Annotated in this window: 100 protein-coding genes, 1 tRNA gene, 1 other RNA gene and 2 pseudogenes (2 of these 104 cut by a window edge); 49 read left to right on the top strand and 55 right to left on the bottom strand. The window is 35.0% G+C overall.

Translation table 11 applies throughout. The features are described 5' to 3' along the window. From rnr to A9G43_RS03530, 8 genes are all read left to right on the top strand, one after another. Nucleotides 1–2124: the 3' portion of a ribonuclease R gene (gene rnr / locus A9G43_RS03495; RefSeq protein ID WP_065606668.1), read on the top strand. The gene continues 312 nt to the left of window position 1, outside the view; only the last 2124 of its 2436 coding nucleotides appear in the window; its start codon lies beyond the left edge, outside the window; the stop codon is at nt 2122–2124. A 27-nt stretch (nt 2125–2151) separates the two neighbouring features. Then, nucleotides 2152–2913 carry a 23S rRNA (guanosine(2251)-2'-O)-methyltransferase RlmB gene (rlmB, locus tag A9G43_RS03500; RefSeq protein WP_065606670.1) on the top strand — a complete coding sequence of 254 codons (762 nt, stop codon included), beginning with the start codon at nt 2152–2154 and terminating at the stop codon, nt 2911–2913. A gap of 350 nt (nt 2914–3263) precedes the next feature. Then, on the top strand, nt 3264–5354 hold the full coding sequence (locus A9G43_RS03505; protein WP_065606672.1) for a BglG family transcription antiterminator: 2091 nt from the start codon (nt 3264–3266) through the stop codon (nt 5352–5354). Nucleotides 5355–5380: 26 nt separating this feature from the next. After that, entirely contained in the window at nt 5381–5683 is a 303-nt protein-coding gene (locus tag A9G43_RS03510; RefSeq protein WP_065606675.1) for a PTS sugar transporter subunit IIB, read from the top strand. 21 nt (nt 5684–5704) lie between these two features. After that, entirely contained in the window at nt 5705–6994 is a 1290-nt protein-coding gene (locus A9G43_RS03515) for a PTS sugar transporter subunit IIC (protein ID WP_065606677.1), read from the top strand. Between the two features lie 14 nt (nt 6995–7008). Continuing rightward, complete coding sequence (locus A9G43_RS03520; protein WP_065606679.1) at nt 7009–7407, top strand: hypothetical protein; 399 nt, start codon at nt 7009–7011, stop codon at nt 7405–7407. An 11-nt stretch (nt 7408–7418) separates the two neighbouring features. After that, nucleotides 7419–8276, top strand: coding sequence for a class II fructose-bisphosphate aldolase (locus A9G43_RS03525; RefSeq protein WP_065606681.1), 858 nt, complete (start codon nt 7419–7421; stop codon nt 8274–8276). An 11-nt stretch (nt 8277–8287) separates the two neighbouring features. Further along, complete coding sequence (locus A9G43_RS03530) at nt 8288–8899, top strand: AAA family ATPase (RefSeq protein WP_065606683.1); 612 nt, start codon at nt 8288–8290, stop codon at nt 8897–8899. 60 nt (nt 8900–8959) lie between these two features. On the opposite strand, the gene A9G43_RS03535 is transcribed toward A9G43_RS03530, so the two are convergent. The 14 genes from A9G43_RS03535 to A9G43_RS03600 form a co-directional block, all read right to left on the bottom strand. Then, entirely contained in the window at nt 8960–10420 is a 1461-nt protein-coding gene (locus A9G43_RS03535; protein ID WP_065606685.1) for a catalase, read from the bottom strand. A 291-nt stretch (nt 10421–10711) separates the two neighbouring features. Continuing rightward, on the bottom strand, nt 10712–11257 hold the full coding sequence (locus tag A9G43_RS03540; protein WP_065606687.1) for a 5-formyltetrahydrofolate cyclo-ligase: 546 nt from the start codon (nt 11255–11257) through the stop codon (nt 10712–10714). A 30-nt stretch (nt 11258–11287) separates the two neighbouring features. After that, a non-coding RNA gene (gene ssrS, locus A9G43_RS03545) (6S RNA) lies at nt 11288–11468 on the bottom strand. Between the two features lie 65 nt (nt 11469–11533). Beyond that, nucleotides 11534–11818 (bottom strand): cell division protein ZapA, encoded by a 285-nt coding sequence (gene zapA, locus A9G43_RS03550; protein ID WP_065606689.1) that lies wholly within the window; start codon nt 11816–11818, stop codon nt 11534–11536. A 7-nt stretch (nt 11819–11825) separates the two neighbouring features. Beyond that, nucleotides 11826–13682 carry a 1-deoxy-D-xylulose-5-phosphate synthase gene (gene dxs / locus A9G43_RS03555; RefSeq protein WP_065606691.1) on the bottom strand — a complete coding sequence of 619 codons (1857 nt, stop codon included), beginning with the start codon at nt 13680–13682 and terminating at the stop codon, nt 11826–11828. 27 nt (nt 13683–13709) lie between these two features. Then, on the bottom strand, nt 13710–14585 hold the full coding sequence (gene ispA, locus A9G43_RS03560) for a (2E,6E)-farnesyl diphosphate synthase (RefSeq protein ID WP_081298019.1): 876 nt from the start codon (nt 14583–14585) through the stop codon (nt 13710–13712). Then, nucleotides 14572–14817 carry an exodeoxyribonuclease VII small subunit gene (xseB, locus tag A9G43_RS03565; RefSeq protein ID WP_065606695.1) on the bottom strand — a complete coding sequence of 82 codons (246 nt, stop codon included), beginning with the start codon at nt 14815–14817 and terminating at the stop codon, nt 14572–14574. Before xseB ends, ispA begins: the two co-directional genes overlap by 14 nt. Nucleotides 14818–14883: 66 nt before the next feature. Then, the gene (gene rmuC / locus A9G43_RS03570) at nt 14884–16236 is read right to left on the bottom strand and encodes a DNA recombination protein RmuC (RefSeq protein WP_065606697.1); all 1353 of its coding nucleotides are present in this window, start codon (nt 16234–16236) and stop codon (nt 14884–14886) included. A 2-nt stretch (nt 16237–16238) separates the two neighbouring features. Next, nucleotides 16239–17213: an elongation factor P--(R)-beta-lysine ligase gene (epmA, locus tag A9G43_RS03575; RefSeq protein WP_218058605.1), complete on the bottom strand. Its 975-nt coding sequence runs from the start codon at nt 17211–17213 to the stop codon at nt 16239–16241. Between the two features lie 64 nt (nt 17214–17277). Further along, nucleotides 17278–19638, bottom strand: a complete 2361-nt coding sequence (mdoH, locus tag A9G43_RS03580) for a glucans biosynthesis glucosyltransferase MdoH (RefSeq protein ID WP_065606701.1) — start codon at nt 19636–19638, stop codon at nt 17278–17280. A 35-nt stretch (nt 19639–19673) separates the two neighbouring features. Further along, on the bottom strand, nt 19674–21236 hold the full coding sequence (locus tag A9G43_RS03585) for a glucan biosynthesis protein G (protein WP_081298008.1): 1563 nt from the start codon (nt 21234–21236) through the stop codon (nt 19674–19676). A gap of 18 nt (nt 21237–21254) precedes the next feature. Beyond that, nucleotides 21255–21917: a hypothetical protein gene (locus A9G43_RS03590; RefSeq protein WP_065606702.1), complete on the bottom strand. Its 663-nt coding sequence runs from the start codon at nt 21915–21917 to the stop codon at nt 21255–21257. A 220-nt stretch (nt 21918–22137) separates the two neighbouring features. After that, on the bottom strand, nt 22138–22380 hold the full coding sequence (locus tag A9G43_RS03595) for a YecH family metal-binding protein (protein ID WP_141674009.1): 243 nt from the start codon (nt 22378–22380) through the stop codon (nt 22138–22140). Nucleotides 22381–22577: 197 nt separating this feature from the next. Then, nucleotides 22578–24515, bottom strand: a complete 1938-nt coding sequence (locus A9G43_RS03600) for an exoribonuclease II (RefSeq protein WP_065606705.1) — start codon at nt 24513–24515, stop codon at nt 22578–22580. A gap of 136 nt (nt 24516–24651) precedes the next feature. Here A9G43_RS03600 and A9G43_RS03605 point away from each other — a divergent pair, with 136 nt between their 5' ends. Beyond that, complete coding sequence (locus A9G43_RS03605) at nt 24652–25401, top strand: alpha/beta fold hydrolase (RefSeq protein WP_065606707.1); 750 nt, start codon at nt 24652–24654, stop codon at nt 25399–25401. Nucleotides 25402–25423: 22 nt separating this feature from the next. Here the strand turns inward: A9G43_RS03605 and A9G43_RS03610 are convergent, their stop codons facing one another. Genes A9G43_RS03610 through A9G43_RS03625 form a run of 4 tightly spaced genes read right to left on the bottom strand, consistent with a single transcriptional unit; the run spans nt 25424 to nt 27203 of the window. Continuing rightward, nucleotides 25424–25759, bottom strand: coding sequence for a prepilin-type N-terminal cleavage/methylation domain-containing protein (locus tag A9G43_RS03610; RefSeq protein WP_065606709.1), 336 nt, complete (start codon nt 25757–25759; stop codon nt 25424–25426). Continuing rightward, the gene (locus A9G43_RS03615) at nt 25752–26186 is read right to left on the bottom strand and encodes a DUF2509 family protein (RefSeq protein WP_065606711.1); all 435 of its coding nucleotides are present in this window, start codon (nt 26184–26186) and stop codon (nt 25752–25754) included. The genes A9G43_RS03610 and A9G43_RS03615 overlap by 8 nt, the downstream gene beginning before the upstream one ends. Further along, entirely contained in the window at nt 26170–26733 is a 564-nt protein-coding gene (locus tag A9G43_RS03620; RefSeq protein WP_065606712.1) for a prepilin peptidase-dependent protein, read from the bottom strand. The genes A9G43_RS03615 and A9G43_RS03620 overlap by 17 nt, the downstream gene beginning before the upstream one ends. Further along, entirely contained in the window at nt 26727–27203 is a 477-nt protein-coding gene (locus A9G43_RS03625) for a prepilin-type N-terminal cleavage/methylation domain-containing protein (RefSeq protein WP_065606714.1), read from the bottom strand. The genes A9G43_RS03620 and A9G43_RS03625 overlap by 7 nt, the downstream gene beginning before the upstream one ends. Nucleotides 27204–27558: 355 nt before the next feature. On the opposite strand from A9G43_RS03625, the gene dapD reads away from it, so the two are divergent. The 7 genes from dapD to yqfB all read left to right on the top strand — a co-directional run bounded on the left by dapD (nt 27559) and on the right by yqfB (nt 35072). After that, complete coding sequence (gene dapD, locus A9G43_RS03630) at nt 27559–28383, top strand: 2,3,4,5-tetrahydropyridine-2,6-dicarboxylate N-succinyltransferase (RefSeq protein WP_065606715.1); 825 nt, start codon at nt 27559–27561, stop codon at nt 28381–28383. 105 nt (nt 28384–28488) lie between these two features. Then, the gene (locus A9G43_RS03635) at nt 28489–28980 is read left to right on the top strand and encodes a YajQ family cyclic di-GMP-binding protein (protein ID WP_065606717.1); all 492 of its coding nucleotides are present in this window, start codon (nt 28489–28491) and stop codon (nt 28978–28980) included. A gap of 348 nt (nt 28981–29328) precedes the next feature. Next, a complete protein-coding gene (locus A9G43_RS03640; protein ID WP_141674011.1) occupies nt 29329–29580 on the top strand; it encodes a hypothetical protein in 252 nt (83 codons plus the stop codon). Nucleotides 29581–29649: 69 nt separating this feature from the next. Beyond that, a complete protein-coding gene (locus A9G43_RS03645) occupies nt 29650–31344 on the top strand; it encodes a sensor histidine kinase (RefSeq protein ID WP_065606721.1) in 1695 nt (564 codons plus the stop codon). Continuing rightward, the gene (btsR, locus tag A9G43_RS03650; protein ID WP_065606723.1) at nt 31344–32063 is read left to right on the top strand and encodes a two-component system response regulator BtsR; all 720 of its coding nucleotides are present in this window, start codon (nt 31344–31346) and stop codon (nt 32061–32063) included. Before A9G43_RS03645 ends, btsR begins: the two co-directional genes overlap by 1 nt. Nucleotides 32064–32366: 303 nt before the next feature. Continuing rightward, nucleotides 32367–34517, top strand: a complete 2151-nt coding sequence (locus A9G43_RS03655) for a carbon starvation CstA family protein (protein ID WP_141674012.1) — start codon at nt 32367–32369, stop codon at nt 34515–34517. A gap of 246 nt (nt 34518–34763) precedes the next feature. Then, nucleotides 34764–35072: a N(4)-acetylcytidine aminohydrolase gene (gene yqfB, locus A9G43_RS03660; protein WP_065606727.1), complete on the top strand. Its 309-nt coding sequence runs from the start codon at nt 34764–34766 to the stop codon at nt 35070–35072. 54 nt (nt 35073–35126) lie between these two features. On the opposite strand, the gene A9G43_RS03665 is transcribed toward yqfB, so the two are convergent. Then, nucleotides 35127–35591, bottom strand: a complete 465-nt coding sequence (locus A9G43_RS03665; RefSeq protein WP_065560179.1) for an NfeD family protein — start codon at nt 35589–35591, stop codon at nt 35127–35129. Nucleotides 35592–35698: 107 nt separating this feature from the next. Further along, entirely contained in the window at nt 35699–36607 is a 909-nt protein-coding gene (locus A9G43_RS03670) for an SPFH domain-containing protein (RefSeq protein WP_034910684.1), read from the bottom strand. 361 nt (nt 36608–36968) lie between these two features. On the opposite strand from A9G43_RS03670, the gene A9G43_RS03675 reads away from it, so the two are divergent. The 16 genes from A9G43_RS03675 (at nt 36969) to A9G43_RS03750 (ending at nt 54247) form a co-directional block, all read left to right on the top strand. Then, entirely contained in the window at nt 36969–38531 is a 1563-nt protein-coding gene (locus A9G43_RS03675) for an anthranilate synthase component 1 (RefSeq protein ID WP_065606729.1), read from the top strand. Continuing rightward, on the top strand, nt 38531–40162 hold the full coding sequence (gene trpD, locus A9G43_RS03680) for a bifunctional anthranilate synthase glutamate amidotransferase component TrpG/anthranilate phosphoribosyltransferase TrpD (RefSeq protein ID WP_034910686.1): 1632 nt from the start codon (nt 38531–38533) through the stop codon (nt 40160–40162). The genes A9G43_RS03675 and trpD overlap by 1 nt, the downstream gene beginning before the upstream one ends. Before the next feature lie 15 nt (nt 40163–40177). Then, nucleotides 40178–41560, top strand: coding sequence for a bifunctional indole-3-glycerol-phosphate synthase TrpC/phosphoribosylanthranilate isomerase TrpF (gene trpCF, locus A9G43_RS03685; protein WP_065606731.1), 1383 nt, complete (start codon nt 40178–40180; stop codon nt 41558–41560). A gap of 26 nt (nt 41561–41586) precedes the next feature. Beyond that, the gene (trpB, locus tag A9G43_RS03690; RefSeq protein ID WP_065560175.1) at nt 41587–42780 is read left to right on the top strand and encodes a tryptophan synthase subunit beta; all 1194 of its coding nucleotides are present in this window, start codon (nt 41587–41589) and stop codon (nt 42778–42780) included. After that, nucleotides 42777–43583: a tryptophan synthase subunit alpha gene (gene trpA / locus A9G43_RS03695; RefSeq protein ID WP_065560174.1), complete on the top strand. Its 807-nt coding sequence runs from the start codon at nt 42777–42779 to the stop codon at nt 43581–43583. Before trpB ends, trpA begins: the two co-directional genes overlap by 4 nt. A gap of 220 nt (nt 43584–43803) precedes the next feature. After that, nucleotides 43804–43880: transfer RNA gene (locus A9G43_RS03700), tRNA-Met, on the top strand. Between the two features lie 191 nt (nt 43881–44071). Beyond that, complete coding sequence (gene rimP / locus A9G43_RS03705) at nt 44072–44533, top strand: ribosome maturation factor RimP (protein ID WP_065606733.1); 462 nt, start codon at nt 44072–44074, stop codon at nt 44531–44533. Between the two features lie 16 nt (nt 44534–44549). Further along, nucleotides 44550–46025 carry a transcription termination factor NusA gene (gene nusA / locus A9G43_RS03710; protein WP_034910699.1) on the top strand — a complete coding sequence of 492 codons (1476 nt, stop codon included), beginning with the start codon at nt 44550–44552 and terminating at the stop codon, nt 46023–46025. Between the two features lie 17 nt (nt 46026–46042). Beyond that, entirely contained in the window at nt 46043–48706 is a 2664-nt protein-coding gene (infB, locus tag A9G43_RS03715; protein WP_065560171.1) for a translation initiation factor IF-2, read from the top strand. 66 nt (nt 48707–48772) lie between these two features. Further along, complete coding sequence (gene rbfA / locus A9G43_RS03720) at nt 48773–49150, top strand: 30S ribosome-binding factor RbfA (RefSeq protein ID WP_065560170.1); 378 nt, start codon at nt 48773–48775, stop codon at nt 49148–49150. Nucleotides 49151–49217: 67 nt separating this feature from the next. Then, a complete protein-coding gene (truB, locus tag A9G43_RS03725; RefSeq protein WP_141674021.1) occupies nt 49218–50117 on the top strand; it encodes a tRNA pseudouridine(55) synthase TruB in 900 nt (299 codons plus the stop codon). 570 nt (nt 50118–50687) lie between these two features. Continuing rightward, the gene (locus tag A9G43_RS03730) at nt 50688–51245 is read left to right on the top strand and encodes a POTRA domain-containing protein (RefSeq protein WP_065606738.1); all 558 of its coding nucleotides are present in this window, start codon (nt 50688–50690) and stop codon (nt 51243–51245) included. Continuing rightward, entirely contained in the window at nt 51187–51669 is a 483-nt protein-coding gene (locus A9G43_RS11125) for a hypothetical protein (protein ID WP_081298009.1), read from the top strand. The genes A9G43_RS03730 and A9G43_RS11125 overlap by 59 nt, the downstream gene beginning before the upstream one ends. Nucleotides 51670–51677: 8 nt before the next feature. Beyond that, entirely contained in the window at nt 51678–52061 is a 384-nt protein-coding gene (locus A9G43_RS03740; RefSeq protein WP_034948698.1) for a DUF596 domain-containing protein, read from the top strand. Between the two features lie 403 nt (nt 52062–52464). Further along, nucleotides 52465–53844: a VENN motif pre-toxin domain-containing protein gene (locus tag A9G43_RS03745; RefSeq protein ID WP_065606740.1), complete on the top strand. Its 1380-nt coding sequence runs from the start codon at nt 52465–52467 to the stop codon at nt 53842–53844. A 4-nt stretch (nt 53845–53848) separates the two neighbouring features. After that, on the top strand, nt 53849–54247 hold the full coding sequence (locus A9G43_RS03750) for an SMI1/KNR4 family protein (RefSeq protein ID WP_065606741.1): 399 nt from the start codon (nt 53849–53851) through the stop codon (nt 54245–54247). Here the strand turns inward: A9G43_RS03750 and A9G43_RS03755 are convergent. Further along, on the bottom strand, nt 54244–54789 hold the full coding sequence (locus tag A9G43_RS03755; RefSeq protein WP_065606743.1) for an RNA 2'-phosphotransferase: 546 nt from the start codon (nt 54787–54789) through the stop codon (nt 54244–54246). The two genes, A9G43_RS03750 and A9G43_RS03755, sit on opposite strands and share 4 nt — an antisense overlap. A gap of 130 nt (nt 54790–54919) precedes the next feature. Between A9G43_RS03755 and A9G43_RS03760 the strand changes: the two genes are divergently transcribed. Then, nucleotides 54920–56872 carry a VENN motif pre-toxin domain-containing protein gene (locus A9G43_RS03760; RefSeq protein WP_065606745.1) on the top strand — a complete coding sequence of 651 codons (1953 nt, stop codon included), beginning with the start codon at nt 54920–54922 and terminating at the stop codon, nt 56870–56872. 2 nt (nt 56873–56874) lie between these two features. Further along, nucleotides 56875–57243 (top strand): hypothetical protein, encoded by a 369-nt coding sequence (locus A9G43_RS03765; protein WP_081298010.1) that lies wholly within the window; start codon nt 56875–56877, stop codon nt 57241–57243. A 379-nt stretch (nt 57244–57622) separates the two neighbouring features. Here A9G43_RS03765 and A9G43_RS03770 read toward each other — a convergent pair whose 3' ends face one another. Next, nucleotides 57623–58669: a LacI family DNA-binding transcriptional regulator gene (locus A9G43_RS03770; protein ID WP_065606747.1), complete on the bottom strand. Its 1047-nt coding sequence runs from the start codon at nt 58667–58669 to the stop codon at nt 57623–57625. Nucleotides 58670–58847: 178 nt separating this feature from the next. Between A9G43_RS03770 and A9G43_RS03775 the strand changes: the two genes are divergently transcribed. Genes A9G43_RS03775 through dnaB form a run of 3 tightly spaced genes read left to right on the top strand, consistent with a single transcriptional unit; the run spans nt 58848 to nt 62123 of the window. After that, nucleotides 58848–59867 carry an aspartate-semialdehyde dehydrogenase gene (locus A9G43_RS03775; protein WP_065606749.1) on the top strand — a complete coding sequence of 340 codons (1020 nt, stop codon included), beginning with the start codon at nt 58848–58850 and terminating at the stop codon, nt 59865–59867. Further along, nucleotides 59854–60645, top strand: coding sequence for a tRNA pseudouridine(38-40) synthase TruA (truA, locus tag A9G43_RS03780; protein ID WP_065606751.1), 792 nt, complete (start codon nt 59854–59856; stop codon nt 60643–60645). Before A9G43_RS03775 ends, truA begins: the two co-directional genes overlap by 14 nt. 53 nt (nt 60646–60698) lie before the next feature. Then, nucleotides 60699–62123, top strand: coding sequence for a replicative DNA helicase (gene dnaB, locus A9G43_RS03785; protein WP_065606753.1), 1425 nt, complete (start codon nt 60699–60701; stop codon nt 62121–62123). A gap of 116 nt (nt 62124–62239) precedes the next feature. Here the strand turns inward: dnaB and A9G43_RS03790 are convergent, their stop codons facing one another. The 4 genes from A9G43_RS03790 to A9G43_RS03805 are packed head-to-tail and all read right to left on the bottom strand — an operon-like array spanning nt 62240 to nt 65681. Continuing rightward, entirely contained in the window at nt 62240–63076 is an 837-nt protein-coding gene (locus A9G43_RS03790; protein ID WP_065606755.1) for a metal ABC transporter permease, read from the bottom strand. After that, nucleotides 63073–63939, bottom strand: a complete 867-nt coding sequence (locus A9G43_RS03795; RefSeq protein WP_065606757.1) for a metal ABC transporter permease — start codon at nt 63937–63939, stop codon at nt 63073–63075. The genes A9G43_RS03790 and A9G43_RS03795 overlap by 4 nt, the downstream gene beginning before the upstream one ends. A 6-nt stretch (nt 63940–63945) precedes the next feature. Then, nucleotides 63946–64836, bottom strand: a complete 891-nt coding sequence (locus A9G43_RS03800) for a manganese/iron ABC transporter ATP-binding protein (protein ID WP_065606759.1) — start codon at nt 64834–64836, stop codon at nt 63946–63948. Next, nucleotides 64836–65681: a metal ABC transporter substrate-binding protein gene (locus A9G43_RS03805; RefSeq protein WP_065606947.1), complete on the bottom strand. Its 846-nt coding sequence runs from the start codon at nt 65679–65681 to the stop codon at nt 64836–64838. The genes A9G43_RS03800 and A9G43_RS03805 overlap by 1 nt, the downstream gene beginning before the upstream one ends. Nucleotides 65682–66162: 481 nt before the next feature. On the opposite strand from A9G43_RS03805, the gene A9G43_RS03810 reads away from it, so the two are divergent. Continuing rightward, nucleotides 66163–67083, top strand: coding sequence for an L-lactate dehydrogenase (locus A9G43_RS03810; RefSeq protein WP_065606761.1), 921 nt, complete (start codon nt 66163–66165; stop codon nt 67081–67083). A 185-nt stretch (nt 67084–67268) separates the two neighbouring features. On the opposite strand, the gene ilvA is transcribed toward A9G43_RS03810, so the two are convergent. The 5 genes from ilvA to ilvG all read right to left on the bottom strand — a co-directional run bounded on the left by ilvA (nt 67269) and on the right by ilvG (nt 73781). Then, nucleotides 67269–68804, bottom strand: a complete 1536-nt coding sequence (gene ilvA, locus A9G43_RS03815) for a threonine ammonia-lyase, biosynthetic (RefSeq protein WP_255308723.1) — start codon at nt 68802–68804, stop codon at nt 67269–67271. Between the two features lie 2 nt (nt 68805–68806). Next, entirely contained in the window at nt 68807–70657 is a 1851-nt protein-coding gene (ilvD, locus tag A9G43_RS03820) for a dihydroxy-acid dehydratase (RefSeq protein WP_065606765.1), read from the bottom strand. Nucleotides 70658–70773: 116 nt separating this feature from the next. Beyond that, nucleotides 70774–71703, bottom strand: a complete 930-nt coding sequence (locus A9G43_RS03825; protein ID WP_065606767.1) for a branched-chain amino acid transaminase — start codon at nt 71701–71703, stop codon at nt 70774–70776. Nucleotides 71704–71870: 167 nt separating this feature from the next. Continuing rightward, entirely contained in the window at nt 71871–72101 is a 231-nt protein-coding gene (locus A9G43_RS03830) for an ACT domain-containing protein (RefSeq protein ID WP_065606769.1), read from the bottom strand. Nucleotides 72102–72104: 3 nt separating this feature from the next. Beyond that, complete coding sequence (ilvG, locus tag A9G43_RS03835) at nt 72105–73781, bottom strand: acetolactate synthase 2 catalytic subunit (RefSeq protein WP_065606771.1); 1677 nt, start codon at nt 73779–73781, stop codon at nt 72105–72107. Nucleotides 73782–74755: 974 nt separating this feature from the next. Here ilvG and A9G43_RS03840 point away from each other — a divergent pair. Together A9G43_RS03840 and A9G43_RS03845 are read left to right on the top strand one after the other, a co-directional pair. After that, on the top strand, nt 74756–75643 hold the full coding sequence (locus tag A9G43_RS03840) for an SDR family oxidoreductase (protein ID WP_065606773.1): 888 nt from the start codon (nt 74756–74758) through the stop codon (nt 75641–75643). A gap of 140 nt (nt 75644–75783) precedes the next feature. Then, on the top strand, nt 75784–76446 hold the full coding sequence (locus tag A9G43_RS03845; protein ID WP_065606775.1) for a hypothetical protein: 663 nt from the start codon (nt 75784–75786) through the stop codon (nt 76444–76446). Nucleotides 76447–77079: 633 nt separating this feature from the next. Here the strand turns inward: A9G43_RS03845 and A9G43_RS03850 are convergent. The 6 genes from A9G43_RS03850 to A9G43_RS03875 form a co-directional block, all read right to left on the bottom strand. Further along, nucleotides 77080–78321, bottom strand: a complete 1242-nt coding sequence (locus A9G43_RS03850; RefSeq protein ID WP_065606777.1) for an MFS transporter — start codon at nt 78319–78321, stop codon at nt 77080–77082. 183 nt (nt 78322–78504) lie between these two features. Continuing rightward, nucleotides 78505–79617: a ribosomal protein uL16 3-hydroxylase gene (locus tag A9G43_RS03855; RefSeq protein ID WP_065606779.1), complete on the bottom strand. Its 1113-nt coding sequence runs from the start codon at nt 79615–79617 to the stop codon at nt 78505–78507. After that, nucleotides 79607–80392, bottom strand: a complete 786-nt coding sequence (locus A9G43_RS03860; protein WP_065606781.1) for a YchF/TatD family DNA exonuclease — start codon at nt 80390–80392, stop codon at nt 79607–79609. Before A9G43_RS03860 ends, A9G43_RS03855 begins: the two co-directional genes overlap by 11 nt. A gap of 22 nt (nt 80393–80414) precedes the next feature. Then, nucleotides 80415–81584, bottom strand: a complete 1170-nt coding sequence (gene lapB, locus A9G43_RS03865; RefSeq protein ID WP_065606782.1) for a lipopolysaccharide assembly protein LapB — start codon at nt 81582–81584, stop codon at nt 80415–80417. 12 nt (nt 81585–81596) lie between these two features. Then, the gene (locus A9G43_RS03870) at nt 81597–81899 is read right to left on the bottom strand and encodes a LapA family protein (RefSeq protein ID WP_065606784.1); all 303 of its coding nucleotides are present in this window, start codon (nt 81897–81899) and stop codon (nt 81597–81599) included. A 158-nt stretch (nt 81900–82057) separates the two neighbouring features. Then, the gene (locus tag A9G43_RS03875; RefSeq protein ID WP_065606786.1) at nt 82058–82777 is read right to left on the bottom strand and encodes a phosphatase PAP2 family protein; all 720 of its coding nucleotides are present in this window, start codon (nt 82775–82777) and stop codon (nt 82058–82060) included. Nucleotides 82778–82883: 106 nt separating this feature from the next. Between A9G43_RS03875 and ribA the strand changes: the two genes are divergently transcribed. Beyond that, nucleotides 82884–83495, top strand: a complete 612-nt coding sequence (gene ribA, locus A9G43_RS03880; RefSeq protein WP_065606788.1) for a GTP cyclohydrolase II — start codon at nt 82884–82886, stop codon at nt 83493–83495. Nucleotides 83496–83680: 185 nt separating this feature from the next. Here the strand turns inward: ribA and A9G43_RS03885 are convergent, their stop codons facing one another. From A9G43_RS03885 to zipA, 4 genes are all read right to left on the bottom strand, one after another. Then, nucleotides 83681–83869 (bottom strand): 2-hydroxymuconate tautomerase, encoded by a 189-nt coding sequence (locus tag A9G43_RS03885; RefSeq protein ID WP_065606790.1) that lies wholly within the window; start codon nt 83867–83869, stop codon nt 83681–83683. Nucleotides 83870–83878: 9 nt separating this feature from the next. Then, nucleotides 83879–84397, bottom strand: a complete 519-nt coding sequence (luxS, locus tag A9G43_RS03890) for an S-ribosylhomocysteine lyase (protein ID WP_065606792.1) — start codon at nt 84395–84397, stop codon at nt 83879–83881. Between the two features lie 70 nt (nt 84398–84467). Beyond that, on the bottom strand, nt 84468–86546 hold the full coding sequence (gene ligA, locus A9G43_RS03895) for an NAD-dependent DNA ligase LigA (protein ID WP_065606794.1): 2079 nt from the start codon (nt 86544–86546) through the stop codon (nt 84468–84470). A gap of 182 nt (nt 86547–86728) precedes the next feature. After that, nucleotides 86729–87646 (bottom strand): cell division protein ZipA, encoded by a 918-nt coding sequence (gene zipA, locus A9G43_RS03900; RefSeq protein ID WP_411588596.1) that lies wholly within the window; start codon nt 87644–87646, stop codon nt 86729–86731. A gap of 409 nt (nt 87647–88055) precedes the next feature. Here zipA and A9G43_RS03905 point away from each other — a divergent pair, with 409 nt between their 5' ends. Together A9G43_RS03905 and A9G43_RS03910 are read left to right on the top strand one after the other, a co-directional pair. Beyond that, nucleotides 88056–89264 carry an efflux RND transporter periplasmic adaptor subunit gene (locus A9G43_RS03905; protein ID WP_065606798.1) on the top strand — a complete coding sequence of 403 codons (1209 nt, stop codon included), beginning with the start codon at nt 88056–88058 and terminating at the stop codon, nt 89262–89264. A 20-nt stretch (nt 89265–89284) separates the two neighbouring features. Continuing rightward, complete coding sequence (locus A9G43_RS03910) at nt 89285–92479, top strand: efflux RND transporter permease subunit (protein WP_065606800.1); 3195 nt, start codon at nt 89285–89287, stop codon at nt 92477–92479. Nucleotides 92480–92642: 163 nt separating this feature from the next. Here the strand turns inward: A9G43_RS03910 and ruvC are convergent, their stop codons facing one another. The 7 genes from ruvC to A9G43_RS11360 form a co-directional block, all read right to left on the bottom strand. Further along, nucleotides 92643–93131 (bottom strand): crossover junction endodeoxyribonuclease RuvC, encoded by a 489-nt coding sequence (ruvC, locus tag A9G43_RS03915; protein ID WP_034914152.1) that lies wholly within the window; start codon nt 93129–93131, stop codon nt 92643–92645. Beyond that, nucleotides 93131–93874, bottom strand: a complete 744-nt coding sequence (locus A9G43_RS03920) for a YebC/PmpR family DNA-binding transcriptional regulator (RefSeq protein ID WP_065606802.1) — start codon at nt 93872–93874, stop codon at nt 93131–93133. Before A9G43_RS03920 ends, ruvC begins: the two co-directional genes overlap by 1 nt. A gap of 878 nt (nt 93875–94752) precedes the next feature. Beyond that, nucleotides 94753–95049 carry a DNA-binding transcriptional regulator Fis gene (gene fis / locus A9G43_RS03925; protein WP_034883623.1) on the bottom strand — a complete coding sequence of 99 codons (297 nt, stop codon included), beginning with the start codon at nt 95047–95049 and terminating at the stop codon, nt 94753–94755. Between the two features lie 7 nt (nt 95050–95056). After that, nucleotides 95057–96064 (bottom strand): tRNA dihydrouridine synthase DusB, encoded by a 1008-nt coding sequence (dusB, locus tag A9G43_RS03930; RefSeq protein ID WP_065606804.1) that lies wholly within the window; start codon nt 96062–96064, stop codon nt 95057–95059. 12 nt (nt 96065–96076) lie between these two features. Continuing rightward, nucleotides 96077–96967 carry a 50S ribosomal protein L11 methyltransferase gene (gene prmA / locus A9G43_RS03935; protein ID WP_065606806.1) on the bottom strand — a complete coding sequence of 297 codons (891 nt, stop codon included), beginning with the start codon at nt 96965–96967 and terminating at the stop codon, nt 96077–96079. Further along, on the bottom strand, nt 96942–98393 hold the full coding sequence (panF, locus tag A9G43_RS03940) for a sodium/pantothenate symporter (RefSeq protein ID WP_065560321.1): 1452 nt from the start codon (nt 98391–98393) through the stop codon (nt 96942–96944). Before panF ends, prmA begins: the two co-directional genes overlap by 26 nt. A 6-nt stretch (nt 98394–98399) precedes the next feature. Further along, nucleotides 98400–98636 (bottom strand): YhdT family protein, encoded by a 237-nt coding sequence (locus A9G43_RS11360; RefSeq protein ID WP_034911058.1) that lies wholly within the window; start codon nt 98634–98636, stop codon nt 98400–98402. A 172-nt stretch (nt 98637–98808) separates the two neighbouring features. Between A9G43_RS11360 and ilvC the strand changes: the two genes are divergently transcribed. Next, the gene (ilvC, locus tag A9G43_RS03950) at nt 98809–100287 is read left to right on the top strand and encodes a ketol-acid reductoisomerase (RefSeq protein ID WP_065606808.1); all 1479 of its coding nucleotides are present in this window, start codon (nt 98809–98811) and stop codon (nt 100285–100287) included. A gap of 301 nt (nt 100288–100588) precedes the next feature. Beyond that, nucleotides 100589–101161 carry a cell division protein ZapC gene (locus A9G43_RS03955; protein ID WP_081298013.1) on the top strand — a complete coding sequence of 191 codons (573 nt, stop codon included), beginning with the start codon at nt 100589–100591 and terminating at the stop codon, nt 101159–101161. Here A9G43_RS03955 and A9G43_RS03960 read toward each other — a convergent pair. Both A9G43_RS03960 and greB read right to left on the bottom strand, forming a co-directional pair. Next, nucleotides 101151–102254: a YcbX family protein gene (locus tag A9G43_RS03960; RefSeq protein ID WP_065560323.1), complete on the bottom strand. Its 1104-nt coding sequence runs from the start codon at nt 102252–102254 to the stop codon at nt 101151–101153. The genes A9G43_RS03955 and A9G43_RS03960 overlap by 11 nt on opposite strands. 141 nt (nt 102255–102395) lie before the next feature. After that, nucleotides 102396–102839: a transcription elongation factor GreB gene (gene greB, locus A9G43_RS03965; protein ID WP_065606810.1), complete on the bottom strand. Its 444-nt coding sequence runs from the start codon at nt 102837–102839 to the stop codon at nt 102396–102398. Between the two features lie 334 nt (nt 102840–103173). Between greB and A9G43_RS03970 the strand changes: the two genes are divergently transcribed. Then, on the top strand, nt 103174–104613 hold the full coding sequence (locus tag A9G43_RS03970; protein ID WP_065606812.1) for a hypothetical protein: 1440 nt from the start codon (nt 103174–103176) through the stop codon (nt 104611–104613). 158 nt (nt 104614–104771) lie between these two features. Beyond that, nucleotides 104772–105290, top strand: a pseudogene (locus tag A9G43_RS03975) (Tex-like N-terminal domain-containing protein); the annotation flags it as partial. A gap of 10 nt (nt 105291–105300) precedes the next feature. On the opposite strand, the pseudogene A9G43_RS11365 reads toward A9G43_RS03975, so the two are convergent. Then, nucleotides 105301–105390 (bottom strand): annotated as a pseudogene (locus A9G43_RS11365) (transcription elongation factor GreB); the annotation flags it as partial. Between the two features lie 294 nt (nt 105391–105684). On the opposite strand from A9G43_RS11365, the gene A9G43_RS03980 reads away from it, so the two are divergent. Beyond that, nucleotides 105685–107121, top strand: coding sequence for a hypothetical protein (locus tag A9G43_RS03980; protein ID WP_065606816.1), 1437 nt, complete (start codon nt 105685–105687; stop codon nt 107119–107121). A 167-nt stretch (nt 107122–107288) separates the two neighbouring features. Next, entirely contained in the window at nt 107289–109595 is a 2307-nt protein-coding gene (locus A9G43_RS03985) for a Tex family protein (RefSeq protein ID WP_065606951.1), read from the top strand. A gap of 333 nt (nt 109596–109928) precedes the next feature. Here A9G43_RS03985 and A9G43_RS03990 read toward each other — a convergent pair whose 3' ends face one another. The 4 genes in view from A9G43_RS03990 to A9G43_RS04005 are tightly spaced (at most 30 nt apart) and all read right to left on the bottom strand, a layout consistent with a single transcriptional unit that may run on beyond the window. Then, entirely contained in the window at nt 109929–110804 is an 876-nt protein-coding gene (locus tag A9G43_RS03990; protein WP_065606817.1) for a YjjW family glycine radical enzyme activase, read from the bottom strand. Then, nucleotides 110779–112326, bottom strand: coding sequence for a YjjI family glycine radical enzyme (locus tag A9G43_RS03995; protein ID WP_218058606.1), 1548 nt, complete (start codon nt 112324–112326; stop codon nt 110779–110781). Before A9G43_RS03995 ends, A9G43_RS03990 begins: the two co-directional genes overlap by 26 nt. Before the next feature lie 14 nt (nt 112327–112340). Further along, nucleotides 112341–114023, bottom strand: coding sequence for a bifunctional UDP-sugar hydrolase/5'-nucleotidase UshA (ushA, locus tag A9G43_RS04000; protein ID WP_081298015.1), 1683 nt, complete (start codon nt 114021–114023; stop codon nt 112341–112343). A 30-nt stretch (nt 114024–114053) separates the two neighbouring features. Continuing rightward, nucleotides 114054–115343: the 3' portion of a pyrimidine-nucleoside phosphorylase gene (locus A9G43_RS04005; RefSeq protein WP_065606819.1), read on the bottom strand. Its footprint extends 12 nt past the window's final position; 1290 of the gene's 1302 nt are visible here — the last part of the coding sequence; its start codon lies beyond the right edge, outside the window; its stop codon occupies nt 114054–114056.

Below are 115343 nucleotides of genomic sequence, written 5' to 3' on the forward strand. Positions count from 1 at the left end.
ACTGAAGATTATTTCATATCACCAGAGCAAATGAAAAAAGTTTTACAAGGCGATATAATCTTAGCTCAGCCAATGGGAACTAAATATCGCGGAAAAATGGAAGCTCGTGTTGTGCGAATTTTAGAGCCACGCAATAATCAAATTGTTGGGCGGTATTTTATTGAGCAAGGTGTTGGTTTTGTTGTCCCTGATGATAGCCGTTTAAACTTTGATATTTTAATTGCGGGTAAACCTAGCCGCACGGTTCGTATGGGAACGGTGGTGGTGGTTGAGTTACAACAACGCCCTGAACGCCGTCAAAAAGCTGTTGGCATTATAAAAGAAGTGCTCGGTGAAATAATGGGGACTAATTTGGCGATTGATATTGCTCTGCGGAATCACGAAATTCCTTATGAATTGCCAAAGGCTGTTGAAAAAGAGGTAAGCAAATTCACCGAACAAGTTCCAGAAAGTGCTAAAAAAGGGCGAAGAGATTTGCGACAATTACCTTTGGTAACAATTGATGGTGAAGATGCCCGTGATTTTGATGATGCGGTTTATTGCCAAAAAAATCGTGGTGGTGGCTATCGGTTATGGGTGGCTATTGCAGATGTGAGTTATTATGTTAGACCAGGTAAGGCGTTAGATAAAGAAGCTTGTTTACGAGGTACATCGGTTTACTTTCCTTCACGAGTTGTACCAATGCTTCCAGAAGCATTATCTAATGGGCTTTGTTCGTTAAATCCGCAAGTTGATCGCTTATGTTTAGTTTGCGAAATGACCGTCTCTAATAGAGGGCGTTTAACGGGGTTTGAGTTTTATGAAGCGGTAATGAACTCGCATGCTCGGTTAACGTATACTAAAGTGGCTAAGATTTTAGATGGTGATGAAGAACTTCGTGAATATTATCATGAATTAGTCCCTCATCTTGAAAATCTTTATGGACTTTATAACGTGCTTGATAAAGCACGGGTTATTCGTGGTGCGATAGGATTTGAATCAGAAGAGCCGAAATTTGTTTTTAATGCCGATAAACGTATTGAAAGTATTGAACTGGCACAGCGAAATGTGGCACATAAAATTATTGAAGAGTGTATGATTTTAGCCAATGTTTCAGCGGCAAAATTAGTGATTGGTGCCCAAGTGCCATCATTATTCCGTGTGCATGACAGACCTGATGAAGATCGAATGAGTAACTTGCGCAGTATATTAAGTGAACTTGGTTTATCACTTGGTGGTGGTGCAAGTCCTAAACCTAAAGATATTGCCGAATTAATGAAAGTGGTTGAAACACGCCCTGATCATGATATGTTGCAAACCGTGATTTTACGCTCTATGAAACAAGCTATTTATGACCCAGAAAATCGAGGACATTTTGGTCTGGCACTTGAGGAGTATGCACATTTTACTTCGCCAATTCGCCGTTATCCTGATTTGCTTTTGCATCGTGCTATCAAATGGATTTTAGCTGATGAAAAACATAAAACCAGTAAAACAGGGGGGGATCGTTATGATACAAATGAAATGCTTTACTTTGGTGAACACTGTTCAATGACCGAACGACGAGCTGATGAGGCCGTACGTGATGTGGTGGATTGGCTTAAGTGTGATTACATGCAAGATCATGTAGGTGAAGTATTTAACGGCTCTATTTCAAGCGTGGTTAATTTTGGTTTCTTTGTGCGGTTGGACGATCTATTTATCGATGGTTTAGTGCATGTGTCATCGCTTGAAAATGATTACTATTTTTTTGATGCCTCGCACAATCGCCTAGTTGGTGAAAATACACGTTTTACTTATCGTTTAGGCGATAAAGTGCAAGTGAAAGTCGATAATGTTAATCCAGAAGAACGTAAAATTGATTTTTCATTGGTTGGCAGTAATAATAAGCCAAAACGTCAGGGTAAAACGGCAAAAGATAAGTCCAAACAAGTAAAAAACGATCAAATTGCCGATTTACCAATAAAACGAAAAGGCAAAAAATCAACCAGTAAAAAAAGTAGTGCGAGACCAAGTACTAAATCAAGTACACAAAAAAAGGTAAAATCAAGCGCTAAATCAAACATGAAAGCAAGTGCTAAAGTTGAAGTGAAAACCAAAAGTAAAAAACGTAGTAAATCTAAATCAACGAATAAAACTAAATAGTTAATAAAATAAAAGAGTAACAAATAAATGAGTGAAACAGTTTATGGCCTACACGCCATTGAAGCATTATTAGCACGTTCCCCAGAAAGAATTATTGAAGTATTTATTATTAAAGGGCGTGAAGATAAACGCCTTCTTGCTGTTGTGCGTCAATTAGAGCAACTTGGTTTGCCAGTTAAAGTTGCTAATCGCCAATGGTTAGATGAAAAATCTAAAAATGGTGTACATCAAGGTATTTTAGCCATGGTTACGCCGAATCGAGGTTATCAAGAAAATGATATACCTTTGCTCATGGAACAACAGCCAAATCCAGTTATTTTAATTTTAGATGGTGTAACTGATCCGCATAATTTAGGTGCCTGTATAAGAACTGCTGATGCTGCTGGTGTCGATTTTATTATTGTACCAAAGGATCGTTCTGCACCGCTCAATTCAACGGCACAAAAAGTTGCTTGTGGCGCAGCTGAAAGCGTGCCCGTAGTTAGGGTGACCAATTTAGCCCGTACAATGCGAATGCTGCAAGATGAGTACCAAGTTTGGATTGTGGGCACCGCTGGAGAAGCGGATAGAGCGCTTTATCAAACAAACTTTTATAAAACATCAACACAGACCGCACTTGCATTGGTAATGGGTGCTGAAGGTGAAGGTATGCGTCGTTTAACCAAAGAACACTGTGATGAATTGGTGAGCATTCCAATGGCAGGTATTGTGTCATCACTAAATGTATCAGTTGCAACTGGTGTTTGTTTATTTGAAATTGTTCGGCAAAAATCAGCTATCAGAACCTAATTTAGATGGTTATAACCGTATTGGCTACCTAACTATTTAAGTTTCATACGAAATCAATAGATTAGTTGAACTTCAATACGGTTAATTAAAACAATCGTAAAAATATATTAGCAAACATCTTTTTTATTAGCATGAATTTTTCATTTGTCTTTAAAAAATTAAGTAAACAAGTGAGTATAATTTTGTCAAAAAGTTTCAGGTAACCCTACGTTTCAGTAAAAAATATTGTTTTTTTTATTATATAAATAGACTTTATTCAATTTTTGCCATTTTTATTGGCAAAAATACCAACTATGTAAGCAAATCTATCTCACTTATACTTAATTTATGAAGTATAAGTGAGTAAGTTTATGCGAACAAGAACCATTGAAGTATTTAAAAAATTTATTTCAATCGACTATCCAGTTACTGTCGAAATGTTGTCAGAAGAATTTCAGATTAGTGTGCGAACTATTCGTAATGAAATTCAGGAAATTAATCAGTTTTTAACACAAAAACAGTTACCTTTAATTTCAACAGTACGTAACAAAGGTTTTGTCATAAATGCGTCTCAAGATCAAAAGTTATTAATCTATAAAGCATTATTGGGTGTACCTGTTTCTTCTGTTTTAAGTAAAGATGAACGTCAGTTTGATTTGTTATTGTCCATTGCTTTTTCTGCTTCTCCTACTATTTTAAGCCATAAAGAAAATGTTTATTTTGTATCGAAAAGTGTTTTAGATGATGATATTCGTAAAATCAAGGCTCGATTAAAGAAATATGACATTGAGTTAATTAGCCAACCGAAGCAAGGTATGCAGTTCATTGGTGTAGAGCGTTCTATTCGTTTAATGATGTATGAAGCTATTAATCAGTATGCGGGTAATTTGGAACTAAATAAACCTTTACATGAATTAAGTTTAATACAACAGCAATTGTTTAATTATATTCCTCAATCACTTTTTCATAAATTATTGCAATTAGCTCATCAAACTATTAATCGAATTCATGATGAAATTTATGTTCAACAACTTGTGATTTTTACTGCTATTTGGGTTGTTAGAAACCAACATCATCATCATCTCACCATGATAAGAACTGATTTTAATAATAATGATTTGGGCGAAATAGCTAAGTTTATTCATTTAACTTGTCAACAGATTGCTTTGCAGGTTAGCAGGCAAGAGCAACAATACATCATTTATATGTTAGAAGCGTTCAATACCAAGGATATTAATAATTATGTCGAATGGTTAAATGCCCAGTTATTAGCTATAAAACTAGTTAATTATGTGGAAGATAAAACACAAATTCCATTTTCGACCAAACAAGAGCAATTATACGAGAACCTATGCAAACACTTAGCTGGGCTTATCGCTAGAGTAAATAACAATATCCACATTATCAATCCATTGCTCGATAGCGTTAAACAAAACTACAGCGAAATTCACGCCGTTATTACCACTTTTATGCACGATTTTGAAACAACGCTGAGTCATAAAATTTCAGATGATGAGATCGCATTTTTAACTATCCATTTTTCGACTTTTGCTAGCGCAATTAATCAAGATCGTAGTTACTATTTTAAAGCTGTAGTGTTATGTGATCATGGTATTGCGACTTCTAATTTACTTGCTCAGACGCTCAAGGAATTTTTCAGTATCGATATCTTGGCAATTTTGGATCGTAATGATTTGGTTTTGTTGGATCAACTTGATTTTGATTTAATATTTTCTACATTTCCATTACAGCACTCAGGTCATCCTGTATTGGTATTAGAGCCTATTTTGAAAGAAAAAAATCATCCTATTATTACGGATTTTTTATATAAACATCGAGCTAACCAACGCATTGTAAATCATTTAACTGATGCAACCGATCTGTTTTATTCACTTGTCGATTTAATTAAAAAAAGTGGCGGTATTGTGTCTGCTCCTATCTATAACCAACTAGAAAAGTGTTTAGCGTTCAATAATCTTAAGATCAATAAAAGGAAAATTCAGCCTATGTTGAAAGATATTCTTACTGATGATGACATCATATTGCAGCAAGATAGTTCAGATTGGCGACAAGCGATCAAAATTGCTGCTGAGCCGTTATTAAAAAAACAATTTATTTTACCTTCCTATATTGAAGCCATGATTAGCTCCGTTGAACAATATGGTCCATATATAGTAATAGGCAAGAATTTAGCTTTGGCTCACGCTCGACCTGAAGACGGCGTAAATCAATTAGGGGTTAGTGTGGTAACCATGCGTCATGCTGTTGATTTTGGTAATTGTGAAATGGGTCCGGTAAAAATTATATTTTGTTTGGCAGCTATCGATTCGTTTTCTCATCTCAATATTATGCGCAGTTTGATTGAGTTGATTAATGATGAAAAAAAACTTGAACGCTTAACAATGTGCCATTCGATACAGCAATTTAAGACAATTTTATTTAATGATCCCGAGTCGGATTGACCATTAAACCTGTAGGAGGATAGAACATGAGTAATTTAACCATTTTATTTGTTTGTGGCGCAGGGTTAGGCAGTAGTTTTGCAGCACAAATGGCGACCGAAGATGTACTAAAAGCCAAAGGTATTGAGGCTAAGTTAGATCATACCGATATTTCATCTGCCGCGGCAATGAACTCCGATATTATCATTACGGCTGAAAATTTCCGGCCTCAGTTTGCTAAATTCAATATTAGCGAACAAACCTCAATTGTCTATCTCAAAAATATTGTATCGAAAGCTGAAATTGATGAAAAGTTAAGCCCAGTATTGCAACAAAAAGGACTGCTTTAAATTCACAAATAGGAGAATACCATGGATGTGATTAACTTTATTATCGATAATATTTTAACTCAAGCTTCGATAACGATCAGCTTAATTGCTATGTTTGGGTTGATTTTGCAACGTAAATCAGTAGGACAAATTATTTCAGGAAGCCTTAAAACATTATTGGGCTTTCAAGTGCTTAATGCAGGGTCAAGTATCATTGTGGGCAGTTTGACTTATTTTGGTCATATTTTTACTGCTGGTTTTAATATGCAAGGGATTATTCCATCTATTGAAGCAATCAATGGGCAAGCAATGAATCAATTAGGATTAGGCCGTGATATTGCCCTTACTTTTTTGATGATTTTTATTTTTAATATTTTAATTGCTCGTTTTACGCGTTGGAAATATATCTTTTTAACTGGTCAGGCAATTCTTTGGATGGCAACCATGACCACCGTATTTGGCAGTTTTGCAGGACTTTCAGGGATTATGTTAATTGTTGTTGGCGGTCTTATTGGTGCACTTTTTGCGGTATTTATGCCCGCTATTGCACAGCCGATTATTCGTAAAGTAACGGGCTCTAATGATATAGCACTTGGGCATTTTTGTACAATTGGTTATTTGTTTGAAGCAGGGGTTGCCTATGTGGTCGGCGAACGAGGTGAAAACAAACATTCAATTGAAGATATGAAATTGCCTAAATCATTTGAATTTTTGCAAGATACTTATTTATCGGTCATGGTGGTAATGATACCACTTTATATTATTACCGTTCTTTTTGCTGGTGAAGAGTATGCTTCAACATTGTCTGGTGACCAAAATTATGTGATGTATGCCTTTACGCAAGTGATTATTTTTGTAGTAGGCATCTATGTGTTATTAGCTGGCGTTAGGTTATTGCTCGGCGAAATTGTGCCCGCATTTAGAGGCATTGCGATGAAGGTTGTTCCTAATGCCATACCAGCGCTTGATTGCCCTGTGTTCTTCCCTTATAGCCCTAATGCGGTAATTTTAGGGTTTATTACCACGTCAATTGGTACGGTGATTGCGATGTTAACCTTGCCAGTTTTTGGATTAGCCATGATTTTACCTGGTATGCTAACTAACTTTTTTGCAGGTGGTACTGCAGGCATATTTGGCAATGCAGTAGGAGGTCGTCGTGGAGCACTTATTGGTGGCATTGCGCATGGATTCTTTATTACTTTGTTACCGGCGTTGCTTGTGACTATTTTTAAACAAATGGGCTTTATTAATGCAACAGCAACCGATGTTGATACGGTGACTGTAGCGTTACTTTATGCATGGATTTTAAGTCCAGTATTAAAGCACTTTTAATTTAGGAGCGTAATATGTTCAACTTTTTTAAAAAAAAGCAGCCTAAAGTACTATCAACCCAAAAGTCAGAAGTAAAAAACAGTCTGTCATCAGAGCAAATCGAACAAAATATTAACCAGCTATTACAACAAATTGACCAAACTGATGATGCGGTAATTTTAGCCGCATTATGTGAAAAAGCTGGACTGTTATATTGTCAATTAGATCGTACCGATTTTGCAATTGAATATTTAGAAAAGAGTTTACAACATAAAAAATCAATTGGAGAGGGTTATAAAGCATTGATGAATTTGTACAACCATAAACGTGCCGATGCCGCACAAAATGGTTCAATAGACGATATTGATTTTTGGATGAATAAAATGGACTTAATGCGCAATATCGCCAAACAAGTTACAGTTCAACGAGATTAAAGGAAATTATTATGTATACCACACTAAAAGATGTCACATTATTAGCTCAAAAACTCAATTTTACCGTGGGCGCGTTCAACACGCATAATTTAGAAATGTTGCCCGATATGCTACGAGCAGCGAAAGAAGTTGGTGCACCAATTATTATACAAACTAGTGTCGATACTGCACGTTATATTGGTTTTAAAGTACTAGTTAATGCGGTAAAAGCCATCGCTGATGAAGAAATTGTTGATGCTGTGTTACATTTAGATCATGCTAAAAGTTTTGATGATATTAAAGAAGCGATCGATAGTGGCTTTACCTCGGTGATGTTTGATGGTTCATCCTTACCATTTAAAGAAAATATTTTAAAAACGCGTGCGGTAGTTGAGTATGCATATGCGCGCGGTGTGTCGGTCGAAGGCGAGTTGGGTACAATAGGTGGAACTGAAGAGGGTATTGATGTTGATCCTAATGATCGAATCTATACAAAACCAAATGATGCTTTAGAGTTTGTCAAAGCAACAGGTATTGATGCTTTGGCAGTGGCAATTGGTACTAATCATGGGCAGTTTAAATCAAAAACAGAGGTGAATATTCCACTTTTAAAAGAAATTAATGCCATTGTTGATATTCCTCTTGTGATTCATGGTGGTACTGGCGTCAAAGAAGAAGATTACCCTGAGTTGATTAATAATGGTATTCGTAAATTTAATGTAGGCACTGAATTATTAGTAAATTGGACCCAAGTTGCCAAAGATAAGTTTGCTGATACCGAAGTGAATAAATCGTTACGGCACAATGTTATTCCGGCTAATCAAGCTGTTAAGGAAATTGTCAAACATAAAATGAGTTTGTTTCTTAACGTTAATAGTCGTATTAACTAAGGTATGTAAACATGCAGAAATATTTAATTTTACTGGCAGGCTGTCCATGTACGGGAAAAACCTATCTAGTTAATCAATTGCAACAGCAATTTAAAGATAGCTTTGTTATAACTCCCGATAAAGCTAAAATTTTATATGCTGAGTCAATCGGTTTTAACTGTAAGGCTGAAAAAGAAGCGTTAGAACACAAAGTTTGGCAGTTTTATTATGGTGTTTTACAACTGTATATGGATGCAGGTAAAAGAGTGATTATTTCTGAATACCCATTTAGTGATAAACAAAAAAAGCAACTGAGTGGATTTGCTGAGCAATATCACTATCAAGTGATAACCATTCGCTTAATTGCTGATTTTGATGTGATATGGCAACGTCGTTATCAGCGTGATCGTTCACCTGAGCGCCATTTATGCCATATTATGCAACATTATCATTATGGCGATAGGTTAGAAAATCGAAATCTTGCTGATGATTTAATTACTAAGGAGCAATTTTATCAAGTCTGCCAAATGAGAAAGTATGATCAATTTGTTTTAGGTAAATTGATCGAAGTTGATGTAACGGACTTTACTAAAGTGGATTACTCAGAATTATTAAATGAGTTGAAGCAAATGGTTAAGTTATAAATAGTGCTATTATCAAAATGAAAATGCCGACTAAATTTGCCGGCATTGTTATTTTAAGTACTAGCTTTTTATTAGGTCAATATCAATGCCTAATCCTTTGGCAATTCCAGTTCCATAGTCAGGATGCACTTTATAGAAGTGTTTGAGCTGTCTGATTTGAATGTCTCGATTCACGTTTTTCATTGAGCCAACGATATTATCAATAAGCAGTTGTTTTTGATCAGGCTGCATTAAATTAAATAATGCGCGAGGTTGTGAGTAATAGTCGTCATCAACACGATGATCATGCCTGTCCATTGTGCCAGCCGGTACATGCATTGGTGGTTCGGCATATTGTGGTTGTTGTTTTGGTGCGCTATTGACGCTATTAGGCTCATAATTAGGCGCATTATCTGGGCTATAAAAGCGCATTGCGCCATCACGTTGATAATTATGAACAGGGCATTTTGGGGCATTGATTGGTAGTTGTTGATAATTGGTTCCTATACGATAACGATGTGCATCGGCATAAGCAAAGATTCGACCTTGAAGCATTTTATCTGGTGATAAACCTGTTCCAGGAATTACATTACTTGGTTCAAATGCTGCTTGTTCAACTTCAGCAAAATAATTTTCTGGATTACGATTCAGTTCCATTACGCCGACTTCAATTAGTGGATATTGTTTTTGTGACCAAACTTTAGTGACATCAAATGGGTTTTCAGGATGGTTGTTAGCTTGTTCTTCTGTCATTACTTGTATGTAAAGTCGCCATTTTGGATAATCTCCTCTCTCAATGGCTTTGAACAAATCTTCTTGTGCTGAATCTGGATTAGTTCCATCCATTTCTGCTGCTTTTTTAGGATGAATATTTTTTATTCCTTGCTCAGTTCTGAAATGCCATTTAACCCAAGTGCGAACGCCATCTTTATTGATTAAGCTATAAGTATGGCTACCATAGCCGTGCATATGGCGGTAACCATCAGGGATTCCGCGATCAGAAAATAAAATAGTGACTTGATGAAGTGATTCTGGTGATAAAGACCAAAAATCCCACATCATTTGTGGATCTTTTAAGTTGGTTTTGGGATCACGTTTTTGAGTGTGAATAAAGTCAGGAAACTTTAATGCATCACGTATAAAAAATACAGGTGTATTATTGCCTACTATATCCCAGTTGCCTTCGTCAGTGTAAAATTTTACCGAAAATCCACGCGGGTCGCGGGCGGTGTCTGATGAGCCACGTTCTCCACCAACTGTTGAAAACCTTGCAAAAAGAGGGGTTTGTTTACCTATCTTAGCAAATATACTGGCGTGAGTATATTGAGTGATATCATTTGTTACCGTAAAGGTACCGTGTGCGCCAGAGCCTTTGGCGTGTACACGTCTTTCAGGAATATTTTCACGGTTAAAATGGGCTAGTTTTTCAATGAGTTGATAATCATCAAGCAATACTGGACCTCGGGTACCAGCAGTTCGAGAGTTTTGATTATCGGCTATTGGAGCACCGTTATTGGTGGTTAGAACTTTTTTTTCTGACATTGCAACACTCCTTTCTAGTATATTAAAAGCGCTTTTTTAAATTAAAATAATCAATTAATTTTTGAATTTAAAATTACTAAAACATATATATGGGACGGTAGTGCATAGTAAAAAGCTGGATATTGGGGGTTTTCAATACGTTAAAATATATTTAAACTCACAACATCTAATTTATATCTATAAATTTGTGTATTTCTAAATTTAAGGTTCTCAATGGAATAATACACTAAATCATTTATTTTTTGATAATTATGAAAATTTTGACAATTTTCTAAATTGTTATCAATAAATTCAAGCGTAAATAATTTCGGGCAATCGAATATCCCAAGGTTTGTTCTCAATATGTTGGACTTTTTGGCAAGCAAAAGCAAGCCCAATTGGTAAAATTTGTTGGTTTTGATAATTTGCTAGTAATCGGTCATAAAATCCTCCACCCATGCCCATACGATAACCTCGTTGATCAAAAGCAACTAGCGGTGTAAAAACAATGTCGAGTTGATGGTAAAGAAGTACATTTAATACATTTAACTTTGGTTCTAATATACCAAATTTATTTTTTATAAGTTGAGTTTGGCTAGTATATTTTAAGAAGAGTAAATGTTTAGATGAAAAAGGGTGAATAATAGGTAAATAGACAGATTTATTTTGTTGCCATAAATAGTTAATTATAGGTTGGGTTTCGACTTCGCCATCAAATGATAAAAATATGGCAATATTTTTTGCTTTGTTAATCGCTTGGTGACAGGCAATTTTTTGATATATAGCGCGTTGTGCAATGTCTCGTTCACTGGAAGATAATTGTCGCCGTTTTTGACGAATGATTTGCCTTATATTCATCAGTTTTCACTGTTGTTTAAAAGTAAAAAAGACGCTCCAAGATGTCGTTAGGGTTGTAACCCTTGAACCCAAGGTTCAAGGTGAACATTGTGTTTTAATTTTTAGGTTTCCTTACAAGTAAGGCATACACACCAATTAAAAGTCACTCCGTTCTAAAGTTTAGAATATCGGCTCAGGGGACTAACCCATATGGCGATCATCTCAGAGTCGTATGCTATAATACAAAATTTGACAGATCATACAATACCATTTGTATTAAATTTACAATTTAAATAGCTAATTGCTAGGATTGAGAGCAGAATCAAGCAATTGTTGTAACATTTTTAGTCGATCGCCAAATTCATTACTTTTTTCCTTTTCTTTTGTTAGTTCATAAGAAATATTTAGAGCCGCGGTCATGATAAGTTGATCACTGCCAATTTGTGGAGACTTTTCTCGTAAATTTGTTAAGCGTGCATCTAAATCTTTTGCGGCACTATTAAGTGCGTCAACTTCATCAACAGGACAATTAAATTTTAATGTTCGTCCAAAAATCTGAATAGTGACAGCTTGAGTTTCCATATTTAACCTATTGATTCATAAAATTATTAATTTTATCGATAATGTGCTTTTTATCTAATCCCATCTCTTGTCTTATTTCGTTTTGAGAGCCTTGAGAAATAAACTTGTCAGGAAGTCCAATGTTTAAAATATCACATTTTATTTTCTTCGATAATAAATATTCACAGACAGCGCTACCAGCTCCGCCTTTGATACTGTTTTCTTCGATGGTGACAAGTATATTATGAGTTTGGCTAATGTGCAAAAGGACTTTTTTATCTAATGGTTTTACAAAGCGCATATCGATAACTGTAGCATTGATTTGTTCCGCAGCTTGTAAAGCTTCAGTAAGTAAAGATCCAAAATTTAATAAAGCAATATTTTCACCTTGTCGGTATAATTTAGATTGTCCTAGTGGAATTGTGGTTAATGGTGTTAATAGTGCCCCAGTTCCTTCACCACGAGGGTAACGCACCGCCGCAGGACCATTATGTAAATAGCCAGTGTAAAGCATTTGTCGGCATTCATTTTCGTTACTCGGTGTCATAATGACCATATTGGGTATGCAGCGTAGATAACTTAAGTCAAATGCACCTTGGTGAGTTTCACCGTCGGCGCCGACAATTCCTGCACGATCGATAGCAAACAATACGGGTAATTTTTGAATAGCAATATCATGAATCACTTGATCATAAGCGCGTTGCAAAAAAGTTGAGTAGATAGCTACAACAGGTTTTAATTCACTAATTGCAAACCCAGCAGCGAGGGTTACCGCATGTTGTTCGGCTATTGCAACATCAAAAAATTGGTCAGGATAATTATTTGCAAATTTTGTCATACCTGAACCTTCTCCCATTGCTGGGGTTATTGCCATTAAACGTTTATCATTTTGCGCTATTTCGCATAACCAATCGCCAAATATTTGTGAATATGTTGGGGCAACTTTTGGGGCGATAGGTAATATGCCATCATCTGGATTAAATTTTGGTACTCCATGCCATAAAGTTGGATCTTTTTCAGCTGGTGCATAGCCTTTGCCTTTTTGTGTTATTACATGAAGCAGTTGTGGACCTTTTAATTGACGAACTTTTTGTAAAGTTGTGACCAACCCATCAATATCATGGCCATCAACAGGACCTATATAATTGAAACCAAGTTCTTCAAATAAGATAGCCGGTGTGACTAATCCTTTTAAGTGTTCTTCAGTTTTTTTAACAAATTCTTTTAATGATGGAATATTAGCTAATATACGTTTGCTATTTTCCCTAAAAGATGTATAGGCTTTACTTGATAAGATTTGAGTTAGATGTTGGTTAAGTGCACCGGTATTTGCAGAAATTGACATGTCATTATCGTTGACAATCACTAGCATATCAGGTTTGATATGCCCTGCATGATTCATAGCTTCAAATGCCATACCAGCAGTTAATGCTCCATCGCCAATAATGGCAGCTACTTTCTTACCTGATTGTTTCTTTTGTTCGCTAATTGCAATGCCAAGTGCTGCACTAATTGAAGTTGAAGAATGACCTGTAGTTAGTACATCATATTCACTCTCATTACGATGAGGAAATGGATGAAGTCCCCCTTTTTGACGAATAGTGAGCATTTGGTCTCGTCGACCAGTCAAAATTTTGTGAGGGTAAGCTTGATGACCAACATCCCAAATAATTTTATCAAAAGGTGTGTGATAAACATAATGTAAGGCCGTAGTTAATTCAACCACACCTAGTCCCGATGCTAAATGACCACTTGATTGACTTACGCATTCGAGTAAGTATTGCCTCAGCTCGTGACAAATAGACGATAACTGTGACTGAGGAAAACATCTTAGATCCTCAGGCGAGTTTATTTGTTTTAACAAAGGGTAATTATCTAAATTCATTATGTAATGTTTTACTTTAGCTAGTTATTAACTATTGCGATTAATAATATAACAGGCAAGTTTCTGTAATGGCTGATTATTATAGGGTATCTGTTTTAGACTATCGATAGCTTGCTGATAGAGTTGCTGGGTTAGTTTTACTGCATTATCTAGCCCAATTAATACAGGATATGTACTTTTTTTATGAGTAAGGTCTGAACCTTGGGGTTTCCCCATAATAGATTGCTCGCCAATTATATCTAAAATATCGTCTTGAATTTGAAATGCTAGCCCAATTGCCTCAGCATAGCGATCGAGCATTAGCTGATAAGGTTTAGCTATTTCACCGCATGCAAAGGCACCCAAACGGATTGCAGTCTTGATCAATGCCCCTGTTTTATAAAAATGTATTTTTTGCAAATGTTCAAGACTAATTGATTGATGTGTGGCCTGTAAATCAAGCGATTGCCCAAGGCACATGCCATTAACACCACTGGCATGGGCAAGTTCAGTTATCATATTAATTTTAGTTTCATCATCGATTAATTTACTTTTTGCTAGCATTGAAAAGGCTAAACTTTGTAAGGCGTCACCAGCAAGTATTGCTTGAGCTTCACCAAATTGGATATGGCAGGTTGGTTTGCCCCGGCGTAAGTCATCATTATCCATTGCAGGTAAGTCATCATGAATTAATGAATAAGTATGAATTGACTCAATAGCGGCAGCGGCTTCATCTAATTTAGAAAGAGGGCAATCAAACATTTGTCCGGTTAAATAGACTAGAATAGGTCGAATTCGTTTTCCACCAGCCAGCAAACTGTAACTCATTGCTTGTTGAAGTTGAGATGGTTCAATTTGTGAAATATAGGTGGTTAAAAACGAATCAATTCGTTCTTGTAATGGCTTTAAACTATTCATTATCATCATTTGAAAATTCTGACAGTTCGGCGTCACTATTTTCAGATAATAAAATCTGAATGCGTTGCTCAGCTTGCTGTAACTGTTTTTGTCCTGCTTTTGCTAATTTAATCCCTTTTTCAAACTCATTTAGCGCTTCATCTAATGGTAGATCGCCGTTTTCTAATTGAGTTACAATGGTTTCGAGCTGTTTAAGTGTATCTTCGAAACTTACTTCTTTGTTTTGCTTTTTTGCCATATTTAATTCCCCTTTGCGTGCGATGAGTATACACTTATTTCCAATAATCGTGAATCTGGGTTTTGTTTATTTACTCTCATCTTCGTTATTCAATTCATTCATTGATAATAAGGTAATATCTGGATTAATCGGTTTTTTAACTTCGATACCCATTTCACGAAATCGTTCAATTTGTCCAATTACATTGCCACGACCTTTACATAACTTGTTCATGGAATTTTGATAGGTTTGTTGAGCTTTGTCTAAACAACTGCCCAAATTTTCCATATCTTCAACAAAGCCACGCATTTTGTCATATAATTTGCTTGCTCTATCGGCAATAAGTTCAGCATTACGATTTTGATATTCAAATCGCCATAAATTATGGATAGTTCGTAATGCAACTAATAAAGTAGTTGGGCTTACTATCATAATATTACTTTTCAGAGCATCGTTAATTAATGTTGGGTCATTATCTATTGCACTTAAAAATGCTGGCTCGACAGGAATAAACATCAAAATATAATCTAATGAATTAATGCCAATAAGTTTATGATAATCTTTCTGACTAAGTTGTTTTAAATGGTTACGCACAGCCGTTAAATGTTCGGCCATTGCTTTTGCTTTAACGTTTTCGTCATCACTATTAAAATGGCGTTCGTAGGCAACCAAGGTTACTTTTGAATCAATAACTACATCACCCCCTTGCGGTAAGTGAACAATGACATCAGGTTGTAATCGTTGATTGTTCTCGTTGGTTAGATTAACTTGTGTTTCGTACTCATAACCTGAACGTAATCCTGAATTGTCCAGAATTTGACTTAGAATAAATTCCCCCCAATTCCCTTGGGTTTTGTTATTACCTTTTAACGCATTAGTTAGATTGGTTGCTTCTTTACTCATTTGTTCATTAAGTAGTTGCAAGTTACGGATTTCATGCGTCAGTGTGTGGCGTTCTTTTGCCTCTTGTCCAAAACTGTCTTGTACTTGTTTTTTAAAACCTTCTAGTTGCTCTTTTAGTGGTGAAAGTAAAAAATCAAGGCTTTGCTTATTTTGTTGTTCAATCTTTTTGCCACTCTGTTCGAAAATACGATTGGCTAGGTTTTCAAACTGAGTCGTAAGCCGTTGTTCGCTTTGTTCTAGTATGGTTTGTCGTTCATGTGTTGCACTTAACGTTTCTTCTAAACGCGTTTTGAGTTCGCTAATTTTAATATTCTGCGCTAGATTTTGTTGTCGATACTGCTCTAATTCATGCTCAAGTTGTTTTACTTGAATTATTAAAGTTTGGTTTTCTTCCTTTTTTTTAATTAGTTGTAGATCGAATAGTTGCTGTAAATTATTAATTGTTAATTGAGATTTTATAGCAAACACAAATAACATTAAGGCAACAATCCCAATAATAGTGGCAATCCATTCGGTTAATCCTAAAGCATTGAACATAATTAAGCCCTTTCAAAAGTAAATGACATCACATCATTCAAGCTATTACAGTTTAGAGCAAGCATAATTAAACGGTCTAATCCGACAGCAACTCCAGCACAGTCTGGTAGCCCAGCTTCCATAGCGGCCAGTAATTCAATGTCAATATTCTGAGCTGGTAGGTTTTGATTAGTACGATCTAAATTATTTTGTTCAAAACGCATTCGTTGTTCTTGTGCATTAGTCAACTCTTTAAAGCCATTAGCAAGTTCAACACCTTTGTAATAGAATTCAAATCGGCTAGCTACACGATGATCTTCTGGGCTAATAGCGGCTAATGCAGCTTGTGATGCTGGAAAGTTAAATACAGCAATAGGTTTGTCTTGACCAATATGTGGTTCAACGCCGAAAGTGAATAAGCATTGTAACAATCCATCTTTATCATAATTATCTGTATTAAGTCCGATATCAAGCTGATTTGCTGCATTAGCTAAGGTTGCGTGATCGGCTTCCAAAGGGTCAATATTAAGATGCCGTTGAAATGCTTTTTGATAAGAAATACGTTCAGCTGGTTCACAATCTAATATAGTTTGTAATAGATCATCGACTTCATTAATCATTTGCATCATATCAAATTGGATGCGATACCATTCTAACATGGTAAACTCAGGGTTATGATAACGGCTGACTTCTTCATGATTACGAAAACATTTACACATTTGATAAATTGGACCACTACCAGCGGCTAGTAAACGTTTCATATGATATTCAGGGCTGGTAATTAATGACATGTTTCGTCCTTGTTGATCGTTGATTTCACCAGGCTTTAAAAACTTAGTGTGAAAAGAGCTTAAATGCACGTCTGTTACAGCATATTGGCTTAAGGTTGGTGTTTCGACCTCTAAAATACAGCGATCAGTAAAAAATTGACGAATTTGAGAAACAATTTTTGCGCGCTTAAGTAAAGTATTTATAGGTGCAGAAGGTTGCCAAGTCATAAAAATATCCATGGATTTTGATTAGTTACTAAAAAGAAGCGAAATAGGGCAAAAGCCCTATTTCTTATTGCTGGCGTTCATTTTGCCATATTGAGAACAAATTGTCGTATTTTTCTTGTTGCTGCCAAATATGACGATGTAATGCGGAAAGAATAATTGGGTCTTCTAAAATAGCTAATTGCTTTTCTTTACTCATTTTCTCTAAGTCTATATGTTGATACTGTTCAATAAGCTCATTGCGTTTTTGTTGGTTCTTATTATTAAATCTATGTCTTGAAGTCGACAAAGCGCAGGTTAATGCATTATAAATAGGATCGATCAATGCCATAATAAAACCATGTCCAACAAATGAAGCTTCGGTTTTAATTAAATATTCACCGGTAAGAGTAACTGCTCTTGCTGGGCGTGTTTCTTCAGGGGTTAAAAATAGTCCTAATTTTTTTGCCTTCATACCGATACTTGCAAGTCCAGATACTCTAATTACTAAAGGCGAAATAGTTAAAGGTACCAATATGGCTATATACCAATAAGTAAATTGTGGATTTAACCAGATAATTACTCCTAACCAGATAATACCTAATAATGACAGTGGCCAACAAAAATAAAATGATTCCCCCCATGTTAGAGCGTCGTCACTTCGGGATGGTGACTTCCATTGAATTTTACTGCCCATCCATGCTTTAAGTACAAATTTACTATGAAAGATCATGCGTATTGGCGCTAAAATCATTGACCAAATCATTTCAATCAGTATTGATAAAGTTAATTTAAATATACCACCAACATCTTTTGCCCCAGTTCTAGCTATAATAATACCGTAGCTGAAGAATTTAGGTGCAAACAGTAAAACCATTGTGGTTGATAATAACTCAATGGCCAATTGTTCATCCCACCTTGGCCAAGTGGGATAAAATTGGTTAGGTTGAAAAAAATATTGAGGCTCAGAAATATTAAATACTAATAATAATAGCGTTGAAAATATTAAAAATATTAACCATAATAAAGATGAAATATAAGCCATGCCACTAGTAGCAAACATTAAACGATGGGTTAATTTAATACGACTTTTGAAGATTAATTTTAAATTAATTAAGTTGCCCATACACCAGCGATTATCACGTTTTAAATCTTCAATCATATTACCGGGTAGCTCTTCATAACTTCCGCTCATATTATAAGCAATCCAAACGCCATAACCAGCACGCCGCATAAGCGTCGCCTCAACTAAATCATGCGATAATATATGAATTGGCCCTTTACGTTTTTGCAGTGGCGATAATATGCAATGCTCAATAAAAGGTTTTAAGCGAATCATTGCATTATGTCCCCAATATTGCGCTTCGCTTAATTGCCAAAAGTGTGTACCAGCACAAAATATATCACTATAAATCTGGTTGGCAAATTGTTGAATACGACCATAAAGCGTGGTCATTCTTACTGATTTTGGTGGTGATTGTAAAATACCGGCTTTAGGGGTCATTTCCATCATGGCGATCATTTTTAAAATGCAATCACCTGTCATGATACTATCGGCATCAAGGATCATCATGTATTCATATTGATGTCCCCAACGACGGCAAAAATCATCAATATTGCCGCTTTTACGTTTTACACGGCGTTTTCGGTGACGATAAAAAAGGTTGCAACCATTGTTTTGTTTTGCTGCATTAAATTCAGCCCAAGCTTTAAGTTCGTTAACATACAGATCGGGATCGTTAGTATCACTTAAGATATAAAAATCACAACAAGCTGCGTGACCTGTTTCGACTAAGGACTGATAAGTTGCTTTTAACCCAGCAAATACCCGAGCAACATCTTCATTACAAATTGGCATAACAAGAGCTGTTCGATGTTTTGTATTGATATGCGACGCTGGTTCATTGGGTATAGGGATTGTGTAACGGTCTTTACCCATGATCGTTAAAATTAACCCCATAATGCTGGTCCAAAATCCAATAGAAATCCAACAAAATAAAATAGCAAACAAGACAATAATCGCCCCTTGTATGATATAAGGTATTATGCTGTAGATGGCTAATTCAGGATTGATATCCCAATTAGTCATAAAATTGATTTTTTGCCAACTTTGGTATGGTAATAAAGAAGATAGATAAGTGGTTCCATAGTATGTTTGTACTACAATGAGCGCAAACATAATAAAGCGTCGAATTATAGCTAGAATATTAAAGTTATGTTTTGACTTGGCAATATAGCGCTGGTTCCAGATTTGAGGTTGAATTGAAACGCGTTCAACTTCAGGATAACTTGGTTGTTGTTTTCGGTCATCAATAAAAGAACTAGTATCGCCAATCTGATTTAAGCGATATTTTAAGAACTCAACATCATCAGGTGGTGTTGTATTATTTTCATATTTTTGACGCCAAGCTTCAGCATCAGGTAGATTTGTAAAGTAATCTTTTTTCATATTTTTATCTTATAATAATAATGACTATTACATTACTATTGTGCTGGGTATTGCCCGCTCCAAGTTTCAGAAATCACTTCATTGGTTGCTTGTGAAGCAAGTTGTACTCGAATATCAGTTGCTCTTTTACTCTCTTCAACATTGAATCGAACAATTACACGCCATCCTTTAATTATTGGATTGTATTGTGACTCACTACTTACGATAGAACCGTTGGTAATACTTGAAATTACTTTGACAGGTTCGTTTTCTGATAATGTAGGGCCGGCAAAGTCAATCACGTATGCATTAGATCCATCAAGTTTACGAATTAAATTAGCTTGTTTTATATCGCCTAATGACAATCGGGTACTAATAGCTCTTGCAATATTATTAGGATAACGCTGTAGTTCATGTAATGAATAATGTAATCGATATTTGATATCAAGTACATCGCCAGCTTTATATTGTTTTTCTGGTACCCAAAAAGTAACAATATTATCGTTAGTTTCATCAGCTGTTGGGATTTCAACTAATTCGACTCGTCCTTTTTGCCAATCACCTAAAATTTCAGTCCAAACGCTTGGGCGTTTTTCATAATGATCATCGAGATCTTGATAATCATCAAAACCTTTAGCACGCTGAATTAAACCAAAAGCTTTTGGGTTTTCTAGACTATATGATGAAAACGATAGACGTTTAGGATTATTTAATGGACGCCAGATCCATTCGTTATTATTAGCTAAAATTGACAGACCATTAGAGTCATGCATTGCTGGTCGGTAATTTAATAATGGTGATGGCTGATTAGGTCCAAATAAAAACATACTGGTTAATGGAGCAATGCCTAGTTTTTTCACCGAATCGCGGAAAAAGACTTTAGCTTGTACAGTAACAGTTGTATCAATACTTGGAACTAATGTAATTTTATAAGCACCAGTTACGCTTGGTGAGTCGAGTAAAGCATAGATAACTAAGTGTTTCTGATTTGATTTTGGTCTTTCAATCCAATATTCTTTAAAACGTGGAAACTCCTCACCAGACATTTCTCCAGTGTTAATGGCAAGCCCTCTTGCTGACAGGCCATAGCGCTGATCTTTACCCACCGCACGAAAATAACTGCCACCAAGAGCTGAAAATATTTCATCGTCAGTTTTTGTTGGGTTATTAATTGGATAATGGACTTTAAAACCAGCAAAACCCAAATTCTTAGTGTCTAGTTTATCAAGATTGATCTGGCTCAAATCAAAATAGCTGGGATCATATTGGATTGGATTAATTTGATTATCAACAATTTCATTGATTTTTATTGGAATATCAAAGTACATTCCTTCGTGATAAAACTCAAGTTTGAAACGACTTTTTCGATCACTCCAGTAGGCCTTTTGATGATTAAATAAAATTTTTTGATAATCAGCAAATTGCAAAGAAGCTAATTCATTAGGAATATTTTTAGATGGTTGAACATAAGCCTTTTTAGATAGTTTTTCGGCTTTTACAACTACATCGTCAAACGAAAAAGCCCATGCAGAAATACTAATACAACTAGCTGAAGCTAAGCAGAGTAGCTTGCAAATTAATATTTTATTAAATTTACGAATTGAAAATAAATTGTACATAAAAGACTCGCGTTAGTATTATCTAAAAATATTAAAATAATTGATAATATTGTGTTTTGGATCATCCAAGCATTTTTCAATGTAATCTATTTTCATTTCTTGTAGGATACTTGGATTCTCGCTTATCAGAAAGTGTGAATAGTCATCTTTAGCAATTTTTGTTTGTAAAGATGATATCTCTTGCTGAGATATTTTAAATTTTGGACGAAAATATTGGGTTATTTTTATATTATCTTTTGTATAGATTGCAGTAATGAAATCGGCTGAATATTGGCAATAATTTTTTATATTGTTTTTAGTTGGTTTAATTTTTCTTAATTCAATATCATGTTCGGCTTGGTTTTCCTCAACCACTCTTTTGAGTTGCATATGATACTGTAATTTATAATTTTCGTTCAGATAAAAACTTAACACACAAGAAGATTGGTTATTATCACCTCTACATTTTAGAATGCCGTGTTTAGTGATGTAGTTATCGAAGTTCTTATCACCAATAAACTGAAGTAATTGATTTTTAGCATTAACAACATAAGGATTGTTAATCTCAGTTTGTTGCTTTAATTGAGATAGTTGCTCTGTTTCGGAAATTGGTTCATTATTTTTTAAAGGTAAATTTTTTTTTGCACAACTTGTGACAAGAATAGAAACAAAGGTGCATATAAGGATATTACTTATTTTCATTTATCAAATTCCATGAGCATATTCTTTAGGTTAATTTTAAAGAGGTTAATTTTAAAGCTAGCAACTTTGCCACTAATTTATTTAGTTACGTGAATAGTAACAACAGCCACTTATAACAATTTCTGCTGTAGCGCGAAATTATATACTCTTATTGATTTAAAAACACTAGCAGATTGAATTAAATTTATAAAAAGCAAACACTAAATATAATCAATTTTATTTAATGTTTGCATATTTTTTTATTATCAACTGTAAATACAGATTCATGAGCAATTGAAGGGGTAAATTTACCTTTTGCTTTTAAAAAAGCGATCAGTTGCTCTGCATTCATATTGGTTTTTGAACAAGTATGAAATATGGCATTTTCCCCAAACTTTTCTTTGATAGCATCAAGCAAAGAAGATTTAGTGTAATTGTTTCCATTCATCATATGCAATACTTCATGTCCATGAATTGACATTATAACCTCCCTGAATTATTGTTCATATAAATGATTAATTCATCATTTACAGTCTCGAAAGATAGCAGATATTCTTAATAAGAAAAAGATGTTTAATATTAAAAATATCATAAAGTTTTGATTATCCCCTGATATATATCAGGGGGAGATAACAGTAAAAAGGCTGTAAATTCAAGCAAGAATAATCTTTCTTTTATTCTTTAATCATTGGTTAATTTTGTAATAATTGATTGATTTTCGTTTTTAATCTGGTGAATAACGACAGAGATAGTATCAGCAAGTTTATAGCAAACTTCATCTTTAATTTTGATGATACCTTCATCGGGTAAAGGAGTAATTTCGTCCTTGACTGGATGAAACATTGACAATGGTACAAATGCAAAAGCGCCTATATCGCATAAACGAACTCGAGCCCCGCCACGATTGATATCGATAATTTCAGCGGAGAAACTTTTACCTATTTTATCAGATAAGTATTGAGCATAAAGATTTTCTGCCATATCACGTTCTGCATAGCGTAATGTTTTGCGTCTTTCATTCATGTTTTTTAATTGATCTTTATCGGGTGCGATTAATTCTTGTGATCGGATAAATGCTTTGATTAATCGATGGTTGACCATATCACCATATTTACGTATTGGTGAAGTCCATGTTGCATAGGCATCAAATCCCAAGCCAAAATGTGGTTTAGGTTCAGTTGAAAAATCAGCAGGGCTTTGGAACTTGCGAAGTTTTGTGGACAAAAATGGAGTGTTGTCGATTATACGACGCAACTTTACGTAACCATCGAAAGATAATAATGATTCTTTATCAAACTCAGTGATTCCGTTGTCATTTAAAAAAGTCACTACTTGTTCAATATATTTATTATCAAAACCTGAATGAATATTAAAAATTCCAAAACCAATTTTATTTTTTAATTGCAATGTTAAAGCTTGGTTAGCTAAAACCATGACTTCTTCTACTATTTGATTTGCAATCCGACGAGACTCTTTAATTATTGATTTAACTTGGCGATTTTCATCAAGTTCAAAACGATAATCTCCATTATCTTTAAAAACTAATGCATGATTTTGCCGCCATGTCATACGAATTTTTGCTAAGTCAGCTAAATGTTTAAGTTGCTGTTTAATAATTGGATTGTTAGTTTTTAAATCTTCATTATTTTCTAAAAAATTAGAAACATTGTTATAAGTTAATTTAGCTTTTGATTCAATCCAAGCTGGTATAAAAGTGATCTCATGGCTATTAATATTGCCCGTTTCGTCAATACTCATTTTACATATCATTGCTGGACGTTTTTGGTGTGCTTTTAATGAACATAAATCATTGGCAAGCTCTTTGGGTAGCATAGGGATATTAAAATCAGGCAAATAAGTGGTAAAATTTCTGATTTTGGCAATACGATCAAGTTCGCTATCTTGTAATACATAAGCGCTCGGATCGGCAATGGCAACCATCAATTGATAATCGCCTTGTTCACTTTTTGATATCGCAATAGCATCATCCATATCTTCTGTATCTTCGCTATCGATGGTGAAAAAGTTAACATCGGTTAAATCTTGACGGTTATCAAGTTCAGTACCGTTAATTGATAATGAACCGAACTGTGGGGCGTGAGTTTCTAAATCGTAGCGCGCTAACGTTTTTAGCCAAAGTTGATAAGGTGAATTGCTTTCAGCAACAAAACGAACAATTTCGGCAAGAAATTGATTCCGTTCTTCTTGCAAAGGGTGAGAAACAAGCGTTGCCACAACCCAATCGCCTTCTTTTAGTTTTTCGCTAACTTGCTTGTTTATTTTGCAACGAATGGCTAGATTAGTTGACATATTTTCAGGATAAATAACCATTGCACGATCTTGAAAGCCTATTTTGCCAATAAATTTTTGCAATGCACTTTCAATTAATAATTCAGGCTCAAAAGACTCTTTATCGTTATTACTTATTACTGTCCCTGATACCTTATCACCATTGCAAACTCTTTTCATTTTAGCAATAGGGATGAAATAACTTTTTTTATTATCAACATCTAAAAAACCAAATCCTTTTTCATGAGCTCTAATAGTGCCTTCAACGCGTGGTGTTTGTTCATGGAGTTCTTGTTTTAATTGTGCGAGTAGAGGGTTATTTTGAAACATATGGCCTAACACTAGTTAAAAAGTTGGTGTTAAATTCTATCATATTTATGCAAATTGTGGTTATTGAATTAATCGGTGATGGTATTGAAAATAGACGTATAATAATGCCATTTAAAATAATTGGTCGAATTAAAGTATGAAATTAAACTATAAATTACAGGGTGATGGACAGCCGATAGTGTTTTTACATGGGGTATTTGGGAGTTTAGATAATTTAAATATGTTAGCGAAGGATTTTGTGCAGTATTATCAAACCGTGCAAGTTGATCTGCGTAATCATGGGCATTCCCCTTGGTCTGATAAGATAACTTATCAAACTATGGCTGAAGATGTGGCGGAACTTTGTTATAATTTACAATTAAAAGATATAATATTAGTTGGCCACTCAATGGGTGGGAAAGTTGCTTTGCAATTATCGCAAATGCTTTCAGATTCTATCCAAAAGATTGTTGCTATCGATATTGCGCCTATAAAATATCACCGTTCGGGCAATGCCTCTATTTTAAGAGTGTTAATGTATTGCCTTAGTAACCAAATTACCGATAAAAAGCAGATCATCAATTTAATGGAACAAGTAGGTATTAACATGCCAACCATTCTCTTTTTACTAAAATCGTTTAAGAATGATAAATGGTTATTTAATATTGAAGCAATTAATTCACAATATGGTCATATTTGCGATTGGCAAAATATTTCACCTTGGTTAAAACCCACGTTATTTATTCGGGGAGATAACTCTTCTTATATTAAAAATGAAGCTTATCCAGCGATTTTCGAACAATTTCCTAATGCAAAAATTGAAGTAGTTGAAGGTGCTGGGCATAATGTTCACGTTGAAAAAACGCCACAAGTTTTGCAACTTCTACATAACTGGATAGAGGAATGAATGGTATTTAACTTGTAAATATTTAGAGTGAATTACAAAATAACCGTTGCTGCTCGGCAATTTGTTTGTTAGGTGTATTAACCGTTATAACAACCATTTTACACTGGGCATTATAAGTTTTACTGGTAAGCTTATAGTGCCAACCAGAAGGAATAATTTGACTTGTAGTATAAGGATAACTATCAAGTAGCTGAAAAGCAATTTTGTTGGCACGTAAGTAGTTTGTAAAGTAATGATGCTTATCAAACAAAGCTTGTTGATAGTTAATAAATCCTAACATAATAATTGAAAATAACAGCGTTGCTATCATAACTTCAATCAAACTAAAACCAGCTACTTTTTTCTCTTTTTTATTCACAATAAATTGCCTTTTTTTCAGGACAATAATCGAGCCAATGACCTTTTTCAACAATCAATCGATTGTTATCAAAATGTGTAAGTGTATATAAATAGAAGTCTTTGGCTTCTCCCCTTACTAATACGTAATTATCAATTTTTAATAAAGATTTTTTTATGCATGCTTTTAAATGATAATTGGGATCAGTCATACAATACCAATTGGTTTTAGGGGGTTGCCAATTTTGGGTTATTGCCCACGTTAAAGATGAACTAGCTTGATTAAATTTTTGATAGTATTGACTTTCCATTAAGATAGCTTTTTGCCATGAGACAATAAGTAAATTAAAACTAATTAATAACGACAAGCCCATGACCATCAAAATAATCACCATTAAAACAGTGCTAAATCCAGAGGAGGTATAAATTTGTTTAAAATTGGTTTTCATTTTTGATGATTTCTGTTGTGTGATAGTTGATCTTCTTATTTTTTCTTAATTCGGCTGTAACAGATAGACTAATGGCATTAGGTAGTTGTTTTATTGTAAAATCGGTCACTTTGATTTCGTTTGAATCGTATAATTTTTCCCATTTGCCACCAAAACAATCTATTGATCCTGTTCTATAGGCTATGTTGTTTTCTTTATAACGATATGTAAAAACATCAGACTCTGTAGGATTGAACTTATTCCAAACCCAAGAGTTTCGGATTTCACTATCGTAACGAAGGACAATACATTTTCTCTGAACGTCGATTTTAATAGCTTTAGCTGTCATTTTATTTGGGTCATTAGCAATAAAACCTGCTCTTTTTATGTCTTTTTTCATACCAGCCAATCCAAGTTCAATAGCCTGTTGTAAACGTGTTTTTTGATAATTTTGTATGATTCTTGTTTGCAATTGAATGTAAAATGAGGCCATACTCATAAAAATTAAACTTGATAATATCATGCTAATAAGTAATTCAAGTAAGGAATATCCAGACGTTTTTAACATGGTGGTAGACCTGTTATATAGCTGTTTTCCGCACAGAATCGAATACGTCCAAGCAAAGAAATAAAAATCCTACTGGTACCTGTTTTATTTTTTAACTGAAAAGACATTGTTTGTGCTAAGTTGCGTCGACCTAAAATAAAAGCACTTTTATTGTTTGATAATTGACTAATTTCAACAGAATTATCAGGTTTGATAAAATAAAGTACTCCGTCACTACACGAGGTGGTTTTCTCATCATTAGTAATTGCAATGCACCAAGGTGATGTAAATTGATGAATAATATAGTTTTTGTTTTCACTTGATGCTTTTATTTGAACTTCATACAAAAAATAAGCTAGTTGTTTGGTTGTATAAGCTAATTCATTACGTAGCTGTTGCTCTTTCCAATGCTCAATTCCTATAGTAGTTAAAATAGCACTAATACAGATGGTTATTAACAATTCTAATAATGAAAATCCCCAATTTAGCATAATATTGTCTTTTTTAAAGATCGCGATAAGACTAGTATATTTTTGAATAAAATAACCAGTTATTTACTGCTCTTAATTTGTGACATGTTATCCAAATAAATTGTACTTTTTTATTTCGGATAAAATTCCGATAGAAATTAGTGCATATTTTTTAGGTAGATTGTTTATTTTCGTTATATCTTTTTTATTTGGTGTTTTTTTTGTTTTTACTGATAACACGAATCATCATAAAAAAGGGTAGAGAAGTATTGATTTAGATGATCTGATTAAACCACTTAAAAAGCGAGGAAGATTATATTATACTGTCCATCTAATTATTATTTGCTAACGGACTATAAATTAAAGGAAACTTGAGATGCAACAATTACAAACTATTATTGAATCAGCATTTGAGCGTCGTGCTGAAATTACGCCGACAAATGTTGATACAGATACACGTGATGCGATTAACCGTTGTATTGCTTTATTAGATAGCGGTAAAATGCGCGTCGCAGAAAAAATCAATGGTGATTGGGTAACTCATCAATGGTTAAAAAAGGCCGTTTTGCTCTCTTTCCGTATTAACGAAAACCAACTGATTGATGGCGGTCCGACTAACTATTATGACAAAGTGCCATTAAAATTTGCTGAATATGATCAAGCAAGATTCCAGCAAGAAGGTTTCCGTGTTGTTCCATCTGCTATTGCTCGCAAAGGTGCCTATGTTGCTCGAAATACAGTATTAATGCCATCTTATGTCAATATCGGTGCTTACGTTGATGAAGGAACGATGGTTGATACATGGGTGACGGTTGGTTCTTGTGCGCAAATTGGTAAAAATGTTCATTTATCGGGTGGTGTTGGTATTGGTGGTGTTTTAGAACCGTTACAAGCTAACCCAACCATTATTGAAGATAACTGTTTTATTGGTGCACGTAGCGAAATTGTTGAAGGCGTTATTGTTGAAGAAGGTAGCGTAATTTCAATGGGTGTATTTATTGGTCAAAGTACTAAAATATATGACCGTGCAACTGGTGAAATTCACTATGGACGTGTACCGGCTGGTTCAGTAGTTGTTTCTGGCAACTTACCGACAAAAGATGGTAAATATAGTCTTTATTGTGCAGTTATTGTGAAAAAAGTTGATGCTAAAACTTTAGGTAAAGTAGGTATTAATGAATTGCTTCGTACTATCGATTAATTCACACTTATATTTTAAAGTCGCCTAAATTATTGTTAGGCGACGTATTCCATTTATTATTAACTAGATAATTTTATTTTTATAACCCTTAGAAGAGGATAATTTATGCCTTCCTTTGATATCGTTTCAGAAATTCAAATGCCCGAAGTTAAAAATGGTGTTGAAAATGCCACTCGTGAGTTAACTACTCGTTGGGATTTTAAAAATGTTGAAGCATCGTTTGAATTAAATGAAAAAAATGAAACGATTAAAGCAACAAGCCAATCAGATTTCCAAGTACAACAATTACTCGATATCCTGCGTGATAAGCTTGCTAAACGTGGTATTGATGGTGGTGCACTTGAAATCCCTGAAGAAATGGAACACAGCGGTAAGCTTTATAGCATCACGGTTAAACTTAAGCAGGGTATTGATAAAGAGTTAGCTAAAAAAATTGTAAAAGCGATCAAAGACAGCAAAATTAAAGTGCAAGCTCAAGTTCAAGGTGAACAAGTTCGTGTTACAGGTAAATCACGTGATGATTTACAAGCCACTATGGCGCTAGTTAAAAAAGGTGAATTTGGTCAACCGTTTCAATTTACCAATTTTAGAGACTAATATACTATTAATTTGATATTGCTAACTAATATCAGCGATTTTACTCCTTAAACTTTGTAAAAAACTTTCAGAAAAGATAGCGTTTGAATAAGGGATACAATAACTATCAATTTGTTTAGAATTGAATGTAAATAGCTAAAGAACAAAATTTTTCAAGAACCAGTTATGCTATTTACTTGGTTATCCTCTTAATTATAACAATATTTATTATAATGAAAAAATAGCTATATTTTTATTTTTTCTGGGTATTCGTTTGCACGAGAATCTTTTAGTGAAATAGAGGAAATAAAGAAAGTTTTTATTGATAATTTATTATCAAAAATGACTCTTCGAGAAAAAGCAGTACAATTGTGCTTAATTAATGTTAATGGCGATCTAACGTTAAATAAAATGCTTGAGCAAATCGAAGCAGGTGAAATTGGTGGTATTTTTGACACTATTATCGATCCTCCTCTTTCTCAAATGCAGGAACGTGCTTTAAAATCTCCTAATAAAATTCCTCTATTTTGGTTTTTTGATAATATCACTTTTAAACCTCACACTAAGGGGCAAGTAAAGTTTGTGATTAAATATGATATGCTAAAATTCTGGATCTTTTAGATTGCTTGATTAATCGTTTTCTAATTTTCTCCGACTGTTGTCGGCTGTTTTGATTATGTGGCCAAAATTATGTTTGAATTGGATCTTGTTCTACAGCTTCTTCAACAAATGTGTGTTTATTTAGTTATTGCTTATTTACTGAGTAAAACACCGATCGTTATTCCTCTAATGAAAGTGACAATTCATTTACCTCACAAATTGGTATGTTATTTTATATTTTCGTTATTTTGTATTATGGGAAGCTATTTTGGTCTACATATTGAAGACACTATTGCCAATACACGGGCAATTGGGGTTATTTTAGGTGGTTTACTAGGTGGGCCACTAGTTGGTTTTTTAGTGGGAATTACAGGAGGACTTCATCGTTATACCTTAGGCGGAATTACCGCTGAAAGCTGTATGCTATCAACCATTTTAATTGGATTGCTTAGTGGATTATTTCATTATTTTCTGATGAAAAAGGGCAGAGTAGATCTTATCTATAATCCTCTTTTAGTGGGTGTATTAGGTTTGTTAGTTGAATCGCTCGAAATGATCTTGGTGCTATTAATATCACGACCTTTTGATGTGGTGTTGCATGCAGTTAGGAGTATTGCTGCGCCAATGATTGTAGCAAATAGTATTGGTGCAGCGATGTTTATGCGGATTTTACTTGATAGGCGGGCAATATTTGAGCGCTATACTTCAGCCTTTTCGGCTAAGGCATTAAAAATCGCTGTTAGTACTGAAGGTTTGCTTCGGGATGGTTTTAATCAACAAAATAGTACTAAAGTGGCTGAAATCATTTATCAAGAACTTGATATTGGCGCTGTTTCAATTACCGATCGAGAAAAAATACTCACTTTTATTGGTATTGGTGATGATCACCATTTACCAGGAACTCTAATAACCTCAAATAATACCTTAGAAGCAATCGAAAAAAATGAAGTTCAATATCTTGATGGAGTTCATCAACCTTACCAATGCTCAATAAATAAAAATTGCCGTTTAGGTTCAACGCTGGTCATTCCGCTTAGAGGAGAAAACAATACTGTCGTGGGGACGATTAAGCTTTATGAGGCAAAAAATACGTTATTCAGCACAATAAATCGAACTCTTGGCGAAGGTATTGCTAGCTTATTATCTGCACAAATTCTGGCTGGACAAAATGAGCATTATAAGCAGTTGTTATCTAAAACCGAAATTAAATTACTACATGCACAAGTCAATCCTCACTTCTTATTTAATGCCTTAAATACATTATTGGCTGTTATTCGTCGTGATAAAACACAGGCTTCACAGTTAGTGCAAAACCTTTCTATTTTTTTCCGAAAAAATTTAAAACGGACCGAAGAAATTGTTACACTAAAAGATGAAATAGAACACGTTAATGCTTATTTGCAAATCGAGAAAATGCGGTTTACGGATCAGTTGACTATCAACATCGACATTCCCACTGAATTAGAATATGCAAAATTACCAGCTTTTACATTACAACCTATTGTTGAAAATGCTATTAAACACGGAATATCTCAATTAATAGGTAACGGCAATGTAACAATTAGTGCTTATAAACTGGAGCAATCGTTAGTTTTAGAAGTGATTGACAATGCTGGCAATTACTGTGAACATAAAAAAGATACTAAAGGTTTGGGGCTTAATTTAGTTGATAAACGAATTAAAATCCGTTATGGCGAGGATTATGGTATCAAGATAGAGTGTGAAGCTGATGAGTACACCAAAGTGATGATAATATTACCGTTATCAGAGGATATAACTACTTAATGTTAAACGTAATTATTGTTGATGATGAATTACCTGCACGCGAAAATTTGCGCTGCTTGCTTGAAAGTGATCCTGAAATTTGTATTGTTGCTGAATGTAATAATGCAATGGAAGCGATTCGAGAGATTCATCGACATCAACCAGATGTAGTGTTTTTAGATATTCAAATGCCCAAAATAAATGGTATTGAAATGCTATCAATGCTAGATCATGAAACTATGCCAAGGATTGTATTTTTAACTGCTTATGGAGAGTTTGCGGTTAAAGCATTTGAAGAACAAGCATTTGATTATTTACTTAAGCCAGTTGAACCAGAAAGGCTAAACAAAACTCTATATCGTCTGCATAATCATTGTTTTTCTGGAAATATCAACCAATTAAAAGGTATTAATCAGAAACTGAATTATATTCCATGCATAGGGCATAACCGAATTTATTTATTAAATCTTGATGATGTATTTTATATTGCCTCTAAAATAACTGGAATTTTGGTATTTAATGAAACAAATCAAGAATATCTGACTGAACTAACACTAAAAACCCTTGAGAGTAAAACATGTTTAGTGCGGTGTCATAGGCAATATCTGATTAATTTAAAAAAACTTAAAGAAATTCGTTTTAATCAAACTGGCGGTGTTGAAGTTATTTTAATTAATGATATTTCGGTGCCGGTTAGCCGTCGCTATTTAAAACCTCTTAAAGAGCTATTAGGTTTGTAGCTAACTAAAATACTCTTTTTACAAAGCCATTTTATTTACCGTTAACCTATCAATTATAACCATTCACTCTCTCAATTTAACCTGTAAACGAAATACTATTATCATTCTTAAAAGTAAAAAATTACTATACGCTTGAGCATAAAAAGACCTTTAGTTGATGCTTATAATCTTAAAATTGTTAGAAGAATCGTATAGCGATAACAATAAAATGTCAGTTTTGCATTATCCTAAATTATAATTTTTTAACAATTTGTTATGGTTTTAAGTATCGATTAATTAATCTTACAAAACACAAAGAGAATCATTATGAATAATAAAATCTTTAAACATATTCCATGGTTCATCCTTGCTATAGTTGGTGCAATTTGTTTAGCAGTTATTGCATTACGGCGTGGTGAACACATTAGTGCACTTTGGATTGTTGCGGCAGCAGTTTCGATTTATCTAGTCGCTTATCGGTATTATAGTCTGTATATTGCCAAAAGAGTCATGCAGTTAGATCCAACTCGCGCCACGCCAGCGGTCATTAATAATGATGGTTTAAATTATGTCCCAACAAATAAATATGTATTATTTGGACACCATTTTGCCGCGATTGCTGGCGCAGGTCCATTAGTTGGTCCAGTACTTGCGGCACAAGTCGGTTATTTACCCGGCACACTTTGGTTACTTGCAGGCGTTGTTTTTGCAGGTGCGGTACAAGACTTTATGGTGTTGTTTTTATCTTCTCGTCGTAATGGCTCATCGCTAGGTGAAATGATTAAAGAAGAAATGGGAGTAATACCAGGAACTATTGCGCTATTTGGTTGTTTCTTGATCATGTTAATCATCTTAGCAGTATTAGCGTTAATTGTAGTCAAGGCCTTGGCAGAAAGCCCATGGGGAGTCTTTACAGTCTGTTCAACCGTTCCGATAGCTCTATTTATGGGAATCTATATGCGATTTATTAGACCAGGCCGAGTAGCAGAAGTATCAATTATTGGTATTGTGTTGCTTGTTTTATCTATCTGGTTTGGTGGTGTTATAGCGCATGATGCGTATTGGGGACCGGCTTTAACCTTTAAAGCAACAACTATTACTTATGTATTAGTTGGCTATGCACTAGTTTCGGCAATGTTACCTGTATGGCTAATTTTAGCGCCACGCGATTATTTAGCCACATTCTTAAAAATTGGAGTGATTGTTGGTTTGGCTATTGGAATTGTTATTTTAAATCCAGATCTAAAAATGCCAGCAATTACACAATATGTTGATGGAACAGGGCCTGTTTGGAAAGGAACATTATTCCCATTCTTATTTATCACCATTGCTTGTGGTGCGGTTTCTGGTTTCCATGCATTGATTTCGTCAGGTACTACACCTAAATTACTTGCCAATGAAAACGACGCTCGTTTTATTGGTTATGGTGCAATGCTAATGGAGTCATTTGTTGCAATGATGGCTTTAGTGGCTGCATCAATTATTGAGCCGGGTCTTTATTTTGCAATGAATACACCGCCAGCAGCTTTAGGTGTTACTATGCCAGATTTGCATAGACTTGGAACCGAAGATGCACCCATGATTATGGCTCAATTGCAAGACGTGACAACTCATGCCGCCGCCGCAGTGAGTTCTTGGGGATTTGTCATTTCACCTGAGGAAATTATACAAACAGCAAAAGATATTGGTGAGCCATCAGTTTTAAATCGTGCCGGTGGTGCACCGACATTAGCTGTAGGTATTGCGCATGTATTCCATCAAATTTTACCTGGTGCAAATATGGGCTTTTGGTACCATTTTGGTATTTTGTTTGAAGCACTATTTATTTTAACAGCACTTGATGCAGGTACCCGATCTGGTCGCTTTATGTTGCAAGATTTATTGGGTAATTTTGTTCCATTCTTGAAAAAAACAGATTCCCTCATTGCAGGTTTTATTGGTACTTTAGGTTGTGTTGGCTTATGGGGCTATTTACTCTATCAAGGTGTTGTTGATCCATTAGGCGGTGTTAAGAGCTTATGGCCATTATTTGGCATCTCTAACCAAATGCTTGCTGCGGTTGCATTAGTTTTAGCGACAGTTGTATTAATCAAAATGAAACGTGCGCAATATGTTTGGGTAACTATAATACCAGCTATCTGGTTATTAATTTGTACAACATGGGCATTAGCATTGAAATTATTTAGTACTAATCCGCAATTAGAAGGTTTCTTCTATTTAGCGAATGAATACAATCGTCGCATTGCAGAAGGTAGTGATTTAACTGCACAACAAATTGATAATATGCACCACATTGTTATTAATAACTATACCAATGCTGGTTTAAGTATTTTATTCTTATTAGTTGTTTACGGTATTATCTTTTTTGGTATTAAGACGGCACTAAAAGTACGTAATAATAAACAAAGAACAGATAAAGAAACGGCTTACGTATCAATCCCTGAGGGTGGTGTAAAGACAACAATGTCACATTAAGCTATAGCATTTTAGTACCCTGAATTATAATCTGAAATTAATCAGCTATTTTATGCCCATCAATCTTAAACTGATTGTTGGGCATTTTTTAAGAAGTTATTGCTATAATTGTTGTATAAATACAATATGTGCTCATAAATTTTTCCTCCTAAATTGAAACTTAATATTTATTCATTATTATTTGAAATATAATTACTCGAAATTAGTAATAATCGATTTGAGTGATTTGTTACATAGGATAATGCTGTGCAAAATGATATTACTTTTTATCAACGTTTTAAGTCTGATATTTTAGCTGGTTTAAAAGTCATTACCATTCGAGATAAGAGTGAATCACATTTTAAAGTTGGTGATAAGCTTCGTGTTGGAATTTTTGAAACTGATGAGTATTTTTGTACAATTAAAATAGTTAACATTACACAAATTACATTTGATCAACTTACCGAAAACCATGCCCAACAAGAGAATATGACTTTGAGTGATTTGAAAAAAGTAATTTCTGACATATACCCCAATGAAAATCATTTTTTTGTAATTCATTTTTCGCTCTTATAATAAAAAAGACGCATTGTTAATGCGCCCTATTTATTTTTATAACTAGCAAAAAAACTATTGATTTATAGGTAGCACATCTAAAATTAGACCATCCACAGCAATAATTTCAACACGCTGCCCAACATTAAGATCTTCAACGCATCTTGCCGACCATGTTCCATCTTTGATTTTTACTCGACCTGAGCCATTAACAATAGCATCTGTGACAACTGTTTTAATACCAATTAAATCTTGTTGTGGCTGATTGATTTCGCCTTTACTTGATTTATCTTTACCTTGCTTTTTGAGCCAAAGCCACCAAAGATAAGCAGATACAAGCGTTAGAATTGCAAATAAAATCCATAAAATTGGCCAAGAAAGAGGTAAAATCCAAGCAATTAAACCAACAATAATGGCAGCTATCCCACTCCAAAGCCCGTATCCGCCAGTACCAAGTAATTCTATAATCAGCAAAATACCGCCTAAAGCAATAAATACCCAATGGGGTGAACTATAGAAAACCATAAAAAAATCAGTCATTATTGATTACCTTTATAATACATTCAGTAAAAATCTTAAACATAGCGTTTATAGATTTTGTTAAAAAGTTTCAGGAAACACTATGTTTAAGTATAAAAATTGATTTTTTATTTCGTGTTTTTAATCAACTCAGCAATACCGCCAATACTACCCATTAAACTTGACGCATCAAGTGGCATCATAATCACTTTACTATTATCCGATGAACCAATTTGTTGTAATGCTTCAGTATATTTTTGGGCAACAAAGTAGTTAATAGCATTAATATTACCTGCAGCAATAGCATCGGATACCATTTGAGTTGCTCTTGCTTCTGCCTCGGCAGCACGTTCACGCGCTTCGGCTTGTAAAAAGGCAGATTGTCTTTCACCTTCCGCTTTTAAAATTTCAGATTGTTTTTCACCTTCAGAGCGTAAAATCGCTGCTTGACGAACACCTTCTGCTTCAAGAATTTCGGCACGTTTATTACGTTCTGCTTTCATTTGCGCATTCATCGCAGCAATCAATTCTGCTGGTGGGCGAACATCTCGAATTTCGATACGGGTAATTTTGATTCCCCATGGACTTGTTGCCTCATCGACAATACTTAGTAACTTAGAGTTAATATGATCACGTTGTGATAACATTTCATCCAATTCCATGCTACCTAAAACAGTACGAATATTAGTCATCATTAAATTAATGACAGCACGCTCTAATTGATTTACTTGATATGCAGCCCTTGCTGCTTCTTGTACTTGGATAAAGCAAACAGCATCAATTTGCACATTAGCATTATCTTTTGAAATGACTTCTTGTGATGGAATATCGAGTACTTGCTCCATCATATTAATTTTACGACCAACACCATCCATAAACGGAATAATGATATTTAAACCGGGTTCAAGGGTATGGGTATATTTACCAAAACGTTCGATAGTATATTGATAACCTTGGGGAACAATTGTAATTGCCTTTAAGACAGTAATTAACGCAAGCAAAACAATAACACCAATGACGATATAAAATACTGGCATAGTTCAAAAATCCTTATAATTTTTTATAATAAAAATGAGTCAACCATTTTATAGATTATTAAATTTTTTGCCTAGTTATAAATGCGAAGTTTGTTTTTAAAAATAAATAATCTCTTGACAGTGTGCTAGTAAACTAGTTTAATAGTACAAAATTTATTTTTAATCGATAAAAATTATGAAAGCACAATATTTATATCTTATTACTCGTCAATTCACCAGCTTTGGTTGGTGGTGCGTTACCTTTTGCGGGTGATGTAATGATGTATTGTCTTTTTTACACAACCCGCTTTATGCGGGTTTTTTAGTTTTTTGGATGTTAAACGAATCAGCTAAATAAAAATTTAAATGTAGAGAGCCAACAATGAATAAGCCGACATTAACACAAATAACCCAAACCATCGGTTATTATCAAGATCCAACTCAAGTGTTTTATCAATTGTGCGATAGTAAACCGGCAACGTTGTTACTAGAATCAGCCGAAATTGATAATAAGCAAGGAATTAAAAGTGTCATGATTGTCGATAGTGCATTACGTATTTCGGCAATAAATAATGAAGTGACTTTTAAGGCATTGACCACAAATGGTGAAAAGCTATTACCTTTATTACAACAGGCTTTTACAGACAAGTTAGATAATGTACAAGTGGATGAACAAACACTTAAATTGGTATTTCCCACTATTGATAGTATGCAAGATGAAGATTCAAGATTAAAGTCGCTATCAGTTTTTGATGCATTACGCACATTATTGACTATTGTGAATATCCCTGAACAATGTGGTCAAGATGCGATTTTTGTTGGTGGGCTATTTTGTTACGACCTTGTCGCTGGATTTGAAAACTTACCTAATTTACCTACAGAGCAGCGTTGTCAAGATTTCTGTTTTTATTTAGCTGAAACAATATTAGAAATAAATCATAAAGATCATAAATCCATTTTAAAAACGACGGTTTTCACTTCTGATTTAAAAGAAACTAAGCGCTTAACACAACGGTTAGCTAATTTACAAGCAACATTAAATAGCCCAATGAAAGCCATTCATACTCAGTCCCTTGCTAATATCGATGTGACATGTAATAAAAGTGATGATGATTTCAATACAGTTATCAAAAAAATGCAAGATGCAATTGAGCAGGGGGAAATTTTTCAAGCAGTACCTTCACGGCGTTTTAAATTACCTTGCCCTGAGCCATTATCGGCTTATCAGGTATTAAAAAACAATAATCCAAGCCCTTACATGTTTTATATGCAAGATAGTGATTTTGTGTTATTTGGAGCCTCACCTGAAAGTGCACTTAAGTATACTAAAGCAACTAATCAAGTTGAAATCTACCCAATTGCCGGTACTCGTCCACGTGGATTAACCACAAATGGTGAAATTGATTTTGATTTAGATAGTAGGTTAGAACTTGAAATGCGCACCGATAAAAAAGAACTAGCCGAACACTTAATGTTAGTTGATTTAGCACGCAACGATTTAGCGCGTATCTGTAAACCCGGTACCCGTTATACCAAAGATTTGTTAAAAGTGGATCGTTACTCTTTTGTGATGCATTTAGTTTCGCGTGTGGTTGGTCAGTTACGCAGTGATTTAGATGCGCTTCATGCTTATCAAGCCACTATGAATATGGGAACATTAACAGGAGCACCCAAAGTTCGTGCGATGCAATTAATTGCTGAATCAGAAAAAGTTAAACGTGGTAGCTATGGTGGTGCTGTTGGCTATTTTACCGCGAATGGCGATCTTGATACCTGTATTGTGATTCGAAGTGCCTATGTCGAAGATGGCATAGCGACAGTACAAGCTGGCAGTGGTGTGGTGCTAGATTCAAAGCCACAATCAGAATCTGATGAATCACGTAATAAAGCACGTGCAGTTATTCGAGCTATCATGGCAGCGCATAATGTAGAAGGTGTATTCTAATGGCTAATATCTTATTTATTGATAATATTGATTCTTTTACTTATAACTTGGTCGATCAATTACGTAATAGTAAGCATTGTGTGACGATTTATCGAAATACTATCCCTGCAAATGTAATTATTGAAAAATTGTCACAAATGCAAAACCCTATTTTAATGTTATCACCAGGTCCAGGAGCGCCAAGTGACGCTGGATGCATGCCAGAACTGTTAAAACGTTTAAAAGGTAAATTGCCTATTATTGGTATCTGCCTTGGTTATCAAGCTATTGTGGAATCCTATGGTGGAGCGATTGTGCCAGCTGGCGATATTTTGCATGGTAAGGCATCTTTAATTGAGCATGATGAGCAAGCGATGTTTAAAGGATTACCAAATCCGCTACCGGTGGCTCGTTATCACTCTTTAAAAGGTGAAAATATTCCAAAAACACTAACCATCAATGCGCTTTGCAATAATATTGTAATGGCAGTTCGTAATGATGAGGATCGGGTTTGTGGTTTTCAATTTCATCCAGAATCTATATTAACCATTCAAGGTGTAGAATTATTAGAACAAACTATTAAATGGGCACTAAATCCTCCACAAAAACAAGAGAAGCCAAAACAGGAAGCTATTGTTGATAAGCAAGAGTATAATATTCAACCTATTGTTAATAAATTATATTTAGGGCAAACCCTTACACAAGAGGAAAGTAAAATACTATTTAATTTAATTATTCAAGGTAAGATTGAACCAACTGTATTGGCTACCGCAATAATTAGTATGAAAGTTCGTGGTGAAAAACCGGATGAAATAGCAGGGGCAGCTTTAGCATTGCTTGAGAATGCCGATCATTTTGATTCTCCAGATTATGATTTTACTGATATTGTTGGTACTGGGGGTGATGGCACCAATAGCATTAACATCTCAACAGCTAGTGCTTTTGTGGCTGCAGCATTAGGTTATAAAGTGGCTAAACATGGTAATCGTGGTGTATCAAGTAAATCAGGCTCTTCCGATGTGCTTTCTGCCTTAGGCATTAAATTAAATATGTCAGCACAAACATCTCGTCAGGCATTAGATGAACTTGGTGTGTGCTTCTTATTTGCCCAGCAATATCATTCAGGTTTTCGCCATGCAGCACCAATACGCCAACAATTAAAAACTCGGACCATTTTTAATGTGTTAGGACCATTGATTAATCCATCTCGTCCTAAACGTATTTTATTAGGCGTGTATCATCCAGATTTGATCCAACCGATTGCTGAAACATTAAAAATGCTTAATTATAAACATGCTTATGTGGTGCATGGCGCAGGTATGGACGAGGTTGCTATTCATGGCGAAACTGACGTTGCTGAAGTTAAAGATGGTAAAATTCGATATTTTACGCTTAAACCTGATGATTTTGGCTTGCCAACATTTACCTTAAAAGATATTGAAGGGGGTACACCTGAGCAGAATCGTGATATGTTAATTGCCATTTTACAAGGTCACGGAAAACCAGCACACCAATCAGCAATTGCCGCTAATGTTGCGATGTTAATGAGCTTATTTGGCGAGTCAAATTTAAAACAAAATGCACAACGGGCAATTGAAATGATGCAAAGTGGTAAACCTTATGCATTATTACAACAACTAGCAGCAAGATAATAAGTGGAGAATAACATGGGAATTGCAGCATTAGTAAAAAATGTTGAAATGGCAACAGTATTGAAAAAAATCATTGAAGATAAACAAACATGGTTAACTGAGCAGTTAGCAGTAAAGCCAATTAATACCTTTAAATCAGCGATATTCCCTAGTGATCGCAATTTTTATCAAGCGTTAAATCAACCTAAAACGGTTTTTATTTTAGAGTGTAAAAAAGCGTCGCCATCAAAAGGATTGATTCGGGATGATTTTGATCCAACCGCTATTGCTAAAGTTTATAAAGATTATGCTTCAGTAGTTTCAGTATTGACTGATGAAAAATATTTTCAAGGTAGCTTTGAATTTTTACCCATAGTTCGTAATGAAATCACACAACCCGTGCTTTGTAAGGACTTTATTATTGATGAATATCAGATCTATTTAGCGCGTTATTATCAAGCTGACGCAGTACTATTAATGCTATCTGTATTGACGGATGATGAATATCGTCATCTAAGTAACATTGCTCATAAGCTAAATATGGGTATTTTGACAGAAGCTAGTACTGAAAACGAAGTTGAAAGAGCCATCCAATTGGGTGCGAAAGTAATCGGTATTAATAATCGTAACTTAAGGGATTTGACGGTTGATCTAAATCGGGTAAAAGCCTTATCCAAATCAATTCCTAACGATCGCATTATTATTAGTGAATCGGGTATTTATACTCACAATCAGGTTAAAGAACTGAGTCGTTTTGCAGATGGATTCTTAATTGGTAGTGCGTTAATGTCTGAACCAAACTTAACTTTGGCAATTCGCAAGGTGATGTTAGGCGAAAATAAAGTATGTGGTTTAACACGTCCCGAAGATGCTGTTAGTGCTTATCAAGCTGGTGCAGTTTATGGTGGTTTGATTTTTGTTACAAATTCAGCACGTTATATACAGCCAATTAAGGCTCGAAAAGTTATTGTTGCAGCACCGCTTAATTGGGTTGGTGTATTTCGAAATGAAGAGATCGAAACAGTAGTTCAAATAGCAAAACAGTTATCCTTGTATGCTGTCCAACTGCATGGTAATGAAGATGAAAACTATATCGAAATGTTGCGACAAGAATTACCCAGAACTTGCCAAATTTGGAAAGCATTAAGTATTGGTAGCACCGTTCCTGAACATAATAATCTCTTAATCTCACGTTATCTGTTTGATAACGGGGATGGTGGTACAGGTGAATGTTTTGATTGGACAATGCTCACTAATCATAATTTAAATAATGTCATTCTAGCAGGGGGTATTAACTCAAAAAATATAAGGTCAGCTTTAGCAACTGGGGTGATAGGCGTTGATCTAAACTCTGGTGTTGAAATATCCCCAGGAATTAAAGATAAACAAAAAATCCAAGCTGTATTTGAACAAATTTAATTTTTATTTAAAAAAAAGGAATAGTTATGTCTAAGTTAAATCCTTACTTTGGCGAATTTGGTGGGCAATATGTTCCTCAAATATTAATGCCAGTGCTTGAACAACTTGAAGATGCTTTTATCTCTGCAGTCAACGATCCAAACTTTCAGAAAGAGTTTAACGACTTATTAGTTAACTATGCTGGTAGACCAACAGCATTAACTTTATGTAAAAATCTAACGGCAGGCACCAAAACCAAGCTTTACTTAAAACGAGAAGATTTAGTGCATGGTGGTGCACACAAAACTAACCAAGTTTTAGGACAAGCATTGCTTGCTAAAAGAATGGGCAAAACTGAAATTATAGCCGAAACAGGTGCAGGGCAACATGGTGTTGCTTCGGCTTTAGCCTGCGCACTACTTGGCTTAAAATGCCGAATTTATATGGGTGCAAAAGATGTTAAACGCCAAGCACCTAACGTATTTAGAATGCGGTTGATGGGCGCAACAGTCATCCCAGTTGAAACTGGTTCAGCGACTTTAAAAGATGCGTGTAACGAGGCATTACGTGATTGGTCTGGCAGTTATGAAAAAGCGCATTATATGTTAGGTACGGCAGCAGGTCCGCATCCTTTTCCAACAATTGTACGTGAGTTTCAACAGATGATCAGCCGTGAAGCTAAACAACAAATCCTTGAAAAAGAAGGACGTTTGCCTGATGCAGTAATTGCATGTGTTGGTGGTGGTTCAAACGCAATTGGTATGTTTGCTAATTTTATTGATGATAAATCCGTCAAATTAATTGGTGTAGAGCCAGGAGGTCATGGGATTGAAAGTGGCGAACATGGCGCTTCGTTAAAGCATGGTAAGCTTGGCATCTATTTCGGTATGAAATCACCGATGATGCAAACGGAAGAAGGACAAATTGAAGAATCTTATTCAATATCGGCAGGGTTAGATTTTCCATCAGTTGGTCCACAGCATGCGTATTTAGATAGTATTGGTCGTGCTGATTATGTTTCAATTACTGATGATGAAGCGCTTGATGCATTTAAAGCGTTATCACGGCATGAAGGTATTATTCCTGCGTTAGAATCATCACACGCATTAGCTTATGCTATGAAAATGATAAAAGAAAATCCAACTAAAGAACAGCTACTAATAGTTAACCTGTCAGGGCGTGGCGATAAAGATATCTTTACCGTTTATGATATTTTAAAAGCAAAAGGAGAAATAGAATGAGCCGTTATCAAAAACTGTTTGCAACATTAACAGCCGAAAAACGAGGTGCTTTTGTTCCTTTTGTTCCAGTTGGTGATCCAACGCCAGAACTGTCATTTAAAATCATTCAAACTTTAATTGAATCTGGCGCTGATGCACTAGAGCTAGGGATCCCATTTTCAGATCCTATGGCCGATGGTCCAACTATTCAAAATGCCAATATTCGGGCATTTAAAGCAGGAATAACAGTTGAAAAGTGTTTTGAAATTTTAACCAATGTCAGAGCGCAATACATCAATATTCCAATAGGATTACTTATTTATGCTAATTTAGTTTTCAAAAATGGTATCGACGACTTTTATGCCAAGTGTGCCAAAGCGGGAGTTGATTCAGTATTGATTGCTGATTTGCCAGCTCAATATGCACAAGAATTTACAGTGGCCGCCGAAAAATACAATATAGCACCGATTTTTATTTGTCCACCAAATGCTGATGATAAAGTCATTCAAAGTATTGCTAAGCAAGGCAAAGGTTATACCTATTTGGTATCACGAGCAGGTGTTACTGGTGCTGAAAATCGAGCTAACAAACCGCTTACCCATCTGATCAAAAAATTAGTTGAGTTTGGCGCTCCACCTGCGTTACAAGGGTTTGGTATTTCAGAACCAACTCAAGTTAGCGAAGCGATTAAATCCGGTGCAGTTGGGGCAATTAGCGGATCGGCAACAGTAAAAATTATTGAGAAAAACCTCGACAATCCCGAACAAATGCTTAGCCAATTAGCCAAATTTGTTCAATCAATGAAACAGGCAACTAGCAAGTAATTTATATTACTTTATAGTACTAAATAGTGGGCACAATAATAGGCTTGAAAATGGAATTATTGTGCCAATATAAGTTAAACAATCATGCTTAAGTTAAGTGGTATATATATATTAAAATTGACGTGTAGCATATTTTTAATAATTTTAAGGTTACTGATAAAATCAGTGTGATTTGCAGTTGCATTTTATTTAAAATGCCGTATAATTCTCATTCATCTATCGCGGGGTGGAGCAGCTTGGTAGCTCGTCGGGCTCATAACCCGAAGGTCGTTGGTTCAAATCCAGCCCCCGCAACCACTTAAATTTTCATTCATAAACCAATCTATCCTGTTATTGTCTGAAAGTTCGAATAAAGTGGCTTCATTATAGTTAGTTTTTGAATGTAAGCCTCGCATGTCGAGGTTTTTTTTCGTGTAGTGATTTAAGCGTAAGTTTAAAAAGAATGTTGGGCTTTATGCCCTTTTTTATTTTCTGCTGTGGAGGTTTGTTTGGCTAATATAGAACAACAATTAACCGATATTATCCAAGAGCCAGTTAATGCACTTGGTTTTGAATTAGTCGGAGTTGAATATATTCGTGGTCGTTATCCTATACTACGAGTCTATATTGATAGTGAAAATGGTATTACGGTTGATGATTGTGCTGATGCAAGCCGTCAAATCAGTGCGGTGCTTGATGTAGAAGACCCGATCAAAGATGCTTACAATCTTGAAGTTTCATCACCAGGAATGGACAGACCTTTGTTTACGCTTGAGCATTATCAGCGGTTTATTGGTGAAGAAGTTACAGTCAGTCTACGTATACCTGTTGCTAATCGCCGTAAATGGAAAGGACAAATTAAGTCTATCGATAGCCAAATGATTACATTAACTGTAGATGATAAAGATGAAGTATTTGCTTTTAGTAATATTCAAAAAGCGAATATTGTACCTAATTTTAACCTTAAATAGAGTACGGATGTAAAGGATGAATAAAGAAATTTTAGCTGTTGTTGAAGCTGTATCAAACGAAAAAGCACTTACGCGTGATAAAATTTTCGAAGCTTTAGAAACCGCATTAGCAACGGCCACAAAAAAGAAGCATAATGTTGATATTGACGTTGTTGTTAAAATAGATCACAAAACAGGTGATTACGACACTTTCCGCCGTTGGCTTGTTGTTGATGAAGTTACGCAACCAACTAAAGAAATGACATTAGACGCTGCACAATACGAAGACCCATCTGTTAAACTTGGCGATTACGTTGAAGAGCAAATTGAATCCGTTGCTTTTGACCGTATAACCACACAAACAGCAAAACAAGTTATCGTACAAAAGGTACGCGAAGCTGAGCGTGCAATGATCATTGACATGTTTAGAAATCGTATTGGTGATATTGTGACTGGAATTGTCAAAAAAACCAATCGCGATAGCGTGATTCTTGATTTAGGTAACAATGCAGACGCAATGATGTCACGCCATGATATGTTACCGCGTGAAAACTTCCGTATAGGCGATCGTGTCCGTGGTATTTTATATCTTGTAGAACAAAATAATAAACCTGCACAACTATGCATTAGCCGTTCAAACCCTGAAATGATGGAAGAGTTATTCCGTATTGAAGTCCCTGAAATTGGTGAAGAGATGATTGACATCAAAGGCGTGGCTCGTGATCCTGGCTCACGTGCTAAAATCGCAGTTAGTAGTAATGATCGTCGTATTGACCCTGTTGGTGCTTGTGTTGGTATGCGTGGTGCGCGCGTACAAGCAGTATCTAATGAATTTGGTGGAGAACGTATTGACATTGTTTTATGGGACGATAATCCTGCACAATACGTAATTAATGCTATGGCGCCGGCAGATGTTGTTTCAATTGTTGTTGATGAAGACAAACACACCATGGATGTAGCCGTCAATGCTGAAACTTTACCACAAGCCATTGGTCGAAATGGTCAGAATATCCGTTTAGCTTCACAGCTTACTGGCTGGACACTAAATGTGATGAGTAACGAAGATTTACAAGAAAAACATCATGCAGAATCTTTTGCTGCAATCAATAATTTGATGAAACATCTTGATATTGATGAAGGGCTTGCACAGCTATTAGTTGAAGAAGGCTTTACCTCACTTGAGGAACTTGCCTATGTGCCAGTTGACGAATTGCTTGAAATTGAAGAACTTGATGAAGATCTTGTTGAAGCTTTAAGAACGCGAGCAAAAGATGCATTAACAACACTTGCACTAGCAAATAGTGGCGAAAAACAACCAGCTCAAGATTTGCTAAATCTACCCGGTATGACACAAGAGTTAGCTTATCAATTAGTACAACATGACATCATTACTTTGGAAGATTTAGCAGAACAAGGTACTGATGATTTAGCTGAAATTGAAGGTATAACAAACGAACAAGCAGGCGATTTTATTATGGCTGCTCGTAATATTTGTTGGTTTGCAGATGAATAATTGAGGAAAAGTAATACATGACCAAAGTATCAATAGAAACACTGGCTCAAGAAATCAATACACCAGTGCAAACACTTTTGCAACAGTTTGCTGATGCAGGTATGAAGAAATCTGCAACAGACACTGTCACACAAAAGGAGAAAGAAGCTTTGCTTGCTCATTTAAAACCTCAGCAAGGTCCAACAAAGTTAACATTGCAACGTAAGACGCACTCAACCTTAAATGTGTCGAGCGGTGGTGGCAAAAGCAAAGAAATAAAAGTAGAAGTTCGTAAAAAACGCACTTTTGTTAAACGCGATCCAGCTGAAATTGCGGCGGAGCAAGAAAAAGCACGCTTAGAAGCTGAACAAAAAGCTCGCCAAGAAGCAGAACTAAAAGCGAAACAAGAAGCCGAATTAAAAGCGCGTAAAGAAGCGGAAGAAAAAGAAAAGAAAGCTGAAGAAGAAGCGAAAAAGCGTGCTCAAGAGGAAAAAGCGAAAGCGGCACAAGAGCGAGTAGTTGATCCAAAAGTAAAAAAAGCGCAAGAAGAAAAAGCACGATTAGAAGCTGAAGCGAATGAAATTAAACGTAAAGCGGAAGAAGAAAATCGTCGAAAATTAGAGGAAGATGCCAAGCGTATGGCTGAAGAAGCTCGTAAGCTAGCAGAACAATATAATGAAGTTGATGATAGTGATCATACAGAAGATGAAGATTATCATGTGACAACCTCTAAATACGCTAGAGCAGCAGAAGATGAAACTGACCGTGAAGTTGAAAGCGCTCGTGGACGTGGCCGAAACACTAAACAAACTAAACAGAAAAAAGGCAACAAGCTATCAGAAGGCAAAGCGGAACGTGAAGAAGCTCGAGCTGTGACTCGTGGCGGCCATAATAAAAAGAAAGGTAAAAGCACGTTGCAACAAAGTTTTACTAAACCTGTCCAAGCGGTTAATCGTGATGTTGTTATTGGTGAAACCATTACCGTTGCTGAATTAGCGAATAAAATGGCAGTAAAAGGTTCCGAAGTGATCAAAACTATGATGAAAATGGGGGCAATGGCAACTATTAATCAAGTTATCGATCAAGAAACAGCACAATTAGTGGCTGAAGAAATGGGACATAAAGTAGTACTTCGTCGTGAAAATGAACTTGAAGAATCACTCATGAGCGACCGTGATACAGGCGCTGAAAAAGTTTCGCGCGCACCAGTTGTTACCATTATGGGACACGTTGACCATGGTAAAACCTCTTTACTTGACTATATTCGTAAAGCAAAAGTGGCTTCAGGCGAAGCTGGTGGAATTACACAACATATCGGTGCTTATCATGTTAAAACACCAAGTGGAGAAATAACTTTCTTAGATACTCCAGGTCATGCGGCGTTTACCTCTATGCGTGCGCGGGGTGCTAAAGCAACGGATATTGTAGTACTTGTTGTTGCTGCTGATGATGGTGTAATGCCACAAACTATAGAAGCAATCCAACATGCTAAAGCGGCAAATGTACCAATTGTTGTTGCTGTTAACAAAATTGATAAACCTGAAGCTGATCCAGAGCGTGTAAAAGGCGAACTAGCACAATATGGCGTAATGTCAGAAGATTGGGGGGGGGATACTCAGTTTGTTCATGTGTCTGCTAAAGCAGGTACTGGTATTGATCAACTACTTGAAGCCATCTTACTACAAGCTGAAGTGCTTGAATTAACCGCGTACGAAACAGGTATGGCAAGCGGCGTTGTGATTGAATCATTCCTTGATAAAGGTCGTGGTTCAGTTGCAACAGTACTTGTTCAATCAGGTACGTTGCGTAAAGGTGATATCGTACTTTGTGGATTTGAATACGGTCGTATCCGAGCGATGCGCAATGAACTAGGTAAAGAAGTGACTGAAGCTGGTCCATCAATACCAGTTGAAATTCTTGGCTTGTCTGGAGTGCCATCAGCTGGTGACGAAGCTACTGTTGTACGTGATGAAAAGAAAGCTCGTGAAGTTGCGCTTTATCGACAAGGTAAATTCCGTGATGTAAAACTTGCTCGTCAACAAAAAGCGAAGCTTGAAAACATGTTTACCAACATGACAGAAGGCGATGTTTCTGAACTCAATATTGTTCTAAAAGCAGATGTTCAAGGTTCTGCTGAGGCGATTTCTGATTCATTACTTAAACTATCAACAGATGAAGTTAAAGTTAAAATTATCGGTTCAGGTGTGGGTGGTATCACTGAAACCGATGCATCACTGGCTGCAGCATCAAATGCGATTATTTTAGGCTTTAATGTTCGTGCCGATGCGTCAGCGCGTAAAGTAATTGAATCAGAAAACTTAGATCTTCGTTACTATTCAGTAATTTATGATCTGATTGACGAAGTTAAACAAGCCATGAGCGGTATGCTTGCACCAGAATACAAACAAGAAATTATTGGTCTTGCTCAAGTGCGTGATGTGTTTAAATCACCTAAATTTGGTGCAATTGCAGGTTGTATGGTAACCGAAGGTGTTGTTAAACGTCACAACCCAATTCGTGTATTGCGTGATAACGTTGTTATCTATGAAGGCGAACTTGAATCATTACGCCGCTTTAAAGATGATGTTAACGAAGTACGTAATGGAACCGAATGTGGTATTGGTGTGCGTAACTACAACGATGTTCGTGTTGGCGACACGATTGAAGTTTTTGAAACTATCGAAATCAAACGTACGATCTAATTACAACGTATTTGATGTTATAAGCAAGGTATAGTCCTTGCTTATTCATTTATAAGGAAAATAGATATGGCAAAAGCATTTAATCGTTCATCTCGAGTTGGACATGAATTACAAAAAGAAATTGCAATTATCTTACAACGAGAAATCAAAGACCCTCGCCTTGGTATGGTAACTGTTTCAGGCGTTGATATCTCGCGTGATCTTTCGTATGCCAAAGTTTTTGTGACTTTTTTGAATGACGATGATCCACAAGTTATTGAACAAGGATTAACGGTACTTAATGATGCTAAAGGTTACATTCGAACCTTAATTGGCAAAGCGATGCGTTTGCGAATCATTCCAGAGATAAAATTCTTTTACGATGAGTCGCTCGTTAAAGGTATGCAAATGTCGAGTTTGGTGGCGGATGTTATCAAACAAGATAATGAGCGTCATAAAGATTAATATTAAAAAATAGTCCTGAACTCTGTAAAAAAGTTTCCGGTAACTATGTGTTTCAGTATAAAAAATGATGAATATAAAAAAAACTCGCCGTGATCTTCACGGCGTTTTGTTGCTAGACAAAACGCAAGGCATGACATCAAACGATGCGTTGCAAAAAGTAAAATGGTTATTTAATGCTAAAAAGGCAGGGCATACGGGAGCTCTTGATCCACTAGCGACAGGGATGCTTCCTATCTGTTTTGGTGAAGCAACCAAATTTTCACAATATTTATTGGATTCAGATAAGCGTTATCGTGTGATCGCCAAACTAGGAGAACGAACCGATACATCTGATGCCGATGGTCAAATTATATGTACCAAACCTGTTAAAGTGACTGAATCACAAATCAAGCAAGCTTTAACACATTTTCGCGGTGATATTTTACAAGTGCCAACTATGTTTTCGGCATTAAAATATCAAGGAAAACCGCTTTACCAATATGCTCGCCAAGGTATTGTGGTTGAACGTGAAGCTAGACCAATTACCGTTTACGAAAATCAATTTATCCAATTTGATACAATAAAAAACGAATTAACGTTAGAAATACACTGCTCAAAAGGCACCTACATCCGAACCATTATTGATGATTTAGGGGAATTATTGGGTTGCGGAGCACACGTTATTTATTTAAGGCGTTTACAAGTTACCAATTACCCGATTGAAAACATGGTTACGTTAGAACAGTTACAAAATATCGAACTTAAAGATGATCTACTAATGCCCGTTGACAGCCCATTGCAAGATCGCCCAAAAGTTACCCTTAGCGATACGCAGGGTAAAGATATATTATTAGGAAGAACCATTGAACTTGAAAGCTCCACGAAAGTTGAAACCTTAGTGCGAATTTATCAAGGCAAGCAATTTATTGGCGCTGGTATAATGCATAATAATAAATTATTGCCAAAGCGTTTAATATCAAACAATTAATTATTAACTTTTATTTGAGTGCTAAATTTAATTTTTTAACAGCAATCAAACAGCTAACAAAAGTTAAATTTAGCTTCTCATAATTAAATAATTCTCTAAACCTTTTAAGGTGTCTTCTCCAAGAATCATTTTAGGCGATTTAACAGCATTATAACAGTTAACAAATTACTTAACCTGTTGTTTCTATTTTTGTAGTCTTTTAATATTTATTTTTTTTATGCTACAACACATAGTTAAACTATGTATCACTATTTCTTTAAAAAATATAAAAATTTTGTTTATATAGAATTCAATTTCAATGGTTAAAGGTAACAAGTTTTAATCTAGCTTTTGTATTTATTACTGTTGTTTTTCAATTTACCGTAAGCGATATGAGTAATTTTTTCTGAAAATAATTTAATGATTAATATATTTAACTGTTTTAGTAATAAAAATAAATATTATAAAAATGATATTTATCAAATTTTAACATAGACATTCAACCTGATTTACTTTAATATTCATTATGTAATTTATATGTAAATTTTGTGCAATATATATGTGAATATCGATCTAAAAAGAGTTTTTTTAATGAAAAAATATTTATTAAGTTTTGTATTAGTAATCTCTCCTGTATCTATTTTGTTTGCATTGCCAGCTCAAACCCAAACCCAAACTCTTAGCGATCAGCAGTTAATTCACCAGCAAGAGCGTCAAAAAGCGCTAGAGGATTCATTAAATCCAACCTCTCCTGATATTCATTTATTACCGCCAAGTAAAACCGTTGGCGAGATAAACTTTCCTGTTGAGTCATTATGTTTCAATATTAATCGAGTTGAATTAATTGAGCGTGACAAATTACCTTGGTTTATTCCTTTAAAGAAACTCGCTCAACAAGCAGAGCATCGTTGTTTAGGAGGGGAAGGTATTAATTTATTGATGAGTCAGCTGCAAGACCGATTGGTAAGTTATGGTTTTATTACGACCCGAGTGGTTGCGCCAGAGCAAGATTTAGCGGATGGAACGTTAAAATTATTGCTTGTTGAAGGAAAAGTTAGGCACGTTAACTATAGTGATGATAGTGATAAATATGCGCAGCTTTATAGTGCCATGCCAGTTAGAGAGGGCAAAACACTCAATTCCGCCTGATGATGACGATGATAATAGGCACAAGCAAGATAACCAAAAATACCAAAATCAGAAACAGCAAGAAAGATTTGATGAATTAAGGAATATCTATGATAAAAATAACCCTACCACAGATTTAAAAATTGATGGGCAAACTATTCGGCAGGGTGTTGGCGGAAATCGTTACTCCACTCGAATTTACGAAAGCCAAAATTTGACCGATAAACAGATATATAATTATGCGGAGGAACTAGCAGGACAACCATTAACAAAAGTTAAAGATGGTGTTTACACAACACGATTGCCGGATGGTACTAATATTACATTAAGGAATGTATCTCATTCTGATACAGGAGCGCGTTGGACTATTGATATAAAAAACAACCCAGCTTTAACTAAATTATACAGAGGGTTGAGAACTGGAGCAGAAATTAAATTTAGATAGGAAAAAATATGATAAATGAAAATGATTATAAAAATATTATTGATTGGTCAGAACTAAGAGCTTTTAGTGGATTATGGAATTGTATTGCACCTGATATGTTCCCTTCTCTAAAATCTAATGAAAAAAAATTTCCTTTTCAAGAAAGAAAAGAATTATTTTTTTATTTTGTAAAAAGGTTACTAAAAGAGGGACGTCTTAAATTAGCAAAGAATGGTCGGCTTTTAGAAGGTTCAATAGAAGATCAAATAAAATTGTTTTATGAAGCTTTTCCGAAAACAGAAGATGAAATGTTTGATAAACAAAAATTAATGGATGATTATTGGTTTTTTGATGATTCTTGTCCAGCAGAAGCTGTTTGGGTTAATAATGATGGTTCTTTAGAATGGACTTAACTTGCTAACTTATTTACCTATCCTAAATTGTCGTAGCTCAAACTTAACCCGACAATTCTAACACTATCTTATTTTATGTGTTCGTTATTAAAAAGTGACAGTTAATTCTGTCACTAAATTTTATATAATTGCTTATTTTGGCTTAGCATCGTTTTTTAGCTATTATTGTTTTCATACACCATGCTAATAAATCCCGTTTACTGTATTTCTCATAGTGCCATATCTCTTTCTATTCAAAACATAAAAAACATATTAACTCACTATTTTTACTTGCAAAAAATCGGCCAGTAAAGACATTGATTTTATTGAAGTTTTTCTTAGTGTTTTTTTGTAATGGCAAAGGTGGTTTTGGTATTACTGTCGGCAGCAACAAAAAATCTACGAAGACGCCTACAAAGAATCGATGAACCAAGGCATGTCAGCGATGGGCAGTGACACCCGTCAAGGCATTGACATGGCGGTTAGTATCATCAACGGCTTAATCAGTGGCGACATGGCAGGGGCAGCCGCAGGGGTACTTGCGCCAAAAATTGCGACTATTATCAAACAACAGACCGAAGGAAACACCGTTGCCAACACCGTCAGCCATGCCATACTCGGTGCGGTGGTAGCCGAGCTGCAAGGCAACTCAGCTCTAGTGGGTGGCTTAGGTGCTGCTGCAAGTGAACGTGGTGCTGAGGTTATCATGGGTATTCTTTACCCAGGTAAAACAGTAGCGGAATTATCACAAGAAGAAAGACAACAAATCAGCGCCCTATCACAACTAGCGACAGGCCTAGCAATAGCCGCTGCCGGTGGTGATATCCAAGATGTCAATACAGGCGTTGCTGCGGGGAAAAATGCGGTTGAGAATAATTATTTTGGTCAAGCGATTGTAAATGCTGCTAAATCACATTGTGATGGGAATAAAGATTGTGAAGATAAAATCATCAAGGAAGGAATAGATAGTTATAATGAAACTATAATAGAATATGGTACACCACAGGTTATTGCGATCGGTGCAGTTATTGCTGCACCAATAGTAGAGCCAGCAGTTGTTGCTTGTTCAGCCAATCCAGTATTATGCGCAAACCAAGTTGCAACATGGTTAATTGAAACTGTTGGATTTGAAGGTAACCCAGCGATGGGATTGGGAATGACAGCAGGTGTATACGTTAATTCTTTGAGTAAAGCGGAATTAAACGAACTTGCTGCTATAATGACATTAGAAAAAAATAAGTTAATAAAAAATTCATCCCCTTTAATAGATGAACTAAAGGTTACTCTTAGTGAAGACAGTGCTCATAAACTTGTTTACGATAAAGCTACTAATAGCATAATTAAGCAAGCTAAAGCTGGAAAGGGGATTTCCAATATATCTACTTTGAATCCTAGTGAAATTAGATTCTCACAAAATACGGTTTCTTATAATAAAGTAGAACGAGGGACTGATATGAAATATACTTATGACGATCTTGTTACAAGCATGAAAACTGATGGTTGGAAAGGTGAACCTGTTAATGTAATTAAAATGCCTGACGGAAAATTCACTAGTATGGATAATACTAGAATAGCAGCCGCTAGAGAAGCTGGTATAGATATTAAAGCTAATATTAGAAATTTTGATGATAAGCTTTCACCTTCTGAAGTAAATAGGTTTTCTGATCCTAAAAAAGGATTTATACCTACAACTTGGGGAGAAGCAATAACAGGGAGAATTAATAAACAGTCTGGTGGATTTAGTAAAAATAATCCATATGGTTCAAGTACTCCTCCTCGCATTAGTGGTAAACCTAAGGATTAATAATATGGCTCATTACTTATATTCGAAAGAAGAATTACCCGAAGGATTCAAATATCCGCTATCTTTTTTGGAAATTGTTTCTAAGAAAGATGTTCTAGATTTAGAACCATGGTGGTTTCTATATGAATTTGAAGATTTTGCTAAACACTGGTTATTTGAGATAAAAAAACAATACCCAACTAGAAAATTGATACCATTTGCTAAAGCTTCTAATAATGATGATATTGTTTGTTTTGATGGTTCCGATATATCAGGCAATCCGAAAGTATACTTTGTTCATACTTTTGCTACCCCTGGATGGGAGGATAGAGGTAGTGTTTATAGTTTTGATGAATGGTTAAAACAAGCCAAAGAAGAATCAGCTCAATATAAAGCAGGAAGGGCTAAATTAGATAAGATTTAGTCAAATATTAAAAAAGTGTTAGGCACAGCATCGGTTAACCAAACACCGTTATCAGCCAAATAAAACTTAAAGCCTTGTTGATGCATCTGCAAGGCTTTAAGTTTTAACAAAATAGGTTTACCGTGTCGTTTCCCTACAGTATTAGCTGTCTGTTCATCAATAGATAAATGGACATAATGGCGATCACCTGCAATTAATCCTTGTTTTTTTATTGAATCAATAAAACGCATTGCTGTACCATGATATAAAAATTTGGGCGGTACTTTTTCTACATACTTAATTTTTACTTGTTGAGTTGAATGTCCTTGTGCTGCACGTATTTTTATACCATCATCCGAAATCGTAAAACGTTTTTTGTCACTTGTTTTAACAACTTGTTCAATCAACTCTCTAGTAAGAGGTTCGCCATGTTGATTAGCTTGAGCAATGAGATGAACTATATCAACCCATCCATCAGAATCTAATGTGATACCTATAGCTTTCGGTTGATGCCTTAAAATGTAACTTAAAAATTTACTCGTTTTATTTAATTGTTTGTTCAAATTTTATATCCTTTCTTATTCCTATCAGTCTTTGTAGATCTTACCTATTACACTCAAAATCCGCAAGACAAGCTCACAACTAACTTTCATTGTTCTCTTTTAATCAAAAACTAACTTAAACATCCAATCTTTGCAAGACACGGATGATTACAATTACGAAAAAGTCAGCGCATCGGTGAGTGGTAGCGGAGGCTTTGACATTAAGGTCGGCAACAACACTGACTTAAAAGGTGCGGTGATAGCCTCAGAAGCGAAAGACAAGAGCCAAAATCGCCTTGACACCGGCACAATCAGCTTTAGTGATATCGAAAACAAAGCGGACTACCAAGTCAGTAGTAGCAGTGCAGGGGTAAGCTCTAGCGGCATGCCATCGATGCCAACCAGCCGCAATAAAAACGAAAGCGAACATTCGACGACGCATTCAGCGGTATCGGAAGGGACGATAATTATCCGCAATAGGGATGACCAAAAACAAGATATCAACGAACTAAGCCATGATACTGAGCAAGCGAATAACGAGCTCAAACACATCTTTAACAAACAAAAAGAGCAAGACATCATCGACCAAACGCAGTTAGTAAGTGAAATTGGTGGTGAAACGTTAACGATGCTTAATCATATTGACCGGATAAGAGCTGAATCCAAGGCAAAAGAAGCGGTAGAAAAAGAACAAGAAAAAGCCGCAGACAAAGGCATCGTGTTAACCGACAAGCAGCAACAAAAAATTTACGAAGACGCCTACAAAGAATCGATGAACCAAGGCATGTCAGCGATGGGCAGTGACACCCGTCAAGGCATTGACATGGCGGTTAGTATCATCAACGGCTTAATCAGTGGTGACATGACAGGGGCAGCCGCAGGGGCACTTGCACCAAAAATTGCGACTATTATCAAACAACAGACCGAAGGAAACACCGTTGCCAACACCGTCAGCCATGCCATACTCGGTGCGGTGGTAGCCGAGCTGCAAGGCAACTCAGCTCTAGTGGGTGGCTTAGGTGCTGCAGCTAGTGAACGCGGTGCTGAGGTTATTGCGGGCATACTTTACCCCAACAAAGACATCAAAGACCTAAGCCAAGAAGAAAGGCAACAAATCAGCGCTCTAACCCAACTAGCGACAGGCCTTGCGATAGCCGCTAGCGGTGGTGATATCCAAGATGTGAATACAGGGGTTGCGGCAGGGAAAAATGCGGTTGAGAATAATGGATTAAGTTGGGGTGATGGTGGATTTGGTGGCGATTTTATTGGTCTTTCACCTGAAACAGGGGCAAATTATGAAGGTATCCTCCATACCTCAGCAGCAGGTTATTTAACTCAAGAAGAAACAGAGGAAGCACTAGAAAGGCTCATAACAGGTAAAGATATGCCTAATGGTAGCGATTATGTTGAACTCTGGATGCGAGCCCCAGAGCAAATAGGTGCATTTTTACCAGGACCAATTAGTGCCGCTATGGCGGCACTTGCTATGGCTGATAAGTCTTTAACCGACACTGACAAAGCTGATTTGATTTCAGTATTAAATAAAGCTACAGGTGATTATTTATCTGGTGCAGATACTGAATCTTTATTAGAATTAAATACTGCTTTAAGTCGATTTGGTGCCAAAAGTACAAATAAACAATTCCAACAATTTATAAAAGAAAAAGTTGAGAATAATGTAGCAACATCACAAAAAGGTAATAAATCAAGTAAGTTTGGCGAGCATGTAAAAAATGAAAATCAGATTACTGAAAATTGGAATAATACTAATCAGGCTCATAACATAAATAATTATGAAAAATATAAAGATAAAACAATTTCCCAAATGGAAAAACCCATTGTAAAAGATAAACAATTGCAAGGTTTGTTTGACGATCTATATAGGGAGAATGCAAAAATTGGAAGTGGAAGTACAGCTGATGCAGTTCGTCACGAGTTATCTACAGGGAAAAGCGTTGGAGGGAAAACACATTCTCAAAAAGCTGAAGATTATTCAAGAGCTTTACAAGATTGGATAAAAAGAAATCCTACGGCACCTAGTGGTGATAGAGCAGCCGCTGAAAATGTTTTAAAAGATTTACAAAATGCATTGAAAGGTAAATAAAAATGTTTAACTATACTGATTTTACAAATAAATTTAAGATATTATCTGTTGTTATTGAAAGTGAAATAAATAAAAATTATTCATATTGGGAACCGGAATCCCCTCCTTTAACGGTATTGTTTTCAAATATTGGAAAATGTTTATTTAATGAATTTGATAACCTTGAGGAGATAAATAAAAAATATTTATTCAAATTGATAGAGGAAGGAATAACATCTTCAGATGATAGATTAGCTAATGCTACTGCAACAGGACTTATAGAAGCAATAATCAACAACTCAACATCAAACCCAGAGCAATGGAAAAATTTTGAGGAAGGACTATTAAAAAAGTCTAAAGAGTATGCTTTAGCTGTATTAGCTCAAAATTAACCCGGAAATCCTAGCCTATATTAGTACATTCGTTATTAAAAAGTGACATTTAATACCGTTACTAACTTCTATAATTCATTTTTTAATTGCCAATTTTTGCTTAGTATGCACTTTAGCCATTATTATTTTTATGCACCATTGTATTAAATAATGGCTACCTGTTGTATTGCTCATTGTGCCATATATCTCTCTATTCAAAACATAAAAAAATACAGTAAGTTAATATTTTTTTGCTTACAAAAAATCCGTTAGGAAAGGTATTGATTTTATTTAATTTTTTTTGGTGTTTTTTTATGCTAGCCGTGGCGGTGATATCAACAGAAGCAAAAGACAAGAGTAAAAACAAAATGGAAAAATGTATTTTGGGATAGTATAAGTATTAGTAAAATATTGATTCAACATTGATAATTTTATTATGTTTAGTAGACCTTGTTGTGTCCTTAATAATATCACATAGTAAAGTTGCTGACTTTTGCCCCATTTTAAATAATGGTTTATTAATTCTACATAAATTATCTAATTCATTATATTTAAGTTCTTTAGAAGCGCTAAAATACGAGATAGTGAGCGGTTTAGTTAGTTTGGATTTACTTTCATTGGCTTGATGTAACGCCCCTAAAACCATGCTATCGGGTGATTGATGGTGTAGGTCTTTGTAATAAATTTCATCTAAATAAGATAAGCTAAAATTGTCGGCGCAAATTACTGCTGATGGTGTTTTTCTGTCATTTATTAATTTTTTAATAGCTGATTTAGCATGCTGATAGGTAAAACATCCTTGAATAATATATCGAGGCTCAACAGTAATATTTGCGCGTAACAATGCTTGCTTATAACCTTTTAACAAAAGTGCTGAATCTATTGATTGGTCATTATTAAGTAAAATAGCAACTTGGGTATGAGAATTGTCAGTTAAATATTTTGTCATTTGATATCCGATCGATAAATGATCAAAGTGAACACAGATAAAATCAAGTGAAAAGTGATTAACTAAAACAATGGGTGGTAATGTATTTTTATAAGAAATTAGTGTTTTTAAATACGGGGCATCATTGATAATAATAATTCCGTCAAATGCATTTTGAGCTACATAACGAATAATATGATGAATATCGCTTTTATTGTTATAAGGAAACTGTAAATAAAACAGTTGATACTGCTCTTTTTTTAAAATTTTCTCTAAACCAAGGTTGATTAAACTTTTTGAAAAAAGTTGATTATCAATAATTAATATCTTTTTACTGTTATGTATTGGTTGAAAGGGTTTAAAATTTTTTGATGTATCCATGTTTAATTCCTCAATAGCTCGATAAACGCGTAGTTGAATTTGAGGGGATGTTAAATGTGGTTTTTTTAATACTCTTGAAACCGAAGCAACTGAAATATTAGCTTTTGTAGCAATATCCGATAGAGTGATTTTTGTCATATTAACGAATAAATTTTGATTAAAGTGGCTTATTACTTTACGGATATTAAGCTAATTTGTAAGGGATCAGATTTTGTATTGTCGATCTGTGTTCCAAAATTGAAAAATATCTTTTTCCTCTATCTTTGACAATATAGTGATATAATTACCGTTAAATTTTTTATTTGGGTTTATAAATATGTCTGCATGGAATATTGCTATTGTGGGGGCGACAGGGCAAGTGGGTTCTGCGCTAGTTGAATTATTACAACAACGTAGTTTACAAGACAATAGTCTAAAAATTGAAAATCTCTATTTGGTCGGTAGTGACAATAGTGCTGGTGAAGTTGTTCGTTTTGCTGGTAAAAATTTAACTGTTACTGATAGTGCACAAATGGATTGGAGTCAGTGCCATTTTGCCTTTTTTGTTGCTGGTTCTGAAACAAGTGAAAAATATGCAAAAATTGCGGCAGAATCAGGTTGTTTAGTGATTGATGCAAGTGGCTATTTTGCTCAGCAGGATCATATTCCATTGGTAGTACCTAAAGTTAATAACAGTGTATTAACTGAATACCGTAATGAAAACATTATAGCTGTAGCTAGTGCCACAGTGTGCCAATTATTGCGTTGTGTTGCGTCGTTAACTGATATTGAGTTATTAACCAATTTACATGTCACCAGTTTTATTCCGGCCTCATTGTATGGTAAGCCAGGAGTGGATGAGCTGGCTGGGCAGAGCGCTCGCTTATTAAACGGCATGCCAGTTGATAATCAGTTATTTGACAAGCAATTAGCATTTAACTTGTTACCCGTATCGCACGAACATGATGATTCAATATTAGGTGAAAAGTCACAAGTTAATCAAATTCGTAAAATATTAAGTAATTATGAACTTCCTGTCTCTATTGAGTCAGTGATTGTGCCTGTGTTTTATGGGGTGTCACAAGCTATTAATATATCAAGTAGCTTACCGGTTGAGTTAGATATGGCACGTTTTAGCGAGTTTGGGGTTGAAGTGCAAAGCGATAATCTGCCAACTCCAGTGACCGAAGTTAGTATAGAGTCTGAAGGTCAGCTAACTATTAAATTGGCTAATTTGAGACACAGTTACGGCCATTATGAACAAATTCAATTTTGGTCAGTTGCTGATAATATTCGTTATTTAGGTGCATTAATGTTAATTGAGACACTTGAGATCCTCATTAATGACTATATATAAAATTGCCCTTGGTATTGAATATGATGGTAGTAATTACTTTGGCTGGCAACGACAGCAGTATGTTGATTCTATTCAAGAAAGACTAGAATCCGCACTATCGACAATTGCTAATTCACCAATAAACGTCTTTTGTGCTGGTCGCACAGATGCTGGTGTACACGCAACTGGTCAAGTTATTCATTTTGAAACCCAAGCTATGCGATCAGCTAGTGCTTGGACAATGGGTGTGAATTCTCATTTACCTGATAATATTGCGGTGCGTTGGTCGCAAGTAGTTGATGATAGTTTTCATGCACGGTTTAGTGCGACTGCTCGGCGTTATCGTTATGTGATTTATAATCATCGTTATCGGACAGCAATCTTAGCTAAAGGAGTATCGCATTATTATTTACCTTTGGATGAAACCTTAATGCATCAAGCTGCACAGTATTTATTAGGTGAGAATGATTTTTCTTCCTTTAGAGCTGCGCAGTGCCAATCAAGAACACCTTGGCGTAATATTCATCATATCGAAGTTTGGCGACAAGGTGAATTTATTATTGTTGATATTAAAGCTAACGCGTTTGTTCACCATATGGTACGTAACATTGTGGGCAGTTTACTTGAAGTTGGTGCGGGTAATCGACATCCAGAATGGATTAGCGAACTTTTACAGGCTAAAAACAGAACGAAAGCTGCTGCAACAGCAAAACCTGAAGGATTATATTTAGTTCAGGTGGATTATCCATCAGAATATCAAATACCAACCCAAGCATTAGGCCCATTATTTTTAAAATAAGTTGGATAATAAGCAAACAATAAAAAGTTAATTAAATTAAAAAGATAAATGTAATGAAGACTGATCGAACAAGTACAAATAAAGATTCTAGAAATCAAGAAGTGAAAAAATCAAACTTGCATAATATCAAGCTTCCACCACACTCAATTGAAGCTGAACAAGCAGTACTTGGTAGCTTGATGCTTGATAATCAACGTTGGGATGCTGTATCTGAAATGATCACTGATCGAGATTTTTATTCACGTCATCATCAACTAATTTTTTCTGAAATGCATACATTGGTCAGTAAAGGTACACCAATTGATTTAATTACCCTTTCTGAAAGCCTTGAAAGTAAAGATGTTTTAGCTGATGTTGGTGGTTTTGCTTATTTGGCTGAACTTTCAAAAAACACACCAAGTGCGATTAATGTTGTTGCTTATAGTGATATTATTCGCCAACAAGCGATTTTACGTGAATTAATTAGTGCATCAAATGATATTGCTGATAACTGTTATGCAACAGAAGGGCGAGATAGTACCGAAATTTTAGATTTGGCGGAAAGCAAAATATTTCAAATCGCTGAAAGCCGAACTAAACAAGGTGAAGGTCCAAAAAGTATTACCGAAGTGCTAGAAGCAACGGTAGCTAAAATCGAAGAGTTGTTTCAACGTCCACATGATGGTGTGACAGGGGTTTCAACAGGTTATATCGATTTAGATAAAAAAACGGCTGGTTTGCAACGTTCCGATTTAATTATCATTGCGGCAAGGCCATCAATGGGTAAAACCACTTTTGCTATGAATTTGTGCGAAAATGCCGCGCTAGAACAAGAAAAACCAGTATTAATATTCAGCTTAGAAATGCCTTCAGAACAAATCATGATGCGTATGCTAGCTTCGCTTTCACGTGTTGATCAAACGAAAATTCGAACAGGACAACTGCAAGACGATGATTGGGCAAGAATCTCAAGCACAATGGGACTATTGCTCGAAAAGAAAAACATCTATATCGATGACTCATCAGGTTTAACACCAATGGAATTACGCTCAAGAGCAAGACGTATTTATCGGGAACATAAAGGCTTAAGTATGATAATGGTTGATTACTTACAGCTTATGCGTGTACCGAATATTTCTGAAAATCGTACTTTAGAAATTGCCGAAATATCGCGTTCACTAAAAGCCTTGGCTAAAGAATTACAAGTTCCTGTTGTTGCACTATCTCAGCTTAATCGTAGTTTGGAGCAACGAGCCGATAAAAGACCAGTTAACTCTGATTTACGTGAATCAGGCTCTATCGAACAAGATGCTGATGTGATTATGTTTATCTATCGTGATGAGGTTTATAACGAAGCCTCAGAACATAAAGGTATTGCTGAAATTATTCTAGGAAAACAGCGAAACGGACCAATTGGTAAAGTTCGATTAAAATTCCAAGGTCAGTTTTCACGTTTTGATAATTATGCAGATAATAGTAAATATTTGGATGATGAATAACAATTAAATTAATAATAACAGCGTAAAATGGCTTAAAAATATCATTACGCTGTTTTTTATAGCTGTAAAAAAGTATTTCTAAAAACGGCTTCTTTGCAATAGTTACAAGAATAATTTTAGTGGCGTAATTTTTTGCTAGTAATAAACTGATAAACCTGAGCAAATAAAAATATGGTTGCCTGCAAAATAACAATACAAGCACTGGTTGATGCATCTGCATAATAACTTATCAAGGTGCCCGTCACCGTTGAAATTGTGGAAACCAACACAGCAATTACTAACATCCATTCAAAACGTTTAGTTAACGAAAAAGCAGTTATACCTGGAGCTATCAGCATAGCAATAACTAAAATCATACCCGCTATTTTTAACGAACCTACAATGGTTAAAGCTAACACACTTAATAAACCATAATGTAATAGTTTAACGGGTAGTCCAACAACTTTGGCTTGTACAGGATCAAAGCAGTAAAGCATAAGATCGCGGCGTTTTATAATAACTAAGATTGATACAATTGTAGCAATAAATATGATCTTTTTAAGCTCGTCATAACTAGTGCCAAGTACACTACCAAATAGTATATGATTTAAATGCTGTGAAGTATCTACTTTTGAAAATAATACTAAACCAAAAGCAAACATACCCGAAAATACAATCCCCATTACGGTATCTTCTTTCAATCGGCTGTTTTCTTTGATGTAACCTGTTGCAACCGAGCAAAATAGGCCTGAAGCAAAAGCACCAATTATAATGGGAATACCTGCTAAATAGGCCAGCACAATTCCAGGTAAAACCGCATGCGAAATTGCATCCCCCATTAATGACCAGCCTTTTAAAACTAAAAAGCAAGAAAGCAAGGCACAAACTATACCAGTTGCTAGTGCAGCTAAAATTGCTCGCTGAATAAGAGGAAGGGTCAGAGGATAGTAGATAAATTCCCAAAACTCTGTCATACCTTTCTCCCTTTATTTAAACGGCTTTTACGGATCTGAAGATGATTGGCAATAAGTCCTTGCTTTGGAGCAAATAAAAATGCGGCAATAAAAATTAGTGTTTGTAGCGTTACAATAACGCCACCAGTTTCTCCATTTAAAAAGTAGCTAATCCAAGCACCAACAGCACTAGTTACAGTGCCAATAAAAACCGAGATAATCAATAGCCGAGAAAATCGATTAGTCAGTAAGTAAGCGGTTGCCCCAGGGGTAACAACCATAGCTATTACTAAAATAGCCCCAACAGTTTGTAATGCTGCAACGGTACATGCGCTTAAAATAGTAAAAAATAGGATTTTTAGTTTTAATGGTTTTAATCCAATCGATCTGGCATGAGTTTCATCAAAAAAGACAACTAACAAATCCTTCCAAAAAAAGAAAAGTAGTATAAATGATACCAAAATAATGATTTGCACTTGCCACATATCGCTATCATCAATTCCAAGAATATTACCAAATATAATAGTTTGTGCGTTAACAGATGTTGGATTGAGCGAAATAATTAACAAACCGACGGCAAAAAAGGTTGAAAAAATAAAACCGATAGTGGCGTCTTCTTTTAAGCGTGTAAAGGCACGAACCAACGTAATTGCGAGTGCCGCCAGTAACCCAGTAAAAAATGCTCCAATTGAATAAGGTAGTCCAAGTGCATACGCACCAGCAACGCCAGGTACAACAGAGTGCGATAGCGCATCGCCCATTAGTGACCAACCTTTTAACATTAAAAAAGCCGATAAAAAAGCACAAGCAGCGCCAACAATACTACTTACCCAAATCGCTTTAAGCATAAAATCGTAGGTAAATGGTTCAAGTAAAAGTTCCATTTATTGTTATCCCTTGGGTTTATTATCGTGATGGTCAATCAATAAATCTCGATGGGGGGAATCATGCTTACCTTCGCCATAAAAAATAGCAGCACGCTCATCGTCAGTTAATATGGATACTTTACGAGGATCTTCGTCATCATGCAGTTTCTCGCCTGATAAACTAAGGTAACGTAGTGCACCACCAAAGGTGGTCATTAAATTTTGCGGTGTAAAAGTTGTTTTAGTTGGACCAAAGGCCAGTACGGTTTGATTAATTAATACCACTTGATCACAAAATTCAGGAACACTACCTAAGTTATGGGTTGAAACTAAAATTAAATGGCCTTCTTCACGCAGATCTTTCAATAAATCAATAATGGCATTTTCGGTTTTAACATCAACTCCAGTAAAGGGCTCATCTAGCAACAGCACTTTACCTTGTTGAGCTAATGCTCGAGCTAAAAATACTCGTTTTTTTTGCCCACCAGAAAGTTCGCCAATTTGACGATGCTTAAAATCAAGCATGTTCACACGTTCAAGAGCAATATCAACTTGTTTTTTGTCTTCTTTGCTTGGAATACGTAAAAAAGACATATGCCCGTATCGTCCCATCATTACTACATCCGACACCAGAACAGGAAAATCCCAATCGACTTCTTCGGTTTGTGGCACATAGGCAATGATATTTTGCTTTAAAGCTTGCTTTACTGAGAAATCATTAAAAGTTACACGCCCACGGGTTGGATGAACCATTCCCATAATGCTTTTAAATAACGTTGACTTGCCACTACCATTAATACCAACTAAAGCACAAATAGTACCACCGTTTAAGCTAAAGCTAGCATCATAAATTGCAGTATGGCCATTATTATAAGTCACCGTGATATCATCAACTTTCAAGCAAATTTGAGTCATTATTTTTCAAATCCTTTAGCAATAGTTTCAACGGTCACTTTTAACAAATCAATATAAGTTGGAACAGGACCATTTTTAGTTGAAAGCGAATCGACATACAAAACGCCACCATATTTAATATCGGTTTCTTTGCTCACTTGTTTAGCGGGTTTATCTGAAATAGTACTCTCACTAAAAATGACAGGAATATCATTTGCTCTCACTAAATCAATTAATTGCCTAACTTGTTGAGGTGTGCCTTGTTGTTCAGCATTTATTGGCCATAGGTAAGCTTCTTTCAAATTATAGTCGCGAGCTAGATAACTAAAAGCTCCTTCGCTGGTCACAAGCCAACGTTTTGCCTCAGGGATTTTGGCCAATCGTTCGCGTAATGGTGCATCAAGCGCTTTAATTTTAGCAATATAATCAGCAGCATTTTTATTATAAGTAGCCGTATTTTTAGGATCATATTTGACAAATGCCGCGCGAATATTTTCAATATAAATTAAGGCTAGTGTTGGCGACATCCAAGCATGTGGATTAGGGTTACCTTTATAGCTTCCTTCTCGGATTGGCATCGGCTCAATACCTTCAGTCACAACAACGGATGGGACATCTTTTACATCTTCAAAAAAGCGTTTAAACCAAAGTTCTAAATTAAGGCCATTCCATAACACTAAATCTGCTGAAAGCACTTTGGTAATATCTTGCGGGGTGGGGTCGTATTCATGAATTTCCGCACCGACCTTGGTGATTGACTCTACTATAGCAGCATCACCAGCTACATTTTGCGCAATATCTTGAATAACCGTAAAGGTAGTAACGACTTTAAATTTCTTTTCTGACGCTTGTGCAGATTCGTGCATACCTGTCAAAATAATTAACGAAGTTAAAATAACCTTTAATAATATTTTACGATTTTTCCAAAAATTGAACTTCATTAGCGACTCCTAGCGTTTGACTCATAAACAAATAGCAAAATTCAGTGATTGTTCCTAACAAATCTAACAAATATCTTTCAATTTAATTACTTGTAGTAGTGAAACTGCATTGCCAATTATTTATAGCAATAAAATAAATTTAAATGTTAATGAGAATTATTATCACTTAAAGTGTAAAAGTCAATTTTTTTTAAAGTGTACGGTTTCAATTAACTCATGACTTAACTTATGACATAGCTATGCTAATCATTCATTGTATATAAAACTAAATTAAATAGTAGCTAATTTCGTCTATTTAAATAATAGCTAAAGTAGAAAAGATAATATATTAAATCACACTGATCACGTTTTATACTATAGAAAACATTTGTTGTTTATCTTTATTTTTAATAAAGCGAGGTTTAATATGAAACTGCGAAAAGTGATGATTATCGGCGTGGGTAATGTGGGATCAACAACCGCTTATACACTGGTTAATCGAGGAATTTGCGAAGAAATTGCACTTGTTGATCTTAATAAAGAATTAGCCTATGGGCATGCACAAGATTTACTAGATGCGGCGGCCTATCGGCAAAATATGGTTAAAGTCAGTTTACGCGAATCGACCGATTGCGCCGATATTGATATTGCGATTATCACTGTAACTTCAGGCATAGCTCAAAAAAGCCGTGCAGAAGAGCTTGCAGGAACCTCTAAAATCATTACCAACATAGTGCCTGATATGATGAACAATGGTTTTAAAGGCATATTCTTAATTGCCACCAATCCTTGCGATGCCATTACATATCAAGTCTGGAAATTATCTGGCTTGCCTCGTCATCGAGTGATTGGTACAGGGGTATGGCTTGATACGGTACGTTTGCGTCGATTATTGGGCGAAAAAATGGATATTGGTCCACAAAGCATTGATGCCTTTATTGTAGGTGAACATGGTGATTCACAGTTTCCAGTTTGGTCTCATTCATCGGTTTATGGGATTAATCTCAATAATTTAGAAAAAAATAGAATCGATTTTGAAGAAATTGGCACCCAAGCTCGAGAGATGGGCTTTGAAATTGCTAACCGTAAGCACTGTACTGAATATGGAATAGCTAGCACCATAACCGAAATTTGCCAACATATATTTACTAATAGCCACCGAGCATTAGCGCTTAGTTGTATTTTAGACGGAGAGTATGGCTATAAAAATGTTGCAATTGGTGTTCCTGCAATATTAGATCAACATGGTATTAAAAAAGTGATCAAGCTCGACTTTAACGAAAATGAAAAACAACTCTTTGAAAAAAGTATCAATATTGTAAAAGGATATATCAATCAAATTAGATGATTTGTAGTAAAAACGTTTCATACTTTCTATTAGAAGGTACCAAATAGTTTAGGAGTTGGTTTGTTTTCATATTTTAGTCTTTTGACACCAAAATTCCTTTCCGTCAAAAGGCTAAAATACGAAACCATCACAACCTGACTAAATCTATCCACCTTATAGGCGGATAGTAATTACTAATTTTAACCTTAATTAGTTAAAAACAGTTTAAGCGAAGGATTATGTGTTTCGTTGTGGAAACCATAATCGAGTTCAGTTAGGTGTTGATTAAACTGGTTAAGGGTTGATTCGTCGATTTCAAACGCGGCAAGTACACGACCATAATCGGTACCGTGGCTACGATAGTGGAACATTGATATATTCCAATTAGTCCCTAACGTTTGTAAGAATTTAAGCAACGCTCCTTGCGATTCAGGGAACTCAAAACTGTATACTTGTTCTTGAAGCGGTTTGCAAGGTTTGCCACCAATCATGTAGCGTACATGTAGTTTTGCCATTTCGTCTTCGGTTAGATCCACGACAGGGTATTTTGCAGCAGCAAATTCTTGTATAATTTCATCTTTTTCTTCACTTTTCGAAATTTTTATTCCCACAAAAATACAAGCAGATTTTTCATCATGATAGCGGTAATTAAATTCGGTTACTGCGCGTCCACCTAATAGCTGACAGAAACTTAAAAAACTGCCTTTCTTCTCTGGGATGGTGACTGCTAATAGCGCTTCACGTTTTTCGCCTAATTCACAGCGTTCTGATACATAGCGCAAGCTGTGGAAGTTTAAATTAGCGCCCGACAGTATATGAGCAAGTTTTTCACCACAGATGTTATGCTGATCGACATATTTTTTTAGTCCAGCTAATGCTACTGCGCCAGATGGTTCAGCTATTGCACGTACATCGTCAAATAAGTCTTTCACTGCAGCGCAAATTTCGTCGCTATTCACGGTAATAATATCATCAATATATTGTCGGCAAAGTCTGAATGTTTCATCGCCAATTCGTTTGACAGCAACGCCTTCAGCAAAGAGTCCGACACGCTCTAAATCAACAGGGTGACCTGCATCTAATGCAGCTTTTAAGCAAGCTGAGTCTTTAGGCTCAACAGCAATAACTTTGATTGATGGCATGATTTGTTTGATTAACACTGCAATGCCTGCGGCAAGCCCACCACCACCAACAGGTACAAAGATTCGGTCAAGTTTTGCATTTTGTTGTAATAGTTCCATAGCAATACTACCTTGCCCAGCAATTACTAGCGGATGATCAAATGGTGGAATAAAGATGCGATTTTGTTCTTTAGCTAGTTCCATTGCTTTGGTTTTGGCTTCGTCAAAGTTAGCGCCATAAAGCAATACTTCACCACCAAAACTTTTTACAGCTTCAACTTTGATATCGGCAGTTGTTAGTGGCATAACGATTAAAGAACTGATGCCTAATTTTGTAGCCGAAAAAGCCACTCCTTGCGCATGGTTGCCAGCCGACGCGGCAATAACGCCGCATTTGCGTTCTTCTTCACTTAAGCTGGCTATCATGGCTTGTGCTCCACGGATTTTGAAACTGTGGACGAGTTGGCGGTCTTCGCGTTTGACAAAAACTTGATTGTGTATTCTTGCTGAGATCTTTTCCATTTTTTCAAGTGGAGTTACTTCTGCCACATCGTATACGGCGCTACAAAGCGTTGCTTTTAAATAATCTGCACCGGTAAGTTGAGTATTTTCTTGTTTCACAATTAGCCACCTAATTTACTTTTATCTCGTACGGCACCTTTGTCTGCGCTTGTTGCTAAACTGGCGTAAGCTTTAAGCGCAAATGAGACGTAACGATCTCGATTATGAGGCGTAAATGCTTTTTCACCTCGTTCTAGTTCTGCAACTCGTCGACGTTCAAGTTCAGAAGTTGGTACATCTAGTACTAATTTACGATTTGGGATATCAATATCAATAATATCACCATCACGAACAAGGCTTATAATGCCGCCATTTGCTGCTTCTGGAGAAATATGACCAATCGATAAGCCAGAGGAACCACCAGAAAATCGTCCATCTGTTATCAATGCACATTTTTTGCCTAGACCCATGGATTTTAAATAACTGGTTGGGTAGAGCATCTCTTGCATACCCGGTCCGCCTTTTGGTCCTTCATAAATGATGACAACGACATCACCTTCAACCACCTTGCCTCCTAATATGCCATCAACAGCATCTTCTTGGCTTTCAAATACTTTTGCTGGGCCTCGGAAAATTAAATTTTCAGCAGCAACGCCTGCGGTCTTAACAATTGCGCCATCTTGTGCAACATTACCATAAAGTATTGCAAGTCCACCGTCTTGACTATAGGCGTGAGCTTTATCACGAATACAACCATTTACACGGTCATCGTCAAGTGAATCCCAATAGCAATCTTGTGAAAAAGCTTTAGTGGTGCGAATGCCTGCAGGTCCACTACGATACATTTTTTTTACTGCTTCGTCGGTAGTTTGAGTTATGTCGTATTTGGTGAAAGTTTCTTGTAATGTTAGTCCTAGAACGTTGTGTACATTGCGATTTAGTAATCCTGCTTTATCTAGTTCTGACATAATTGACACAACCCCACCAGCTCGGTGAACATCTTCCATATGATATTGCGCTGTACTTGGCGCTACTTTACATAAATGTGGGACTTTTCGCGATAATCTATCTATATCTGACATGGTAAAGTCGATTTCACCTTCTTGTGCAGTAGCTAACAAATGTAATACGGTGTTGGTCGAGCCACCCATAGCAATGTCTAATGACATAGCATTTTCATATGCCGCTTTTGTTGCAATTGAACGAGGCAGGTAAGATACATCATCATGTTCATAATAACGTTTGGTGATTTCAACAATGCGTTTAGCTGCGTTTAAAAAGAGTTGTTCACGTTGTTTGTGAGTGGCAATAAGTGAACCATTGCCCGGTAATGAAAGTCCTAATGCTTCAGTTAAGCAGTTCATGGAGTTAGCCGTAAACATACCTGAGCAAGAACCACAAGTAGGGCAAGCTGATTCTTCGATGGCTTTGCTATCTGCGTCGCTAACATTTGGGTTAGCGCTTTGAATCATTGCGTCAACTAAGTCTAATTTAATGATTTGGTCAGATAGTTTTGTTTTGCCTGCTTCCATCGGTCCACCTGAAACAAAAATGGTTGGGATATTTAAACGAAGCGAAGCCATTAACATTCCTGGTGTGATTTTGTCGCAGTTAGAAATACAGATCATGGCGTCGGCACAGTGTGCATTAACCATATACTCGACAGAATCAGCAATGAGTTCTCTTGAAGGAAGTGAGTAAAGCATTCCACCATGTCCCATAGCAATACCATCATCAACTGCGATTGTATTGAACTCTTTGGCAATGCCACCCGATGCTTCAATTTGTTTGGCGACTAGCTGTCCAATGTTTTTTAGGTGGACATGTCCTGGTACAAATTGTGTGAATGAGTTAACCACCGCAATGATGGGTTTACCAAAGTCTTCATTTTTAACGCCAGTTGCACGCCATAGTGCGCGGGCTCCAGCCATATTTCGGCCCTCGACCGAGGTTGCTGAACGATATTTCGGCATTTCCTGCTCCCAATTTTTATGCAAGTAACCGTGTTTAACGGTTTGTAGTTTTTAAAATTAATCACAAGTTAAAAAGTCATCCGCCAGCACACTTGGCGGATTTTTGATTTTGTTTGTTATTTAACAGGATCTAACCAACCATATTTATCTTCAGTTTTACCATTAAATAAACCAAAGAATGTTTGTTGGATTTGTTTGGTAATTGGACCACAACGGCCAATGCCAACTTGGATGCGGTCAACACTACGAACTGGTGTAATTTCCGCTGCTGTACCTGTCATAAAGACTTCATCTGCCAGATAAAGTGATTCGCGTGATAGTGTTTGTTCTCGCACTTCAATATCAATATCACGTGCTAGCGTTAATACTGCATCACGTGTAATACCGGGTAGTGCCGATGACGATAAAACCGGAGTGTATAAAATGCCATCTTTAATAATAAAGAGATTTTCACCAGCACCTTCAGATAAGTGTCCATGAACATCTAACGCAATACCTTCTTGGAAGCCATTTGCTCTCGCTTCAGAACCAATTAATAATGATGATAAATAGTTACCACCTGCTTTAGCAGCGGCTGGAATTGTATTTGATGCAACGCGATGCCAAGATGAGACCATTGCATCAATACCTTCGTCTAATGCTTCTTCGCCTAGATAAGCCCCCCATGGAAATGCCGCTATCATGACATCAGTTTTATAACCAGCAGGTGGGTTTACTCCCATACCCACATCACCCACAAAAACTAACGGACGTATATAAGCACTTTTTAAATTATTTTTTTTGATGATTTGTCGTGTAGCTTCCATGATTTCATCAAGAGAATAAGGTACTGGGAAACGATAAATTTTTGCTGAATTTAACAGCCGTTGTGCATGTTCTTTATGGCGAAAAATGGCAGGACCTTTATGGGTATCGTAACAACGTACACCTTCAAATACCGAAGTTCCATAATGTAAAGCATGTGACATTACATGAACTTTTGCATCTGCCCATGGAACCATTTCACCATTAAACCAAATATAATCAGATTTCGCTGTAGAGCCCATTTTGTTTTCCTCTTTAATTTTAATTTGTTAAATATGTACCTTGCTTTAGATGTTTTTGATTTAACGGTCAAACATTGTACTATACTTAATTGCTAATTTAGCTGTTAAAAAAGTTTACTATTTTGAATTTAATATGTTATTTAATAATAAGTTGTTTACTATTGTTATTATTCAATCACTATTACATCTTCTAATTTTGCTACTTGATTTTGTAGTGTCGAAAACGATCTTTCAGTGGTTAATATTAATGTCATAATTAGTATGTTGTTTTCAATTGTTTGCGTTTGCATTGATTCAATATGTCCACCCCGATGACGGATAACCCGTAATATACGTTCAAGTGCTCCCAATTTGTCATAAGCTTTTATGACTATTTGGTATTGTGTTTGTTCTTTCATTGCTTACTCCCTACAACTTCTATCTAGCATGTTTTCGTTTGCGGCTCCGGGTGGTACCAGTGGCCATACGTTTGCTAATTCATCTATGCATACATGTAAAAGATAAGCTCCTTTTGTATTGAATAGGTTATCGAGCGCAGTATCGATTTGTGACTTTTTGTTGATAGTTTGCCCAGGTATATCAAATGCTTTAGCTAGCATTAAAAAGTCGGGATTATCTGATAAATTTGTTTCGCTGTATCTTTCGTTAAAAAATAATTCTTGCCATTGGCGAACCATACCTAGGCGTTGGTTATCAATTAATATGATTTTTATTGGCAATTTTTTACGTTTTATAGTGGCTAATTCTTGGACATTCATCATGAAAGATCCATCGCCTGATACACAAATTACACAGTCATTGGGTCTTGCCATCTGTGCGCCAACGGCCGATGGTAAACCAAATCCCATTGTGCCAAGTCCACTTGATGTAATAAATTTTTGAGGGTGGTTAAAGCGCATATGTTGTGCTGTCCACATTTGATGTTGTCCAACATCAGTAGTGACAATAGTATTGGCTGATTTTCGCTCAGAGATAGTTTTTAATAAAGTTGGCGCATAAATAGCTTCACCGGGGTGATCATAGCGAGTTGGATATTGTGCTTTTAATTGATTAATTTTTTTATGCCATTTATCAATTGAAACTGTTTGATTTATTCGGGGTAAAACTTGCTTTATATCGCCTTGTAATCCTAAATGGCTTTGGCGTAATTTGTTGATTTCAGCTTGATCGATATCAATATGAAGTACTTTAGCATGTCGTGCAAATTCATTAAGATTGCCAGTAACCCTGTCATCAAATCGTACTCCTAGGGCAATTAGTAGGTCACATTCTTGCACTGCTAAATTGGCTGCTTTTGCTCCATGCATACCGACTAATCCTAAATAATAGGGATTATTAATATCGGCAACACCAAGCCCTTTTAATGTTGATACACTTGGAATTTGTGTTAATTCCATAAAGTTTCTAAGTTCGGATATTGCTCCTGAAAGCCCAACACCTCCACCAATGTAAAGCATTGGTTTTTGGGCTTGGGTGATCATTTGTTTGGCTTGTTTTATATCATCAGGCAAGATTGGGTATAGTTGATTTTTATTCTGTGCAATTTTTAATGAAGATGGCGTTAAATAGTTATGATAGTCTAGGTTTGCAAGCTGTATATCTTTGGGAACATCAATTAATATTGGTCCAGGTCTTCCAGAATTGGCTAAGTTAAACGCCTCTTCTAATATATTGGGTAAATCGTGTGCATCATCGATTAAATAACTGTATTTGGTGCAAGCTAAAGATAATCCCAAAACATCAACTTCTTGAAAAGCATCTGTACCAATAAGTTTGGTTGGTACTTGACCAGTTATAGCAACAATCGGCACTGAATCAACCAAAGCATCAGCAAGACCTGTAATGATATTTGTTGCACCAGGACCCGAAGTGGCAATGCAAACACCAGTTTTTCCTGTTGCACGAGCATAACCAATAGCCGCCATGGCAGCACCTTGTTCATGACGACATAGTACATGTTCAATACCCCCGTCATAAAGTGCATCGTATAGAGGCATAATTTGTCCACCAGGATATCCAAAAACGATGGTTACGCCTTTTTCTTTTAAGGTTTTTACTATCCACTGTGTTCCTAACATTTATTCCTCGCTTGTACTTTACCTATCCATTAACCATAAAAAAAAACCCCGCTTTTTGGGAGCGGGGGTTTTCTGATTTATGTATAAACATATTTTTTATTCAAAAACGCCCCCGCGCAGGAATAATGACCACGCTGACAATAATATTGATGAGGACGATTTTGAGTGAAAATTTCATAATGTTGGATGATTAACTTTTTATCATTTCTTAAAATATTTTTAACAAAATACTCGTTTTAAAAAAAAGTGCAATAGTTTTTTATTGATTTTGTTATTTGGTATAAGTAACTTGTAAAAAAGTTTCAGGAAATATTATGTTTTAGTATAAAATATTGTAACTAATTATTTTTTGTTTTAAATATAGCTTTAATTAATCGCGATAATGTTAAAAAGCTTTGCAAGATGCGCATGTCGGAATTGGAAAATAGTGATCTTAATGATTCTCAAAATTCGGTTATTTAACCAATAAAAATGAGTTACTAATTGATATTGATGAGTTCACTATCTTATTCAATATATCGAAAAATCATAATACTATTAGTTATAGCGTTAAAAACATGACTGTGAACATGCTTTAATTATTGTCGAGAAAAATAATTCTATCCTTTAAGTTTTTTATAACTAGCTTCGTATATATTAATTTGATACACTTAAGCAGGTGCAAATTTATGCAGCATTCAATGTTTTGGCTTTACCAATTTTGAGTATCTCACCGAGCCAATCATGGAAAGTCATCTTTGTTAATTATTAGCCTCAGTTTGTTGTTTTTTCTTTTGGGGATGATATTGAGCAATACTATTAAGTTTTAAAAAAGATTATTCTAATTTTTTGTCAGTAAAATATAATTTATTGAATTAGTTAGTTATTTTAAAGATTAAAATATGTTGATCAATAGGATTTTGTGATTATTAATTGATTTTATTTAAGTTATATTGAATTTGTTTTCAAATACATGTTTAACTTAGGAGAAAATTATGAGCAAACAGATCTACAATCCACTTACTAAATATCATCACGATAAGTTCCCAAAACAAACACAAATTGCACCAGCTTTACAGTGCGAAATGAATCCAATTCCTGATTGTGGCGAAAAAAGCTATCAAGGGCATGGTCGCTTAGAAGGGCGTAAAATGCTTGTTACTGGTGGCGATTCAGGTATCGGTAGGGCAGCGGCAATTGCTTATGCTAAAGAAGGTGCTGATGTGGCAATAAATTATCTTCCTTTCGAACAAAAAGATGCTGAGGAAGTGGCTAAGGTTATTCAAGCTGTAGGGCGCAAAGCTGTATTGATCCCAGGTGATTTGAGTGACGAGGCTTTTTGTAAAAAATTAGTTGAAGAAGCGCACCATCAATTAGGTGGATTAGACAATTTGACATTGGTTGCTGGCAAGCAAGTTGCCGTTGAAGATATTATGAAACTTACCACCAAGCAAATTAAAGAAACTTTTGAAGTTAATGTATTTTCGCTTTTTTGGGTCACTAAAGCGGCTTTGGGTTATTTAAAACCAGGTTCAACAATTATTACAACTTCATCTCTCCAAGCATATCAACCTAGCAGTAATTTATTAGATTACGCCGCAACCAAAACAGCTATCATTGCATTTACGCGTGGATTAGCTAAACAATTAGGACATAAAGGTATTCGCGTAAACTCAGTAGCACCAGGTCCAGTTTGGACTCCATTACAAATTTGTGGTGGTCAGCCAAGTGATGCCATTCCTGAGTTTGGTAAACAAACTCCATTGCAACGCGCTGGTCAACCAGTTGAACTTGCTAGTGTTTATGTGCACTTAGCGTCTGAAGAATCAAGTTATACAACTGGCGAAACTTATGGTGTTACAGGAGGTATGCATATTAACTAGTTGATATTTGTTATAGTAAAAGAGCTTATTTAAGCTCTTTTACTATTTATGTTATATAGAATTAATTTTTTTAAACCAATAGACTATTATGAGTTAATTTATAATAGCCAAAAATTGAGTAGAAACAGAAAGGAAAAAAAATGAAACTTTTTAAAGTGATCACTATGATCGTGTTAGGGCTTTTTTTAATCAATTGTGATAATTCGAAATCAAAAACTGATGATATGAAACAGAAGGTCGAGCAAACAAGTTCAGATATAAGTGACAAAGCTAATCAATTAGGCTCAGAAATTGGAGATAAGGCTAGTCAATTAGGCGCAGATATAAGTGATAAGGCTAGTCAGTTAGGTTCAAAAATTGAAGACCAAGTTAAGCAAGTAAGTTCAGCAGTTAGTGATAAAGCTAAAGATTTGTATGAACAAACAAAATCGGAAAAAGAATATATGCTTAATAAGGTAGAAGAAGGTAATTATAGTGTGGCTCAAGATATGATGATTAAGGCGATTAAAACAAAACTACCTGTAACCATTGATCCGAGCACCACTTTAGTTGATGTATCGACAAATAGCAATGAAATTAATTATAAATATATAGTGAATAATCTGACTAAAGATGCATTACAGGCTGAAAGCAATCAAAAAAATTTAAAAAACAAATTGGTTGCGTTTTATTGTGGTGATGACTCTAGTATGAAGACACTAAGATTAGTATTCCCTAGAGGAGCTAATTATAATTATTATATCAATGATGATAAAGTCCTTTCAGTGGACGTAAAATCGAGTGATTGTGATAATAATGATTAAATATATTTTAGTTTAATCTGAATAAAATAAATAGTTAAAATTTATTGGTAAAAAAGGGCTTATCAAAGCCCTTTTTATTGTTTCTTTAGTTTGAAACTGTAAAATATTATATTGTTCTGACGTCAGTATTTTAAATAATTGGTAAAAATGAAACTTGCAGAATCAATATTTGCAAGTTTAGTGAGTTTAGTCCTTTTCAGTTGCGTTAATTTAAAATTCAATGCCAATTTAAAAAGTTGTGATTTTTTTAAAATATAGGTATCAATTTTTTGCAAAATACCATTATTAATAAAGAATAAAAAATTTTTCCAGTTAAAATTGATGTAAAAACTAATTTAGTTGAAATAGCAAAAGATAATAGATTACTTAATTATAAATATGTTATTAATGCTTCAATAGATAACGGAAATATCGAAAAAATCTTTACTGTAGTAATAACCTACAACTTAAACGGTATAGAGACGCATTTCTAAATGGTGTCAGTTATAATATACTATATTAATGATGAAAAGTTTTTAGTGTGCAATTGGCGCCAGCTTCTTGTACTGCTGATTAAAATAATTTAATTTTTTGATATAATTTTAATCAAAATAACATAAAAAACAGGGAGATCATCACCCTGTTTTAGTCATTTTATTCTAGTTCTTTACCTTTTGTTTCAGGTATTAAAAATACGAATGCAGCTGCTGATAATAAATAAGCTGCTGACAGTAAAGCTAATGCGTAGCTAATTGAGTAAACAGTAGCTAAATATGCAATTAGAACTTGCGATATTCCAGCAATTCCTCGACCCACATTAAAAATAATATTTTCAGCACTTGAGCGAGCATCTGTCGGATAGTGTTCAGCAAGTAATGCTCCGTAGCCACCCATCATCCCATTGACAAAAAAGCCAATTGCTGAACCAAATATGATTAATATAAACATATCAGTTTGATGAAAATAAAACCAAATTGAAACTGCTGAAACGAATAAAAATAGGATATAAGAAGGACGGCGACCAAATTTATCACATAACCAACCAAAAATTAAGATCCCTAGTGACATACCAATTGTTGTTGAAATGGTCCAGAACATTGTATTTTTAAATGGTAATTTGAGTTCAGTTGCAATCATATTGGGCATCCAAACCATGAGTCCATAAAAACCAAAATTTTGTACTGCACAAGCAATAGTTAACCCGGTTGTAGTTGCTATAGTTCGAGGATTTTTAAATAATTTGCCAATGGCAATTTTATTTTTGTTTTGAGCTTTTAAATTTTGCCAGATTTCTGGTTCTTTTAGACCTTTACGTGTCCAAGCAACAAATAGAGCTGGCAGTACCCCTATGGCAAAAGCCCAGCGCCAACCATAAATTTCACCAATAAAATTGACGGTTAATGCAGCTAAAATGATACCAGCTTGAAAGCCTAATGCAACAATGGATGTTGCTCTTGAACGTTTATTTTTAGGCCAGCTTTCAGAAACTAGAGTCATACCAATTCCAAATTCACCACCAAGACCAAGTCCACTTAAAAAGCGAAAAATTAAAAAGCATTCATAGTTAGGTGAAATTGCACATAACCCAGTGAAAAGAGAAAATATTAAAATAGTCCATGAAAAGACTCTTACTCGACCATATTTATCGGCAAGGATACCAAATAAAATACCGCCTAATACGGCGCCAAGTAAGGTTACTGATGTTAAGGTTCCTAAATCAGCTTTAGTTAGGTTAAAGCTGGTCGAGATTAGACTAAAACATACACCTAAAATCATCATATCCATGCCATCAAGTGCGTAACCGACAGTGGATGCAAAAAGGGTTCTTTTTTGATACGGGGTTGTGTGTTCGTTTTCACTTTCTGCTTGCAAGGCTATGTTTGCTTCAGTTTTCATGCATACCTCTAGTTTTTAAAAATAGATGTCACTTAAAATTTGCGTTTTATGATGTTTAATTTGTGATTAAACGGAGGGTAAATTAAAGCGGGGCAAGTATATACTTAAAACTAATAAAAAGCCAAGCTTAATGCCCTAAACAGTCGTTTTATCTGTCGATTTTATTATCGGTAGTTGATTTATTTAATCTTCAGCAAAGTACCAATAACCTTTGTTGACAAGATCAAGCATGACTTTAAGCGTGTTTTTATCCTGTAACTGTTCGTAATATAGTGTTTCAGTTTCACAAAGTAGATCAATGATAGGCATTGGTAAGTCAATTTTTTCACCATGAATATAGCCAAAATCACCTACTTTAAAGATTCGAATACTTTGTACACGGCGTAGCTCTGCACTCGTTTTTAGTAATGATTCAAATTCTTCATAATTGTATGGTGGTTCAACGGGTACAATATTTAGATCGTGCATTGGTAAAGTAATGTGTCTACCGAACCAATCGTTAAATAATGAAGGTGTTTTGATTAGGTCAATAATTTGATCTTGTACCTTTGTTAATTCATAAGGTTGAACTCGATGAGGATCGTTAGGTAGCTTTAAATCTGGATCTTGATAATAAATACTAATTGGTAGGTTATCAATGACATAATCAGCAAAGCTACTTAGTAGTTGTTGTGATGTTTGTATCATAAAACCGACAGAATAACTTAATGATTCTCCAATTGATGTACCATTATGCGGACAACCTGTTGGGATATATAGAATATCGCCTGTGGCGATATCTTCGTCAATGATTGGTTGATATTCTTTTACATGTAATAATGCTTTGTGTGCATTAAATTGTTTATAATTTGGATCGCGATCGCCAACTTGCCAGTGCCTGCTCCCCATGCCTTGGATAATAAATACATCATAATTATCAATATGAGGTCCAACTCCGGCGCCTTGTGTTGCGTAAGAAATCATTAGATCATCAAATTGCCATTGTGGAAGGCATTTAAACGGCTTAAGTAAGGTCGCCGCTTGTTCATGCCAATGGTCAACAGCTTGTACTAACAAGCTCCAATGATCTTTACCTAAGTTATCGTATTGAGTAAATGGCCCAAATTTAGCATCCCAAACACCATCTTTATTAGAAACAATTCGGCTATCAATTTCTTCTTCCATCGCTAAACCAGCTAGTTCGTCTGGAGTTATAGGATCAATAAAATTAACAAATGCTTTGCGTAAGATTACCGGTTTTTTTTGCCAATAGTTTGTTAAAAAATCATCCCAATCAATAGTTAATTTATAATTCATTTAATTTTCCTTGAAGATTGAATAACTGGCAAAAATTATGGGCGGTTTTTTGGGCTATATCCTCTAAAGAAACACCTTTTAAAGCAGATAAATATTGTGCAACTACACGAACATACGCGGGTTGGTTTTCTTTCCCTCGATATGGTACGGGAGCAAGATAAGGTGAGTCTGTTTCGACCAAGATACGATCAAGCGGAACATATTTAGCAACTTCGCGTAGGGCCTCGGCATTTTTAAAGGTGATAATCCCTGAAAAAGAAATATAAAAACCAAGATCCAATAGTTGTTTTGCTGTTTCGATATCTTCTGTAAAACAGTGCAAAACACCAGAGTGGACATGCTCATCTTTTAAAATTCTTAAAGTGTCTTCTTTAGCATTACGTGTATGGACAATAACGGGTTTGCTTAGTTTTCGTCCTAATCGAATATGTTCTTTAAATATAGTTTGCTGTAGTTCTAGATTATCTTGTTGGTAGTAATAATCAAGCCCCGTTTCACCAAGTGCAATGACGTTGTCTTCTTGTGCTAAAGTTTGAAAGCGTTTGGCATCGTAGGTTTCTTCATCAAGATTAAGTGGATGAATCCCACACGAGAAAGAGCATTGAGTTTGATAAGGCGTAAGTCTATGTTTCATCGATTCATAGCCCGACAGAGTTGTTGCCACGCTTAGGCAATGTTTAACGTCATTGTTGGTAGCTTCTTGTAAAATATCTTTTATAGATTTAGTACTAAAGTCTAAACTATCTAAATGGCAGTGTGAATCAATTAAAAACATAAAAATCTCTTTTTTATTTATCTTAATGTTGTTCAAAATCACGAACAGGTTTTATTGTTGACCATGAACGGCAAGCAGGGCATAACCAGTAAAGCGAGTTAACTGTGAACCCACATTTTTGGCATCGATAATTGGGTACCGTTTTTATTTGTTCGCCAACCATGTTGCGTAAAAGTAAAAGGCTTTCTCTGGCTTTACCTTTTTCTGCATCAGCAACATGATAATTCATTAGTCGGTAAAATCCTTTTAAATTAGGATGTTTAATTAATTCGCGATACATGTAGTATTGTGCAGCATCTAGGCCTTTTTCTTTTTCTATAATATCAGCAAGCATTAATTCGGCTACATTACCGGTATCTTGATCGACACATAATTGTAAAAATTCTTGAAATTCATGTTGATTATTTAGCTTTAGGTAGCAATCTTTTAATAAAGGTAATGCTTCGCCAATAAAAGTTTTGTCTTGTTGTAATATTTGTTTAAAAGATTTGACAGCTTGCTCTGTTTTGTTTTGTACCATAAGAACTTGCCCCAACATGAGTGAAGTACGAGCACATTTAGTGTCTGCCATTGCTGATTTTTGTAATAGGCTATTGGCTTTATCGAGATCATCATTAGCAATAGCCAGTGATGCCAATTCACAATAAAATTGTGCAATATCGGTTTTATATTTTTCATTGCCAAGTTTGACCAATTTAGTTGCTATGTTGATGGCATTTATCCATTCACTGGTTGATTGATATATGATAATAAGTTGCTGTAATGCATGTTGCTGAAAATCTTCTTCATCAATTAATTGCAAAAACGTCTTTTCAGCACGATCATAAAGACCGGCAACCATATAATCACGACCTAGTTGTTGAATAGCTAATAGTCTCTGTTCGAATGTTAAAGATGAGCTCTCTAATAGTGCTTGATGAATACGGATCGCTCTATCAACTTCACCCCGAGAGCGAAATAAGTTACCTAATGTTAAATGCGCCTCAAGTGTGCCATCGTCTTCTTTTAGCATGTCTAAAAAAAGATCGACAGCTTTATCTTTTTGATTAGATAAAAGAAAATTCAAACCATCAACATATTCACGAGATAGACGGTTAGATTCATTTAGATATTTTTGTTTTGCATTTCTGTCACCCATATACCAACCGTATGCGGCGGCAATAGGGAGCAACAAAAATAACAGTTCAAACATAATAACCTATTCTTAATTAGCTTTAGTTGTGTTTATTTGCTTATTAGTCATGCCTTCATCGTATTTTTTTTGTAATTTATTTAGTTTACGTTTTGTTGATGAGTGCTGTAATTTAGATTTTAGAAAGAAAATACCGGTTAATATCCAACCAAATATAAAGCCTGAACCAAATAAAATTGCTATTAATCCCGATAGGTGAATTTCAGTTTTAGCTATCAAATAATTGAATGTTACTATCTGATTGTTAGCTGAACTCATTGCTATTGAGATGGCAAAAATGATGATTATAAATAAAATTGATATAACAAATTTCATTATGTTGACCTTTCTTTTTGATTTTTAATTAAACTTTTTGTTTTTTCTCGTCTATTTTTGTAAATTCTTTATATGTTTGGCTTGTTAGGCTGTTAATTATAACTTTCTAAAATAAAAGTAGTTCGTTGTAAATGACACTTTATCAAAGTATTTAACAATTATTTGTCTACTATATGCCATTTTTTAGCATAAAAATAGCAGATTAATGAAATAATCCATGAGATTAATATACTTGTTATTATGTCAATTGGGCTGTGCATTCCTAATAATAATCTGCTTAATTCAATAAATATTGTCCAAATAATGATAAATGATATTATCGCATAGTGTTGTTTAAATTTTAGCAATGTTAAAGCTAATAATGCCCAAGTTACAGCTAATAAGGTATGCCCAGAGGGTAAAGCGTATCCAGTTTCATTTTGCCAGTGGTTTGATAGCCAACTTGGAATTGTTAATGAATTTTTAAATAATTGATGGATAAATTCTTTTCTTTCTGATAGAGATTTCGAATAAAATTGTTGATCACTAATATTATATTCCTGAGCCATCCAAAGTACATAAGGCCGTGATTCAGCTATTTGTGATTTTAAAAGGCTTTTAATTATTTGCCCACTTAATATTGCGCTAACAAGAAGTAACCATAATAATATAATTCTTTTTTTTGTTTTTTTTTGTAATAACAGACAAAATGCAATAAATAAGATTGTTGAGGTGATTATTCCCCAAGGGAAACTTGCCGTTTCAGTTATTAAGAATAAATATTTAGATGTATTATTTAAGGACACTGGTTGCCAATGCCAATTTATGGCTATAATAGTAAAAGGAACAGCTAGGAAAATAGCCAATAAGACTATTGTTTTTTTTATTACTAACCTCATTTATAAACTCAATTAAGTATAAATTGCTTTTGCTTAATATTTTAGCATAGAAGATAAATTTATTTTTATAAAATCTTATTTATGCTTATTAAAAATGGAGATAATAATGCAATTAAAACGTGTTGCACAAGCAAAATTACCAACGCCTTGGGGATGTTTTATTATTGTTGGATTTGAAGAAATTGCAACAAAAAAGGATCATGTCGCATTAGTATTTGGTGATATATCTGGCGATACACCAGTTCTTACAAGAATTCATTCTGAATGCTTAACAGGTGATGCACTTTTTAGCCTACGCTGCGATTGTGGCTTTCAGTTAAAAGCAGCATTAAAACAAATTGCAAAGGAAGGTAAAGGGATTTTAATTTATCACCGGCAAGAAGGCCGCAATATTGGTTTATTGAATAAAATCAGAGCTTATGCGCTACAAGATCAAGGTTTGGATACGGTTGAAGCTAATGAACAATTGGGGTTTGCAGCAGACGAACGCGATTTCACTCTATGCGCAGATATGCTAACTTTATTAGGCGTATCACAAATTCGCCTACTAACTAATAATCCAGAAAAAATACGAGTACTTGAACAGTCTGGCATTAAAATTATGCAACGGGTGCCATTAGAAGTTGGCGAAAATCCAAATAACGAACATTATTTAGAAACAAAAGCAAATAAAATGGGACACTTGCTTCATCTTAATCACTATAATTGTAAGCATTAAAGAGTTAGGTAAATCAAGACAATTTGTTGGTTTGCGATTGAATTTATCTTGAATAATAAAAATAATTTGGTAATAAAAACTCAAAATACAAAATATTATTTTGAGTTTTGTAGTTAATTGGTATAAAAGATGGATTTTAATTTAGGTTTATGTGGTGTTCTGCCAGTTATTTAGCCCGTTTCATATCAATCTTTATCAGTGTGTAGTACACCACCATTAGCAATTTGATCTTTAGATAATTCGTGCATAATGATTTGAACTGCTTCTGGTTTACATTTAAGGGTTTCAACGATGGCATTAGTTACCCGTTTTGCCATTTCTCTTTTTTGCTCTACAGTGCGACCTTCTAAAAAGTCTATAACGACATTAGGCATAGATACCTCCTAGTGATTATTAATTTGGGCAAGTTGCTCATCAGTTAATGCGATTTCATCATTATGGCATATGCTAATGCCAGATTTTATAATTTGTTCAGCAATGTCTTGAGCTTCATCTAATGAGTGCATTTTATAGGTACCACATTGATACTCGTTTAATTCAGGAATCTGGTTTTGCGATTTAACATTTAAGACGTTATGCATTGATTTTAGCCATGCATCGACAACTAATGCCTCATTCGGATTGCCAATTAAGCTCATATAAAAACCTGTGCGGCATCCCATTGGTGAAATATCGATTATTTCAACTTTATCACTGTTAAGATGATCTCGCATAAAACCAGCAAATAAATGTTCTAATGTATGAATTCCTTTTTCTGGAAGGTTGTCTTTGTTTGGAATGGTAAAGCGTAGATCAAACACAGTAATGTTGTCACCTTTTGGGGTTGCCATTGTTTTTGCAATTCTCACAAAGGGCGCTTTCATTTTTGTGTGATCAACTTTAAAACTGTCTAGTAAAGGCATAATGTCCTCCTTGTTATTTGATAATTGTTATTCTAATCAATTTGCTAATAAGTACCAGTAAATTTTATATTTACTGATCAAGTAAATTTATCAATTCTTGCTCGTCAATAACTTTAATTCCTAGTTCTTGAGCCTTATTAAGTTTAGAGCCTGCTGCTGCTCCTGCAATGACTAGATCAGTATTTTTCGAAACACTGCCTGTTACTTTGGCGCCTAGTTGCTTTAATCTATCTTTGGCTTCATCTCGAGTTAAAACCGATAATGTACCAGTTAATACCACGGTTTTTCCTGAAAAAGGTGAGTTAGTGGCAATTGCTTGTATTTGTGGAATAACATCTTGCCATTGAATGCCTACATCATTACTTGTTAATTGTTCAATTACATTGCGATTATGTGGTTCTTGGAAAAAGTCGATAATGCTTTCTGCAATGACGGCACCAATTTCGTTTACTGATTGTAGTTTTTCTAGTGAGGCGTTCTCAATTGCTGATAAACTACCAAGTTGGTTAACAAGATTTTCGGCAGTAACTTCACCAACATTCGGGATTCCAAGCGCAAATATAAAGCGGCTTAATGTCGTATTTTTAGATACCTCTAGTGCATTTAATAAGTTATTAGCAGATTTTTCCCCAATTTTATCTAAACTACATAGCGTTGGTAGATTTAGTTTATATAAATCTGCTGGCGTTTTGACATATTCTTTATCAACTAGTTGTTCAATGATTTTATCTCCCATGCCATCTACATTCATTGCTCGCCGTGAAACAAAATGCTTTAAAGCTTCTTTTCGTTGTGCAGGGCAAATTAAACCTCCGGCACAGCGTGATATCGCCGCACCTTCGTCTTGAACTATTTGTGAGCCACAAATAGGGCAGTGTGTCGGAAAGATGATTTCTTTTGTGTTAGCGGGTCTTCTATCTACTATGACGGCTACTATTTTAGGAATAACGTCACCAGCTCGGCGTATTGTTACATAGTCACCCTCACGAATACCTAATCGGATTATTTCATCGCTATTATGTAATGTCGCATTGCTTACAATAACACCAGCAACTGATACAGGTTCAAGCCTTGCTACAGGAGTAATTGCACCCGTTCGCCCAACTTGAAAGTCTACTTTATTTAATTTTGTAACTTCTTCTTGTGCTGGAAATTTAAATGCTATAGCCCATCTCGGCGCTCGAGCAACAAAACCAAGCTCGTTTTGTAGTTCAATACTATTAACTTTAATTACTACACCATCGATATCAAAATCTAATGACATACGTTGTTCGCCAATTAGTTTAAAATAATCCAAAGCGGCCTGCGCTCCTTGGCGTTTTTGTATTTTATTACTAACTGGTAACCCCCAAGCTTTAAATTGCATCAAACGATCGTAATGTGTGTCAGGTAATGTGGCACCTTCGAAAATACCAACACCATAACAAAAGAATGCTAATGGTCTTTTTGCTGTAATTTTAGGGTCTAATTGTCTTAATGAACCAGCGGCTGCATTACGTGGATTGGCGAATACTTTTTCGTTTCGCTTTTCTGCATCTACATTGAGTTTTTCAAAGCCTTTATGTGTCATAAATACTTCCCCTCGAACTTCTAATCTAGTTGGGATATTATCGCCTATTAGAATTAGTGGAATGGTTTTGATGGTTTTTACATTGGCTGTTATGTCTTCTCCTGTTGTACCATCTCCTCGTGTTGCAGCTTGTATAAAGCGACCATTTTCATAAAGGAGGCTGACAGCAAGCCCATCAAGTTTTAGCTCACAACAATATTCGACCTGTTCAGAATCACTCAAATGAAGACGATCTTTAACTCGTTTGTTAAATGCAATAAAGCTAACATCATCAAATACATTATCAAGTGATAACATGGGCATTTCATGTTTGATGGATGCGAATTGTGCTAATGGGGAACCACCAACTCGTTGGGTTGGTGAGTCAGGTGTAATAAGATCTGGGTTTTGATGTTCTAATGTTTGTAGTTGTTTTATTAATTTATCATATTCAGCATCGGGAATTTCTGGTGTGTCAAGGACATAATAACAGTATTCATGATGTCTGATTAGGTTGCGTAGTGAGGTCAATTGCTTTGCTATGTCTTTATTCTGTTCAGATGAATTTAGTGAATTTTCGGTTTCATTAGATAGCGACATGATTATATGCTCTTAAATTAAAATGTAGGTTTTGGGAAAATCATTACAAATAGATTAATTTAACTATAAATCATTCCTAGCTAAATTAACTTATTCAAATGAATAGGTTATATCGATATTAATTTTTAGCCACCAACCTAAGTTGGTGGAATTTTATAAAAGATTTGCTGAAAAGACGACAGTTAAATTTCGTTACAGGCCTTTTTAATGCGTTCTTTATAACTGTCTATTTTTTGTGGAGTTAACATGTGATGTTCGTCATCTAATACTACACCGTTAACATCATCGGCTATGCGTTGCGCTGTTTGCAACATTAATTTGAAGTTATGCTGATTGTTACCTTCTGTAGGAGCAACCATAAAAATAGACACACCAGGTGTGGTAAATTCATGCATTGTTTCAGGATCCAAATATCCAGGTGTAACCATATTGGCTAAACTAAATAATATTGCTCCATTGCCCGCAGGATCTACATGACGGTGAAAAATTCTCATATCACCGAACTGGAAACCCGATTGCATAATGCTAGCGAGTAGCACATCGCCTTGTAATAATTTTCCGTTAAGACCGGTGATATTTAATACAATAATTTCGGTTGTAGATTGTTCATTGTTAATATTTATTTTTTTAGATTTGTTATTATAGTTTACTTCGTCATTACTATTTGATGGCTTTTCTTTTGTTGTTTGAATTAAATCAGATTGTTGCTCATCTTCAAAAAGATCAAGCTCAACATTACCTGCTGCCTCTTTTGGTGTGTCAGCATTATTTTTTGGTTCATCGTCTTTATCAACAAATAATTCTTCTTGTTGTGGCATGTTTTCTTGTTCAGTTGTGAATAAATTAGTAATTATATCGTTTTCAACCGTTTTACTACTTTTTGTTATTTCAGGAATGAGTGAGGTAACATTTTTATCTTCTCCTATGTCATGCATAGAGAAATTTTGATGTTGTTGAGTGTTTTGTTCAAATTGCCTTTTTTTATTTGAACAAAAAAGTGAAGAACGTTCTTTTTTGTTGATCCAAAATCCATGGATAAGCAATGCAATAATGACTAAGGATGCAACAACAATTAGAACAATACGTAAATTATCCATAATAACCATCTCTGTATTAAATTAAATATAGACTTAAATTATTCAATCATATTTTGAAAAAATGATTGCGGAGTACAGTAAAGTAAATTTTTACTTTTTTATTTAGCAATATGAATTAATCTTCATTAGAGCAACTATATTTGATATTCGTAGTATAACATTTTATTTAAGATAGTTTATAGCACAAAAAATCAATTAGCCTATATTACTTTATTTCTAACAATAATCATAATTAACTATGTTATATTTTTATTCTCATAATCTAATCAGCCATTTTTTAGAACTCTGTGCTATTAACCTGTAAAGATACTTACAATTTATGCTTATTTTTTGTAAAATCGCCGATTAATTTTAAATAAGATCTATTATTAAAAAATAAAAGAATTAATAAGTTTATTGAGGTCATTTATATATGAGATTTAACAAGTTATTATTAGCCTTGCCTGTGGTGTGTATCAGCCTACTTTTATTAACAAGCTGTGATAGCGGCAATTCAAAAAAAGTTAATAATCAATTACCTAAGGTAACCGTGTTTAAAGTTGAACCATTAAACTACAGATTAAAAATTAGTCTGCCAGGTAGGGTTGTTGCATCTCAAATTGCTGAAATTAGACCTCAAGTAGGTGGTATTGTTTTAAAACGAGAGTTTGATGAAAGTTCGAATGTTAAAGCTGGACAATCTCTTTATCAAATAGATCCAGCTATTTATCAAGCTAATTATGATAGTGCGGTAGCAAGTGTTGCTAGCGCTAAAGCGAATGCCAATATTGCTCAACTCACTCTTAAACGTTACGCCGGATTATTAAATACTAAATCCATTAGTCAACAAGATTATGATAAAGCAGCTGCAGACGCTAAACAAGCTGAAGCTGCGGTATTAGTTGCACAAGCAGCTGAACATACAGCTAAAGTCAATTTAGATTATACAAAAGTATATTCGCCAATTGATGGATATATTGGTAAATCAAGTGTGACTGAAGGGGCATTAGTGGCGGCAGGTCAATCGACACCACTTGCACTAGTCCAGCAACTGGATCCAATTTATGTCGATATGACTGAAGCGGCTACTCGTTATAATAAGTATCTTCAGGATGAAAATGTAATTTATGAGCCAGTAAAAGACAATAATGTTGAATTATATTTTAATGATGGTTCTAAATACCCTTATCCGGGTAGTATTAAATTTTCTGATATGACTGTTAATGAAACAACAGGTACTGTTACTTTGCGGTCGCAGTTTACAAATACTGAAAGCAAAATTTTGCCAGGTATGTTTGTTAAACCGCAAGTCACATTAGGTTATATCAAAAATGCTGTACTTGTTCCACAGCAAGGAATTACCAGTAATAAGTTAGGGCAATACACTGCGAAAATATTAAGACCGGATAGTACTGTGGAATATCGGCAAGATATCCAAGTATACACTGGAATAGGTGGTTATTGGGTTGTAACAAAAGGAATTGATGTTGGTGAAGAGGTTATTATTACAGGATTACTTAATTTAACTTCTGTTGAAAATCCACAAAGAGATGCTCCACCTATGAAAGCAAAAAAAGTTGGAGATCCTAATACACTTTCACAAGAACAATTAGATAGTATCATCAAAAATAGCGTGAAATAAAACAGGGGGTAGATTGAATTATGGCTAAGTTTTTTATTGATAGACCTGTTTTCGCTTGGGTAATTGCAATCATGATGATGCTAGGAGGTGCTTTATGCATAAAGCTACTAGCCGTTGAGCAGTATCCTGACATTGCTCCTCCTGCTGTAACTGTTAGTGCTGTTTACCCAGGTGCTGATGCACAGACTATCGAAAATACTGTTACTCAATTGATTGAACAGAATTTAACTGGATTAGATAATTTAATTTATATGAAATCAACCAGTAGCGCACAAGGTGTTGTTCAAACAACGTTAACCTTTGCTCCTGGGACTAATCCTGATTTTGCTCAAGTACAAGTGTTAAATAAAGTTGAAAGTATTAAATCACGGCTACCTGAAAGTGTGCAAAAAAATGGTGTCTCTGTTGCAAAAAATAATACCAACTTTTTAAAGGTTGTAGGCTTTTATTCAACAAATCCTCAAAAAACACAAGCAGATATTGCTGACTTTGTTTATTCAACTGTGCAAGATCAGATTCGACGTGTACAAGGTGTTGGCGATACTCAATTATTTGGTTCTGAATATGCAATGCGTATTTGGCTTGATCCAAATAAATTGACCTATTTTAATTTATCAATTGAAGAAATCATTGCAGCTATTCAAGCGCAAAATGCGCAAGTAACAGCAGGGCAATTAGGTGCCTTACCAGCAACTGATGGACAAGAACTCAATGCGACAATTACTGCTCAATCACGTTTAAAAACACCCGAACAATTCCAAAATATTTTAGTGCGTGTGAATACCGATGGTTCTAATCTTTTATTAAAAGATGTTGCAACAGTTGAAATTGGCGCATCTGATTATAATTTTATTTCTTATTATGATGGTAAAGCATCAGCAGGTCTTGGTATTTATTTGGCAACAGGAGCTAACCAATTAGAAACTTCTGATCAGGTAGATAAAAAATTAACTGAATTATCAAAAATCTTTCCTGAAGATATTCACTATGCTTATCCGTATGACACAACACCATTTGTAAAATTATCAATTAATAACGTAGTACATACATTGATTGAAGCTATTATTTTAGTTGTTATTGTAATGTATGTGTTTTTACAAAATCTTCGTTCAACACTTATACCGACCATTACAGTACCCGTGGTATTGTTAGGTACTTTTGCTGTTTTATATATCTGCGGTTTTACGATTAATACATTATCTATGTTTGCAATGGTGCTTGCTATTGGCTTGTTGGTAGATGATGCAATAGTTGTTATTGAGAACGTTGAACGTATTATGCATGATGAAGGTTTATCACCTTATGATGCAACCGTTAAATCGATGGAACAAATTACTTCAGCGTTGGTTGGTATTGCAGTTGTGTTATCTGCAGTATTCGTTCCTATGGCATTTTATGGTGGTGCAGCGGGTGGAATTTACCGACAGTTTTCAATTACCATTGTAACAGCGATGGCATTATCTGTGTTGATGGCAATTGTATTAACTCCAGCGCTCTGTGTCCAAATTTTAAAAGCACCAACTAAAAGTAAATTAAAAAGGAATTCGTTAGGTGAACAGTTAGAATCTATACCTCCATTTTGTTGGTGTTCTGTTGGTACAAAAAAATTCTTTAAATGGTTTAATGGATTTTATGAAAAGAGTTTACGTCATTATGAAAAAGGTGTAATAAAAGTTGTTCGTTATCCATTAATAGCTTTTGCTTGTTATACTTTAATCTTAGTTGGATTAATCTTTGGTTTTAATCGGTTACCTACTGGTTTTTTACCTAATGAAGATCAGGGTGTGCTTTTAGTTATGGTTGAGCTACCGCCAGGATCAACTTTAGAGCAAACTATGTCAGTTTTAAATAAAACGGCAAAATTTTATACTGAGCAAAAAGCTGATTCAGTTGAGGAAATATTTACTGTAGCTGGATTTAGTATGGTTGGTCGTGGGCAAAATATGGGGCTAGGCTTTGTTCGATTAAAAAATTGGGAACAACGTAAACGCGCTGATCAAAAAGTTAATGCTTTAGTCGCTAGCGGTTGGGGATTTGCTTCTACTATAACCGAGGGGAGGGTAATTGTTACCAACTTACCAGCTGTTCCAGCATTAGGTATGGCTAATGGTTTTTCTTATGTGCTGAAAGATACGGCTAGTTATGGTCATGATGCTTTGGTAGGCGCATTTTTCCAAATGTTGGGTCAAGCTTCTCATCATCCTAAACTGCAACAAGTTAGACCGGGAAGTATGCTAGATGTTCCACAGTACAAAATTAATGTTGATTTTGAAGCCGCACAAGCATTGGGCGTTTCGGTGAATTCAGTAAATACTGTATTGTCGACAGCTTTAGGTTCTGCTTATATTGACGATTTTGTTTATAATAACCGAGTTAAAAAAGTATACTTACAATCTGATGCACCATATCGTATGCTACCAGATGATTTTAGCTATTGGCATGTTAAAAATAAAAATGGTGAGATGGTTCCATATGATGCATTTGCTACTACGACAAAAACTTATGGCTCTCCTTCACTGGTTCGTTATGATGGTGTGGCAGCAATGGAGATAAGCGGTTCAGCCGCTCCAGGTCTAAGCTCTGGACAAGCAATGGCTGTGATGGAAGAGTTGTCCAAAAATTTGCCAAAAGGATTTACTTTTGACTGGACAGGTATATCTTATCAAGAACGTCAGACAGGATCACAAACAACAACACTTTATATTATTTCGATTATTGTTGTGTTTTTATCATTAGCTGCATTGTATGAAAGTTGGACAGTGCCAATTTCGATCTTATTTGTTATTCCTCTTGGGATTTTAGGTACTGTTTTTGCAACTATGTTTAGAGGGCTTGATAACGATATTTACTTTATTGTAGGACTATTAACAACAATGGGGTTATCTGCAAAAAACGCTATATTGATTGTAGAATTTGCCAAAGATGCCTTGGAAAAAGAGGGGAAATCATTGATCGATGCTACACTTGAAGCTTGTCGTTTGCGTTTACGTCCGATTTTAATGACTTCGTTTGCCTTTATTTTAGGGGTATTACCACTAGCATTAAATAGCGGTGCTGGTTCTGCTAGCCAAAATGCGGTAGGTACCGGTGTAATCGGTGGTATGTTAACAGCAACATTTTTAGCAATATTTTATGTTCCCTTATTCTTCATATTTATAACAAAATTATTTACAAAACATAAAAATAAAGTAGTGTTACCTGTTAACCGTTCTTAAAAGCAGTAACTAAATAGCTAGTTTTGGTACATATATGGTCTTGATGTATAGTTCTATAGGTCATATATAACTTAAGCGAGCTATTAAAATAACGAAATGCGCCGTTTTTTGGCGCATTTTTTATTTATATAGATGCGTATACGTAAATTGAATTTTGTTATATTTACTTGCGATGCTTTAGTAACTGCTGACTGGTATGGGCGTGGGTAATTGCTATAGCTAAGGCATCAGCGGCATCAGCTTGAGGGCTAGCTGGTAACTTTAATAATAATTTCACCATATGTTGCACTTGCTTTTTATCAGCTGCGCCGGTTCCTACTACACTTTGCTTAACTAAACGAGCTGCGTATTCAAAAACGGGTAGATTATTATTTACAGCCGCAACAATTGCAGCTCCCCTTGCTTGACCTAACTTTAATGCGGAGTCGGCATTATGAGCCATGAAAACTTGTTCAATAGCAAACATATCAGGTTGGAATTGTAAAATAATTTCACTAACACCAGCGTATACGCGTTTTAAACGAGTAGGTAAATCATCAACAGCAGTACGGATACATCCACTACCAAGGTAGGTAAGTTGTCTTCCCGTTTGATGGATTACGCCGTAACCCGTCAAACGAGATCCAGGATCGATGCCAAGAATAATGGCCATTAGAGCGTTGCAGCAACCTCGTCAGAAACTTCACCATTATGATAAACTTCTTGAACATCATCACAATCTTCAAGCATATCAATTAAACGTAATAATTTTGGCGCAGATTCAATATCAAGATCGACTTTTGTTGCTGGAATCATTGATACTTCAGCGACTTCGGCAACTAGCCCTGCAGCATCAAGCGCATCTTTTACTTCACCAAATGATTCAGGTGTAGTAAATACATCAATTGCTCCATCATCATAAGTCACGACGTCGTCAGCCCCTGCTTCAAGCGCTGCATCCATAACTTGGTCTTCATCAGTACCAGTTGGGTATGAAATAACGCCTTTTTTAGTGAACAAATATGAAACTGAACCATCAGTACCTAAGTTACCACCTGTTTTAGTAAACGCATGGCGTACTTCAGACACAGTTCGATTACGATTATCACTCAGACATTCAACCATTACAGCTGTACCAGCAGGACCATAACCTTCATAGATGATCGTTTCCATGTTGCTATCATCTTCCCCACCAACACCCCGCGCAACAGCTCGGTTCATGGTATCACGGGTCATATTATTAGATAACGCTTTATCCATTGCAGCTCGTAATCGAGGATTTGACGCTGGATCGCCACCACCCAATTTTGCCGCAGTTACTAACTCACGAATAATTTTGGTAAAGATTTTACCCCGTTTTGCATCTTGTGCAGCTTTGCGGTGTTTCGTATTGGCCCATTTACTATGACCTGCCATAAAATTCTCCAGATAATAATTTAAAAATCGCTACATTCTAGCAAATATTTACTTAAAATTCATTACCAATATACTGATAAGTTTTTATGTTCTGTAAAATTATTTTTATCAAAAATGATTTAATTTTTGTTTATATGTAGGAATCGCGTTGCTTACAGTTGTTAGATAAGCTACTGTAATGAATATACATAAAAGAACAAACGTTGTATCACAGATATGTAATATGGGGCCTATATCATAAATAAAATTAATCGTCATCGATTTAGCTAAGCATTTATAATCAGTTGTCTAACTATTCTTATTGCACTAAAAAAAGCAGATTGATTCTATTTATCCTTTTAACTTGTAATAAATTTATAAAGCAATCAGTTATACAATAAGATCTATATGAAATTAAAAATCTATTGAATATAAAGCAGACAGCGTAATTTTCTTCGTGAGTTTTGTCTCTCTGAGGTATTTATACAACTGTTCACGTTTTAACTTATATTTTTGTAAAAAATATTCAGGAGTCTATACCGTTTTGTTATTGATTGAGTCTTCGTAGTATTTATTTGTTAAAACGTCTGATAACCATTGTATATCAATTAAAATGTACGGAACCAAATTACCTTCAAATAAAAGCTTAAACAAAAAGATATATGTACTTTAATAGAGATGTAGCATAATCACTAAATAGTTAGCGATTCAGCAAATAAAATGTCTTATGAGTTTTTATAGGATTATTAATTATGAGTCGTAAAAACTTAGTGTTTTTTTATCTATATCTTAAGGAAAGAGGAGCATTGAATGAATTTTGTAATTGTGTTCTAAAAATAGAAAAAAGCACCTTATATCAAGGCGCCTTTTTATATTATAACATATTAAATAATAGACGATTAACTCATTCCATATTGTTTTAATTTTTTGCGAAGTGTACCGCGGTTGATACCAAGCATATTTGCTGCTCGAGTTTGATTGCCACGTGTATATTGCATAACCATATCAAGGAATGGATGTTCAACTTCAGCTAACACTAATTCATAAAGGTCTGTAGGATCTTCACCATTTAATTGTGATAAATAGTTTTTTAAAGCTTGCTTTACTGAATCACGCAATGGTTTTTGTGTTATTTGGTCTTGAGAATTTACAGTTGTAAATTTAAGTGCTGCAGCTGTAACGCGTTGTTCTGACATAGTATTCTTAACTCTTTGGGTTGTTTCTAATTTTACTAAAAAATGCTTTTAGAGTGTTTACTTGCTCACTTGTATTGCTAAGTACACTAAATAAGCGCCTGAATTGATCGCTATCAGCATAATTCTTGGTGTACCAATTTACATGCTTTCTGGCAATCCTTAATCCTTTGTATTCTCCATAAAATTGATAAAGCTCATCAAGATGTGATAGTACAACTTGTTCTACTTCATCAATACTTTTATTTTTCTGTAACTGTCCATGTGTTAAATAGAATGCAATTTCTTCAAATATCCAAGGTCGCCCTTGTGCCGCTCGCCCGATCATTATAGCATCAGCCTGCGTATATTGAAAAACATCTTTTGCCTGTTCAGGTGTGCAAATATCTCCATTGGCAATTACAGGAATTGTAACGTTTTCTTTAACTGCTTTAATAGAGTCATATTCAGCAACACCGTTGAATAAGCAAGCACGTGTTCGTCCATGAATAGTAATTGCCTTTATGCCACAATCCTGTGCAATTTGTGCAATTTCTATGCAATTTCTATTTTCTTTATTCCATCCAGTCCGCGTTTTTAATGTTACCGGAACATCAACTGCACCGACAACTTTCTGCAAAATTTTTTTAATAAGTTCTGGATACTGCATTAAGACAGATCCTGCTAATTTTTTATTGACCTTTTTAGCTGGGCATCCCATATTAATATCAATCAACTGAGCACCGTGTTTGACATTAAATTCAGCAGCTTTTGCCATTTCGTCGGGATCAGAACCAACAATTTGTACGGCACGAATACCAACATCATTACTTGCTATCATTCGCAAAGCTGATTTATCGGTATGCCAAACATCAGAATTTGCTAAAAACATTTCTGAAACAGTCATACCAGCACCAAATCGATGACATAGATTACGAAATGGCTTATCACTTATTCCAGCCATTGGCGCAGCAATTAAATTATTCTTTAATTTTAGTTCACCAATGCTAAGTAAATTAAGGTCGGCTATATTACGCATTTTTTTTCAAACTTAAAAGGGGGTAGCGTTAATTTTTTTATTTTTTTTACCAGTGATCCGACACCACTCATCGAGATCAACAACTGGATCTAATTCAAAATTAAGTTGGTAAGCCATGCAAACACTTGATGATTGGGTAGCCAAAATACCGGATAAACCTAGTTTACCTTCGGGTTTTACTAATTTACTTATATGTGGTTCAAGTTCTTTTAACGGTCCAGCTAAAATATTGGCAACAACTATATCTGCTTGTAAATTTTCAGGGATCTCTTTTGATAAATAAAGATCTAGCTTTTCGCTGACATCATTACGCTGTGCATTATCACGGCTAGCTTGAATGGCTTGAGGATCGATATCAATGCCGATTACACGCTTTGCACCTAATTTTAGCGCTGCAATTGCCAAAATACCAGAGCCACAACCATAATCGATAACTAATTTGTCTTTAAGATCTAAACTATCAAGCCAAGTTAAGCATAATACCGTGGTTGGATGAGTACCTGTGCCAAATGCTAATCCAGGATCTAACATAACATTAACTGCATTATCATCGGGCACGTCACACCAACTAGGACAAATCCAAAGTCGCTCACCAAATTTCATAGGATGAAAGTTGTCCATCCATTCACGTTCCCAGTCTTTATCTTCTAATTGTTCAATCTTATAAGAATATTGTTCAAGATTTAGCATTGTTTTTAATTCATCGATATCTGTTTGAGCATCATAAAGCCCAATCACATCGGTATTACCCCAAAGTTTAGTTTCGCCAGGTAATGGTTCAAAAACAGGTGTGTCAAAGGTATCTTGAAAAGTGACTGATACAGCACCAGACTCCTCTAATTGTTCGCTAATTTGTTCAGCAAGATCGTTGGTTGTATTAATTTTGAGTTGAATCCAAGGCATAATTTTTTCCTGTGTTACCAAACATATTGGCAATAATAAATGCTACCAATCCAATAATTAAGGATGGGATAATCGGGTTAAAAGCATAAAGCTTTATATTGTAAACAGATAAAAGAGTATAGCTTATCGCACCGGCAAACATAGAACATAAAGCGCCAGTTGAATTTGCTTTTTTCCAATAAAGTCCAAGTACCAATGGCCATAAAAATACGGCTTCAAGCCCACCAAATGCAAGTAAATTTAACCAAATAATCATATCTGGTGGGTTCCAAGCCGCTAGGATGAGTAATCCACCAAAACTAAAAGTTATGATAACAGATGTGCGAGTTAATGTTTTATCACTATAGTTTTTTGCATGATTCATACTTAAAAATAGATCTTTAATAATAACTGATGAAATTTGTAGCAATTGGGCGTTAATTGTTGACATAATTGCAGCAAGTGGAGCGGCCAAAAAGATACCTGCCACTAATGGTGGCATAATGTTAATTATTAAAGTTGGAACAATTTGATCCGGAACAGTTAAATCACTAATAATAGCTCGACCAAGAGCGCCAGATAAATGCATGGTTAACATAATGATTGTGACAACAATAGTACCAATTATAATGCCTTTGTGTACAGCTTTGCTGTCTTTGTATGCCATACAGCGAACCGCTGTATGAGGTAAACCAACCACAGCAAAACAGACTAAAACCCAAAATGATGCCATAAACGGAAAGTCCATAAAATTGTTAGGACCTTGTGGTGTTAGTAGTGCAGGATCGATTTCACTCAAACGGTGAATAATAGCTGTTATACCACCACCAGCATAAATAATTGCTGTTAATAGCAAGATAGCGCCAATTATCATTACTAAACCTTGAAAAGCATCATTAAGTATACTTGCTCTAAATCCTCCAAAAGCAGTATATATAACGGTACCAACACCAAAAATTAATAATCCGATATCGTAAGAAATGCCAACTGATGATTCCAATAATCGTGCACCACCAACAAACTGTACCGTCATAGCACCAATAAAAGCCACAACTAATGAAATGCTTGCAAACCAAACTATGACTTTACTTTTATAGTGAGCATAAAGCATATCACTTAAAGTTATAGCATTATATTTACGAGCCAAAATGGCAAATTTTTTGCCTAGAATACCAAGTGAGAGTAATACAGTTGGGACTTGGATCATCGATAATAGCACCCAACCAAGGCCAAATTTATAAGCAGCACCGGGACCACCAATAAATGAGCTAGCACTAATATAAGTTGCGGCTAGTGTCATGGCGAGTAAAAATCCTCCCATGGTTCTATTGCCGATAAAATAATCAGTGAATTGATTTACTTTTTTACGTTTTACATAAGCATAAATTGATAATGCAAACACAAAAATAAGATAGATGACAAGCGGTATAATAATATCTAAATGCATGTTAAATCACTTAGTTTGTTCTAATGAGAAATTTTTAAATTGAAATTTTACAACTACCCAACAAAGCAATATAAAACCGATAGGCACCATAATGCAAGATAGTTCAAACCACAATGGAAGACCTAAAAATCCTATTTTGTCGTTAATACAGTATGCACAAACGATCCATCCAAGAAGATAAATAAAAGTTAGCAATAAAGAAAGTTTAGCCTCTTTATTTGCTTGTTTATATCGAGCATCCATATTGATTTATTCAGAATTGAGGGTGATTTAGATTAAAAGAAAGCATTGAACTTAGCAAGTTTATTGCAATTTATGCAATATTATATTTTAAATATATCAATTTTAGCAATATTAAAAGTATTATATAGTGTTTTATTGTTGATTGTGAATACTTAAACTCTTGGAGAGAAAAATGTCAAACTATTTTAATACATTGAATTTGCGTGAAAAATTAGAACAATTAGGTCAATGTCGTTTTATGGCTCGTGATGAATTTGCATCAGAAGCTAATTTTTTAAAAGGTAAAAAAATTGTAATTGTTGGTTGTGGAGCGCAAGGCCTTAACCAAGGTCTGAATATGCGAGATTCAGGTTTAGATATATCTTATGCATTACGTAAAGAAGCTATTGCTGAAAAACGAGCATCATGGAAGAAAGCAACTGAAAATGGTTTTAAAGTAGGAAGCTATGAAGAATTAATTCCAACAGCAGATCTTGTTATCAATTTGACTCCTGACAAACAACATTCTGCCGTTGTTCAAGCTATTCAACCGTTGATGAAAAAAGGTTCTGCGCTTGGCTATTCTCACGGATTTAATATTGTTGAAGTAGGAGAAAAGATTCGCTCTGATATTACAGTAGTGATGGTAGCCCCTAAATGCCCTGGTACTGAAGTTCGTGAAGAATATAAACGAGGTTTTGGTGTGCCAACATTAATTGCAGTTCATCCAGAAAACGATCCAAAAGGTGAAGGGCTAGCAATTGCTAAAGCATGGGCTGCGGCAACAGGCGGACATCGTGCAGGTGTTTTACAGTCGTCATTTGTTGCCGAAGTTAAGTCAGATTTAATGGGTGAACAAACAATCCTTTGTGGTATGTTACAAACAGGATCATTACTTTGTTTTGATAAGCTAGTGGCAGATGGTGTTGATCCTGCTTATGCATGTAAATTACTCCAATTTGGTTGGGAAACGATCACTGAGGCGCTAAAACAAGGTGGAATTACTTTAATGATGGATCGTTTATCAAATCCAGCTAAATTGAGAGCAAATGCTTTAGCGAAAGAATTAAAAGTGATCATGACGGATCTTTATCGTAAACATATGGACGACATTATATCAGGCGAGTTTTCGTCAACTATGATGAAAGACTGGGCAAATGATGATGCGAACCTTCTTAAATGGCGTAAAGAAACAGGTGAAACCGCCTTTGAAAAAGTTGCTGACTATCAGGGTAAAATTGATGAACAAGCTTACTTTGATCAAGGCGTTGTTATGGTTGCAATGGTTAAAGCCGGTGTTGAACTTGCCTTCGAAACTATGCTTGAATCCGGTATTTTAGCTGAATCAGCTTATTATGAATCATTACATGAGTTACCACTTATTGCTAATACTATTGCGCGTAAACGTTTGTATGAAATGAATGTTGTTATTTCTGACACAGCTGAGTATGGCAACTATCTATTTGCTAATGCCGCTGTACCACTATTGAAAGAAAAATTCATGCCAATGTTACAGGCTGGAGATCTAGGTAAAACGATTCCTGAAGGTAGTGTTGATAATGCACAATTGCGCGATGTGAATGAAGAAATCCGTAATCATCTGATTGAAACAATCGGTCGTAAATTACGTAGTTATATGACTGATATGAAACGTATCAATGTTGCAAACTAAATAGCTATTTATAGTTATAAATAAGGTGTTGAAAGCACCTTTTTTGTATCTAAAAATGTTCATTTATTGTAAAAACTTTTCAGGTAACTATATGTTTCAGTATAAAATATTTTGATTCAAAGGGATCTGATTGTATATAATTTAGGTTAGTTTATATTTTTTTGATCCTTTCAATTTATCGCTAAATTTTTTAAAAATTATACAATTAAATGATTTTCATTTTAAGTTTTTATTTATTTTTTATGTAATTTATGTTATCTTTTTGACTAATTTTAAATCAAATAAAAAGGATAACTTATTAATGAAAATGACTTTTCGACCAACTGATTGTTGGCGATGGTATTTTGATAGCGAATACGATAGTTTAATGCTTGAAGTTTCATCTGAAATGTTATTTCGTTCTTGTTATCCAAGTAAAATGTTAGTTCCTGATGTTTTTGGTGAGTTTCCATTTTCTGTTAGTGACGCAACGTCTTATTATCAATTTTATAATAGTTGTCAGTTACTTAATTTAACAGATTCACAAAAAGTTGAACTATCTATTAACGCTATTGTGGCTGCTAATTTTTTAAAACCACAAATGCCTAAGAGTTGGTATTTTTCTCAACAGCCTATGCTATACTTTCCAAAAGTCGCAGATGTTGTCGAGGTGAGTTTGCAAGAAGGTGCTCACAAGGTTTGTTTGATGGTTGTCGAAGCGGGTGAGAATGCTTCTCTTTGTATTATTGCACAACCTTCGTTTAATGCAATGAACAAAACGTTTGTGTTTTCTGAAGCAATTAAAGTAATGAATGACAGATTGGTACCTGTAGAGAAAAATTTAACTGGGCAAACGTCTGCTTTAGATAATTTTGGACTTAAGGCTATTTCTTAAGTAATTTAATTGTAATATCTCCTTTAGGGATACAGCTACAAGCTAAAATTTTATTATGGCATCTAATTGCAGATTGTGTTAATCCATTTACTTCACCTTGTTTTAATTCAATTAGACAACGCCCACAAATACCTGCACGGCAAGAATAAGGTAATGCTATTTTATGTTGTTCTAACTGCTCTAAAATAGTTTGCTTATTATTACCTTTAATTATTTGATTTTCAAAATTTATTGTACAAACTTTTGCTTCAGTTTTTATTTCTGTTGGAAAGGTTTTAATATAGTTTTTAGCTGGTTGCCGTTCCAATACTTCAATTTTATCGTGAACTGAAATTGTTCCATGATTTCGGGCTATCATATTCATACCAAAATCAATTTCCCCTTGCTTATCGGCTCTAAAGTAACGTAAGGTTTTAATTGGTTCATTATCAGCTAAGAATGTTGCAGATTTTATGTTCATTGTCGTTATAACACAGCGACTACAGGGTTTAACAATATCAAAAATCACATTGCCAATTTTTATTGTTTTCCAACCGTCTTCCGCAAAAGGTAGTGCTCCTTGAATAACAATATTTCCACGGAATTGTCTAATATCGAGTTTTTCAGGGCATTGCTGTTGTAAATAATCAAATGAAGCTTTATTTAATAACAAATAAGGGTAACCATCAGCAAAACTAACAGGAATTTCAGGATAGCGTTTGGTTCGACGAGTTAATTGTTGACCAACCCATCTTAATTGTACATCTTTATGCAAAATTTGACTGAAAAATTGATTGACTCTTATAGGTGCTATTAGTGAGGTAAAATGATTACCCCAAATTTCAGTAGGCTCATAACTCAACGAAAACTCATCAAGATTAAATTTTATCATTTCAGTTGGAGATAGTGAAATATGTACTTCGTTTTTTACTATGGATGTTTTGAATTTCAGAAGCTCAGGGTGTTGTCTTGCCGTAATAAAGGTGCCATCGGGTTCACTAAGCATCAATATACGGTCATGCTCAAAGCCTCCATCGACAGTATTAGCCTTTGTTAATTGTATCCCTTGCATCGATTTGATTGGGTAGATGTATAGTTGATTGACGAAAATCATAATATCTTAAATAGATTATAAATGTTCTGATAATTATATACTTAATTACCCATATCTTATAGTTTTTAGATTTAACAAATGGAATGAATAAGTTAAGGCATATTAGCATAACTCGGTATAGCTTATTTCAGTAATGTAATACTATACTTTTCCATTAGGGGTGATAACGGCTATTTCATCATCAACTTTATGACCTATTAATGCTTTTGCTACAGGGCTATTAATCGATATCCAATTTTTTTTAGGATCAAATTCATCGCTACCAACAATACGGTAAATATGTAAATTACCAGATTCATCTTCCAATTTTACCCATGCGCCAAAAAATACTGTACCTTTTTGTTTTGGATGTGGTTCGACAATTGTCAATGTTTCTAATCGTTTGGTCAGAAAACGTACACGTCGATCAATTTCGCGTAACCTGCGTTTTCCATAAATATACTCTGCATTCTCACTACGATCGCCAAGGGCTGCTGCATCTGATACAGCTTGTGTAACGCGAGGCCTTTCTTCTTTCCATAAATATTTCAATTCATGATTAAGATTTAAATAGCCTTCTCTTGTTATATAGTTTTTCTTTTGCATATTTTTAGTGCCTATAATTATTTTTATTTTTCGAGTAAAAGTTCTATATTTCTTTATTAAAATTCATTATTTCGAATAAAAATCAGACATGCCTTTAATAAAATCTATTCAATTATTTAATTTTTATTAGATTAAAATTAAATAATCTTTAAAAATCAACAATGAAATGTTATGATGATTTTATTGTTTGTATTGCTTTTTTTTCTGCTTTTTTGTCTGGATATCTATTGCTTAGTAACTAAGTAAGTATATCGTATAAATAAGTTAAATTTTGTAACTACACAACAATAAAATAAATAAGTTGTTATTGTTTATATCACCATTAGGAATGAATATGACTACACGGAAACAGTTAATTTTTAGCTTATTTTGTCTTATTAGTTTTTTTTCAACTAAATCTATAGCATTATCGGCCGTTACAGCAAATACTATTAAGGGAAATAGTCCTCGTTTTATTAGTTCAATAGAAAATAGTATTCAATCCAATAAAGCATTTAATTATTTTGGTGTTATCTATAATGGAAATACCTATTTTTACACAGGTGATTTGAACACTGCATTAGGCTTAGACATTTCAACTAGAACTCCTGAAAGTTTAGGTCTATCAGCCGCAATTAAGCAACCAGAAAGCTTTGAGGTTATAGATGTTGATGGTGATGGAGATATTAAATTATTAGAAGACACGGATGCCCCAATTTCTCTAGAATGGTATTATGAAGATGCAAGTAATAAAGAAGTTAAATTAACAGTTGATCAAACAAAAACTGCATTTGAAACATTAGTAAAAAGTGGTATTTATCCTTATATTAAAGTTAGTGGTGGGATTGCTTTAACTACGAAATACGGAGATCCAAATTTTCAGGCTTATCCAGATGATAAAATTGCTATAACTAAAATACCTTATCGAAATTTTAATATCAAAGTGGGTGGTGAAGCCGTCAAATATGCTAGCCCGCATATGCTTTATAGTGCTCCAGCTTATTCTTGGGGGGATAGATCTATTTTTGATTGGGTAGATTGGAATGGCTTTGTACCACAAGATGATTATTTAAATAACTTCCCTTCAGTTGGTGCAAATGACCTCTTTTTCTATTTAATTACTGAGAATATTGACAATTCATTAGATACAACAAAATGGATTGTAAGAACATCGGATCCTAATAAAGGATCTCCTAGCGCAATTACAGCGATAGTTACAAAATCTGAAGCTTCAAGAGCCATGATTGTAGGTGGTTTTAAGGCTTATGATGCGAAAAATATGGTACTGGTTACATTAAAAGGTCCTGATTCATCATCTAAAGGTGATAATCATGCTACAGCACCCAAAGCGAATTTACCAGTTGATATTGAAATAATAGGTGAAACCAAACAAGGAATAACACTTAGTTACAGATTCCGAATAACTAGATGGTTTATCAATAGAGGAGAATATACTGATACTCATCAAAAACAAAACGATTGGTGCAATAATTTAGGTGATTATAAATTAGCATCTCTTAGAGAGCTGAGTAATGCAAACTTTCTGCTTCATCAAGATAAATATGGTAATAATCCTGATAACTACTATAAAAGAGCTGTACATGGGGGATTAATTACTGAATGGGGGGGATTAGCGTATTATCAAGGCGATAATTTTTATAATCCAACCTATGGTTGGACTAGTGATATTTCTAATTCTACGGGTGAGCCTATTTATATCAATATGAATGATGCTGCACTAAATGGCGATAGAGATGATCAGCATCCGTATTACGCATTATGTAGTTCTAAATAAAGTGGTTAGCTCTATTTAATGTTAGCCAAGCTGAAAATATCCCAATAACTAGCAGTTATATTTTTTAGGGAGGAGATAAAAGGCTCAGAATTGCAACAGAAACAAGGATAGGTATATAATCACTACTTTGCTTAAAATTGTTAAAAATACCATGATGAATAAACAAATTAGCCATTATTATAGCCAGTCAGTTAGCCGTAAAGTCAGAACAAGTTCAAGCGACGATTCAATTATTAGATGAGGGTAGTACCGTTCCTTTTATTGCTCGTTATCGAAAAGAGGTGACAGGTGGGCTTGATGATACCCAATTACGTACTTTTGATAGTCGATTGAGCTATTTGCGAGAACTTGAAGATCGTAAGCAAACAATTTTAAAGTCTATTGAAGAACAAGGTAAATTGACATTAGAATTAAGTAACAGTATTGCACAAATGCTTAGTAAAACTGAACTCGAAGATCTCTATTTACCATATAAACCTAAACGCCGTACTCGAGGTCAAATTGCCATTGAAGCAGAGCTTGAGCCATTGGCGGATGGCTTATGGCAGAATCCCATGCTTGATCCTGTAATTGAAGCCGAAAAATATATCAATTCCGATAAAGGTATTACTGATACAAAATCAGCAATAGATGGAGCTCGTTACATTTTGATGGAGCGCTTTGCAGAAGATACAGCTTGTGTAACGCTGTAACGCGGGGCCTTTCTTCTTTCCATAAATATTTCAATTCACAATTAAGATTTAAATAGCCTTCCCTTGTTATATAATTTTTTTGCATATTATCCAATACCTATAATTTATTTGTTTTTTTATGATAAAAATCAATAATTTTTAAAATTTTCATTTGTATTTATTTTTTTACATTTATCAAATTAAATACAAATAATGTTTTAAAATTATAATTAAGATGATATGATATTATACGTTATTAATTGTATTGCGGTATTTTCCTCTATTTTTGATTGAATATGACTTATTTTTTAAGTTATATCTATAATCTAAAATAGATTCAATTTCGCAATTACAAATGAATAATTTGTTATTGTTTTTACATGATCAATTAGGAATGAATATGGCTACACGGGAAAGATTAATTTTTAGCTTGGTTTGTCTTATTAGTTTTTATTCAACTGAATCTTTAGCGTTATCGTCCGTTACAGCAAATACTATTAAAGGAAATAGTCCTCGTTTCATAAGTTCAATTGAAAGTGATATTGAATCCAATAAAGCATTTAACTATTTTGGTGTTATCTATAATGGAAAGTCCTATTTTGATACAGTTGATTTGAATAAGGCCTTAGGAAAAAATGTTTCGACTGAAACTCCTAAAACTTTAGGCTTATCAGCCGCAATTAAGCAACCAAGCAGTTCAGAGGTTATAGATGTTGATGGTGATGGAGATATTAAATTATTAGAAGATCCGGATACTCCAATTTCTCTAGAATGGTATTATGAAGATGCAAGTAATAAAGAAGTTAAATTAACAGACAAACAAACACAAACTACATTTGAAACATTAATAAATAGTGGTATTTATCCTTATGTTAAAGTAAGCGGTGAGATAGCTTTAACTTCTAACTATGGGGCTCCAAAATCTCAAACTTATCCGGATAGTAAAATTGCTGTAACAAAAACACCTTATCGAAATTTTGTTGTTCAAGTAGCTGGTGAAGCAATCAAATATGCTAGCCCACATATGCTTTACTCTCATGGTATTTATACTTGGGGAGACACAGCAGTTTTTGATCCGACAGACTGGAATGGCTATGTACCACAGGAAAATTATTTCAATAATTTTCCTTCAGTTGGTGCAAATGGTCTCTATTTTTATTTAGTTACTCATGGTATTGATAATTCATTAAATACGACAACATGGAGTGTCAAAACATCGAATACTAATGATGGATCGCCTAGTGCAATTACTGCGATAGTTACGAAGTCAGAGGGGTCAAAAGCACAAGACTCAATCGGTGGTTTTAAGCACTATGATGCGAAAAATATGGTTCTGGTCACATTAAAAGGCCCTGATTCATCATCTAAAAGTTCTAGCCAGGCTACAGCACCAAAAGCGAATTTACCTGTTGATATTGAAGTGATAGGTCAAACAAAACAAGGAGTAACGCTTAGTTACAAATTTAGAATAAATAAATGGTTTATTAATAGAGGTAAAATTATTGATGAATTTGATAAGCAAAAAGCTTGGTGTGACGGTTTAGGTGATTATCGATCGGCGACAGCTAGGGAATTGAGTAATGCAAAATTAATCAGTTTGCCAGATAATGGTAATAATATGTTCAACTATAAAAGATCTGTACATCAGGGATTGATTACTGAATGGGGTGGATTATCCTATTTTGGTGGTGCTAATTTTTATAATCCAACTTATGGATGGACTGGCACTATTTCACCAGTTACTCATAATCCTATTTATGTCAATATGAATGATGCTGCATTAGAAGATGGTAGAGATAAGCATCATCATTATTATGCATTATGTATTTCTAAATAAAGAAACAGACTAATTTATGGTAAACTTTATTTAATATGAGTCTAATCAAAAAATATCACTACAATAAGTAGTGATATTTTTTAGGAAGGAGTTCAAAGGTTCAGAATTGCAACAGAAACAAAGATAAGTATATAATCACCACTTTGCTTAAAATTGTTAAAAATACCATGATGAATAAACAAATTAGCCATATTATAGCTGGTGAGCTGACCGTAAAATCAGAACAAATTCTAGCGGCGATTCAATTATTAGATGATGGCAGTACTGTTCCTTTTATTGCTCGTTATCGAAAAGAAGTGACAGGTGGGCTTGATGATACCCAATTACGTACTGTTGATAATCGATTGAGCTATTTGCGTGAACTTGAAGATCGCAAGCAAACGATTTTAAAGTCAATTGAAGAACAAGGTAAATTGACATTAGAATTAAGTAACAGTATTACACAAACGCTTAGTAAAACTGAACTTGAAGATCTCTATTTACCATATAAACCTAAACGCCGAACTCGGGGTCAAATTGCCATTGAAGCAGGGCTTGAACCATTAGCTGACGACTTATGGCAAAATCCCATACTTGACCCAGTAATTGAAGCCGAAAAATATATCAATTCCGACAAAGGTATTACTGATACAAAATCAGCAATGGATGGAGCTCGTTACATTTTGATGGAGCGCTTTGCCGAAGATGCTGCGTTATTAGCGAGAGTGCGTCAATATCTTTGGAATAATGCTCATTTAGTTTCGCAAGTGGTGAGCGGTAAAGAAGAAGAAGGTGCTAAATTTCGAGACTATTTTTCACAAAGTGAATTGATTTCTAAAATACCATCTCATCGTGCATTAGCAATGTTTCGAGGGCGAAATGAAGGCTTTTTACAACTCTCCTTAAATGCTGACCCGCAATTTGAACAAGCGCCTAAAGAGAGTTATTGTGAACAAATTATCACTGAATATCTAGGCGTTCATTTTAATGAACAACCAGCAGATAAATGGCGCAAAGCTGTGATTAATTGGACATGGCGCATTAAAATTCTGATGCACATGGAAACCGAATTAATGACAACATTACGTGAGCGAGCAGAGGAAGAAGCGATTAATGTATTTGCTGCCAACTTGCATGATATGTTAATGGCTGCTCCAGCAGGTATGAAAGTTACTATGGGCATGGATCCCGGTTTAAGAACAGGTGTAAAAATAGCTGTTGTTGATGCAACAGGTAAATTAGTTGCGACTGAAACGATTTATCCTCATACAGGGCAGGCAGATAAAGCAGCTATGGTTATTGCCGCACTTTGTATTAAATATCAAGTTGAATTAGTGGCCATTGGTAATGGTACAGCTTCACGCGAAACTGAACGTTTTTATCTTGATGTTCAGAAGAAATATCCAGAAGTGAAAGCACAAAAAGTGATAGTAAGCGAAGCAGGTGCCTCGGTTTATTCTGCATCAGAACTAGCAGCGCAAGAATTTCCTGATTTAGATGTATCTATTCGTGGCGCAGTATCAATTGCACGTCGTTTACAAGATCCATTAGCTGAGCTTGTTAAAATTGATCCTAAATCGATTGGGGTAGGGCAATATCAGCATGATGTTAGCCAAACTCAGTTAGCAAAAAAACTTGATGCTGTTGTTGAAGATGGTGTTAATGCGGTTGGTGTGAATTTAAATACTGCTTCGATGATGTTACTTGCTCGTATTGCTGGACTTAATAAAGTAATAGCCCAAAATATAATTAATTGGCGTAATGAAAATGGACAATTTACGGATCGTCAACAATTATTAAAAGTGGCACGCTTAGGTCCTAAAGCATTTGAACAGTGCGCTGGATTTTTACGTATAATGGATGGTAAAAATCCTCTTGACGCATCGGCCGTTCATCCAGAAGCTTATCCAGTTGTAGAACGAATTTTAGAAAAAAATCACAAATCTTTAAAAGAAATTTTAGGTGATACAAACTATTTAAAATCACTTAAAGCAATCGATTACGTAGATGATCATTTTGGTGTGCCAACAGTTACAGATATTATCAAAGAGCTTGATAAACCAGGCCGAGATCCAAGACCTGAATTTAAAACTGCGCAATTTGCTGATGATATAGAAACGATGGAAGACTTAAAAATAGGTATGATTATGGAAGGATCTGTTACTAATGTAACTAATTTTGGCGCGTTTGTTGATATTGGTGTGCATCAAGATGGTTTAGTACATATTTCTGCTTTATCAGATAAGTTTGTTGATGATCCAAGAACTGTGGTAAAAACTGGTGATATAGTCAAAGTTAAAGTGATAGAAGTTGACATTCCTCGAAAACGTATCGCTTTATCAATGCGATTAGATGATCCTGCATCGCCAAAAACTGATAATCGAAAATTCATTAATGAACGTTCGGTTAACAATACTAAAAAACAACACTCTTCTTCAATGACTAATAATGTCATGGGAAATGCATTTGCAACTGCATTTAAAAAGAATGAATAATATTTTTCTAATTTAAGGGACAATTGTCCTTTTTCTGCATTTAGAACCATTTAGTTAAAGCCATGTAATAGCAATTTATTCAATATAGATCTGAACCATATCAGTAAAAGCAAATCAAGTTTATCTTTTTTCGATCTTAATGTAATAGTATTATTGGTTATGATATAACGTATTATTAATATTAAATAACTCTATTGTAAATCTCCTTAAACAAGCAGCATAATTTTCTACTTGAATATTGACTAAGTTTGGGGTATTTACACATCAATATAAATTATCTACCATTTATTGATGCTTAAAATTAACAAGAAAGCATTTCTGACAAATTAGGTACTAATTTTTTCTGAAATAAACATTAGGTAATATAATATGTTTTAAGCTATGCTGTTTTAATTGTTCTGCAAACAGTTCTATTTTGAGTCTACTGGCGGATGGCCAGTTTTTAGCGATACCATGTACACCATGATTATGAAAAGCATTAATTCTTATTTGAATATTGGGATCTAAATCAATTAAAAATTTGGCAATATTTTTAGCATTATCCTGTAGATCCGTTTGTTTAGGAATAATTAAAAGTCTTACCTCATATAGTTTTTTTATTTTTGCCAGATATTTAATCGTTTCTTTTACTCGTTGATTGTATCTTCCCGTTAACTTTTTATGCACATCATTATCCCAAGCTTTGAGATCAATCATTGCGCCATCCATCACATTTTCTACTTTTTGCCACCCTGTTTTAGTTAAATAACCATTGCTATCAATAAAACAGGTAAGGTGCTTTAAATCGTTAGATTGTTTGATAACATTGAATAGCTCTTTAATAAAGGGTAACTGCATTGTTGCTTCTCCACCACTTATGGTAATACCATTTAAAAATGGTAGATATTTCCGGATAGCGATTAAAATATCATCTACACTATATCTATAAGTCATTGGTGATGAAGAATGCTTACAAGTATTAATACAAGTATCGCATTGCTGACAATTTGAAGTTTGCCATATAACTTTATTGTTACTAAAACTTAATGCTTTGTGTGGACAAGTATCAACACATTGACCACAATCCTTGCACAATGATATCGTATAAGGATTATGGCAGTTTAAACAACGAAAATTACATCCTTGTAAAAATATAACTAGTCGATTACCAGGTCCATCTACACAAGAAAAGGGTAAAAGCTTATTAACGATTGCCCATGTCTTGCTCATGACTAATTACTCGTGGTTTTCGACATAAATAACTATTGTTTTTAACGTCATTAGCAGCTTCTGCTCCTAAAAACGTTGTATTAATTCGTGATCCTTCTTGTTTATACTTTTTGATGTCCGATAATCTAACCATATAACCAGTTACTCGAACAAGATCATTACCACTGATATTAGCAGTAAATTCGCGGAAACCAAATTTAAAAGCTGCTTTACAAATTTGTAGTAAGGCTAGAGGATTATTTTTGATTGTTTCATCAATTGTTAAAATATCGCTGATACCTGATGTGTAGTAATGATGGTGTTTAAATAGCGCCATAATATGGGTAACAGGATCAGGTTCATGACCATAAGGAATGCGTAAACCAGGGGTTGTGCCTCTATCTGAACTAATACCAGATTGCGAGTGCAACATAGCCTTTCCTTTCCAAGCATTTTTTATTGTGTGTGTATCAATAAATTTGGCAACGAGTTGGGTAATGGTTAATGCTAGCTCATTGGCTTGTTGGTCAAAACCATAACGCCCTGCTAAATTTGCTTTTTCTTGCAGGATATTGACCGCTTCAGCCATACTAAAGATACCAAACATGGGGGCAAATCGATTGGGATCGATTAATCCTTCTTGGACTAAAAAACTGCTATTAAAAAAGTTGGATTGATTATAAAGAAAGTTAGATCTTGCTTGAATAAGATTAAGCTGTAACTGACAATAGTAAGGTAAGGTATTTGTCAAAAAATCCTCACTATTTTTACTTCGTAATGCTACCTCTTTTAAATTAATTCGCGAAAGCGTGCTTCCTCCACCTGCAACTGGTAGTGAATTATAGCAACTTACAACACCATAACCTTTGTCATCAAAATCTTTTTCAATCATATTATTATTTGCAATATGAGGTTTGCTTGTTTCACAAATATTTTCAATTGCCTCTAATAATAATGATTCTGTTGTAATGCCTTCATCATAGATAAAGGTTAAATTAGGTGCAACTTGTTTAAGCTCTCTATCTACACGTAAAATTACACGGCAAATAATATTATCAGTTGGACCAATGTTTGCATGCATAAATGCGTCAGGTAAATTACGATCAAGCATGATCCAAAAATGCTTTAATCGCTGATAAATTTCATCTTCAGTAAGATTACCAACGTAAGGAAGTAAAATTTGATCTAAGCATCCTAAATAAACAGGCATACCAGTTACTGAAGGAACATGATGATAGATGATGATAAGCAAATTTAATGCATCATCAAATGTTTCAGCTGGATTAAGTTCTAGCCACTGTGATCCTTGTTTTAAAAATTTCACATAATTAGGTAAAACATAACGAGGTTTATAAGGTGCGTGACCTTCGTACATATCACAAATAACGCGATCATTTAAAGCTTGCAGCGTTTCTTCATCCAGATCTACATAAGGTAAATTATTTTCTGCTGCTAAAGCGAGCAAATTTGATTTTTGTTTGGGTGACAAATTAGGATCTGTCACAATATTATAACAACTTTGTTGAAATTCAGTCATACTCATAATTATCTCAATATTTATTTCTCAATAATAAATTGTTTTGGTTCATAATCAGACGCAGTAATTGGCGAATGAGTCTCAAAATATTGTTTTACTACATCGGCATCGCGATAGCCTGTATCAACATAAGTCGATGACGTATTGGTTATTGGATAGCCGTCTCCACCTGCGGCTAAAAAGTCGAGTGTGGCAATGCGATAATTTTTTTGTAAATTGATCGGTTGATCATTAATTTTTACATCTTCAATATTGTTCCCATTTCTTGTTAGGTCTATATTTTTCAAATGCGCATACCCACCCGAACCTTGTTTTTTACTTAATGCAACTTTTAGATAATCAATTAATTCGCTGCCAGTTAATTCAAAATAAACTACACTATTACCAAAAGGTTCTACTTTTAAAATATCACGATAAGTAATATTACCTTCAATTAATGAGTCACGAATCATACCCCCAGACATAATGCCAACGTCTGCATTGGTTTTTTCAACAAAAGCACTGAGTAACAGTTGTCCCATATTGCTTTGTTGGTATCTAACAACATCTCGATTACCTTCTAATCGTCCTTTTAACTCGCCACTTTTCACTAATAACTGCTGTTTACCTAATTCTTGATAAGGTCTTAAATTCTCAAGTAAGGATTTATCTCGAGGAATTTCTTGCGTGTAATATTCAAGGCGTTTGGTACTGTTACCATTATCAACCTCTTTTTTAAGGTTAATAGGAATTAATTGGTAATTTTTTAACGTGATTTTACCATTTAAAAAGACAAAATCTGCACGTCCAACATATTTCCCCCATTCGTGGGCCTGTACAATCCAAGTACCATTTTGTTGATCTGGCGCACAAGGTGTACCTGGTACATATTCGGTAATACGTTTATTAGGACTAGCCATACACACAGGGTTTTGTGAGTGTCCTCCCACTATCATATCTAAATCGCCGGTCTGTAAATTTCTGGCTAATTCAACATCACCCAGTGCCATTGAGCCATGTTTACCATTTTCATAATGTCCCATATGAGTGACAGCAATAATCATATCAGGGTGTTCATTATATTTTAACTGTTTAATTATTTTTTGTGCTTCGGGTAAGGTTTGTCGAAATTCGACACCTTCCGTATTTTTGGGTGAAGCAAGAAAAATGGTATCGTCAGTGGTTAAACCAAACACAGCAACTTTAATACCATTCAAATAAAACATTTTATAGGCATCAAATACACGTTTATCTGTGCCTTTAAAGTAAGTGTTTGCCGATAAAAAAGGAAATTTTGCCCATTTCTGTTGCTCACGAATAATAGTCAAAGGATGATCAAACTCATGATTACCAACAGCCATAGCATCGTAACCAACCGCATTCATGCCAATAAAATCAGGTTTGGCTTGCTGTACATCAGATTCAGGGACACCAGTATTAATATCACCACCTGATAGCAGCAGTAATTTCCCTCCTTTTGCCGTAACTTCTTTTCGAATTTCATCTACTACGGTTTTTTGAGCAGCAAGCCCATACTCACCAATATCATTTTGCCAAAAACGGCCGTGGTGGTCATTGGTATGCAAAATAGTAAATTGATAAGACTTGTCTTTTTCTAAAGTTGGAACTGATGAGCTTTTTGTGGAAACAGCGGTCATGCAAGAGGCTGAAAATAGCCCCATACAAACAAGTAATGATAGCTTTTTATTTAATTGATAATGCATGGTATCTCCTAAATCATTATATAACAGCTATTATCCTGTAATCACCTTGTAAATAAGTTGAGGCTCAGTTGCGTTATCGCTAATGGTAATATTGTCATATAATTTTTGCTTGATAGTATCAAGCTTATCAGTATTGGCGTGTATCGTTAATAAAGCTTCACCTTCAGTAACTTTGTCGCCTACTTTTTTATGTAACACGATTCCAACAGCTGGATCAATAATATCTTCTTTGGTTGCACGACCAGCACCTAATTGCATTGCAGCGATCCCGATTTGATCTGCGATAATTTTTGATACATAACCTGACTTAAGGGCTGGTAGGGCAATTTGGTAAGGTGCACTAGCCAATTTTTCAGGATGATCAACGACCGAACTATCACCGCCTTGTGCTTCAATTAGGGTTTTAAACTTCTCGATAGCTTTACCATTTTTAATGACTTCTTGAAGTTTTATTCTGGCTTCTTCTAATGTTTTTGCTTTATCGGCAAGTACAACCATTTGACTACCTAATGTTAAAACCAGTTCGGTTAAATCAGCTGGACCATTCCCTTTCAACGTATCAATTGCTTCTTTTACTTCAAGAGCATTACCAATTGCAAAACCAAGAGGTTGAGACATATCCGAAATAATTGCCATGGTTCTACGGCCAATTTGATTACCAATATTTACCATTTCATGGGCTAATTTTTCTGAATCGGCCATATCTTTCATTAGCGCACCATCACCTGTTTTAACATCAAGAACGATGGCATCAGCACCCGCTGCCAATTTTTTACTCATAATTGAACTTGCAATAAGAGGAATAGAGTTAACAGTACCAGTTACATCACGTAACGAATAAAGTTTCTTGTCTGCTGGGGTTAAATTTCCTGATTGGCCAATAACGGCAAGGCCTTCACTATTAACTTGATTAATAAAATCTTGTTTACTTAACTCAATTTTAAAATCAGGAATCGATTCAAATTTATCTGTGGTGCCACCCGTGTGACCAAGCCCTCGTCCAGACATTTTAGCTACTGGAACATCTAAAGCTGCTACTAAAGGAGCTAGAACTAATGTTGTAGTGTCACCTACACCGCCAGTTGAATGTTTATCAACTTTAATGCCTTTGATTGAAGACAGATCAACAGTATCGCCAGAATACATCATCGCCGAGGTTAAATCTGCGCACTCTTTGGAAGTCATACCTTGATAATAAATTGCCATTAATAAAGCACTAACTTGATAATCGGGGATAGTTCCATTGGTATAATTAGTGATAAAAAATTGGATTTCATCAGTGGTTAATACATTGCCGTCACGTTTTTTTTCTATAATATC

The organism is Gilliamella sp. Occ3-1, assembly GCF_001690655.1.
Taxonomy (GTDB): domain Bacteria; phylum Pseudomonadota; class Gammaproteobacteria; order Enterobacterales; family Orbaceae; genus Gilliamella; species Gilliamella apicola_P.

Excerpts from the sequence above, each read along its gene's own strand:
- rmuC (WP_065606697.1), bottom strand. The coding sequence starts at position 16,236 with ATGTTCAATGCTTTAGGATTAACCGAATGGATTGCCACTATTATTGGG.
- truB (WP_141674021.1), top strand. The coding sequence starts at position 49,218 with ATGAATATAAAAAAAACTCGCCGTGATCTTCACGGCGTTTTGTTGCTA.
- dapD (WP_065606715.1), top strand. The coding sequence starts at position 27,559 with ATGCAACAATTACAAACTATTATTGAATCAGCATTTGAGCGTCGTGCT.
- infB (WP_065560171.1), top strand. The coding sequence starts at position 46,043 with ATGACCAAAGTATCAATAGAAACACTGGCTCAAGAAATCAATACACCA.
- A9G43_RS03525 (WP_065606681.1), top strand. The coding sequence starts at position 7,419 with ATGTATACCACACTAAAAGATGTCACATTATTAGCTCAAAAACTCAAT.
- A9G43_RS03605 (WP_065606707.1), top strand. The coding sequence starts at position 24,652 with ATGAAATTAAACTATAAATTACAGGGTGATGGACAGCCGATAGTGTTT.
- trpD (WP_034910686.1), top strand. The coding sequence starts at position 38,531 with ATGGCTAATATCTTATTTATTGATAATATTGATTCTTTTACTTATAAC.
- A9G43_RS03510 (WP_065606675.1), top strand. The coding sequence starts at position 5,381 with ATGAGTAATTTAACCATTTTATTTGTTTGTGGCGCAGGGTTAGGCAGT.
- A9G43_RS03995 (WP_218058606.1), bottom strand. The coding sequence starts at position 112,326 with ATGAGTATGACTGAATTTCAACAAAGTTGTTATAATATTGTGACAGAT.
- A9G43_RS03970 (WP_065606812.1), top strand. The coding sequence starts at position 103,174 with ATGACTACACGGAAACAGTTAATTTTTAGCTTATTTTGTCTTATTAGT.
- A9G43_RS03540 (WP_065606687.1), bottom strand. The coding sequence starts at position 11,257 with ATGAATATAAGGCAAATCATTCGTCAAAAACGGCGACAATTATCTTCC.
- A9G43_RS03645 (WP_065606721.1), top strand. The coding sequence starts at position 29,650 with ATGTTTGAATTGGATCTTGTTCTACAGCTTCTTCAACAAATGTGTGTT.
- A9G43_RS03910 (WP_065606800.1), top strand. The coding sequence starts at position 89,285 with ATGGCTAAGTTTTTTATTGATAGACCTGTTTTCGCTTGGGTAATTGCA.
- A9G43_RS03850 (WP_065606777.1), bottom strand. The coding sequence starts at position 78,321 with ATGAAAACTGAAGCAAACATAGCCTTGCAAGCAGAAAGTGAAAACGAA.
- A9G43_RS03670 (WP_034910684.1), bottom strand. The coding sequence starts at position 36,607 with ATGCCAGTATTTTATATCGTCATTGGTGTTATTGTTTTGCTTGCGTTA.
- A9G43_RS03855 (WP_065606779.1), bottom strand. The coding sequence starts at position 79,617 with ATGAATTATAAATTAACTATTGATTGGGATGATTTTTTAACAAACTAT.
- A9G43_RS03665 (WP_065560179.1), bottom strand. The coding sequence starts at position 35,591 with ATGACTGATTTTTTTATGGTTTTCTATAGTTCACCCCATTGGGTATTT.
- A9G43_RS03590 (WP_065606702.1), bottom strand. The coding sequence starts at position 21,917 with ATGAAAATAAGTAATATCCTTATATGCACCTTTGTTTCTATTCTTGTC.
- A9G43_RS03830 (WP_065606769.1), bottom strand. The coding sequence starts at position 72,101 with ATGAAAGAACAAACACAATACCAAATAGTCATAAAAGCTTATGACAAA.
- A9G43_RS03905 (WP_065606798.1), top strand. The coding sequence starts at position 88,056 with ATGAGATTTAACAAGTTATTATTAGCCTTGCCTGTGGTGTGTATCAGC.
- A9G43_RS03600 (WP_065606705.1), bottom strand. The coding sequence starts at position 24,515 with ATGTTTCAAAATAACCCTCTACTCGCACAATTAAAACAAGAACTCCAT.
- lapB (WP_065606782.1), bottom strand. The coding sequence starts at position 81,584 with ATGTTTGAACTGTTATTTTTGTTGCTCCCTATTGCCGCCGCATACGGT.
- A9G43_RS03530 (WP_065606683.1), top strand. The coding sequence starts at position 8,288 with ATGCAGAAATATTTAATTTTACTGGCAGGCTGTCCATGTACGGGAAAA.
- A9G43_RS03845 (WP_065606775.1), top strand. The coding sequence starts at position 75,784 with ATGAAACTTTTTAAAGTGATCACTATGATCGTGTTAGGGCTTTTTTTA.
- A9G43_RS11125 (WP_081298009.1), top strand. The coding sequence starts at position 51,187 with ATGCGCAGCTTTATAGTGCCATGCCAGTTAGAGAGGGCAAAACACTCA.
- ilvD (WP_065606765.1), bottom strand. The coding sequence starts at position 70,657 with ATGCCGAAATATCGTTCAGCAACCTCGGTCGAGGGCCGAAATATGGCT.
- panF (WP_065560321.1), bottom strand. The coding sequence starts at position 98,393 with ATGCATTTAGATATTATTATACCGCTTGTCATCTATCTTATTTTTGTG.
- dxs (WP_065606691.1), bottom strand. The coding sequence starts at position 13,682 with ATGAATTTAGATAATTACCCTTTGTTAAAACAAATAAACTCGCCTGAG.
- A9G43_RS03990 (WP_065606817.1), bottom strand. The coding sequence starts at position 110,804 with ATGAGCAAGACATGGGCAATCGTTAATAAGCTTTTACCCTTTTCTTGT.
- ispA (WP_081298019.1), bottom strand. The coding sequence starts at position 14,585 with ATGATAATGAATAGTTTAAAGCCATTACAAGAACGAATTGATTCGTTT.
- A9G43_RS03920 (WP_065606802.1), bottom strand. The coding sequence starts at position 93,874 with ATGGCAGGTCATAGTAAATGGGCCAATACGAAACACCGCAAAGCTGCA.
- A9G43_RS03860 (WP_065606781.1), bottom strand. The coding sequence starts at position 80,392 with ATGTTTTTAATTGATTCACACTGCCATTTAGATAGTTTAGACTTTAGT.
- A9G43_RS03885 (WP_065606790.1), bottom strand. The coding sequence starts at position 83,869 with ATGCCTAATGTCGTTATAGACTTTTTAGAAGGTCGCACTGTAGAGCAA.
- A9G43_RS11360 (WP_034911058.1), bottom strand. The coding sequence starts at position 98,636 with ATGGATGCTCGATATAAACAAGCAAATAAAGAGGCTAAACTTTCTTTA.
- truA (WP_065606751.1), top strand. The coding sequence starts at position 59,854 with ATGACTATATATAAAATTGCCCTTGGTATTGAATATGATGGTAGTAAT.
- A9G43_RS03515 (WP_065606677.1), top strand. The coding sequence starts at position 5,705 with ATGGATGTGATTAACTTTATTATCGATAATATTTTAACTCAAGCTTCG.
- A9G43_RS03985 (WP_065606951.1), top strand. The coding sequence starts at position 107,289 with ATGATGAATAAACAAATTAGCCATATTATAGCTGGTGAGCTGACCGTA.
- A9G43_RS03790 (WP_065606755.1), bottom strand. The coding sequence starts at position 63,076 with ATGACAGAGTTTTGGGAATTTATCTACTATCCTCTGACCCTTCCTCTT.
- A9G43_RS03805 (WP_065606947.1), bottom strand. The coding sequence starts at position 65,681 with ATGCACGAATCTGCACAAGCGTCAGAAAAGAAATTTAAAGTCGTTACT.
- zapA (WP_065606689.1), bottom strand. The coding sequence starts at position 11,818 with ATGGAAACTCAAGCTGTCACTATTCAGATTTTTGGACGAACATTAAAA.
- trpB (WP_065560175.1), top strand. The coding sequence starts at position 41,587 with ATGTCTAAGTTAAATCCTTACTTTGGCGAATTTGGTGGGCAATATGTT.
- rbfA (WP_065560170.1), top strand. The coding sequence starts at position 48,773 with ATGGCAAAAGCATTTAATCGTTCATCTCGAGTTGGACATGAATTACAA.
- A9G43_RS03535 (WP_065606685.1), bottom strand. The coding sequence starts at position 10,420 with ATGTCAGAAAAAAAAGTTCTAACCACCAATAACGGTGCTCCAATAGCC.
- A9G43_RS03955 (WP_081298013.1), top strand. The coding sequence starts at position 100,589 with ATGAAAATGACTTTTCGACCAACTGATTGTTGGCGATGGTATTTTGAT.
- A9G43_RS03585 (WP_081298008.1), bottom strand. The coding sequence starts at position 21,236 with ATGTACAATTTATTTTCAATTCGTAAATTTAATAAAATATTAATTTGC.
- ilvG (WP_065606771.1), bottom strand. The coding sequence starts at position 73,781 with ATGTTAGGAACACAGTGGATAGTAAAAACCTTAAAAGAAAAAGGCGTA.
- xseB (WP_065606695.1), bottom strand. The coding sequence starts at position 14,817 with ATGGCAAAAAAGCAAAACAAAGAAGTAAGTTTCGAAGATACACTTAAA.
- A9G43_RS03960 (WP_065560323.1), bottom strand. The coding sequence starts at position 102,254 with ATGATTTTCGTCAATCAACTATACATCTACCCAATCAAATCGATGCAA.
- A9G43_RS03840 (WP_065606773.1), top strand. The coding sequence starts at position 74,756 with ATGAGCAAACAGATCTACAATCCACTTACTAAATATCATCACGATAAG.
- mdoH (WP_065606701.1), bottom strand. The coding sequence starts at position 19,638 with ATGAAAAAAGATTACTTTACAAATCTACCTGATGCTGAAGCTTGGCGT.
- greB (WP_065606810.1), bottom strand. The coding sequence starts at position 102,839 with ATGCAAAAGAAAAACTATATAACAAGAGAAGGCTATTTAAATCTTAAT.
- A9G43_RS03675 (WP_065606729.1), top strand. The coding sequence starts at position 36,969 with ATGAATAAGCCGACATTAACACAAATAACCCAAACCATCGGTTATTAT.
- A9G43_RS03505 (WP_065606672.1), top strand. The coding sequence starts at position 3,264 with ATGCGAACAAGAACCATTGAAGTATTTAAAAAATTTATTTCAATCGAC.
- fis (WP_034883623.1), bottom strand. The coding sequence starts at position 95,049 with ATGTCAGAACAACGCGTTACAGCTGCAGCACTTAAATTTACAACTGTA.
- A9G43_RS03870 (WP_065606784.1), bottom strand. The coding sequence starts at position 81,899 with ATGAAATTTGTTATATCAATTTTATTTATAATCATCATTTTTGCCATC.
- A9G43_RS03730 (WP_065606738.1), top strand. The coding sequence starts at position 50,688 with ATGAAAAAATATTTATTAAGTTTTGTATTAGTAATCTCTCCTGTATCT.
- A9G43_RS03770 (WP_065606747.1), bottom strand. The coding sequence starts at position 58,669 with ATGACAAAAATCACTCTATCGGATATTGCTACAAAAGCTAATATTTCA.
- luxS (WP_065606792.1), bottom strand. The coding sequence starts at position 84,397 with ATGCCTTTACTAGACAGTTTTAAAGTTGATCACACAAAAATGAAAGCG.
- A9G43_RS03795 (WP_065606757.1), bottom strand. The coding sequence starts at position 63,939 with ATGGAACTTTTACTTGAACCATTTACCTACGATTTTATGCTTAAAGCG.
- trpA (WP_065560174.1), top strand. The coding sequence starts at position 42,777 with ATGAGCCGTTATCAAAAACTGTTTGCAACATTAACAGCCGAAAAACGA.
- nusA (WP_034910699.1), top strand. The coding sequence starts at position 44,550 with ATGAATAAAGAAATTTTAGCTGTTGTTGAAGCTGTATCAAACGAAAAA.
- A9G43_RS03520 (WP_065606679.1), top strand. The coding sequence starts at position 7,009 with ATGTTCAACTTTTTTAAAAAAAAGCAGCCTAAAGTACTATCAACCCAA.
- A9G43_RS03800 (WP_065606759.1), bottom strand. The coding sequence starts at position 64,836 with ATGACTCAAATTTGCTTGAAAGTTGATGATATCACGGTGACTTATAAT.
- trpCF (WP_065606731.1), top strand. The coding sequence starts at position 40,178 with ATGGGAATTGCAGCATTAGTAAAAAATGTTGAAATGGCAACAGTATTG.
- A9G43_RS03775 (WP_065606749.1), top strand. The coding sequence starts at position 58,848 with ATGTCTGCATGGAATATTGCTATTGTGGGGGCGACAGGGCAAGTGGGT.
- A9G43_RS03980 (WP_065606816.1), top strand. The coding sequence starts at position 105,685 with ATGGCTACACGGGAAAGATTAATTTTTAGCTTGGTTTGTCTTATTAGT.
- A9G43_RS03740 (WP_034948698.1), top strand. The coding sequence starts at position 51,678 with ATGATAAATGAAAATGATTATAAAAATATTATTGATTGGTCAGAACTA.
- A9G43_RS03810 (WP_065606761.1), top strand. The coding sequence starts at position 66,163 with ATGAAACTGCGAAAAGTGATGATTATCGGCGTGGGTAATGTGGGATCA.
- ushA (WP_081298015.1), bottom strand. The coding sequence starts at position 114,023 with ATGCATTATCAATTAAATAAAAAGCTATCATTACTTGTTTGTATGGGG.
- A9G43_RS03875 (WP_065606786.1), bottom strand. The coding sequence starts at position 82,777 with ATGAGGTTAGTAATAAAAAAAACAATAGTCTTATTGGCTATTTTCCTA.
- ligA (WP_065606794.1), bottom strand. The coding sequence starts at position 86,546 with ATGTCGCTATCTAATGAAACCGAAAATTCACTAAATTCATCTGAACAG.
- A9G43_RS03635 (WP_065606717.1), top strand. The coding sequence starts at position 28,489 with ATGCCTTCCTTTGATATCGTTTCAGAAATTCAAATGCCCGAAGTTAAA.
- prmA (WP_065606806.1), bottom strand. The coding sequence starts at position 96,967 with ATGCCTTGGATTCAACTCAAAATTAATACAACCAACGATCTTGCTGAA.
- ruvC (WP_034914152.1), bottom strand. The coding sequence starts at position 93,131 with ATGGCCATTATTCTTGGCATCGATCCTGGATCTCGTTTGACGGGTTAC.
- A9G43_RS03625 (WP_065606714.1), bottom strand. The coding sequence starts at position 27,203 with ATGCTAAATTGGGGATTTTCATTATTAGAATTGTTAATAACCATCTGT.
- rlmB (WP_065606670.1), top strand. The coding sequence starts at position 2,152 with ATGAGTGAAACAGTTTATGGCCTACACGCCATTGAAGCATTATTAGCA.
- A9G43_RS03825 (WP_065606767.1), bottom strand. The coding sequence starts at position 71,703 with ATGGGCTCTACAGCGAAATCTGATTATATTTGGTTTAATGGTGAAATG.
- btsR (WP_065606723.1), top strand. The coding sequence starts at position 31,344 with ATGTTAAACGTAATTATTGTTGATGATGAATTACCTGCACGCGAAAAT.
- A9G43_RS03615 (WP_065606711.1), bottom strand. The coding sequence starts at position 26,186 with ATGAAAACCAATTTTAAACAAATTTATACCTCCTCTGGATTTAGCACT.
- A9G43_RS03765 (WP_081298010.1), top strand. The coding sequence starts at position 56,875 with ATGTTTAACTATACTGATTTTACAAATAAATTTAAGATATTATCTGTT.
- ribA (WP_065606788.1), top strand. The coding sequence starts at position 82,884 with ATGCAATTAAAACGTGTTGCACAAGCAAAATTACCAACGCCTTGGGGA.
- dnaB (WP_065606753.1), top strand. The coding sequence starts at position 60,699 with ATGAAGACTGATCGAACAAGTACAAATAAAGATTCTAGAAATCAAGAA.
- ilvC (WP_065606808.1), top strand. The coding sequence starts at position 98,809 with ATGTCAAACTATTTTAATACATTGAATTTGCGTGAAAAATTAGAACAA.
- epmA (WP_218058605.1), bottom strand. The coding sequence starts at position 17,213 with ATGACTTGGCAACCTTCTGCACCTATAAATACTTTACTTAAGCGCGCA.
- dusB (WP_065606804.1), bottom strand. The coding sequence starts at position 96,064 with ATGCGTAATATAGCCGACCTTAATTTACTTAGCATTGGTGAACTAAAA.
- A9G43_RS03745 (WP_065606740.1), top strand. The coding sequence starts at position 52,465 with ATGAACCAAGGCATGTCAGCGATGGGCAGTGACACCCGTCAAGGCATT.
- A9G43_RS03620 (WP_065606712.1), bottom strand. The coding sequence starts at position 26,733 with ATGTTAAAAACGTCTGGATATTCCTTACTTGAATTACTTATTAGCATG.
- A9G43_RS03750 (WP_065606741.1), top strand. The coding sequence starts at position 53,849 with ATGGCTCATTACTTATATTCGAAAGAAGAATTACCCGAAGGATTCAAA.